This window comes from Rathayibacter sp. PhB151, from assembly GCF_004366415.1.
Taxonomy (GTDB): Bacteria; Actinomycetota; Actinomycetes; order Actinomycetales; family Microbacteriaceae; genus Rathayibacter; species Rathayibacter festucae.
This window is the reverse complement of sequence record NZ_SOEN01000006.1, coordinates 57,672-168,375: the sequence shown is the minus strand read 5'-3', so window position 1 is coordinate 168,375 and position 110,704 is coordinate 57,672. Positions and strand designations below refer to the sequence as shown.

Genomic DNA, 110,704 nt, shown 5'->3' with positions numbered 1-110,704 from the left:
GTCGCCCGCCGGGCCGTGCCGACGGCGCCGTCGCGCCAGGCCGACGTCACGGACTTCGTGCCGACGCCCGCCGGCTCGCCCCGCAAGCGCAGCCGCGGCCGCACGATCGGCAAGGTCGCCATCGTCGGATTCGCCGGAGCGCTCGTCGCGACCATGGCGCTCCCCGCCTACGCCTTCTCGCCCGGCACCGAGAGTGACGGGCTGTTCGCCGCCTCGAAGGCCGACCTTCTGCGCCAGGGCGACGCGCAGACCGTCGCCGTCGCCGGGGGAGTGGTCCAGGCGGCGATCGCCCGCGACGGCTTCACCGCCGAGGCCGCGCCGCCGCCCCCGCCGCCCGAGCCGGAGCCGGTCGTCGAGCCCGTCGTCGACACCACCGACGTCGCCGAGGCCCGCGCCGAGACCGCCGAGAGCTTCAATTCCTACGAGGGCGCCTCGGCCAGCGAGCTCGCGGCGAGCGCGCCGAGCACGAGCTACAGCCTCTCCGCCGTCTTCGACACGGCGCTGCAGTACCAGGGCGTGCCCTACGTCTTCGGCGGCGCGGACCCCAGCGGCTTCGACTGCTCCGGCCTCGTCATGTACGTCTTCGCCCAGTACGGCATCTCGATGCCGCACTCCGCGGCGGGCCAGGCGGCGATGGGCACGCAGATCCCGCTGTCCGAGGCGCAGCCCGGCGACCTGGTGATCATGCCGGGCCACGACGGCTTCTACGCGGGCAACGGCAACATCCTGCACGCGCCGTACGAGGGCGCGAGCGTCCGCGTGCAGCCGATCTGGACGAGCAACTACACGATCGTCCGCATCTCCGGCTGACGACGACCGCGAGCATCGGCCGAGAGCCCGTCCCCTCACCGGGGCGGGCTCTTGCGCGTTCCCGGCAGTGCCGGCCCGCCGCGCGCCGTGTGAACTGCGGATGACGAAAACCCCGGATCCTCTGGTGTTCCGGGCGCGAAGGGTTAATCTGAACCTCAGTCCGCTCGCGTGGCGAGCGGAGCGATTCGTCGAGGGACGGAGTGCCGGGATGGCCGAGCGGAACGGGCACCACTGCGTGGGGCTGCGTTCGCGCGTGCGGCGGACCGACGCGATCCGGGCGGGGATCCTCCTCGCCGCACTCCACTCCGCCGACACTCGGATACGGCACCACGTCACCGTGCGGCTCTGCGCCGCGGCCTCGAAGGGCGCCGTCATCACGACGGCGCCCTTTCGCGTGGTCGCGGCGCCTCCGTGCGGCGGCGTGCGACAGCACGGAGGTCACTGATGCGCACACTCGTCCTCAACGCCGGCTACGAGCCGCTCGCGGTGGTGTCGTTCAAGCGGGCGCTGGTGCTGCTGATGACCGAGAAGGCGATGATCATCGTCGCCGACGAGGAGCACCCGGTGCACGGAGCGACCGGCGACTACGTCCGGCCCTCGGTGATCGTGCTCACGCGCTACGTCCGCATCCCGAGTTCGCGGAGCGTGCCGGTCTCGCGCCGCGGGGTGCTGCGGCGCGACAACCACCGCTGCGGCTACTGCGGCCAGCACGCGAACACGATCGACCACATCCAGCCGAAGTCGCGCGGCGGGCGGGACACCTGGGAGAACCTCGTCGCCTGCTGCCACCGCTGCAACAACGTCAAGAGCGACCGGACGCCGCTCGAGATGGGATGGCAGCTGCGCTCCGTGCCGCGGATGCCGCGCGCCGGCTCCTGGCTCGTGCGCGGTGCCGAGCGCACCCAGCCCGAGTGGGACGACTACCTCACGGCGGCGGCGGCCTGACCCCCGCCGCGAGATGCCACTTGTGCGCGCTCGACACGGCGTGTCGCGTGCACAAGTGGCATCTCGCGGGGAGCGAGAGGGGGGGGGCTACTCGTTGTCGCCGCCGGTGGCCTCGGAGGCGTTGCCGGAGCGGGAGCCGGACCAGGTCCAGTTCGCGACCTCGGGGATGTCCTCGCCGTGCTCGCGGGTGTACGCGCGGGCGCGGATCCGGGCGTCCTGCATCTCCTGGCGGAGGCCCGCCGCCTTCGCGCCGAGACCGGGCGTGCGGTCGATGACGTCCATGACCAGCGAGTAGCGGTCGAGGTCGTTGAGCATCACCATGTCGAACGGCGTGGTGGTCGTGCCGTTCTCCTTGTAGCCGCGGACGTGCAGGTTGCCGTGGCCGGTGCGCTTGTAGGTCAGACGGTGGATCAGCCACGGGTAGCCGTGGTACGCGAAGATCACCGGTCGGTCGGGCGTGAAGACCGCGTCGAACTCGCGGTCCGAGAGGCCGTGCGGGTGCTCGGACTCGGACATCAGCCGCATCAGGTCGACGACGTTGACGGTGCGGATCGCGAGGTCGGGCAGCGCCTCGCGGAGGATGCTGACGGCCGCGAGGGTCTCGAGGGTCGGGACGTCGCCGGCGCAGGCCATCACCACGTCGGGCGACTCGCCGCGGCGCTCGCTGCTCGCCCACTCCAGGATGCCGAGGCCGCGGGTGCAGTGCGTGACCGCCTCCGCCATGGTGAGCCAGGCGGGAGCGGGCTGCTTGCCGGCGACGACGACGTTGACGTAGTCGACGCTGCGCAGGCAGTGGTCGTAGACGGAGAGCAGCGTGTTCGCGTCGAACGGCAGGTAGACGCGGACCACCTCCGGCTTCTTGTTGACGACGTGGTCGATGAAGCCCGGGTCCTGGTGGCTGAAGCCGTTGTGGTCCTGGCGCCAGACGTGGCTGGAGAGCAGGTAGTTGAGGCTCGCGATCGGGCGGCGCCACTCGATGTCGCGGGTGCCGTCCAGCCACTTCGCGTGCTGGTTGAACATCGAGTCGATGATGTGGATGAAGGCCTCGTAGCAGGTGAAGAGCCCGTGCCGGCCGGTGAGCAGGTAGCCCTCGAGCCAGCCCTGGCACTGGTGCTCGGAGAGCACCTCCATCACGCGGCCGGCGCGGGCGAGGTGGTCGTCGAGCGGGCTGAGCTCGGCGTTCCACTGCTTGTCGGTCGCGGCGTAGACGCTCTGCAGGCGGTTGCTGGCGACCTCGTCGGGGCCGAAGATCCGGAAGTTCGTCGGGTTCTCGCGGACGACGTCGGCGAGCCACTCGCCGAGCACCTTCGTCGCCTCCGCGACGGTGCCGCCCGGCTCGTGCACGACGACCTCGTAGCGGCGGAAGTCCGGCAGCCGGAGGGTCTGGCGGAGCAGGCCGCCGTTGGCGTGCGGCGTCGCGCTCATCCGCAGCTCGCCCTCGGGGGCGAGTGAGCGGACGCGGTCGGCGATCCCGCCCTCCTCGGTGAACAGCTCCTCGGGGCGATAGGACCGCATCCAGGTCTCGAGCAGGCGGGTGTGTGCCTCGGTATCGCGGGCGTTCGCGAGCGGGACCTGGTGGGCGCGGTAGGTGCCCTCGACCTGCACGCCGTCGATCTCCGCGGGGCAGGTCCAGCCCTTCGGGGTCTTCAGGATGATCATCGGCCAGGCGGGGCGGGAGAGGTCGCCCTCGGCGGCGCGCGCCTTGATCGCGGCGATGCGGTCGAGGACGGTGTCGAGGACCGCGGCGAAGCGCTCGTGCACGCGCATCGGGTCCTCGCCGTCGAAGCCGCCCTCGACGGTGAACGGCTCGTGACCGTAGCCGCGCATCAGGCTCTCGAGCTCCTCGTGGGGGATGCGGGCGAGGACCGTCGGGTTGGCGATCTTGAAGCCGTTGAGGTGCAGGATCGGCAGCACGACGCCGTCGGTCGCGGGATTCACGAACTTGTTCGAGTGCCAGCTGGTGGCGAGCGGGCCGGTCTCGGCCTCGCCGTCGCCGACCACGGCGGCGACCAGCAGGTCCGGGTTGTCGAAGGCGGCGCCGTAGGCGTGGCTGAGGGAGTAGCCGAGCTCGCCGCCCTCGTGGATGCTGCCGGGGGTCTCGGGGGCGGCGTGGCTCGGGATGCCGCCGGGGAAGCTGAACTGGCGGAAGAGGCGGCGCAGGCCGTCCTCCGTCTCGTCGATGTGCGAGTAGATCTCGCTGTAGGTGCCGTCGAGGTAGGCGTTGGCGACCATGCCCGGTCCGCCGTGGCCGGGGCCGGTGATGTAGAGCGTCGGCTGCGCGCGCTCAGTGATCGCGCGGTTGAGGTGCGCGTAGATCAGGTTGAGGCCGGGGGTCGTGCCCCAGTGTCCGAGCAGGCGCGGCTTGATGTGCTCCCTCGCGAGGGGCTCGCGCAGCAGCGGATTGGCGAGGAGGTAGATCTGGCCGACCGCGAGGTAGTTCGCGGCGCGCCACCAGGCGTCGATGGTGTCGAGGGTGGCGGGGTCGAGCGGACTGTCGTCCCTGGCGGCCCAGACGTGCTGAGCGGCGGGGGAGGTGAGGGATGCGGCCATGCTGCAACGCTCCCAGGCGAGCGCGCGGGACGGAAGGGCCTTGCGGGCGGCGGGGCGCCGTCCGGACGGGGCTGCTCGCCGCAGAACATCAGCTGAGAAAGAAGGGCATCGCTCCTCAGCGGATGCCCCCCTCTCTCAGCTGATGTTGCGCGGCCGGATCAGCCGCGCGGGGTGGCTCGGCGGAGGATCAGGGCGCCGAGGACCGCGGACAGGACCGTCGGGACGAGCAGCAGGGCGAAGGCGCCCGTGAAGCCGATCGCCTGGAAGGCGAGCCACACGGAGTCCCAGCTGTCGGTGAGGGTGAACAGGGCGACCAGGCCGACGATCAGCGCGCCGAGGGCGAGGAAGAAGACGGTCATCCCCGTGGCCCGCCAGCGGACGTAGACGGCGGCGACCGCCGAGCCGGCGAAGAAGAAGAAGAGGAAGAGGCTGAAGGTCGCGAAGGTCTGGGCGAGCCAGGAGACGTCGCTGTAGGCGGCGGCGCGGAACATGTAGCCGCCGAGCCCCCAGCCGTTCGTCGCCTGCTCGAGCGCGGACATCGTGGAGTAGAGGACGGTCCAGGCGGCGGACAGGCCGACGAAGGTCAGCGCCGTGCCGAGGGAGTAGTCGCGGCGGGTCGAGCCGTAGCCCAGCGCGAGGGCGAAGGTGACATTCGTGGCCTGGACGGCGACGACCAGCATGTAGATGAAGATGAAGGTCGTGCCACCGGTGATCTGCACGCCGGAGTCGCCGCCGGCCGCCGGGACGCCGACCATCCGCAGCACGAGCAGCCAGATGATCAGGCTGCCGATGAAGATCGCGCCGAGGATCGCGAGCGGGGTGACGAGCAGCGTCGCCGGGTTGGCGAGGTGCAGCCGGACGATGCTGAGCAGGCGGTGGCGCGCGACGGAGCGCTGCGGGGCGAGGGCGGTCATGAGGCGGCCTTTCCGGTGGTCAGCTGGACGACGAGCTGCTGGAGCGAGACGGGCTCGAGCTCCAGGCCGCGGTGGCGGGCCTCGTCGCGGTCGGCGGTGCCGAGGTGGGGGAGCGTCGCGGTGGCGAGGCCGCCGACTCCGCTGCGGGAGAGGACCTCGCGGTCCTCGGTGAAGGAGTCGACCGCGGCACGGCTGCCGGTGACGGTCGCGGCGGCACCGCGCAGCTCCTCCGTGTCGCTGTCGACGAGCAGGCGGCCGTCGTCGATGACGAGGACGTGCTCGAGGAGGCTGCTGACCTCGTCGATCAGGTGGGTGGAGAGGAGCACGGTGCGCGGGTGCTCGGCGAAGTCGGCGAGCAGGCGGTCGTAGAAGAGCTGCCGGGCGACAGCGTCGAGGCCGAGGTACGGCTCGTCGAAGAAGGTCAGCGGGGCGCGGGAGGCGAGGCCGACGATGACGCCGATCGCGGAGAGCTGGCCGCGGCTGAGCTTCTTGACGCGGCGCTCGAGCGGGAGGCGGAAGTCGACGACGAGCTGCTGGGCGAACTCCTCGTCCCAGCCCTCGAAGAACCAGCGGGCGCTGCGGAGGACGTGCTTGACCTTGAAGTCCTCCGGGTACTTCTGGCTCTCCTTGATGAAGCAGGTGCGGGAGAGGACGGCGGCGTTCTCGACGGGTGCCTCGCCGAAGACGCGAATGCTGCCGGTGCTCGCGAACTCCTGGCCGGTGAGCAGCGACATCAGGGTGGTCTTGCCGGCGCCGTTGCGGCCGAGGAGGCCGTGGATCCGGTTCTCCTCGAGGGTGAAGCTGACGTCGGAGACGGCGTGCATGCTGCCGTAGTGCTTGCTGAGGCCGGCGACCTCGATGACCGCGCTCATCGCGATCCCCCTTCGATGTCGGTGATCATGGCGGTGAGCTGCTCGCGGGTGAGGCCGAGCTTGGCGGCCTCCGCGAGGAGCGGTGCGACGAACTGGTCGCGGAACTGCGTGCGGCGCTTCTCGACCAGGCGGTCGCGCGCTCCCTCGGCGACGAACATGCCGATCCCCCTCTTCTTGTACAGGACGCCCTCGTCGACGAGCAGGTTCACGCCCTTGCCGGCCGTGGCCGGGTTGATGCGGTGGAACGCGGCGAACTCGTTCGTCGACGGGACCTGGTCCTCCTCGGGCAGCGCGCCCGCGATGATGTCGTTCTCGATCTGCTCGGCGATCTGCAGGAAGATCGGGCGGGAGTCGTCCATGGGGCTCCTTCCCTCGGTCTGGGTGCTTCGTGGTGTATTGGTTAGTTGGTGCAGTAACTAACCAACCATGCGCCTCGTGCCGTGTCAAGAGCGACGGGTCCGGGCGATCGGTACACTGGACGGCACCGGCCTCTGTAGCTCAATGGAAGAGCGACTCCGTCCTAAGGAGCAGGTTGGGGGTTCGAGTCCCTCCAGGGGCACCAGGGTTCCTTCTCTCCGTAAGCGGCATCCGGTCGTTCACTGTCCCCCGTTCGTCGGCCTGTCGGCCGCGTCCGCGGCGCACGAGTCACCACGCGGGAGCCGGCGCGGTGAGGCGGCGTTATGCGCCAGCCGGGCGGCGCTGAGAGAACCTCGCCTATCGTCGTCCGCAGAGACGTCGGGATCCTCGGTCAGTGGTGCGCCGTCCGTCGTCCGCGGAGGTATGGATGCGATGGACGGGGCGCGGCGAAAGCCTGCGGGTCGGCGGTGGGCGTCTCGCGTGGCTGCGGTCGCCGATCGTCCCTCTCGCGCTCCTCGCGTTCGCGGTGTACTCGACCTACTCGATCTCGCGGGCCGACCAGTTGCTCACAGCCGGCTACGACCTCGGCATCTTCGACCAGGCGGTGCGGGCGTACTCGCAGTTCCGGCCGCCGCTCTCGCCGTTGAAAGGCGACGACTTCAATCTGCTCGGCGACCATTTCCATCCGGTCCTCGTCGTTCTCGCTCCGCTGTACTGGATCTGGGATGACGGTCGCGTGCTTCTCGTGGCGCAGGCCGGACTCGTCGCAATCTCCTCCGTGTTCGTCTGGCGCTTCGCTCGTCGCCGGGCGGGCGCGGGGGTGAGCTGCCTGATGGTGGCCGGATATCTCCTCGGCTGGCCGCTGCAATGCCTGGCCGACTTCGATTTCCACGAGGTCGCGTTCGCGGTGCCGGTCCTCGCGTGGGCGGTCGATGCGATCGACAGCCAGAGGGATAAACAACTCGCAGCGGCAACGGTGATCCTTCTCCTGGTCCGGGAGGACATGGGGGCTGTGGCGCTGATTCTCGGTCTTCTGCGGGTCGTGAGGAGGCCTAGGGTACTTGGCGTGATCCTCGCCGCTCTCGGGGCAGCGGTATTTGTGGTCGTTGTGCTGGTTGTGATCCCGGCATTCAGCGGACGCGCATACGCGTACTGGGACTACGGAGACCTCGGGCCCGACTCGGCGAGCGTCGTGCGCACTCTCCTTGTTCGGCCCTGGGTCGCGATCACGCTCTTCTTCACCCCGGTCGTGAAGACGTTCACTCTGCTGAGTCTCTTCTCTCCGCTTCTCTTCCTTCCGCTTTTGTCCCCGATAAGCCTGCTCGGTCTTCCGCTTCTGGCCGAGCGTTTTCTTTCTGATCGGTCCTCACTCTGGACGAGCGAATTCCACTACAACGCGCCCGTCTGGGTGGTGCTGTTTCTGGCCGCTCTTGACGGCGGAGAGCGTCTTCTCGATCGAACCGCTTGCTCCTCGCCGCTTCGCGGAAGGGTAGCGCTGATCGTGGGAATAATCGTCTGCGCCGTGCCTGTCATAGGTACCGTTGTCATCGACGACCGGCAGACCTACCCGCTGGGTCGAATCGCCGCGGGGGAGGTTTGGGTGAGAAGTCAACACATGATCGACCAGGCTGCGGCGGTCGCGCATGTACCTCCGTCGACCTGCGTAGCGGCCGATGATCGTCTCGTCCCGCTTCTCACGCGAACGAATCGGGTATCGCTTCCGGGTGTGCTTCAGCGAGCTCCGGATTTCTATGTCCTGGATCTTGGTCAAGAGGAAGCCGGGTCGGTTCGCGGACTGAAGATGAAGACCTCAACCATTCTTGGCGACGCGGTTGCGGATGGCTACCGTCTTATAGCGAGCTTCGGCACTGTTGAAGTCCTTGAGTCGCCGGACTACACCGGTCCCTCGAAAGATTGCGCGCGTTGACGCCGACGCTTGAGTGGGCCCCACGGGTGAATCCGGGGGGCCCACTCGGTCGTTGCTGCGCTCAGGGACGAATGAGACCGGTGTTCCAGGTCTGAGTCGAGTTGCCATTCGGCTGATCCTTGTGAATCAGTCTGACCGAGCATTCACCTCTGTTGCCGACGGCGAACACATAAGAGTTCGTTCGTGCCGGCGTCGCATTGAATTCGCCGCCGTCTCCGAACCAGTTGCCGTCAGCGCACCAGAGCTGGAAGTCGTAGCGGCCGGCGTTTCCCGGCGTGAACGCCGCACGATAGCCTCCGTTCGACACTGTCGCACACAACGTGCCTCCAGCCGCTGTCACACAGGACGACGTTGCGGCCGCCGCAATGGGCGCCAGGAGAAGTGAGCCCGCGGTAGCGGCAGAAAGTGCGTAGACGAGAGGCGGTAGCGTCCTCAGAATTCGCATCATGATGACGTCCTAACCTACGTAGCCGGTTGTCCAGACCTGGCCGGTCGCGAGTTTCTTGATCTGGACCTCGCACGGCCCCTGTCCGCCGACGGCGAAGACGTAGGTGTAAGTGTTTGTCGCCGTTGCGGTGAACGCACCTTCGCTGCCGAACCACTTCCCGTTGCTGCAGGCGAGGTTGAAATCCATCACCTCCGATGGCCCGGAATTCTTGATGTATTTCGCTTGATACCCCCGTGGGTCGGTATTCACGAATACGAGATTGTCTTTTGCTGTCGTCGGATATCCCGGCGACCCCGCCTCTGCGGCAGGCGCGCACCCGATGGCGCATGCGCAGATGCAATCGATCGTCAGGATTGTCTTTGAGACTTTATTCATGATTGGCTCCGTGTCTTCTCTCGAGTGAGAGCTCGGTCGTCGGCGGACGTGGCTCTCTTCTTCCGCGGCTTTGTCTGTTGCACTGGGGCGTCAACCGATGGTCGCGCTCTCCTCGCAACGGGTCATCGCCTGTGCCGGCTTGTAGTGGTCAATGCCATGGCGGGGCTGTATGCCGGCGTTGTGCCAGTCAGGCGGTGACCTTGCTCGACGCCGATCACCTTCGACGAGGAGGGCGGCCGGGTTTCGGTTCACAAAGCACAAGAATCGTGGCGCCGTTTTGCTCAGGCTCGGAATGCCGTAAACAGCCTGTTCTGTCGAAGTCACACGCCTCTCCCGATTCAGTCATGAGATGACTCGGATTGTGGCGGTCTGATCAGGGTGGCAAAGGGCGCGATTCGGGTCAATGATGTAATTGCGCCATTCGGGCACAGAGCTGCCAAAGAGGAATGAGATGCGCCAATTAGCGCGAAAATCGACCCTTCGTTCTCGGGTTCGACGGTCCTGCGCCCTTTCTCGTGGCGGGAGACATCGCTGGCGCTGGCGTGTTCTCCTCGCGGCGACTCTTTTCAGCCGCTCCTCGAGGTACGCCACCAGGCCGTCCAACGGCGGCGTCGGGGGTGGTCAGAGGTCCGCGCCACTCCCGGAATCGCTGCTCGCGGAGGCGCTCCGATGACGAGAGCTTCCTTGATCTCGCGGCTCGAATGCGCCGTGATGCTGCCGTAGGTACGGGCTGTCTCGAGGCGCTGATCGAAAGCCTCATCGAGTGCGCTCAGTGCACGTGGCTCAGCGCAGTGCCTCGCCGTGGAACTCGGCGCGGTACTCCGAGGGGCTGGTGCCGTTGATGGCGCGGAACTGGCGGGAGAAGTAGAAGGCGTCGGAGTAGCCGACGGCGCGGGCGATGTCGGCGATCGAGGCGTCGGTGGTGATCAGGAGCTCGCGGGCGCGGGCGCTGCGCAGGCGCTTGACGTACTCGACGGCGCTCATGCCGGCCGCCTTCTTGAAGAGGGCGGAGAAGTGCGACGTGCTCATGCCGGCGAGGGTCGCGAGCTCGGTGATGCTGGTGGGGGAGTCGAGGTGCTCGCGGAGGTGGTCCTGGGCCATGCGGATTCGGTCGCCCGACTCGAGGGTGCCGCGGGTGCGGTCGGAGGCGAGCTGGGCGAGGAGGTTCCAGGCGGCGCCGCTCGCGGCGTAGAGGCTCGAGTCGGTCTCGTCGCGCTCGAGGGCGGCGACGGCGTGCTCGATGAGGGTCTTCGCCGAGAAGGCGTCGCGCGCGGTGACGACGGGGGACGTCCGCTCGTGGACGACGGCGGAGATCAGGGCAGCGGCATCGGCGCCGGCGACGTGCAGCCACCAGATCGTCCACGGGTCGGCGAAGTCGGCCCAGTACCGGTGCGGGGTGCCCGCGGCGATGACGGCGACCTCGCCGGGGTCGACCCGAGCGGTCGAGTCGGCGATCGAGACCCAGCCCCGGCCGGCGGTGCAGAGGATCACGACGGCCTCCCGCGTGCCCTCGGGGCGGCTGCGGCCGTGAGCGGCGGCATGCGGGAAGTGTCCAGCATCGGTCACGAGCAGGCGCTCGGTGATCGGGGCCGCGAGCGCCTCGGCCACCCGCGGTTTGGGGAGGACATGCAGGCGCTGGCCGAGGAAGCCGTCGGGGATCAGCATGCCGACGAGTGTAGGTCAGGGCAGAGGATCGTCCAGCTTTTGGCGTGCAACGTTTCATTGGTCGGCGCTCCGCGCGTGCCTAGGCTTTCGGCATGCTCACTGCGGAGTACCCCTCGTCCCCCTACCAGCCGGTACCGCTCGCGGATCACCTCCCCGAGCGCCTCACGATCACCCTCTGGGACTTCTCCTGGTACGTGCGCACCGGACCGGGCGAGCCCTTCGAGGACCTCGACGCGGCCTTCGCCGGCGCGGTCGAACGGGGGTACAACACGATCCGCATCTGCGCGATGCCGTTCCTCCTGTTCGAGTCCGGTCTCGACACCCGGGAGCTCCGGCTCGGGCCGCTCGGCGGCTCCTACGCGCAGCGGGTGCGCTGGTACGACGTCGCCGAGCCGACCATGATCGACGCCCGCGCCCACCTCCTCGCGCTGTTCGCGGCGGCGAAGCGGCACGGGGTGTTCGTCATCCTCTCGTCCTGGGAGTACCAGCAGTCCTCCTCCTTCGCGCTCGAGCGGGACTGGTTCGACGCGCTGATGGCGGTGCCGCCGGAGGACCGCGCCGAGCGGCTCGCCGAGGCGCAGGCGGCGCTCGTCGGCTTCCTCACCGAGCACGACCTCGACGACCGGATCGCTTTCGTCGAGCTGCACAACGAGGTGCAGGCGGGGCACCTCACCGAGGGTCTCGACTACGACCGCGCCGACCTCGACGCGGCGACGCTCGCCCTCACCCCGCGCCTCACCCGCGGCATCGACCGTTTCCACGAGCTGACCGACGGCGTCCCGTGCTCGGTCAACTACGCGCACGTGCCCGTCGGCGGGATGCGCGGGATCCCGTGGAACTCGGACGTGCTCGTCCTGCACCCCTACATCTACGGCGTGCTCAACGAGTTCATCGCCGCCTTCGCGCTGCGCAGCCCGATCGAGGAGTTCGAGCAGGAGCTCGCCGCCGAGGCCTTCCTGCTCGAGGGCGCCCCGCCCATCGCCGAGTGGACGCTCCCCGCCGAGGACCAGTGGAAGCTGACCGCGACGATCGTCGGCAAGGGCGAGATCTACGCGCACGACTGGGGCGACGCCGAGCGGATCGACCGCTGGCTGTACGAGCGCTACGGCGCGCACCACCTCGAGATGCGCTCGACGCTGAAGATCTGGATCGCCGTCGCCGCCGACCAGGCCGCCCTGCGCGGGGTGCCGCTCGTCTTCGGCGAGGGCTGGGTCGGCTACACGCCGCTCGAGGGCCGCTTCGAGGAGGGGCCGATCGGCGCCGAGTACTGCCGGCTCGCCATGCGCGAGTCGCGGCGGGTCGGCGCCCGGGGATCGATCGTCTGCTCGAACGGCGCTCCCCAGCACCCGATGTGGGACGACGTCGCCCTGCAGCGCGAGTGCAACGAGATCTTCGCCGCGCCCGCGTAGGCGGACCCGGCGACGGCACGACCAGCACGATCCACCACCGGCACGATCCGCCACCGGCACGACCCACGACCAGCACGACGGCACCACCAGCACCGCAGCACGACCGGCACCACAGCACAGCACGGCCCCCGGTTTCACGGAGTCAAGGAGGACACCATGACCAACGAACAGCGATTCCCGAACCTCACCCGACGAGGCTTCCTGTACGGCGCGACCGCGCTCGGCAGCACCGCGCTCCTCACCGGCTGCATGGGCGGCGGCGGGGGTGGCGGCGGCGCGGGCGGCGGCGGGATCGTCCTGCAGTCCTCCCTCTCCGACCCGGCCCCGAAGGCGGCCCTCGAGGCACTCGTGAAGAGCTACTCGAGCGGCTCCGTCACCCTCAACACGGTGGCGATCGAGCAGTTCCGTGCGCAGCTCTCCACCTATCTCACCTCGGGCAATCCGCCGGACGTGCTCACCTGGTACGCCGGCTCCGTCGCCCGCGACTACGCCGCGCAGGACCTGTTGCTCGACCTCTCCGACCTCTGGACCGGCGACGGCGCCGCGGCCGGCTACTCCGCCGCGCTCAAGGACCTCTCGACCGACGCGAGCGGCAAGCAGATCTTCCTGCCGACGAACTACTACTGGTGGGGCGTCTTCTACCGCAAGTCGGCCTTCGAGGAGTGGGGCGTGGAGGTGCCCACCACCTGGGACGAGTTCATGGCCCTCTGCGAGACGCTGCAGGGCCAGGGGATCGTGCCGCTCTCCAACGGCATCGGCTCCACGCCGTGGATGGCGTCCGGCTGGTTCGACATCCTCAACCTCCGCGTGAACGGCGCGGATTACCACAAGGAGCTCCTGGCCGGGAAGTCGTCGTTCGACTCGACCGAGGTCAAGAACGTCATGAAGTACTACGCCGACATCGTGCCGTTCATGGATCCGAACGCCCCCTCCTACGCCTGGCAGGACGCGGTCACGCCGCTGGTGCAGAAGAAGAACGCGATGTACCTCGTCGGCGCGTTCATCAGCCAGAACATGCCGGAGGGCGAGGGCGACGACCTCGACTTCTTCTCCGTCCCGGTGATCGACGCGAGCATCCCGACCGCGGAGGAGGCGCCGACCGACGGCTACTTCGCCAGCGCGAAGACCAAGGACGCGGACGCCACCAAGGCGTTCCTCTCCTACCTCGCCGGGGCCGAGAGCCAGTCCGCCTACATCGAGGCCTCGCAGTCGTCGAACCTGCCGACCTCGCCCGACGTCGACACCTCGGTGTTCTCGCCGCTGGTGCAGAAGGGCGTCGCGCTGCTGGCCGGCACCGAGCAGATCACCCAGTTCTTCAACCGCGACTCCTCCGACGACCTGCAGACCACGGCCGACGCGGCGCTCACCAAGTTCATCGCCCAGCCCGGTGAGGTCGACAGCATTCTGAAGGAGTGGCAGACGGCGGCCGACAAGGTCTTCAACCCGTGACCGGGACGACCAGGGCGGCCGCCGTGGAGCGGCCGCCCGCCCCTTCGCCGGAGACGCAGCCGGAGCCGCCGGCCCGCCCGCTGGTCCGGTCCGGGAAGGGGCGCCGGATCACCCGGGTGCCCGCGGTGGTCTGGCTCTTCCTGCTCATCCCGCTCGCGGTCGAGCTGGCCTGGGTGTTCTGGCCGGCGATCAACTCCTTCTACCTCTCGCTCACCCGGTGGAACGGGATCGGCGAGCCGGAGTTCATCGGCCTGGAGAACTTCACCGACCTCGGCTCCGACCCGATCTTCGCGACCGCGCTGGTCAACAACGTCATCTGGGTGGTCGGCTTCGGCGGGCTCTCCGTGGCGATCGGGCTGGCGCTCGCCGTCGCGCTGAACAAGCCGCGGCGCGGGGTCGGCATCTACCGCAGCGCGATCTACTTGCCGATGGTCTTCTCGCTCGCGGTGACCGGCCTCTTCTGGCGGGTGATCTACCAGCCGGACGGCGTGGTCAACAGCTTCCTCGGCGGGATCGGCCTGGGCGACCTCGAGCGGCAGTGGCTCGCGGACCCGACGCTCGCGCTCCACGCGGTGCTGGTCGCGGCGGTCTGGCGGCAGTGCGGCTACATCATGGTGCTCTACCTGGCCGGGCTGAAGGGCGTGGACCCGAGCCTCGAGGAGGCCGCCCAGGTCGACGGCGCCTCGCGGACGCAGCGCTTCTGGCGGATCGTGATGCCGCAGTTGAAGGGCGTGAACGGCGTGGTCTTCGCGGTCACCGTGATCGACTCGCTGCGCACCTTCGACATCGTCTGGGCGATGACCCGCGGCGGGCCGTACAACTCGACGCAGCTGCTCTCGACCTACATGTTCCAGGAGAGCTTCACCGTGCTGAACCTCGGCTACGGCTCGGCGATCGCGGTCGTCATCTTCCTGCTCGCGATCGTCTTCATCATCAGCTACCTCGTGCGCGCCACGAAGGAGGAGGACTGAGATGGCCGTCATCGCTCCGGTCGCGCCCGGTCTCGCCACACCGACCCTCCCGCGCCGCAGGGTGAAGGGCTCGTGGATCTTCCACGCGATCATGGCGCCTGTCGCGCTGCTCTGGGTGCTGCCGATGCTGTTCGTGCTCTTCGTGGCCGTCCGCAGCTTCGACGACATCACCGGCAACGGGCTCGGCGCCCTGCCGGCGAGCTTCAGCTTCGACGGCTTCGTCACGGTGTTCACGGCCGGGCTGGTCGGCGAGGCGCTGGTGAACAGCCTGATCGTCACGGTCTTCACCGTGTTCCTCTCGCTGCTGCTCGCCTCCTGGGCGGCGTTCGCGCTCAGCCGGTTCCACATCCCGTTCCGCCGGGGGATCCTGCTGCTGATGCTGGCGGGCAACCTGCTGCCCCCGCAGATCCTGCTGATCCCGGTCTCGCGGATCACCGAGAGCCTGGGCATCTACGACACGCTCTTCGCGCTGATCGTGGTGCAGGTCGGCTTCGGGCTCGGCTTCTATACCTTCGTGCTGCACGGCTTCATGCGGTCGATCCCGGCCGAGATCTTCGAGGCGGCGCAGGTCGACGGCGCGGGGGTCCTCCGCACCTACTGGCGGATCCTGCTGCCGCTGTGCCGGCCGTCGCTCGCGGCGCTCGGCGCTCTCGCGACGACCTGGATCTGGAACGACCTGATCTGGGCGGTCACTGTGCTGCGGACCGAGACGAACTTCCCGATCACGGCGGCGCTGCTCAACATCCAGGGCGGCTACGTCAGCCAGTGGAACGTGGTCGCCTCGGGGGCGGTGGTCGCGGCGATCCCGACCGCGATCGTGTTCTTCGCGTTCCAGAAGCAGTTCGTCTCGGGGCTGATGGTGGGCTCGAGCAAGTAGGGGAAGGCACGAGGAGAGGGCCGGCTGTTCGCAGCCGGCCCTCCTTCGTGCGTGTGGTGCGCGCGGCGCGTGACGCTCCGCTCAGTCGCGGTGGAAGAGCAGCAGCGCGGGCAGGCTCGTGGCGAAGTAGTCGGTGGAGCCGTCCTCGAGCGTCGCCTGCGGGGCGTCGAAGCGGGGACGCGCCTCGCCGAGCGTCGACGGCGGCGTCGCCGGCTCGAGGCCGAGCGCGGCGCGGGCCGCGTCCCAGGCCGCGAGGGTGCGGCCCTCGCCGCCCTCCCACGGCTGGAAGCGGCGCGACTCGAGGAGCGACAGCGCCTCCTGCGCGCGGCCCGCGGCGATCAGCAGACCGGCGTACTCGACGGTCAGGTCGTCGCGGGAGAGCGTGAGCTCGTGCTCGTCCTCGAGGCGCTCCAGGCGGTCGGCGGCGGAGTGGCCCAGGCGGTCGGCGAGCTGGTCGAGCTCGTAGAGCAGGCGGGCGTCGTGCGGGGCGAGCTCGCGGGCGCGGAGGTAGTGCGCCCAGGCGGCGGCGTCGTCGGCCTCGTCGTTGTAGGCGGCGAGGCCCGCGTTGCGGTGGGTCACGGCGTCGGCGCCGCCGTCCGCGATCGCGCGGCGCCAGTGCTCGGCGGCCTCGGCGCGGCGGCCGGCGTCGTAGAGGAGCATGCCGAGCAGTGACCGCGCGGTGCTGTCGGCGGGGTCCGCCGCGACCGCGGCGGTCAGCGCGTCGTGCGCGTCGAGGCCGGCGGGGAAGGCGCGGGTGAGATCGAGCGCGCTGGTGTCGATGGTCTCGCCGAGCCGGGCCAGGAGGTACGCGGCGATCGGCGCGGCGTTGCCCGCTCCCGAGGTGCCGGCGTTCCCGCCGGCGACGGCGCGGAGCAGTCGGCGGGCCTCGCCGGTCTCACCGAACGAGGCGAGGTCGAGCGCGACGTCGATGCTCTCGTGCGCGTCGGCGGGGTCGGTGCCGGTGAGGGTGCGGGCGAGCTGGTCGAGCGGATCCAGGCGCAGGGTCTCGTGGAGGGACCGCTCGGCCTCGTCGACGCGGCCGAGCGCGCGGAGGCAGACCGCGCGCAGGGCACGGGTGCGGAGGTCGTCGGTGTCCAGGCGCAGCGAGGTGGCGAGGTCCTCCAGCGCCGCGGCGTGGTCGCCGGCGGCAGCGGAGAGCCTCGCGCTCTCGAACAGGGCGGCGTGCGCCCACTTCCCGTCCCAGGCGGCCTTGCCGAACGCGGCGGCGGCCTCGGTCGTGCGGTCGAGGCGGCGCAGGATCAGCCCGCGCAGATAGAAGGCCTCGGTGTCGGCGGGGTTGCCGTTGCGGGCGGTGAAGCGGCGGATCGCGGCATCGGCGTGCGCGAGGGCGTCGGCGTACTCGCCGCGGCGGTAGGCGTGGTCGGCGAGGGCGAGGTGCACTCGCGCGTCGCCGGGATCGCGGCGCAGCGCCTCCTCCCAGTAGGGCAGCGGCGAGCGGGTCGGGTGCCGGTACTGCGCGAGGTGGACGCCGACGAGGTAGAGCTCGTCGACGGAGGCGGTCTCGGCGGGTGGCAGCGGCTCCGTCGCGACCTCGGGCTCGGTGTCGTCGAACTCCGTCGGCACCTCGTAGGCGAGGACGGTCGAGCCCTGGGCGACGACGGTGACGCCGAGTCCCTCCGGGCCGGTGCGGGTGGTCGGCAGGTCGGCGAGCAGCGGCTGCCCGGGCTCGAGGTCGACGGTCCACTCGTGCAGGACGGTGCCGTCGGCGCGCAGCGTCACGGTCGCTCCGGGGATGCGGCGGGTCGTCGCGACACCCACGTGGACGCTCCCGGCCTCGACGTCGAGGTGCACCGCCGCGTCGCGTGTCGCCTGGTGCGCCACTCCGATGCCGCTGATCGGGTACCAGTACTGCGAGAAGGTCTTGGTCTCGCCGGGCATGAGCCAGGAGAAGTCGGGCTGGTTGTCGGTGTAGACGCCGGCCATCAGCTCGACGTAGGGGCCGTCGGCGTCGGTGAGCTGCGCGTCCCAGGCGTGCCCGAACGGCGCGTCGCCCCAGGTCCACTGCTTCTTGCCGGGGGCGAAGCGGCGGTCGGCCCAGTGCACGAAGCCCGCTCCGGCGCGGTGGTCGTAGCCGCCGAAGAAGGAGTCGTCGGTGCGGACGACCATGTAGGAGGTGGGGACCGGGATGTTGCGGTACCAGTCGATCCGGTCGGCGGGCGGGCCGTCCTTCGTCGATCCGTCACCGCGCTCGGCCGCGAGGGCCGGGTAGTCGACGCCGTAGTAGGGGCGGTCGGCGGCCGGGAAGGCGGTGATGGCGCGGCGGGCGTGGTCGGCGACGTAGCGGACGTCGCGCGGGAAGAACGACTGGTAGTCGTCGTGCACCCGCGCCGCGACGTTCGCCCACCAGAGGAAGGTGTGCCGCTCGCTGGTGCGGTTGTGCAGGCGGACGTCGAGCTCGACGAGGCTGGACTGTGGGCGCAGGCGCACGCCGTGCAGGCCCTTCATCCGGCTGAACGGGTCGTGGTCGCTGCACCAGACGACGACCGAGCCGTCCTCGGCGCGCTCGAGGCTCCAGGCGGTGGGCAGGTAGGTGCCGGGCCGGTGGTGCTGCGGCCAGTTGAACTCGACGCCGCCGCTGATCCACGGACCCGCGAGGCCGACCAGCGCCGGCTTGATGACGGTGTTGCGGTAGAAGAAGTCGTAGCCGGTGGTCTTGTCGTAGCCGGAGTAGATCCGGCCGCCGAGCTCGGGCAGGACGACGACCTGGACGAACTCGTTCTCGAGGACGACGACGCGCCACTCCTGGTCGACGGCCTCGGAGGCGATCCGGTCGATGAAGGGCAGCGGATACACCCGCCCGCTCGAGCCCTGGTAGACGCGGCGGTCGAGGAACATCGGCAGCTGCACCGGCTCCTCGGGGGTGTAGGTCGGGAGGGTGATCGTCGTCTCCCAGACGGCTGCCGCGCCCTGCGCGAGGAGGTCGGCCGCCGCCGGCGGGGGCGCGATGAGCTGCGAGGCTTCTGCGATGACTGCCATGGGACGAGGGTAGAGAGCGCGGCGAGGGCGGAGGAATGGGCGATCGGCCGGGTCCCCTGGACGATTCGCGGGCGACGCCTCTTCTCGCTGACCGCTCCACCGCGTGTTGCGCGCGCAGGCCTGAACGAACCTGCTCAGTCCGAGTCGATGCCCCAGCGGAACTCGGCGCGCTCGCCCGGCTCCAGCCAGCGGAGGCCCTCGCCCGAGTTCAGGGCGTCGGGCGGGGCGGTCATCGGCTCGATCGCGATCGCGGGTGGACGCCGGTCGCGGTCGATGTAGAGCTGCAGGGCGGTGAAGGACGCGTCGGCCCAGAGCGCGGTGCGGCCGTGGCCCGGGGCGCTGAGGTCGGCGCGGACCGTGCCGTCGGGGTCGCGGTCGAGAGCGGTGAAGCTCGCATGCCAGGGTGCGTCGCGCTCCGGGACGCCGGCGCGGAGGTCGAAGGGCGTGCCCGCGACCGGGCGGCGCTCGCCGGTGGGCAGGTGGCGCTCGTCGAGGACGAGGCGCTCGCGGGCGGGGAGGCGGATCGTCGACTGCTGCGCGTCGCCGGCGCGGAGGTAGGGGTGGACGCCGAGCGCGACCGGGGCGCTCCTGCTCGACTCGTTGACGAGGACGTGGCGGGCGTCGATCCCAACGGGGCGCAGCCGGTAGCGGACGCTGGTGGCGAGGGTGAAGGGGTAGCCGGGCGGGGAGTCGAGGCGGGCGTGCAGGACGAGGCTGTCGGCGGTGCTCTCGCCGACGCGGTAGCGGGTCGTCGCGAGGAGGCCGTGGTTGGCCGAGCGAGTCGCCGGGTCGGTGATCGCGAGCTGCTGGACGGCGCCGTCGAGGAGCCAGCGGCCGTCGCGGACCCGGTTCGGCCAGGGGACGAGCACCGCGCCCGCGGCTCCGGGCGGCTGGTCGCCGTCGTAGGGCTCGACGAGGGCGCGGCCGCGCACCGCGAGGGTCCGGATGCTCGCGGCGACGGAGTTGATCGAGGCGCGGACGGAGCCGTCGGCGCTGACGAGCTCGATGTCGGGCATTCAGACGGCTCCGATCGGGTGCTCGAGAGAGCTCGCGGAGGGCATGCTCGCGAGTGTACGGGCGGCTCGCTCGGCGGGGTGGATTCCGGTGCGCCGAGCGCCTGCGTCTTTCGAAGGTCTGGGACGGGCCTTCCGGTCGGCTCGGTGCGGAGAACCTCCGTCACGCGCACGATCTCGCGCCAGAACAGTGGGATCGCTTGTCCGCATCACCCGCCTTCGACTTCAATACGTGTATGGCGTTCACGACGGAGATGGACCCTTCACAGACGGAGTCACCGACATGAAGAGATCGACGAAAGCACTGGCGACCGGCGGTCTCGTGGCCGCGCTGATTTTCGGAGCGACCGGTACCGCGTATGCCGGAACGAAGAACATCGCCTTCAACGAGACTCTTCCCCGCTTCCAGATCGCCGGGTGGACGAACAGCCAGACCAAAGAGGTGTCGAATCTTGCCGGCCATGTGAACGTCGGAACCGTCGGTGACGACTACTCCGTCGACGTCGAACTGTGTCAGAGCCTTCTTCTCGTCTGCACTGACAAGGTGCGGGGTCTCCGCGATCGAGACGACGCGAACCTGCCCAACGGTTTTCCCGCGGGCGCCGAGGTCAGGCTGCAACTGCATGTCGGAAGCTACAACTTCGTGCAGGTCCAGGTTCAGGGAGCCTGGCGCAGCAACTAGCACCCGGCATGCGAGAGCTGCCGACTCGTCTCAACAGGATTCGGCGCGGCGCGGAGCGGAAGGAATCATCAGTGACGTCTCGGGGAGGGCGATCCGCTCGCAGTCTGCTCGGGCAGGTACAGCGAGAGCTCGTCAGACGGCGATGGCACGTCACGCTGTGCGTCGCAGGAAGCGTGGTGCTGGCGGTGATCGTCCAGAGGATCTTCGCCGACGCGCGCTCCGTCTTCCGTGACGACGGTGATGTTCTGAGTTCACTTCTCGGCTCGCCGATGACGGTCGTCTTTCCGTTGCTCGTCACCCTTGTGGGTTCGCTGCCGTTGGCGAGAGACGTCGCGAGGAGAGGTGTCGTCAACGAACGGCAGCGACTGTCCTACGCCACCCTCATATCGAGCAAATTCGTCGCTGCGGGGCTTCTGTCCTCGGTCGTCTTCTTCCTCTACGGTCTCGCAGCGACCCTCATCGCCTCAGTCGCTTGGCCCCTCCTCGGACACCCAGGGGTCGATGCTTCGGTGTATTCGAACGTCACTCCGTTCGAGCAGCGCACGACTTTCGCCGATCTCAGCGGGGGGAGCGTTCTGGTCTTCGGGCTGCTGATGTCGCTCTGGTTCGCTTTCGCGGCGGCGGTCTACTCGGTGCTCACGTCGGCGAGTCTGGTCCTCGTCCCGAACAGGGCCGTCGCCCTGCTCCTGCCCTTCGCGCTGTATCTCGGGATGACCGTCGTCCTCTCCGTTCTCCATCGGCCGGCCCTGACGCCGATGTTCTCCGTCTTCCCCGCGGGTCTCCAGCAGTCCCCGTGGCCGATCGCAGCGTCGCCGACGATCCTCACCGCACTCGGGGCGGCCGCGCTCTGGGTGTTCATCCTGCGGCGGCCGAGCGAGAGCAGGCACCTCCTGTGACGGCGCAGAGACTCACCGCACTGGTCTTCCTCGGTCTCACAGGGTCGTACGCCCTCTACGCGCGCTTCTTCGAGGAGACGGCGACCGGCCGGTCGCCGGGTGTCTGGGACCTGCTCCTGACGGCGGCCGCCGATCCCTACTACCTCGGATTCGTCGTCGTTCCGCTGTGGCTGGTTCTGTCGGCGCTGCGGGCGACCCGGACCGCCTCGCCCGGAGCGCTGCTCCGCCACGGGTCGCTCCTCCGAGCCTGGGGCGGGACCCTCTCGGGACTGGCGACGCTGTACGCGAAGGCGGCGGCGGCTGCCCTCGCCGTCTGCCTCGTCTGCGGTGCGGGTCTGCAGCCGACGTCGTTCGCGCCTCCGGAGAGCGTCGCCGCCGTCTTCCGAGCGCACGGCTTCGCCCCGGTCGCTGCCATGATCGCGCAGGTCGGCCTCCTCGGAGCGTCGCTCTGCGCGATGGCCGCTGTCGTGGTGTCCGTCCGCCTGCTCTCCGGCAGGGCCGCCGCTGCCTGGGCGTCGGTCGGCGGGCTCTTCCTCTGGGTCGTCCTCTCGGTGCTCGCTGTCGTTCCGCCGAGTGCGCCCCTCAGCGCGGCCGCCTTCCTCGACGTGGCGGTCGGACTGGAGAGGACCTCCCTTGTCGGGACGGCATCGAGGCCGATGATCGTCCTCCTCGGCGTCGGACTGCTGGTGAGATTCGCCGCGCGGGCCTCGAGCCGTGCGGACCGGGTCGCCGTCTCCGCTCTCCTGTCGGTCTCGGCGCTGCTCGTCCTCTTCTCCTTCCTCCAGGCGTCCGCCGGCCGGGACCTGCTCGAGGTCGCCGGTCTCCTGGTGCCGAGTCCGCTCGGATCGATCGCGGAGTCGATGCAGTACCTACTCGTCTTCCTCCCGTTCCTCCTGGCCGGCATGATCGGCCGGGGGTCGCCGACACCTCAGCGCGAGCTTCACGAGCTCATCAGAGTCGGGAGCCGGGCGGCCCGGCTGCGGCGCGAGGTCGTCCGGAGCTCGGCCGGTTCGTTCGCGGCGTGGACGGTCGCGGCTCTGCTCGTGCTCGCCGGCGTCCTCTGCGCGGCCCGGGGACTCGTCCCGCCCTCGCAGGAGTGGATCGCGGTGGCGGGTGCCGTCGCCGCGGGTGGAGTGTGCGCGGCCCTGTACGGCAGCGTCGGGGTCGTCCTGCGCTGCTCGCTCTCGAGTGTTCAGCCGAGGTTCGTCGCCGTGTGCCTCTTCGCCGTCGCCGTCGTCCTGTCCCGCTCGATCTCCCCTCACAACCCGTTCCTCCTCGGCGGACTCGCCGACGACGGCCTGGGCGATGACCGGATCCCTCTGCGGATCGCCGTCCTCGTGGCGTCCCTGCTCGCCCTGTTGCCGCTGGGAAGCGTCGGCTTCCTCGCCCGCACTGCACGAAGAAAGGTCGTGGCCCGATGGATGTGATCACCCTCGCCGAGGTCGGCAAGAGCTTCGGCCGGAAGGAGATCCTGCGGGACGTGTCCCTCCGGATCGAGGACGGGCGGACCTACGGGCTCGTCGGACCGAACGGCGCCGGCAAGTCGGTGCTGCTGCTCCTGATGTGCGGTCTGCTGCGACCCTCGAGCGGCACCGTGGCGATCGATCCGGCGTACCTCTCCCGGGGTCGGGACTATCCCGATCGATTCGGCGTCTCGATCAACGGCCCGGGCTACCTGGCAGGCAGGAGCGCTCGCCAGAATCTCGCCGACCTCGCCGCCATCCGCAAGCAGGTGGGCGAGGACCGCATCGACGAGGTCCTCGAGCAGGTCGGTCTCTCGCCGACGTCGCCGCTGAAGGCGCGGAACTTCTCGCTGGGCATGCTGCAGAAGCTCTCGCTCGCGCAGGCGCTGCTCGAGCACCCCGCGGTCCTCCTGCTCGACGAGCCGTTCAACGCCCTCGACGCGGAATCGGTCGAGCGCCTGCGCGAGATCCTCGTCGCCGAGAAGGCGAAGGGCACCACCATCGTGTTCACCAGTCATCGCGACAGCGACATCGAGATGCTCAGCGACGAGGTGCTGAGGGTCGAGGGCGGCCGCGTGACGAACGGGTGACGACCGTCTGATCGTCGAGCAGCGCGGGTCGGCGAGGTCCTTCCGGCCCGGCGTCCGGATCCGGCCGGCTAGGACCGCGGGATCGCCTCGAGCTCGGCGACGACGAGGTCGGGCCGGGAGAGGAAGGGATGGTGGCCGGTCGGCAGGTCGATCGAGCGGGTGGCGCGCTCGGCGTGGACGCGCTGGAGGCCGACCGAGGTGCTGCGGTCCTCGGTGCAGACCAGGTACGTGGAGTCGACGCCCTGCCAGCCGGCCACGGAGGTCGGGGTGGTGAAGGCGGCGATCGACTGGGTGGTGACCCGCTCCCAGGCGGCGCGCTGCGTGCTCTCGTCGGCGTCCTGGAGGAAGCGGCGGCCGAACGAGGCGGCGTCGTAGCCGGCGACGCCGAGCGTGCCGTCGTCGCCGGGGGCGATCGAGACGGGGTCCGTCTCTCCGGCCATGATGTCGCCCTGCGCCGAGCCGATGTCGGGGAGGTAGGAGGAGACGTAGACGAGATGGGCGACGGCGGCGTGCGCGCCGGCCTCGGCGACGACGGTGCCGCCGTAGGAGTGGCCGACGACGATCGCCTCGTCGTCGGCGAGGTCGTCGAGCGCGGCGCGCAGGGCGGCGGCGTCCTCGACCAGGCCGGCGCCGGCGCGGTCCGCCGCAGACTCGCCGCAGGAGGGCAGGGCGACGGCGCGGCTCGCGACACCGGTGCGCTCGAGGAGGAGCTCGGCGGTGCGGTGCCACCACCAGTCGCCGTCGCGGACCAGGGCGCCGTGCACGAAGAGCAGTTCCATGGCAGGAGTCTGCCCGCGATCCTCCGGCGGCGCCTCCCCGGAGGACCCGAGTCCGCTGACAGCGGAGCGCGGGGGCGACCCCTGGTCGGAGCGGGCGCTCTCGGCTTCCGGAGGGTGTTCCACCGGGCTTCGCTCAGGAGGGCCCGCCACTATCGAACCTGTTACCCGACGGAAGGTCCCCTGTGAGCACTCTCAAGCGCATCCTCAGCATGGCGTCGAAGGCGCTCGACTCGAAGAGCTCGTCGAGCTCCTCCTCGCGCCCCGCGACCGGCGGCGGGACGGACTGGCGCGACATGGTCCGCTCGGCGGCGAACGCGGTGACGGGCGACTCCCGCGCCGCTTCCTCGAGCACGGCCGCCTCGAACCCCTCGGCGACCCGCACCCCCACTCCCGCGTACGGCTCGCCGCACCCCTCGGTCCGCCCGCAGGACGCCCGGCCCGCCGCCGTCGCGCCGCAGGACCGCGCGGCGATCGCGCGCTACGACTACCTCCTCCGCACCGCCGACCCCGAGCAGCTGGAGCAGGTGCACCGCGACGCGTTCGCCAAGCTGACCCCGGCGCAGCGCGCCCAGGTCGAGGGGCGCCTGCGCGACGAGCTGCCCGCGAACGAGCAGCCGCGCTCCTCCGCCCCGGACGATCTCGCCCGCGCGGCGACCAGAGGCGAGGCGCACAACCCCGGCTTCCTCAAGAAGATGTTCTCCAAGCCGGGCACGAAGGGCGCGCTGGCCGGTGCCGGCGTGGGCGCAGTCGCCGGCGTTGGCCTGGGCGCCGCGGGCGGACTGCTCGCGGCGGTCGCGGGCGGCGCGGTGCTCAGCAGCGTCGCCGGTCCACTGCTCGCGCAGGCGGCCGGCATGGGCGTGGACTTCGAGAACCTGGCCGGCGGGCTCGGCGAGTTCGGCGATCTGGGCGAGTTCGGCGACATCACCGGCGGCGCGGGCGAGTTCGTCTCCGGCGCCGGCGAGCACGTGTCGGGGCTCGGCGAGCAGGTCTCGGACTTCGGCTCGAACTTCGAGATGCCCGATCTCGGCGGGCTCGGGAGCCTCTTCGACCGCTGAGTCAGCGGGCGCGGCGCCGCACGAGGAGTGCGAGCGCCGTGCCCACCATTCCGAGGAGTGCGAGCGCGGCGCCGGTGATCGCGACGGCGGTGGTCGACCAGTCCGGCGCGGAGTCGACGACGGTGCCGTCGAGCAGCTCCCAGCGGCAGGTGCCGCCGAGCGGCCACCAGGACCAGGAGCCGGCGACGAGCGAGCCCTCCTCGGCGGGGACGCGGCCGACGCCGGCGAGGCAGACGTCGTCGAAGCCCTGAGCGGCGAGGGTCGAGTACTGCAGGGCGACCAGCCCGAGGAGTGCGAGGCCGACGACCAGCGCCGTGAGTGCGGTCAGCAGCGCAACGCGGCGCGGGGTGAGGAAGCGGCGTCTCGCGGGGGCGGGGGTCGGCGCGCTCATCCGTCGATGGTGTCATGCGGCGGCTGGGAGGTGCCGGCCGCGCGTTCTGCAGGTGATCCCGGGGCGGGAGCGCGTTCCGCCGCGTGGCGGGCTCCGGAACGCTCCGATCGCCTGCAGAACGGACCGGCGGTGACCGGGCGGAGGTGGTGGCGGCGGGTGGCGAGGGCGGAGGGGGCTCAGAACCGGTGGCCGGCGAGCCGGAGGGTGAGAGCGAGCAGCAGGGCGGTCGCCGCCAGGCCGACCGCGACGAGGAAGATCCGCGGGTCGTAGCCGGTGACCGCGAGGGGCAGCAGGGCGCCGAGGACGGTGCCGATCTGCACCACCGCCATGTAGGCGCTGGCACCCGCGCCCGGACCGCCGCCGCTGGTCCGCTCGAGCAGGAGCAGGCCGATGCTCTGGTAGCCGGCAGCGGCGACCGCGTAGACCGCCTGCGAGACGAGCAGCGCGGGGTAGGACTGGTCGCCCGCCAGGATCGAGAACGCCAGAACCCCGGCCAGTGCGACGACGGCGAGCGTGAGCACGCTGCCGCGGGCCGAGCTGAGCCGGGTCAGCGCGGGCAGCGCGGCGAGCTCGAGGACCGCGGAGGCGAGCAGCACCGGCGGGACGTGGGCGGCGGGGACGCCGGAGGAGACGGCGAAGAGCGGCAGATAGATCGCGCGGAGAGTGTCGACCGACTTCAGCAGTGCGACCAGCGCGAGGGCCGCGACGAAGACGAGGACGAGGCGCGGGCGGGCCGAGGCGGAGGCGACGCGGGCGTCCGGCTCCACCGCGGGGGTCGACGGGCAGCCGGTCGCGCAGAGGGCCGTCAGCACGGCCGCGGCGACCGCGGCGAGCAGGGGATCGAGACCCGCCTGCGCGAGCAGGGCGTAGAGGATCAGGCCGAGGATGTACCCGGAGATGAGCACCGCGCGCAGCCGGGCGATCGACGACTCCTGAGCTGCACCGCCGCCCCGAGCGGCGACGCGGCCGAAGAGCTGGGGCACGAGGGTGCTGACGAAGAGCATCAGCGCGCCGCCCAGGTAGAGCACGACGACGTGGCCTCCGCTGGCGCGCACGAGCAAGAGTCCGGCCGGGACCGCGAGCGAGGTCGCGAGCAGGGCGGACCTCGGGTAGCCGGCCCGGCGGATCCGGGGCACGAGGAGGGTGTTGTAGCTGATCGCGATCGCGGCGTTCACGACGAAGAAGACCGCGATCTGCACCTTGCTGAGTCCGGCGGCGTTCAGGGCGACGGGCACGCCCACGGCGGTGATGCCGCCGAAGACCGCGTTGCCGAGCAGTGCGCCGGCGAGGGGCCGGGGGAGCCGGGGCGCTGCGGCCGCCGTCGTCGGGAGGGCGTCGCTGGTCACTCGCACTCCTCCGGGCGCGCCCGGATCCACTCGACGCGGCGGAACCGGGGTCCGCAGCCGTGATCGGGGATCCTCCGGTCGGCGGATGCCGACCCTCGGCTCGGGAGGAGACGCTAGCCGCGACCGCACCCTGCTCGGAGTCCGCTGGCGCGGGGTACGCGGTCACCGCGTGTCTCGGGGCGCACCGCCGCGGCGCCGGGCACGTCGGAACGGCGACTGCGAGGATCCTCAGGGGTTCGGCGACGTACCCTCGGACGCATGGGGTTTCTGTTCTCGCTGCTGACCGTCGTGCTGATGGTGCTGGCGCTCGTGGATGTCGTGCGTCAGCCGGACAACGTGGTCCGCAATCTGCCCAAGATCGTGTGGATCCTGCTGATCGTCTTCATCCCGCTGATCGGCGTGACGATCTGGTTCCTGCTCGGGCACGACTGGAAGAAGGGCGAGGGCGCGTCCTTCGTGCCGGGTGGGCGCACCCGCCGGCCCCGTCGCTCGAAGACGCCGCCGCCGCCGACCATGGTGGTGCGGCCGCCGACGAAGAGCACCGAGGAGCAGCTCGCCGACCTCGAGCGCGAGGAGGCGCACTACGCGCGGCTCGCCGAGGAGCAGCGCCGGCTCCGCGAGGGCGAGCGGCCGCAGGACGCCTGAGGCGTCGAGCGGCCGCGTCCCGCGCTAGCCCGCGGCTCCGAAGTTCGACGCCGACCACTGCACCGAGGCGATCTTCGCCTGGCCCGCGATGCTGGGGTGGAAGTAGTCGGTGGTGCCGATCAGCGCCTTGGTGACGGGAGTCGCGGTGAGCGCGCCCCCGTCGTAGTCGCAGAGGGTCCCGGCGGCGGTGCACGCCTGCTGCAGGGCGGTGTTGTACTGCGTCGTCCGGGTCTTCGCAGCGGTGGCGGAGGCCGAGGCGGCGGTGGTGCTGAGGCGACCGCCGGTCGCGCTGACGCCGCGAGTGGTGCGGCAGAGGTTGCCGGAGGACCAGATCACCGAGCCGAAGCCGCCCTTGACGACGGCCCACTCGGCGGCCACGTTCGGCATCGAGGAGAGGACGATCTTCGCGGCGGGCCAGGTGCTGCGGATCTTCGTGATCGCGGCGCTCGCTCCGGTGCTGAAGGCGGCGGCCGTGGTCATCGTGTAGCCGTCGGCGGCGACCGGGTTCTTCGCGGAGCAGAGGTCGTTGCCGCCGATCAGCAGGGTGACGACGTCGGGGCGGACGCCGGCGGCGACGGCGGCGTCGATCCGCGCGGGGACGCCGGCGATCAGGTCGCCGGTCTGCGCGAAGTTCGCGGTGGTCACCGTGGTCCCCGGGTTCGCGGTGCGCAGGCGGCTGGCGAAGGAGTTGACGGTCGCGTTCGTGCCGGTGGACCAGTTGTTGCGCGGGCAGTCCGCGAACTGGCCGCAGGTGCCGTAGGCCTGGGTGATCGAGTCGCCGAGGCTGAGCACGGACAGGGTCGGGGTCGCGGCGGAGGCGGCGCCCGCGGGCACCACCGCCGCGGCCAGGGCGAGCACGGCGCCGACGGCGAGCGCACGCACGCGGCGGCTCCCGGTGCGGCGCGGGCGGAGGGAGGTGGGGAGGCGCATGAGGGGAACCGCTCTCGGTCGGGGGACGGCGGTGGGGGCCGCCGATCCTGACGTTAGGCCTGCGCGGTCACCGGCGGTCCTGCGCGCGTGGCCCCAGAACGGGGCCCGCCGAGCCCTGACCTGTCAGGCGGGCCGATCGCCGATCAGCCGCACCCGGCTGAGCGCCCAGACGAGCGCACCGGAGAGGACGAACGCGACCGCGACGATCAGCACCGCGATCGCGACCGCGCCGTAGCCGTTCGCGGGGTCGAGGAACGGGTACGGGACCCAGCCGTCGGTCGCGCCGCGGACGAGCACGACGATCAGCCAGATGATCGGATAGACGGTGACGACCCAGAGGCGGCGCCAGGGCAGGGCCGGCCGGTCGGCGACGAGCAGCCAGTCGAGCAGTCCGTAGATCGGGAAGACCACGTGCAGCACCGTGTTGGCCCAGGGCAGCGTCACTCCACCCGCCGTGCCGATGAGCAGGGTGTTGTAGACGATGCCGACCACGAGGATCCAGCTCGTCGCCGCTCCTCGGACGAGCGTCAGCAGCGGTCTCTGCGGTCGGCCGGCGAGCGCGACCGCCGCGGTGATCAGGAGCACGATCGCCAGGAGGATGTTGCCCTGGATCGTGAAGTAGCCGAAGAAGTTGACCGGCACGATCGGCGTCCGCGAGGCGGTGTCGAGGGCGGTGCCGACGACGGCCGCGAGGACCGTCAGGGCGACGGCGAGGCGCAGGAGGGCGACCGGGATCCGGATCGCGCGCGTCCCGAGGGCGGGGGAGGGCTGCGTCATCGCACGAGCGTAGCGAGCGCGGGGCCGGGGCGCGCCCGGCGGGTAACCTGATCCGATGCTCACGATCGGTGTCGACCTGGCCGCGGAGCCGGTGCGGACGGCGGTCGCCGCGCTGGAGTGGGGCGGCGGCCGGGCGGTCGTCCGCTCGCTGGTGCTCGGTGCCTCCGACGACGACATCGTCGCGGCCTCGCGGGAGGCGACGACGATCGGCATCGACTGCGCGTTCGGCTGGCCTCTGGAGTTCGCCGCGTTCGTCTCGGCGCACACCCGCCGGGAGGTCTCGCCGCGGACGCTCGCCGGGCGGGACTGGCGGCGGCGGCTCGCCTATCGGGAGACCGACCGGGCCGTTCAGAAGGTGACGAAGAGGTGGCCATTGAGCGTGTCCACCGACCGGCTCGGCATGACGGCGATGCGCTGCGCCGAGCTGCTGGACGCCTTCGCGGCGGCGGGCGAGGACGTCGACCGTTCCGGGGGCGGTCGGCTGGTCGAGGCGTACCCCGCGGCGGCGCTCCGACTCTGGGGAGTCGACACCACCGGCTACAAGACGCGACCCGAGGCGGTGGCGCTCGCCGTCGAGGCGCTGCGACGGGCGGCGCCGTGGCTCGTGCTGCCGGCCGACGCGGCGGCGCTGATGGCGCGCTCGGACGACGCCTTCGACGCGGTGATCGCGGCACTGAACGCCCGCGCCCACGCCCTCGGGCGGACGGTGCCGGTGCCGGACGAGCTCCAGGGGGCCGCGCAGGCCGAGGGCTGGATCGCCCTGCCGACGTGTCGGTTGGACGAGCTCGCCGGCTGAGGCGTCAGGCGGACAGCTTGCGGTCGGCGGCCGAGGCGAGCGCCTCGGCGGCGCGCTCGGCCTCCTCGACTGTGGCGAAGGGGCCGGTGAAGGCCCCGGTCAGGACGGCTCGTCCGGGTTCGATCTCGAGTCGGAAGCGGGGCAGCTCCGCCCCGGGAACGACGACGATCCGGACTCCGTTGCGACTCCATCGTGCGGGCTGAAGAATGGGGATCTGGGTCATTGGTGCTCTTTCGCGTGCATCGTGCTCGGAAGGCTTCCGCCTCGACCGTGCGTCCCCACGCTAGGTCCGCGGGTGTCCTTCCCGAACGGGGTTGACCTCCCAGGTGCGCGGAGGTAGTCACCGACGGGACACCGTGTCCTGCCTCTCGGCGGCGAGGGCGGACTCGAGCTCGTCGTCGAAGGAGGAGTCCTCGTCCGGCTCGCCGCGACGGGGAAGCGGGGCGGTGAGACCGCGCCGCACGCGGAACCGGTGGCCGAGCACGATCCCCAGGAGCGCCAGGAGGAAGACGGCGAGTCCGGTCCCGGCGATCGGGATCGCGACCGTGCCGAGCGCGCCCGGGACGGCGTCGCCCTCGTCGGTGACGGTGAGGGTGACGCGGATCGACTCCGGGACGCCCTGCGCGTCCTGCTCCCGCACGATCCGGTCGAGGAGCGCCGACGTCGCGGCGCGGGAGAGCTCGACGGCGCGGGCGGGATCGAACGAGGTGCCGATCACCGAGAGGAAGGGCAGGGTGAAGCGGCCGCCGTTCGACTCGTCGCCGCGCGGCTGGGTGGTGCGGCGGACGGCGCCGACGCCGTCGCCCTCCTCGAGCGGACCGGCCTGCTCGGCGACGGCGGCGCGGACCTCCTCGCCGCTGGCGAGGTAGGCGTAGATCACCGCGGTGTTGCTGAGGTCGCTGAACTGGTCGTCCTCGACGCCCGGGATGCGCTCGACCCCGGGGATCTGCGCCGCGTAGGGGTTCTTCGGGCCGCCGCCGAGCAGCACGGTCACGGCGGCGCTGTGCTCGCGGTCGCCGCGGAGGGTGAGCCCCTCGTCGGTGACGGTGAAGTGCACGGCGGTCGCGACGATCACCGCGAGGACGGCGCTCGCGACGACGAGGAGCTTGCAGCGCCAGAGGACGAGGAGGTAGGTCGGCATTTCCACTGCGTCAGCGTGACCGGCGGGACCTTTCGCCAGCCTGAACAGCCTCGGTGTCCTGCGGTCAGCCGGGAGCCGGCAGGCGGATCTCGAGCCGCGCGCCGCCGAGCGGGGAGTCGAGCAGGCGCGCCGTGCCGCCGCCCGCCCGCGCCGCCTCGGCGACGATCGCGAGGCCGAGCCCCGAGCCGCCGGTGTCGCGGGCGCGGGCGTCGTCGCGGCGCTCGAAGCGGAGGAAGACCCGCTCGCGGTCCTCGGCCGGCACTCCCGGGCCGTCGTCGTCGACGCGCAGGACCGCGACGCCGTCCTCCTCGCGCACGGTGAAGGCGACGACGCCCGCCGCGTGCCGCCGGGCGTTCTCGGCGGCGTTGCGCACGGCGCTGTGCAGCAGCGGCTCGTGCCCGTGCACCTGGGCCGGTCCGACGTCCTCGGTGCGCACGTCGACGCCCAGCGCGCGGAGCCGCGCGGCCTCGGCGAGCACGAGGTCGTCGAGGTCGACGTCCTGCTCGGCTCCCTCGTCGCGCTCGTCCACGCGGGCCAGCAGCAGGAGGCTCGCGACGAGGTGCTGCATCCGCTCGCCCTCGTCCTCGACGACGCGGGCGAGGTCGGCGAGCGGGACCGCCTCCGGATGCCGCAGGGCGACCTGGGCGTGCTGCCGGACGGCCGCGACCGGGGAGCGCAGCTCGTGCGAGGCGTTGGAGACGAAGCGGCGCTGGGCGGCCTGCGAGCGCTCGAGGCGGTCGAGCAGGCCGTTCATCGTGCGGGCCAGGCGGGCGAGCTCGTCGCGACCGGGCGGCTCCTGCACACGGCGCTGGAGATCGGCGGCCTCGATCGCCTCGACGTCGGCGCGGATCCGCTCGACCGGCCGGAGCGAGCGGCCGACGACGAACCAGACCAGCGCTCCGACCACCGCCGTGACGAGTGGGACGGCGACCGCGAGAAGCCGGACGGCCGAGCCCGCGGCGTCGTCGGCCCCGGCGAGGGTGCGCGCGACGACGACGGTCTCACCCGGGTCGCCGCCGAGCTGGAGACTCTCGGAGCCGACGACGAAGCGGGTGCCGTCGATCGAGGTGATCTGCGGCTCGTCGGAGACCGGCAGCGGCACGGCGTAGACGAAGTCGTCGTCCGCGACCGCGACGACCGATCCCTCCCGCTGCAGCTGGATGACGACCTCGTCGGTGTTGAACGGCGGCAGCCGCCCGGCGCTCTCGGTGTCGGTGGCGATCTGGCGGGCCTGCTGGTTCGCGGTGAACGCCTCGGCGTCGACGAGCGACTGCTCCAGCAGGGCGGCGAAGGCGACGGAGCCGGCGACCAGCACGGCGAGGATCGCGGCGGAGACCAGGGCGGTCAGCCGCACGCGGATGCTCCAGGGCGGGCGCCGGGACATCGGTCCTCAGCCCTCGACGAGCCGGTAGCCGGCACCGCGGAGCGTGGTGATCGACTCCGTGCCGAACGGGCGGTCGAGCTTGGCTCGCAGCCGCGCCACGTAGACCTCGACGATGTTGAGGTCGCCGTCGAACGCGTCGTCCCAGACGCCCTCGAGGATCTCGCGCTTGGCGACGACCCGGTCGCGGTGGCGGGCGAGGAAGTCGACCACGGCGAACTCGCGCGAGGTCAGCCGGATCGAAACGTCTCCCCGGTGCACCTCGCGGAGCGCCGGGTCGATCAGCAGGTCACCGAAGCGGTGGACCACCGGCCGCTCCGGCCGCCCCCGGCGCACCAGCGCCCGCAGCCGCGCCACCAGGACGGAGTACTCCAGCGGCTTCACCACGTAGTCGTCGGCGCCGGCGTCGAGGCCCTCGATCTGGTCGCGGTCGCCGTCCTTCGCGGTCAGCATCAGGACCGGGGTCCAGTCGCCCTCGTCGCGGAGGGTGCGGCAGAGGGCGGAGCCGCTGAGCCCGGGCATCATCAGGTCGAGGACGATGGCGTCGTAGATCGTCTCGCGGGCCCGCCACAGCCCGTCCACGCCGTCGTGCGCGACGTCGACCGAGAAGCCCTCGGCCTCGAGACCGCGGCGGACGCCGTCGGCGAAGACCGCCTCGTCGTCGACCACCAGAATCCGCATCCCGTCGAGTATCGCCGGTGCGGCGCGACCGGCGCACGGGGAGCGAGTCGTCAGTCCAGGCGGTCGAGCGTCGCGCTGATGGTGCGCAGGCACTCGATCAGGACGCCGATCTGCCGGGAGTCGAGGTCGGCGAGGACCTCGCCCTCGGCCGCGACGAGGTGCCGCATCGCGTCGTCGACGCGCTTCGTGCCGCGCGGGGTGAGCGAGACGATCTTGCTGCGCGAGTCGGCGGCGTTCTGCTCGCGGACGACCAGGCCGCGCGCGCCCAGCCGGTCGACGCGGCTGGCGAGGTTGCCGCTGGAGATGCCCAGGCGGGTGGAGAGGACGGACGGGGTCATCGTGCCGGCCGGGTTCTGGCGCAGCAGCGAGAGCAGCTCGAACTCCCACGGGGCGAGCTCGCCCGCCGCGAAGGAGAGGCGCCGCACCTCCTGCACCCGCGGGCTGAGCCGGCGCAGGCGGGAGAGGACGTCGAGTGGGGCGAAGTCGAGATCGGGCAGGGCGTCGGCCCACGCGTCGATCACCAGATCGACATCGTCGTCTTCACGCATCCCCCGATTATCGTCGGCCCCGGCGGTGCCGGGCGACGGCTGGCCGCGGCGGCGCGGGAGGCCTACCCTGCCCGTCGCGGCGCGTGCTCGTCACGGGCGCCGGCGTCAGGGCCGGTACTCGTCGCGGCGCGGGGGCGGCAGGTCCGGGCGGTGCGTCTCGCCTCCCGGGCTCAGCGTCGCGATCCCGGCGGTGACGCCGGCGAGGAGGATCCGGCCGGCGGCGGCGAGGAACCTCAGCACCCGCCCGTTCGTCCCACGTCCTCGAGCTGCCATCGTCGGCTCCCTCCGCCGTTCGACAGCCTGGCACCATGCCCGCCGCGGCGCACCTGCCGCTAGCCTGGTCGGGTCGGAAGGACTCCCGTGCGCGCGCACCTCGAGCAGCTCCTCGCTCTGCTGAGCGGGACGTTCCTGCTGCTCGCGCTCGTGTCGAGTCCCGACGCCGCCGTCGTGCTGGTCGTCACCACCACCGCGGTCGCCGCTCTCGTCCTCGGGGCGCGTTACCTGGCCGTCGGCGCTCGCCGGCCCGTGCTGTCGATCGGGCGCCGCGCCCGGGAGCACCGGCTCGGCCTCGCCGCGCAGCCCTCGCCGCAGCACCCGCGCACCGCGGGTCGCGTGCGCTCGCGGGCGCCGGGCCTGCCGGGACTGGTCGCGTAGCCCGGAGCTCTGCCTCGGGAGGCGCGACCGTTCGCGATCGCGCTCACCTCCCGACGACAGGACTCCCTTGAACTTCTACGACTTCCCGCCCATCGCGGCGGCGCTCGACGCCGCCTCCCACCTCGTCACCGGCCTCACCTCGGCCCTCGAGCCCCTCGCGGGCGGCGCCTCGGCCGCCGCCGCGATCGTGCTGGTGACCCTCCTCGTCCGCGTGCTGCTGATCCCGGTCGGGATCTCGCAGGGCCGGGCCGAGATCACCCGCCGCCGCCTCGCCCCGCTGCTGCGCGAGCTGCAGCGCAAGCACGCGAAGAATCCGGAGGCGCTGCAGCGGGCCACCATGAAGCTCTACGCCGACGAGAAGGCCTCGCCGCTCGCGGGCTGCCTCCCGGTGCTGCTGCAGGCGCCCGTCGTCTCGCTGCTCTACGGGCTGTTCGTGCACCCGGACATCGCCGGTCACGGCAACGCGCTGCTCGACGCTCGGCTGCTGGACGTGCCGCTCGGGCGGTCGTTCGTCACGGCGCTCGGCGGCGGCGAGGCCGCGCAGCTCGGTGTCTTCGCGGTGCTCCTCGGGGTGATCGCGCTCGTGTCCTGGCTGGCGCGCCGGGTCGCGCTGCGCCAGGCGGCGCTCACCCCGGTGCCGAAGGGGGCGCCCGCGGCCGTCGCGCAGCTGACCGGGGTGCTCAGCTGGATGCCGTTCCTGACGGTGGTGTTCGCGGCGTTCGTGCCGCTCGCGGCGACGCTCTACCTCACGGTCACGACGACGTGGACGCTCTGCGAGCGCGTGATCGTGCGGCGGGTGCTGGCGGGCGGGGCGCGGGCGTGAGGCGGCGCCCCGCCCGCCGGCGCGCTCACCAGCCCGTCGTCAGCACCTCGTCGAGCTGGTCGGCGAAGAAGTCGGCGCTCTCGACGGTGAAGCAGAGCGGCGGCTTGATCTTGAGCACGCACTGGCGGTCGGAGGTGGGCTGCACGATCACGCCGCGCTCGCGGAGGCGCTCGCAGATCGCGCGCGTCTCCGCGGTCGCCGGCTCGAGCGTCTCCCGATCGCGGACCAGCTCGAGGCCCAGGTACAGCCCGCTGCCGTGCACGGCGCCGATCAGCGGGTGGCGCTCGGCGAGCGCTTCGAGCCGGCGGCGGAGGTGCGCGCCGGTGGTCCGCGCGTTCTCCTGCAGCCGCTCGTCCGCGAGCACGTCCAGCACCGTCGTCCCGACGACGGAGCTGACCGGGCTGCCGCCCGCCGAGGAGAAGAACGACCCCTGCGAGCGGTAGCGGTCGGCGATCTCGCGGGTCGTCACGACCGCGCCCAGCGGGTGGCCGTTGCCCATCGCCTTCGCGACGGCGACGACGTCGGGCACCACGCCCTGCTGCTCGAAGCCCCAGAACCAGTCGCCGAGGCGGCCGTAGCCGACCTGCACCTCGTCGGCGATGCACAGCCCGCCGTGGGCGCGGACGGCCGGGTAGACGGCGGCGAGGTAGCCGTCGGGCAGCGGGATGCCGCCGGCGTTGCCGTAGAAGGTCTCGGCGATGAAGCCGCCCGGGAAAGTGCCGGCCGCGACCAGCTCCTCGATCCGGGCGACCGCCTCCGGCGCGTAGCGGTGCGCCTCGGCACCGCGGTGCGTGCCGCGGTAGCTGTTCGGGGCGTCGAGGGTGTGCACCCAGGGCGGCCGGGTCGCGAGCGCGTCGGGGTTGTCGGCGACGGAGGTGGAGACCGCATCGGACAGGCCCGACCAGCCGTGATACGCCTCCCGCACCGCCAGCACGTCGTCGCGGCCCGACCAGGCGCGGGCGATCCGCAGCGCCAGGTCGGCCGCCTCCGTGCCGCTGTTGACGAGCAGCACGGTGTCGAGCCCGTGCGGCAGCAGTGCCGCCAGCCGCTCGCAGAACTCGCCGATCGCGGGGTAGGAGAAGCGCGAGTTGGTGTTGAGCAGCCGCCACTGCCGCGCGACCCGCTCGACGAGCAGCGGGTGGGCGTGGCCGATCGAGGTGACGTTGTTGAGCACGTCGAGGTGCACGCGGCCGGAGTCGTCGACGAGGTGCTCGCGCCAGCCGCGCAGCATCGTGGGCGGGGACTCGAAGTAGTGCTCCTGCGCCTCGGCCAGGTGCGCGAGCCGCCGGTCGAGCACCTCGGGGTCCGGCTGCGGCGCCGGCAGGGTGCGTCCCAGGAGCAGCGGGGTCGGGTCGAGGAGGACGTCGAGCCAGGCGTCGGCCCAGTGCGCGTTCGCGAAGGGCGGGAGGTCGACGGTGTCGAGCGCGCGCGGTGCGGCCTGGGCGCGCAGGAGTCCGCGGGCCGTGCCGAGCCGGTCGCCGGACCGGACCCGCGTGCCGGGTGCGGGAGCGTCGTCGACCCCGTCGAGCCGCAGACGGACCCCGTCGGCGAGCAGGGTGACTCCGCCGGGGACGCCGCCGCCCACCTCCGCGTCGAACGGCGCGGCCAGGGGTGTCTCCGCGGCGAGGTGGACCTCGGTGACCAGAGCGGTCGTCTCGGGCTCCTGCGCGGTGTGCGGGCGGCCGCGGGTCAGACGGCGCTCGCCGTAGCGCAGCACCGCGGCCCCGGCGCCGCCGGCGAGCGCGGCGCGGGCGAGGGCGGGCTCGGCGTCGTCGTCCAGCCAGCGGCCGGCGTCGAGCGCCGGGCTCTCGGGCGAGAGGTCGACGACGACGGCGTCGACGGCGTCGAGAACGGGGACCGCGGGGGAGAGTGCGGCCGGTGCGCTCGGCCGGCGAAGGGCCCGCCGGACCAGCGCCTGCAGCACCGGCAGCGGCGCGGCGGTCGCCCGGTCGAGGATCAGCCGCTCGTGCTCGAGGTTCTCGCGGGCGTAGTCGTTGCCGGGGTCGCCGGCCAGGACGTCGTGGGCGCTGACGACGAGGACCGCCGCCCGGAGCACGACGAGCGGCCACAGCGCCTCGACCTCGGCGCCGGCGAGCGGGCGCACGGCGTCGTACGCGGTGGCGGCGCGGAGCACGGTGGCCGCGTCGGCGTCCGCGTGGTGCAGGAGCGAGGACAGCGTGATCGCGAGCTCGCCGACCGCCCAGCCCGCGCCGAGGTCGCCGAAGTCGATGACGCCGTCGGGGAGGACGCCCGCGTCGACCACGACGTTGTCGTCGGTGAGGTCGCCGTGCACGAGCTGCACCGGGAGCGCGGCGGCGAGCGGATCGACGACCGCCAGCGCCGCGTCGACGGCTGCCCGGATCGCCCGCGCGGAGCGCCGCGGCACCCGGCCGATCAGCGCGTCGACGACCTCGCCCGCCCGCCGCAGGTCCCACTGGTCGGTCTCCTCGAGGCCGTGGAGCGGCTGCTCGGCGAGCGCGACGTCGACCCGGGCGGCGAGGTCGCCCATCGCCCGGACGACGGCGGGGGAGAGGTAGCCGGAGCCGGAGAGGGTCCGGCCGGGGACGAAATCGAGGACCCGGGCCGCGGCGGTCGTGCCGCCGAGGTCGATCTCGTTGAGGGTGCGGCCCTCGCGGTCGGGGCGCACGCGCGGGAGCCGGACGCCCCCGAGCCGGTCCGCCAGCCGCGCGACGGCCGCCGTCTGCGCCTCGATCCGCCCTCTCGGCGTCGCGGGATTCGCGATCTTGAGCAGCAGCCGCTCGTCGCCGGTGTCGACGAGGACGTTGCGGTCCTGATTGCTGCCCAGCTCCCGCAGTGCGCCGTGCAGCCCGTAGCGCTCCCGCAGCAGGGCGGCCGCGACCTCGTGGTCGAGCGCGGGCGGGGGCGGCGGAGCGGCGTCGGACGGCATGGCGGGGGTCCTGTCGAGCGGGGATCGGGTGGCTCCATGATCGCGCGTCGGAGAGCGCGGCGGGCGCACCCTCGATGGTCCGTCACTGAGGGGGCGTTGCGCGTCCCGGAACGTCGATCGATCGTTTTCGGGATACCCTCGGGACAGAGCAGGAGGAGACGGCGATGACCAGCATCATCGGCTATGCGAGGACCGTGCGATCCGACGACGACGGTTCGAAGCAGGTCTCGGAATTGCAGGCGGCAGGCGCCGAGCAGGTCTTCATCGACCGCTCAGCCAGGAGCGGCCTCGCCGAGCGACTGCAGTGGCTGATCTGCGTCGAGAGCCTCCGCGCGGGCGACACCCTTCTCGTCCGCGGGCTCGACTGCCTCGGCGGCACGGAGCGACTCGTCCTCGAGATCGTCCAGGACCTGGAGGTGCGCGGTGCCGAGCTCAGAACGCTCTCCGAGCCGGTGATCGACACAGCGGCGCCGGGGGGCCGCGCGTCCTTCGCGATGGTCCGGGCGCTTGCTCGGGTCGGCACGAGCACGAGGAGCGAGGAGACGCGCCGCGGCCTCGATCGAGCCAGGGCAGCGGGCCGAGTCGGCGGGCGTCCCTCGGTCATGACGCCGCCGCGGCTCCGCGAAGCCAGGCGGATGAGGGCGTCGGGGAGCAGCGTGGTGCAGATCGCCGAAGCCCTCGGCGTCGGCAAGTCCTCGGTGGCCCGGGCGCTCGCGAAGGAGGCCCCCGCTCAGGAGCGGGTCTTCTACCGCGACGTGAAGCCGTACGAGCTGCCGCTGGCGCTCGATGATCTGGTCGGGCCATCAGCCGGAGTGATCGAGCTCCCTCACCACGTGCACTGGGGACCGGAGGTGACCGTCGATCTGCGCACGCCCGGAGGAGTTGCGAAGGCATACCAGGCTCTGCTCACCGAGGGCACCTCCGAGGATCAGGAGGCTCTTCTCGACCGGGGGCTTCTGGCGTCGCTGTGGAAGGAGCTGGACCTGCCCGACCGAGTGCGCCTGCTTTGGGAGACGCGATTCCCCGAACTGGCGGGTGCTTGAGGTGGAGAAGGCGAATCGGGAGCTTCAGCGTCTGGTCACCCGGCTGCTCCTCACGATGCTCGACGGCGCCTCCTTCGCGCTCGCCGGGTCGGGTGCTATCCGGGAGCACGGCATCACAGACCGCCCGACGGAGGACATCGACCTCTTCACGTCCAACACCGACACGCGCGCCTTCGGACAGGCCGTCGATCGAGTGCTCGACGGGCTTCGGGCAGCGAGCTTCATCGTCGCGGAGAGCCGCCGGTCCGCGCAGTTCGCCAGGCTGCACGTCGAGACCCCGAGCGGCGAGCGGATCGATGTCGACCTGGGGATGGATTGGCGTGAGGACGACCCCGTGCTGCTGCAGATCGGGCCGGTCCTCAGCGTCGACGACGCCGTCGGGAACAAGGTGAGTGCGCTCTACAGCCGCGCGGAGGCCCGCGACTTCCTGGACGTCGACGCGATCCGCTCCTCCGGCAGATCGACTGATGAACAGCTTCTGAGCGCCGCGCGCGAACGCGATCCCGGCTTCGAGCCACTGATGTTCGCCCAGCAGCTCGACCGCGCAGAGAGACTCACTCCCGACCGGGTCCGCGAGTACGGAGTGAGCCCGGACGCTCTGAGCGCGCTGCAGTCGCGTTTCGCGATCTGGGCATTGCGGATAAGAGAGAACACCTCGTGAGGCCGGACCGCGCTCTCATCAGGGCAGGTCTGCAGGCTCGGCTTCTGGTGCTGGTGGATCTACTTGGAAGAGACACCCGCAGACATGCTGGTCGAGTAGCCCCGTAGGGGCGTATCGAGACCCACCACCGCATGCACGTCGGTCTCGTCCCCGTCCTGCGATGGCGCCGGAGGCGCCCCCTCCGCTCGATACGCCCGCTGCGCGGGCTACCCGATCAGCATGATGTCCGCACCGCATCCACCGCGTGTCAGCGTGGTCAGTGCGCGTAGGCCGACGGGTCGAAGCGGCCGAGCTCCTCGCGGAAGGCGAAGGCGAAGTCGGGCCAGAGCAGGGTGAGGCGGCGGGAGGCGGAGTCGACGTACCAGCTCTCGCAGCCGCCGTTCGTCCAGACGGTGTCGGCGCTGAGCGCGTCGAGGCGGGCGAGCGCGGCGGCTTCGGCCTCGGCGGTGACCTCCAGGAGGTCGACACCCGCGACGGTGCGGTGCTCCAGTGCGGCGAGGACGTAGTCGATCTGCGACTCGATCATGTGCACCGCGGAGTTGTGGCCGAGGCTCGCGTTCGGGCCGTTGATCACGAAGAGGTTCGGGAAGCCGTGCACGGCGGTCGACTCGTACGCCGACATCCCGTCGCCCCAGCGGTCGGCCAGCAGCTCGCCGCCGCGGCCGCGGATCCGGCGGGCGAACGGCGGGCGAGTCGCGTGGAAGCCGGTCGCGAAGACCAGCGCATCGACCTCGTGGGCGGCACCGTCGTCGCCGATCGCCGCCGAGCCCTCGATCCGGCGCAGGGGCGAGGGCACCACGCGCACGTGCGGCTGCGCGAGCGCGGGGTAGTAGTCGTCCGAGAGCAGCACCCGCTTGCAGCCGATCTCGTAGTCCGGCGTGAGGACCGCGCGCAGCTCCGGGTCGGCGACCTGCGCGGCGAGATGGCCGAGCGCCTCCGCCCGCAGCCGGTCGATGGCGTCGGGCACGCCGACGCGGCCGGCGAAGCCGAGCTCCGCGCGCCAGAACAGCTCGGAGCGCAGGCGCTCGACGGCGCCCGGCACGCGCGCGAGCGTGCGGCGCTCCTCCGGCGGGTACGCGCGATTCCGACGCGGCACGACGTACGGCGCCGAGCGCTGGAACAGCACGACCTCGGCCGCGCGCTCCGCGAGGTGCGGCACGATCTGCACGGCGGAGGCGCCGGAGCCGACGATCCCGACGCGAGCCCCGTCCAGGATGACGTCGTCGCGCCAGCGGGCGGAGTGGAAGGCCGGCCCCGCGAAGCCGTCCAGCCCCGGGACGTCGGGCAGGCGCGGTTCCGACAGCCGCCCGGCGCAGACCACGAGCACGGCCGCGTCGAAGTCGCCCCGCGAGGTGCGCACCCGCCAGCGCTCGGCGTCCTCGTCGAAGGTCATCTCAAGGACGTCGGTGCCGAGGTGCAGCTGCGGCGCGAGCCGCTCGCGCTCGACGACCCGCTCGAGGTAGGCCTGGATCTCGGCACCCGGCGCGTAGAACGCCGACCAGTCCGCCTCGGGCGCGAACGAGTACGAGTACAGGTGCGAGGGGATGTCGCAGGAGACGTTCGGATAGCGGTTGTCACGCCAGGTGCCGCCGACGCGCTCGGCCCGCTCGAGCACCGCGAAGGAGACGCCGCCGCGGCGGGCGAGGCGCGCCGCCGCTCCGATGCCCGCGAAGCCCGCGCCGACCACGACGACGTCGACCGAGGTCGCCATCAGACGATCGTCCGGGGGAGTGTCGACCCGGCCGGGTCCCGGTGCGGGTCGGCGACGAAGCGCTCGACGAGCGCCAGCAGTTCGGCCGGCCGCTCGGCCAGCACGCAGTGGCCGGCGTCGATCACGGCGTAGCGGGCGTCGTCGATCGCCCCGAGCAGCGCCTCCGCCCCCTCGACGCCGACGACGGCGTCCGCGGCGCAGCCGACGACCAGCGCGGGGACGCGCAGGCGGGCCGCGGCCTCGGTCGCGTCGGCGCGGGCGGTCGCGGCGAGGAGCGCGGCGGTCGCGGCGTCGGCGGCCAGGGGAGTCGCGCGCCCGGGTCCGAGGTCGGCGAGCGTGCGGACGCCGATCACGCGCGCCAGGTCGGCGCGGGCGTCGGGGAGGCCGGCCAGCGACTCCCACAGCCGGGCGACCGCGAGGAGGCGCTCGGTGGGCCGCAGCCAGCCGGCGGCCAGCACCAGGGCGACCACGCGCGGGTCGGCTTCGGCGGCGGTGATCGCGGCCCAGGCGCCGAGGGAGACGCCGACGACCACCGCCCGCTCGGCGCCGAGCCGGTCGAGCGCGGCGGTGACGGCGCGAGGCGCGTCGCGCAGAGGATCCCGCAGGTCGGCGAGCTCGACCGCCGCCACCCGGTGCCGGCGAGCGAGCATGGGCAGCAGCAGCGCCCCGTCGGCCCGGGCACCGCGCCCCGGCCCGGTCACGAGCAGGACGACGTCCGTCGCCGGCTCACCACCGGAGTGGAGGCGGACCGTGTCGTCACCCACCGTGAGAGTCGACTCCCGGATCAGCGCCGCCTGCCGCTCGAGGTACGCCGACGACCGCGTCACGAGACGCGGCCGGCCTCGCGCACCGGGAGGCGCAGCCGGCGCGTCGCCGTGCTGCCGGGTGTCGGCACCACCATCGCGCGCTCGGGAGCGACGTGTCCGTAGTCGGTGGTGCGCTGGCGCCAGGGCCGGCCGATCTCGCCGGTGAGGCGCGCGACGGTCGCGATGTCGAGGGAGCGGTGCGCCTCGGCGCCCGCTTCCGGGCTCATCGCGCCGTCGAGCAGCAGGCCGCCGAGGTCGTCCGCGCCGCCGCGCAGCAGCTCCTGCGACAGCTGGAGCCCGAGCTTCGTCCAGGCCGTCTGCACGTGGTCGATCCGCCCGTGCAGCAGCAGCCGCGCCACGGCGTGCACCGCGCGGGTCTCGCGCCGGGTCGGTCCGCCGCGGGTCTGCACGACGACCGCCGCCGACGCCTCGGCGGGCACGAACGGCATCGCGATGAACTCGGTGAAGCCGCCCGTCTCGTCCTGGATCGCGGCCAGCGCACGGAGGTGGTCGATCTGCTGCTGCGGCGTCTCGACGTGCCCGTAGACCATCGTCGCGGTCGAGCGCAGCCCGCCGCGGTGCGCGGTCGTCACCGACTCGCGCCACTCGGCGACGCTCGGGTCCGCGCCCTCGCTCAGGATCGCGCGCACGTCGTCGTCGAGGATCCGCGCCGCGGTCCCCGGCACGGAGTCGACGCCCGCCTCGCGCAGCGCGGCCAGCATCTCGGCGGGGGTCCGCCCGGTGCTCGTCGCGGCGTCGAGGATCTCGCCCGGCCGGAACGCGTGCAGGTGCAGCGAGGGGTGCCGTGCGTGCAGGGTGCGCACGATCAGCAGGTGGTCCTCGCCCGGGGTCGCGAGCGGACCCTGGAGGCACAGCTCGGTGGCGCCGAGCGCGACGGCCTCGTCGGCGAGCTGCTCCAGGGTCTCGACGGTGAGCCCGCCGGCGCCCCAGAGCGCGGTGTCGATGTTGCGGTTGGCGACCACGGTGACGGTGTCGCCCACGGCCGAGCGCCGGACGTCGTCGGCCAGGGCGGCCAGCGCGTCGAGGTCGTCGCCGTCGGCGGCGAGCAGGGCCAGATAGTCGGCGTCGTCGAGACCGGCCGGGTCGGCGCTCGCGCGCTCGAGCACGGCGGCGAGGGTCGGCGCGGCCGGACGCGGTGCGGGCGGCAGCTCCTCCTCGTACGCGCGGGGGACGATCGGCACGGCCTCGTCGGCCAGCCACGACTCCCGGTCGGCGAGCGCGAGGACGTACGGCGCGACCCGCGGGTCGATCCAGGTCTCCGCGTCGCTGAGGTACCGCGGATGCGCGGTGAGGCGCTCGTGCAGCTGGTAGCCGGAGTCGGCGGTCAGCCGCGCGAGGTCGTCGATGTTCGGCCAGGGCCGCTCCGGATTGACGTGGTCCGCGGTCAGCGGACTGACCCCGCCCCAGTCGTCGATCCCGGCGCGGAGGAGGAGCCCGAGCTCCTGCTCGTCGGTGAGGTTCGGCGGCACCTGGATCGTCATGTCCGCGCCGAGGACGAGGCGCGCGACGGCGACGTTCGCGACGTACTCCTGCAGCTCGAGGTCGACCTCGTTCTGCATCGCGGTCCGCGGCTTGGCGCGGAAGTTCTGCACGATGCACTCCTGCACGTGGCCCCAGAGCGCATGCGAGTCGCGGATCGCGAACAGCGCGTCGGCCCGCTCCGCCGTGTTCTCGCCGATACCCAGCAAGACGCCCGTGGTGAACGGGATCCGGCTGCGCCCGGCGTCGTCGAGCACGCGCAGCCGGAGCGCCGGGTCCTTGTCGGGTGAGCCGTAGTGCACGCCGCCCTTCTCGGACCAGAGCCGCTCGGCGGTCGTCTCGAGCATCATCCCCATCGAGGGCGCGACCGGGCGCAGGCGCTGCAGCTCGGCCCAGGACATTACTCCGGGGTTGAGGTGCGTGACCATGCCGGTCTCGGTCATCACCAGCACCGCCATGGCGCGCACGTACTCGAGCGTCGAGGCGTAGCCGTGCTCGGCGAGCCACGCGCGGGCGACGGGCCAGCGGTCCTCCGGGCGGTCGCCGAGGGTGAACAGCGCCTCCTTGCAGCCGAGCGCGGCGCCGGCGCGGGCGACCTCGAGGATCTCCTCCGGCTCCATGAAGGTCGACTCGCGCTTCAGCGCCAGGCCGCCGGGCGTCTCGACGAACACGCAGTAGTGGCAGCGGTCGCGGCAGAGCTTGGTCAGCGGCACGAAGACCTTGCGGGAGTAGGTGATCACTCCCGGCCGGCCGCGGCGGGCGAGCCCCTCGTCGCGCAGCCGCCCGGCGGCCAGCAGCACCGCGTCGAGGTCGTCCCCGCGCGCCTCGAGGAGCACCTCGGCGCTCTCGCGCGTGATCGGCTCGCCCTCGGCGAGGCGGGCGAGGAGGGTGGGCACGGTCATGCGGAGGCGGCTCTTCCGGAGGGGTCGGTCGGCGGGCGCCGACGGGTCGGGGCGCGGGAGGGTCGGACGGCCGGCGGCACGGCGCCGGCCGGTCGCGACGGAATCAGAGGGCGCGCAGGCGCGGCGCGAGGTCGCGCTCGAACGCGTCGAAGAAGCGCTGCTGGTCGTCGCCCGGCGCGTGGAACACGAGGTGGTTGAAGCCCGCGTCGACGTAGGGCTTGATCTGGGCGACCGTCTCGTCCGGGTCCGAGCCGACGATCCAGCGCTTGGCGACCTGCTCGATCGGCAGCTCGTCGGCGGCGCGCTCCATGTCGACCGGGTCGGTCAGCGAGTGCTTCTGCTCGGGGGTGAGCGAGAGCGGCGCCCAGAAGCGCGTGTTCTCGAGCGCGAGCGCCGGGTCGGGGTCGTAGGAGAGCTTGATCTCGATCATCCGGTCGAGCGCGGCGGAGTCGCGCCCGCCCGCCGCGATGCCCTCCTCGACCGCGGGGAGAAGCTTCTCGGTGTAGAGCTCCATGCCCTTGCCGGAGGTGCAGATGAAGCCGTCGCCCGCGCGGCCGGCGTACTTGGCGACGACGGGTCCGCCCGCGGCGATGTAGACCGGGACGCCGTTCTCCGGCTTGTCGTAGATGGACGCCTCGTGGGTGGAGTAGTACTCGCCGTCGAAGGAGACGCGGTCCCCGGCCCAGAGGGCGCGCATGAGGCGCACGGCCTCGCGCAGCCGGGCGAAGCGCTCCTTGAAGTCGGGCCAGCTCTGCTCGCCCGCGCCCTGGTAGCCGGTGGCGACCTCGTTCAGCGCCTCGCCGGTGCCCACGCCGAGCATGATGCGGTCCGGGTAGAGCACGCCGAGCGTGCCGAACGCCTGCGCGATGACGGCGGGGTTGTAGCGGTAGTGCGGCGTCATCACCGAGGTGCCGAGCCGGATGGTCGAGGTGCGCTCGCCGGCCGCGGCGAGCCAGGCGAGCGAGAACGGCGCGTGGCCGCCGGTGTGGCGCCAGGGCTGGAAGTGGTCGGAGACCACCGCGCTCTCGAAGCCGTGCCGCTCGGCGCCGACGGCCAGCTCCACGAGCTCGCGCGCCCCGAACTGCTCCGCCGATGCCTTGTACCCGAGCGTGATCGTCATAGTGCCGCCTTCGTCAGAGGGAGGGGACCGCTCCGGACACCGGGCGGTCCCTCCATTCTGCGCCCGCGCGGGCGGCGATCGGGACGCTCAGGCGGACGCGGCAGAGATGTTGACCATCCAGTGCACGCCGAACCGGTCCGTCAGCATCCCGAAGCGGTCGCCCCAGGGCGACGTGGTCAGCGGCTCCTGGACCGAGCCGCCGGCGGCGAGACCCTCCCAGTAGCCGCCGAGCTCGGCGTCGTCGTCGCCGAAGAGCGCGACGGTGATGCGCGCGCCCTCCTCGAACGTCATCGAGCCCGGAGTGTCGGACGCCATCAGGATCAGCCCGTTCGGCGTGACCAGCTGCGAGTGCATGATCAGGTCCTGCTCGGCCGGATCCTCGCTCGCGTGGAAGTCCGCGAAGGTGCTGGACTGCAGCTCCCCGCCGAAGACCGAGTGGTAGAACTCCATCGCCTCGCGAGCGTTGTCGCGGAAGCCGATGTAGGGGCTGAGACTCGTGGACATGACGGCGCCTTCCTGTCGAGGAGGGCCCAGTATCGACCCGCCGGCGACCCCGCTGCAACGGCCGCCCTCCTGCTGATCGCCCAGTCCGCGCAGCGGGAAGAGCCTCGCGTCTCAGCTGTCCGCTCCCTCCTCGGCCGACGGCGCTGTCCCGCCATCGGGGCTGAGTCGCCGCTCGCGGGAGAACACGTCGAGAAGAGACGCTTCGTCGGGGAGCGCTGCCCGTGCGTCCTCCGCGAGCTCGTAGCGGCTGACGGCGACGGGCTGCGTCGTCGAGGCCAGGGAGTAGCGGACGACCGCATCGTTCTTGTCGGTGACGACGAGGATGCCGATGGTCGGCTCGTGCTTTCCGGAGATCCGCAGCTTGTCGTCCACCAGGGCGACGTAGAAGCCGAGCTGCCCGGCGTCCCTCGGCTCGAACTTGGTCGTCTTCAGCTCGACGACGATGTATCGCAGCTGTTCGACGTGGAAGAAGACCAGATCGATGAAGAAGTCGTCACCGTCGACCTCGAAGTGCATCTGGCGGGCGACGAAAGCGAACCCGGGACCGAGCTCGCGGAGGGTGTCCGTGATCCGGCCGACCAGGCGATCCTCGAGGTCGCGCTCCCGGCTGTCTCCGTCGATGGCGAGGAAGTCGAGAGCGTACGGATCTCGGGTGATCTGCTGTGCCAGTTCGGAATCGGTCGCTGCGAGGACGGCGGCGTAGTTGCTGGCGGCGGCGGCCTCGCGCTCATGCAGGCGAGTCCTGATCTGGTGGACCAGGATCGGCCGGCTCCAGCCGCGCGAGACGTCCTGGGCGGCGTACCAGTCCCGGAGCCCCTGATCGTCGAGCTTGTCGAGCAGCTCGATGACGTGGCCCCAGGGCAATTGTCCAACGGGTCGTTGGACAATCGACTCCTCGTCCGGCCAGGCCGCCGCGAAGCGGCGCATGGAGAACAGGTTCGCGCGGGAGAACCCTTTCATCGAGGGGAATTCGGCTCGCAGGTCGTCCGCGAGGCGCTCCAGAACGCCACTGCCCCAGGGCTCGCGCTGCTGACGGTCGAGGATCGTCGAGCCGATCCGCCACCACAGTCGAAGCAGCTCCGTGTTCGCCTTGCGCTGGGCGCGGAATCGGGCGTCGTGCACGTGCCGCTTGAGCTCGTCCAGGGTCGCGCCGTAGTCGGCCGGAACAATCGTGGTCACGGCGACGAGGGTTACAGGTCGCGCGGGTCGCCGTGTCACCTGGCGCCTGCCGTGACACCTCGCGTCGGGTGCTGATCGAGTAGCCCGCGGAGCGGGCCCCGCATGCCGATCGAGTAGCCCTCGCAGAGGGCCCCGCGTGCTGATCGAGTAGCCCGCGGAGCGGGCGTATCGAGATCCCAGCGCCCAGCAGGCGCGACCCGCGCGCCCCCTACAGCTCCGCGCGGGTCGGGGGGTTCGCGCCGGAGCGGGAGGTGGTGATACCGGCGACGCGGGCGGCCCAGTGTCCGATCGCGCGCAGGGAGGGCTCGTCGAGGAGCAGGCCGTTCGGGGCGCCGAGACCCTGGCGGAACGCCTCGTCGAGGATCGCGCCCATCGCCGAGTCGCCCGCGCCGATGGTGTCGGCGACGACGATGCGGGCGGCCGGGACGGTGGCCCGGGCGACGGCGGAGGCGAGCAGCAGGCCCTCGCCGCCGCGGGTCACGACGGCGACCTGCGCGCCCAGCTCGAGGAGGCGGGTCAGCACCTCGTCGAGCTGCATCGTCGGGTAGAGCCACTCCGCGTCCTCGTCGCTGAGCTTGACGATCTCGCAGGCCGCGGCGACGCGCTCGAAGCGGGTCAGTGCGTCGTTGTGCTCGCCGACGAGGGCGGGGCGGATGTTCGCGTCGACGCTCGCGGTGACGCCGGCCGGCAGTGCCTCGAGCAGCTCGACGATCGCGGAGCCTCCCGGCTCGAGGTAGACCGCGATCGAGCCGGTGTGCACGTGGGTCGCGCTCGAGGGATCGGCGGCCGGCGGGTTCCAGGAGAGATCGAAGTCGTACTCGGCGGAGCCGTCCTCCTGCAGGCGGGCCCGGGCGGTCGAGGTGCGCTCGGCGTCGCCGTGCAGCACGGTGACGCCGGAGGCACCCAGGTGCTCGGCGATGCGGCGGCCGCGCGCGTCGTCGGCGATGTCGGTGACGAGGGTCGCCTCGCGGCCGAGGCGGGCGAGGGTGAGCGCGACGTTCGCGGGCGAGCCGCCGACGTGCTCGGTGCTCTCGCCGTCGCGCTCGACGATGTCGATCAGGGCTTCGCCGATGACGAGGATGCGGGGCGCCGCGCTGTCGCGGACGTCGGTGGAGGACATCCCGCCATCATGCCGGTCCGCAGGCCGTCGTCGCGAGACCTTCCGCGCGCTCACACTCCGGCACGGACGTCGGCCAGCTCGTCGTCGACGGTCGTCAGGGTGATCAGCGGCCCGAACAGCGCCATCGCGTCGAGCGCGCGGGCGTGGTCGGCCTTGGACGCGCCCGCGCAGGCGTCGGTCACGACCCGCACCTGCACGCCGGCGTCGGCCGCGGCGAGCGCCGTCGCCAGCACGCAGCAGTCGGTCGAGACCCCGGTCAGCACCATCGAGCGGGAGTCGTCGAGCAGCGCCTCGAGCTCGGCGCCCCACTTGCCGAACGTCGGGGCGGTGATCGTGCGGTGCCCCTCGAAGCCGGGGACGAGCGCGTAGAGCGGATCCTCGTCCGGGACGAGCGCGAACGGCCAGTCCCGGTAGTAGGGCACCCAGGCGCCGCGGGGCTCGGCCGGGGCGACGAAGCGGGTGGTGACCACCCGCTCGCCGAAGCGCGGGAGCAGCCGGGCCGTCCCCTCCGCCGCCCGGTCGAACTCCTTCGACGCCCACGGCGAGGCCGCGTCGGCGAAGACGTGCTGCAGGTCGATCGCGACGAGCAGGCTCACGCGTCGGCCTCCTGCCGCCGCACCGCGGAGCGCGAGAGGACGAGCGTGCCGGCGAAGCCGATCACGAGGGCGACCAGCACGCCGAGGTTCGCGCCGGCCCATTCGCCGTCGCGCCCGCCGATCGGGCCGAGCAGGTAGCCCTCCCACTCGAAGCCGGGGGAGTAGTTGACGACGAGGCCCCAGCCGATCACGGCGCCGACGACCACGAGCAGCACCGGCGCGATCGAGACGCTGCCGTAGCGGCCTCGCGAGCTGTAGAGCGCCTCCTGGTCGTAGTCGCGGCGGCGGAGGATCAGGTCGGCCAGGAAGACGCCGAGCCAGCCCGCGATCGGCACGCCGAGCGTGATCAGGAAGCCCTGGAACGGGCCGAGGAAGTCGCCCGCGACGAAGACGACGTAGATCGCTCCGAGGACCATCAGCACGCCGTCGATGCCGGCGGCCACCGGCCGGGACACCTTGAGGCCGGTGCTGAGCAGCGCGAGACCCGAGGAGTAGATGTCCATCACCGCGCCGCCGATGAGCCCCAGCAGGGCCACCACGATGAAGGGGAGCAGGAACCAGGTCGGCAGGATGCTCGCGAGCGCGCCGATCGGGTCGGCCGCGATGGCGTCGGACAGCTCCGTCGAGGAGGCGGCGAGCAGCAGCCCGACCACCACGAGCACGACGGGCGCGACGGCGCCGCCGATCGTGGTCCAGCCGATGACCCCGGCGGTGCCGGCGGTGCGCGGGAGATAGCGGGAGTAGTCGGCCGCCGCGTTCACCCAGCCCAGCCCGAAGCCGGTCATCATGAAGACGAGTCCGCCGATCACGGCCCCCGCCGATCCCGAGGGCAGGCTGCCGACGGCGGCGAGGTCGATGCGGTCGAGCACGAGCACGACGTAGACCACGGTCAGCACGGCGGTCGCGATCGTGATCGCGAGCTGGAGCCGCATGATCAGCCGGAAGCCGGCGATCCCGGCGATGACGATCAGCGCCGCGACGACGATCAGCGCGACGACCTTGGTCAGCACGCCGCCGTCCCAGCCGAACTCCTCGAAGACGGTCGCCGTCGCCAGCACGGCGAGCGAGGCGAGCACCGTCTCCCAGCCCACCGTGAGCAGCCAGGAGATCACCGCGATCAGGCGGTTGCCGTCGACGCCGAAGGAGGCGCGGCTGAGCACCATCGTCGGGGCCGACCCGCGCTTGCCGGCGACCGCGACGAAGCCGCAGAAGAGGAAGGAGACGACGATCCCGATCACGGCGACCGCGGTCGCCTGCCAGAAGGACAGGCCGAAGCCGAGCAGGAACGAGCCGTAGCTCAGCCCCAGCACCGAGACGTTGGCCGCGAACCACGGCCAGAACAGGTCGCGGGGGCGACCGTGCCGCTCCGACTCCTGGATCGTGTCGAGACCGTTGAGCTCGATGCCGCCGGCGGGCCGGGTGGTGGGTTCGGGAGAGGTCATGACGTCCCTCGTTCTCGCGCGGAAGGCCCGGGCGAACGCCGGATCCTGTCGAATGTAGTGCAGGATCGGCGCCCGATCGCGGCGGGCCCGAAGACCGGTGGACGGCTCCGCGAGGTCCGCTCCTGGGGAGGAGACCCGCGGTCCCGCCCGCTCAGTCCTCCGCGCGCTCCAGCAGCCCCCGCAGCGTCTCGAGGTCCGCCGCGACCCGGTCGCAGTCCTCGTCCCACTGCTCGAGCGTCATCCCGTCGTACCGGCGGACGGTGAAGGCGACCTCCGCGCCGTCGCCGTTGGCGAGGATCCGGAGCGGGTTGTCGAAGACCCGGCCGCCCTCGGTGATCACCCGGTGATCGGCCACGCCGTAGGGGTTGCGCGGCGCGAAGACGATCTCGACCCGGCCCATCGGCGAGTCGGCGAACCAGTGGCCGTCCACCTCCTCGACGGACGCCTGCGCGAGCCCCGCCGCCCAGAGCGACAGGTTCGAGGGATCGACGACGAAGGAGTACACCTCGTCCGCCGGCGCGTCGATCACGACGCCCACCGGACGCGACTCGTACAGGACCATCTCAGTCTCCCTCCGCGGCGAAGCTCGCCACCAGCAGTGCCGCGAGCGCGGTCCGCTCGAGCATCCCCTCGATGCTCACCGATTCTCCGCGAGCGTGCGCGCCCTCGCCAGGGGCGCCGAGCCCGTCGAGGACGGGGATCCCGAGCGCGGCGATCAGATTGCCGTCGCTGGCGCCGCCCACCGCCGTCTCGGTCAGCGGCAGGTCCATCGTCTTCGCGACCCGCTCCGCCCGGCGGTAGAGCGCGCCGACGGCGGCCGTCCGCTCGAAGACGGGCCGCTGCCACGAGCCGCGGACCTCGATCCGGATCCGCGGGTCCGACGCCTCGAGCGCGTTCATCTCGGCCTCCACGCGCGCCGCCTCGGCCGCGCCGCGGATCCGCACCTCGAGCTCGAGCCGCACCTTCGCGGTCGTGACGTTCACCCGGCTGCCGCCCTTGACCACGCCGATGTTGACGGTCGTCCCCGCCTCGGGCCGGGCGATGCCGAGCACGCGCGGGATCAGCGCGCCGAGCTCGTGGATCGCGCTCGCCCCCTTCTCCGGCTCGACGCCCGCGTGCGCCTCGACTCCGACGATGTCCACCACGAAGTTGCCGATGCCCTTGCGCGCGGTCTTCACCGCGGTGCCGATCGCCCCCTCGAAGACGAGCGCCGCCTCCGCCCCGCGGCTCTGATGCTCGAGGAAGCTGCGCGAGGTGAGGCTGCCGACCTCCTCGTCGCCGTTCATCACCAGCCGCACGGCCGGGTGCGCGAGTCGGGCGTGCCGCAGCGCCAGCACCAGCCAGACCATCTGCACGAGGCCGACCTTCATGTCGTAGCTGCCCGGGCCGCTGAGGCGGTCGCCGTCGATCGCGAACGGCCAGCCGCGGGTGGTGCCCAGCGGCCAGACGGTGTCGTAGTGCCCCACCAGCGCCACGAACGGGCGGGACCCTCGCGGTCCGCGCCCCGGGGCGCTGCCCGGGAACGTCCAGCTCGACGCGCTCGGGCAGTCCTGCTCGCGGAGGTGCTCGAGCTCGCCCGCGTGGCCGAGCCGCTCGCCGACCCAGTGCACGAGGAAAGCGTGCAGCTCGTCGAGCGCCTCGAGCGAGTCGCTCGGGCTCTCCATCATCACGAGGTGGCGGACGTCGTCGAGGATGCGCGCGCGCTGGTCGCGGAGGAAGGTGCGGACACGGGCGGCGTCGGCGGCATCGGGGAAGGTCACCGCTCCGGAGTACCAGAGTGCGGGGCCCCACGCGAACCGAGGGCGGGAGTGAACCGGACGCCGCCCCTCTACGTTGAAGGAGGAGAGGTGGAGATGTCCGAGGATCAGGCCGAGATGCTGCGTGCCCTGCACGACGAGCACTCGGCGGCGCTGTGGCGCTTCGTCCTCCGGCTCACGGGCGACCGCCAGCTGGCGGAGGACGTGGTGCAGGAGGCGCTGCTGCGCGCCTGGAAGCACCCGGAGATCCTGGCCCAGGGCGAGGCCGCGGCCCGCTCCTGGCTCTACACCGTGGCCCGCAACATCGTCATCGACGACCGCCGCAGCGCCCGGCACAACCGCGAGTTCGGCACCGACGAGGTGCCCGAGCGCGCGCACGGCGACCGCACCGACCAGGTGCTGGACGCCTGGCTGCTCTCGGAGGCGCTGAGCACCCTGAGCCACGACCACCGCGCGGTGATCGTGCACGCCTACTACGGCGGGCGCACGGTCGGCGAGATCGCCGAGCTGCTGGGCATCGCGCCCGGAACGGTGAAGTCGCGGATGCACTACGGGATGCGGGCGCTGAAGCTCACCCTCCAGGAGAAAGGCGTGACCGAACCGTGAGCACCGAGCAGCAGAGCGACGACGCCTTCCGCGACGACGCCTTCCGCGACGACGCCTTCCGCGACTGGGACGCGGCGTACCTCCTCGGCGCGCTCTCGCCCGCCGACCGCCGCGCCTACGAGCAGCACCTTCGGGGCTGCCCCGGCTGCCGCGAGGCGCTGGGCGAGTTCGTCGCGATCCCCGGCCTGCTCGCGCACCTGCCGCAGGAGGAGGGGCTCGCGCTGCTCGAGACGGAGCAGCGCGTCGAGGAGTCCGCCCCGCCCGCCCTGCTCGCGCACCTCGCCCGGGCGACCGACGCGCTCCGCCGCCGCACCCGCTTCCGCATCGCCGGCCTCGTGCTCGCCGCCGCCGGGGTCTCCGCGGCCGCCGCGATCGCCCTCCCGCTCGTGGTCGGCGCCCCGCCCACGGTGGTCGAGAACACGGTGGCGCTCGCCGCGGCTCCGGGCGTCCCGGTCGAGGCGTCGGTCCGCTTCGTGCCGGAGGCGTGGGGCACCCGGATCGACATGGACTGCAGCTGGGAGAGCGCAGGTGCCGGGACCGCCTCCGACGGCTCCGCGTCCGTCGGCTACGTGATGTACGTCACCGACACGGCCGGCTCCACGGAGCCGATCGGCTCGTGGACGAGCAAACCCGGCTCGACGGTGGAGCCGAGCCTCTCGACCGGTCTGCCGCTGGCCGAGATCGCCTCGGTCGAGGTGCGCCTGCAGGGCTCCGAGCAGGTCGTCCTCACCGGCAGCCCCTGACGCGGGGTCCGGCGCCGACCCCGATCTCCCAGGTGCGGACCCCCGGGACTGAGTAGCTTCTCAGTCATGACGATCGCGACCCTCGCCCTCGCCCCTGCCTCCGTGACGGCGGCCTCCTCCACCGACAGCATCGACGAGCTCTCCGGTCTCGTCGGCGTCGCCGCCCGCGTGATCGCGGCACTCGGCGAGGTCGGCGTCGGTCTGCTGACGCTGATCGAGACGGTCTTCCCGCCGATCCCGAGCGAGCTGGTGCTGCCGCTGGCGGGCTTCCTCGCTCAGCAGGGGCGGATGAACCTGGTGCTGGTCGTGATCACCGCGACCCTCGGCGCCTACCTCGGCGGGCTGATCCTCTACTGGCTCGGCTACCGCATCGGCACCGAGCGCTCGATCCGCCTGCTCTCCAAGCTGCCGCTGGTCGACCGCGAGGACTTCGAGAAGGCCGTCGGCTGGTTCCGCCGGCACGGCACCTGGGCCGTCCTCTTCGGCCGGCTCATCCCCGGGGTAAGGAGTCTGATCTCGCTGCCCGCGGGCGCCGAGCGGATGAACCTGCTGCTGTTCTCCGGGCTGACGATCCTCGGCTCCGGCGTCTGGAACGGCCTGCTGATCGGCCTCGGCGCCGCGCTCGGCACGCAGTACGAGCTCGTCGACCAGTACGCGGGCGTGCTCGACGCGATCATCTACGGCGCGATCGGCGTGGTCGTGCTGCTGCTCGTCGTCCGCAGCATCCGCCGGCACCGCGCCGCCCGCGGCACCGGGGCCCGCCGCCGGCACTGACCCGGGCGGCCGGAGCCGGAGAGTACCGGGCGCGCCGACCCGGCGCGACCGCCCCCGTGTCCCGCTGTCCGCACCGCGGATGTGCCCTAGCGTTCGAGGGGTCAGCCCCCGACGAGAAGGAACGCCATGCCCGAGAACACTGCCGAGAACGCCGCCGCGACTCCGTCTCCCGCTCTCTCCCGCACCGCCGTCGAGCGCAGCTGGATCATCGGCGTCTCGCTGATCGCGATCGCCCTCGGCGTGATCGCGGTGCTGATCCCCGGACCGACCCTGCTCACCGTCGCGATCGTCTTCGGCATCCACCTGATCGCCGCCGGCGTCTTCCGGCTCCTGCTGGCCTTCACCGCCACGCGGCTGCAGAACCGGGTGCGCTGGCTGGCGGGCCTGCTCGGCGCGCTGATCCTGGTCGCCGGCATCCTCTGCCTGTCGAACCCGTTCGAGTCGCTGAGCATCCTCGGCCTCGTGATCGGCCTGGGCTGGATCCTCGACGGCGTCTCGAGCATCACCAGCGGCCGCACCGTCGCCGGGCCGGCCTGGCTGCCGATCGCCGCGGGCATCGCCTCGGTGATCGCCGGCCTGCTCACGGTCATCATGCCGGTGCTCGCGCTGTCCGCCTTCGTCACCGTCGCAGCGATCCTGCTGATCGTCGTCGGCGTCTCGGGCCTGCTGCTGCTGCCGGGCCGCACGAAGACCGCGCCCGAGACCGCCGAGGCGCGCTAGACGTTCCAGAGGCCGAGGAGCTGCACCGGGATCGCGTAGGCGAACCAGGAGAGCGGCGCGAGGATCCAGTTCGCGAGGATCCGCCGCCGGCCGTCCGCGTGCGCGAGCACCACGGCCACCTCGGAGCGGGCGATCCGCGGGGAGTAGAGCAGGGGTACGTTCGCGACGATCGACAGCAGCGCCCCGATGATGACCGGCCCGCCGGCGAGGACGAAGAGCCCCGGCTCGGTCTGCAGCGCGAACGCCGTGGCGACGATCAGCCAGATCGCGAGCAGGGTGGCGGCGGTGGCCCGGGTCGCCCGCTGGGAGAGGCTGCGGCCGGAGGCGATCACCGGGTCGAGCGGCTCCGACCGGTCCGCCCGCACGGCGCGCACGGCGCGGAGGCGGAGCACGACGGCGACGATCAGCGCGAGGACGGCGTAGGGCAGTCCCGCCCGCGTCAGTGCGATCGGCAGCCACGGAACGCTCAGGGCGAGGACGCTCCCGAAGAGGCCGCCGAGCACCAGCATCCCGACCGGGACGACGACCACCAGGCTGAGCGGGAAGCGCGGGGGCCCGTCGGACGTCGTGCGGGATCCTGCGCGCTCCGGCTCCCCTGACGGTCGCTCACCGGTCGCCTGCGCGGCGCGCTCGTGATCTCCGTCGTCCCCGACATCCGTGCTCCCGGCCCCCATGCCGTCGACCCTAGCCCGGCCCTCGATGCGCGGCGGGTCCGTGGCAGCATGGCGCCGTGACCGCCGCCGATCCCGCCGCCGAGCCAGACTCCGCCGTCGAGCCCGACCTCGTCCCCGAGCTCCTCGTCGAGGACCTCGAGCGCAGCCTCGCCTTCTGGTGCGGCCCCTGCGGCTTCGCGGTCCGCTACGCGCGGCCGGAGGAGGGCTTCGCGTACCTCGTCCGCGGCGGCGCCCACGTCATGCTCGACCGGATCGGCAGCACCCGCGACTGGATCACCGCGCCACTGGAGCGCCCGCTCGGCCGCGGCGCGAACCTCCAGATCCGCGTCGACGACGCCGACGCCGTCGCGGCGGCCCTCGACGCGGCAGGAGTGCCCCTGTTCACCCCTGCCGAGACCCGCTGGTACCGCGCGGGGGAGGAGGAGGCGGGCGTCCGCCAGGTCCTCGTCACCGATCCCGACGGCTACCTCCTGCGCTTCCAGTCCTCGCTCGGGCGACGCCGCGCGACGTGAACCGAACGGCGCGCGCCATCATGCCAGCGGAGGACGCCGGAGACGGCCGTCGCCTGGTTCCATCGGTTCCATGTCCACTCCGTCCACCGGCACCCTCGCGCTGCCGGCCACCGACCCGGCCGCCGCCGCGCCTCCCGCCGCGTTCACCGACGACGACGACGAGGTCCTCCGCCCGGCCGACCTCGTCACCGCGCTGACCGGGATCACCCTCGGCTTCTTCGCCCTCTTCGTCCACGGCCTCACCCAGTGGTCGTACGTCGGGCCCGCCGTCGAGCGGGCGGGCGTGCTCGGCTGGCTCGCGCCGGCGCTGGTCGGGCTGATCTGCGTCCTCACGGCCGTGACGTCGGTGGCGGTCCGCGCCGCCCGCCGCACGAGCCGCCGCGGGCCGTCCGCGCCGACCGGAGCCGCCTCGTGACCGCCGCGCCCGCCGTCCCGTCCACCGCGACCCCCGCCGTCGCCCTCGCGCAGGAGCTGCTCCTGCGCGCCGGCTGCGCCCGCCCGGGACTGCCGTGGGTCCGTGAGAGCGCAGCGGGATCGGCGGTCGACCTGGCGGTCCTCGAGCGCGGCGCGCACCTGCTCGACCTCTCCGAGGAGGCGGTCGCCCGGATCGCGCTGTCGCTCGCCACCGGCCGCCCGGTCGACCTGCGCGCGGCGTTCGGCCACCTGACCCGCGACCACGCCGAGGCCGTCATGATCGCCGTGGCCGTCGCCGGCGGGCACGACCGCGTCGAGAGCCGCGTCGTCGTCGTGGACGGCGAGCGCCGCGTCGAGAGCGTGCCCCCGCTCGGAGTCTGGCCCGATCGCGGAGCGCGACCCGGCGACGAGGGGCTCGCCCGCGCCGCGGCCTGACCGATCTGCACGACCCCCAGACGCGGGTGACGCCTCGGTCGTCCGGCCGGTCCGCGTCGCTACGGCCTTTCGCAGATCCCCGGCTTAGGGTGTCCGTGTGCAACGTGTCGACGATTTCCCAGGAGCCGGACCGGTGGCGACCTCCCCCGAGTCCGGTGACCCGCGCGAGGCGTCCGCCCTCCAGCTCCCCTCCAACGCCACCACGCCCGTCCAGGTGACGAGCGGCGAGGCCGGCTACCAGGGCGGCAACGCGGCCGACCCGGTCTGGCAGTCCTGGCGGGAGGAGCTCGCCAAGGTCGGCGGCCCCTCGCCGCTCCTGCACTTCGTCGACTCCCCGCGCACCCGCATCGAGCTGTCCACCACGCACCCGGGCGGGCTGCCCCCGTTCATCTCGGGCAAGACGACCCTGCTCTCCTCCCTCATCCGCGACGAGCTGGCGCTGCGCACCGCGAAGAACGCCGCCGCCGCCATCACCGACAAGGGGATCGAGCTGCGCTCGGTCCGCGGCATCGAGGGCGTGCACCTCGCGATCGGCCTCGCCCAGTGGCGCGCCGGCGAGACGGAGTTCACCGCCCCCGTCCTCCTGCGCCCGCTCGCGATCCGCCGCTACGGCCGCGACTTCGAGCTCAAGCTCAAGGGCCAGCCCTACTTCAACCCGCAGCTCGCCCGCGCGCTCAAGCAGCAGTTCGGCATCACGATCGACCCCGAGCAGTTCGTCGAGCTCGCGGTGCAGAGCGGCGTCTTCAAGCCGCAGCCGGTCATCGACCAGCTGCGCGGACTCACCTCGCACCTGCCCTGGTTCGCCGTGCACCCGCGCCTGGTGGTCTCGAGCTTCGCCGACGTCGCCGGCGACATGCTCCGCGACGCCCGGATGCTCGAGCACCCCGTCCTGGACGCGGTCGCCGGCAACCCGGCCGCCAAGCGCGCGCTGCAGCAGTCGCAGAAGGTGGCGTCGATCATCCCGCAGGACGAGCGTCCGCCGGCGACCGACAACCTCCTCCTCGACGCCGATGCCGAGCAGGAGCAGGTCATCGCGAACATCGCGGCCGGCAACTCGCTCGTCGTGAAGACCCTCCCCGGCACCGGCGGCACGCAGACGATCGTCAACGCGATCGGCGCGCTCGCCGCGCAGCACAAGCGCGTCCTTGTCGTCGGTGCCCGCCGCTCGAGCCTCGACAGCATCCACCAGCGGCTGCTGTCCGCCGGCCTCGGCGGCATCGCCGTCAGCCCGCGCACGCTCCGCCGCGACCTGATCCAGTCGATCGGCCGCAACGAGAAGGCCGCACGCCCCTCCGTCAGCGAGATCGACGACGCGCTGCTGCGCCTGCGCAAGGTGCTGCTCGACTACCGCGGCGCCCTCTCGCGCCGCGACCCCAGCTTCGGCGTCTCCGCGCTGCAGGCCCTCGAGGAGCTGGCGCGCCTCTCGCAGCTGCGCACGCCCCCGTCCACCGCCGCCCGCCTCGACCGCCGCGCCGTCACCGCCCTCGCGCACAGCCGTCCCGAGGCGACCCGGATGCTGATCGAGTCGGCCCGTCTCGGCGAGTTCCGCTACGGACCGGGCGACTCGCCCTGGTACGGCGCGCAGTTCGACTCGACCGCCGACGCGGAGGCCGCGCACGAGCTGGCCAAGCGACTGCACCTGCGCGACCTGCCGCGCCTGCTCGACCGCGCCCAGGACGTCATCGCGCAGACACGCATGCGCCCGTTCGAGTCGGTCGCCGAGCTCGGCATCTACCTGCGCCTGCTGCAGGACGTCCGCGAGACGCTCGACAAGTTCCAGCCGGCCGTCTTCGACCGCTCGATCCAGGACCTCATCGTCGCCACCTCGCCGCGCCGCGAGGCCGCCGAGATGTCCTCGACCAACCGCCGCCGCCTGAAGAAGCTCGCCCGCGAGTACATGCGGCCCGGCGCGCACGTCACCGACCTCAACGCGTCGCTGCGCCGCGTGCAGCAGCAGCGCACGCTCTGGCAGCGCTACGCCGTCGCGGGCACGGTCCCCGAGGTGCCGGTCGGCGTCGCCGACGTGCAGGTCGCCTTCCAGCAGGTGTCCGACCAGCTCGGCCGGCTCGACGAGCCGCTCGGCCGTCGCGGGAGCAGCACGCCGCTGGCGTCCCTCCCGCTCGCCGAGCTCGTCTCGATGGTCTCCGGCCTCGCCGAGGACAGCGAGGTGCTCGCCAACCTGCAGGAGCGCACGACGCTGCTCTCGACGCTGCGCGAGTGGGGCCTGGACCCGCTGCTGACCGATCTCTCGCGCCGTCACGTGCCGGCCGAGCTGGTCGCGATCGAGCTCGACCTCGCCTGGTGGCGCTCGGCGCTCGAGATCATGCTGACCGACGAGCGCGCCCTGCTCGGTGGCAACACCAGCGTGCTCGACCGGCTCGAGGCGGACTTCAAGCTCGTGGACGAGGCGCACGCCGCCTCCAGCGCCGAGCTGCTGGCCTGGAAGCTCTCGGAGACCTGGAAGATCGGGCTCGTCGACTGGCAGCTCGAGCGCGACGCTCTGCGCGCGCTGCTGCGCTCCGAGGCGTCGACCACGCCGCAGGAGCTGCAGAAGGCCGCGCCGCACCTCTCCCGCGTGCTCGCTCCGGCCTGGCTCGCCTCGCCCTACGAGGTCCACCGCATCGGCACGGAGACCACCTTCGACGCGGTCTTCCTCGTCGACGCCGGCGCCACGACCCTCGCCGAGAACGTCGGAGCGATCCGCCGCGCCAAGCAGGTCGTCGCGTTCGGCGACCCGGTGACGCAGACGCCGACGCCGTTCTCGCTGCGCGTCGACGAGACCGTCGAGTTCGGCAGCGCCGCCTCGCGCACCGACGTCGAGGCCCTGCACGCGCAGTCGGCGCTGGCCCGCCTCGGCGAGCTGCTGAACACCGTCACCCTCACCCGCAGCTACCGCGCGGGCGGCGAGGATCTCGCCGAGCTGGTGAACCGCCGCTTCTACGGCGGCCGGATCGACTCGCTCCCGTGGGCCGGCTCGTTCCTCGGGCACGACTCGCTCCGCTTCCACTACATCGCCAGCGGTCACGGCATGCCGGAGAACGACTCCGGAGCGGTCGAGTCCGTCGACGCCGAGGTCGCGAAGGTGGTCGAGCTGGTGCTCGAGCACGCGGTCATCCGTCCGCGCGAGTCACTGATGGTGATCACCGCGAGCCCGCGGCACGCCGTCCGGGTGCAGCAGGCCGTGCTCACCGCGTTCGCGAAGCGCGCCGACCTCAACGACTTCATCCTCGGCGACCGGCCCGAGCCGTTCGCGGTGGTGACGCTCGAGCAGTCGGTGGCGCAGAGCCGCGACCGGGTGATCTTCTCGATCGGCTACGGCCGCACCCCGCACGGGCGCCTGCTCTCCAACTTCGGCGCGCTGGCCGAGCCGGGCGGAGAGCGCCTGCTCGCCGTCGGCATGACCCGCGCCCGCCGGTCGATGGACATCGTCTCCTGCTTCCGCCCGGGCGACATCGACGAGTCGCGGATGCGCTACGGCATGGTCGCGCTCGCCCAGGTGCTCCAGGAGGCGGAGGACCGCGTCCAGCCGAGCGACCGCGACGACTACTCGGAGCCGATGCTGGTCGACCTGGCCGCGCGCCTCGAGCGCCGCGGACTGCGCGTCAACATCGGCCACAAGGGCAAGCTCGCACTGGTCGCGGCGCACGGCACCCGCGCCGTCGTCGTCGAGACCGACCGCGACGTCAGCACGCAGAGCCTCCGGGTCTCGCTGCGGCTGCGACCGGAGCTGCTGCGCCGCCTCGGCTGGCACTACCTCCGCGTGCACAACTTCGAGCTGTTCGCCGACCCCGAGGCCGTGGCCGCGCGGGTCGCCGGGCTGATCGGCGCCCCGCAGGACGAGACGTCGACCGGTCCGATCGAGGTGCCGGTGGGCGCCGGCGCGCCGATCGTCGAGGACACCGCCCCGGCGTCGAACGAGACGCAGCCGATCACGCCCCTGCCCGCCGACTGAGCGTGCCCGAGGACTCCCGGGCCGCCGCGCCCGCCGGCGCCGACCGACCGCTCCGGCGCTCGCGCGGCGGCCGGCGGGCGACCCTCCCCGCGAAGCCGGGCACCGACCCGTCCCCCCACGACGCCGTGATCCCCGACCCGGACGCCGCGCCCGCGCGCCCCGACACGGGCCCGAACGACGCCCGCCTCCGCCAGGACGTCCCCCCGCACTACTGACCCCTCCCGCGAGATGCCACTTGTGCACGCTTTTGACGGCGTGTCGCGCGCACAAGTGGCATCTCGCAGGCCGCGGACGACGGCGGCCCACCGTGCCGGAGCACGATGGGCCGTCGTCGTCGCGGTAGCGGGTCAGCCACAGGTGCGGGCCGCGTAGGGGGCCTTGACCGTCGAGGTGACGGTCTTGCCACCGACGGAGGCGGTCGCCGTGACCGTCGCCTCGCCGGCCGCGAGCTGGGCGGCCCGGACGGTGAAGGCGGCGGAGGCGTTCGAGCCCGCCTTGACGCCGGCGAAGGACTTCGTGCCCGCCGTCGAGGTGACGGTGACGTCCATCGGAACGGTGTCGCCGTTGGTCGCGACGACCGTCAGCACCACCTTGCCGGCGACGCAGCGGGTGGTCGCCGCGGCCGTCAGCTTCAGCGACGACTGCACGGTGACCGTGGCGGTCACCGGCATCCGCGAGTCGTCCTGCGCGACTCCCCGCACCGTGAAGGTGCCGGCGGCGGTGTAGGAGGCGGGAGCGACGGCGTCCCAGGTGACGGCGACGGTGCGCTTCGCGCCGTCGGCCGTCGTGAGCTCCGCGCTGGGCAGCACCGGGGCGACGCCGGCCGCGGTCGAGACCGCGATCGGAGCGACCGAGGCGACGGCGATCGCCGGGGCGTACGCCTCGAGCATCCGCTGGTACTCGGCGCGGGTCACCGGGATGACCGTGCCGTGGCGGGGCTTGCCGCCGTCGGAGTTCTGCGGCAGGTTCTCCCGCAGCTTCGCTCCGAGCGGCTGCCAGGCGTCGGCGCCCAGGTCGTCGGTGCCGAACGGGATGTAGTGGTTCGGTCCCGCGTGGTAGTCCGGCTGGTCGATGAAGAGGAACCAGTCGAGACCGTTCACGTCGCCCTCGTTCGCGGGGAAGACGTTCGGGCCCTCACCGCTGGTGAAGGTGCCGTTCGGCTCGCCGTTGGGCAGGCCGGAGGCGACGCGCTCCTTGACCAGCGTCCATTCGTCCGCCGGTCCGGTGGTGCCGGGCAGCGAGCCGCTGACCGTGGCGAGCAGATCGGTGCTCTTCTCCTCGCGCAGCGTCATCGACGCCTCGTCCTTGGTGAAGCGGTAGTAGGTGTCGCCGTCCTTCGCGATGGTCGAGTCGATCGTGCCGCGGCCGGTGCCGCGCTGGACGTCGATCCACGGCTTCGCCTCCGAGAAGGTGACGAAGTCGTCGGTGGTCGCGTACATCATCTGGTTGTAGGTGACGGCGGTGCGGTCGGCCGCGTTCGTCGTCGGGTACATGTTCGAGGCCCAGAAGACGACGTAGGTGTCGAGCTCGTCGTCCCAGTACGCCTCGGGGGCCCAGGTGTTGCCGGCGAAGTCGGTCGAGACCTTCACGTGGCGCTGAGCCGACCAGTTCACCAGGTCGGTCGACTCCCAGACCTCGATGTACTTCGAGCCCGACTTCTGCGCGGTGTCGAAGCCGCCGGCCAGGCCGTCGATCTTCAGGTCCGTCGCGAGCATGAAGAACTTGTCGCCCTCGTGCGAGCGGAGGATGAACGGGTCGCGCAGACCCTTGGTGCCCTGGTCCGAGGTGAAGACGGGCTGTCCGCCGTTCAGCGTGTTCCAGTCGAGGGCGTCGTTCCCCTTCGAGGCGGCGAGGCTGACGCGCTCGGCGCCCGCACCCTCCCCGGTGAAGAAGGCCCAGACGTAGGCCTCGGTGTCGTCCTTGCCGGTGGGCAGCGGCTGGAGGCGGAGGGTGAAGTCGCGGGTGCGCGTCACCGATCCGCTGGTGGCGGTCGCGCGGACCGTCACATCGACGGCCGGGCTGCCCGCGGCGGGGCGCTCGACGACGATGGTGCGGCTGTCGGCGGTGCTGCCGTCGCGGATCGTCGCGGCGGTCGAGCCGACGACGCTCCAGGCGATGGCCGAGCCGAGGGCGCCGCGGGACGGCACCGAGATGTTGGTGCGGACGTCGCCGGCCTGGGCGACGGTCACGGCGTCGAGATCGCGCTGGACCTTGTCGGCGTCGGCGAGCTGCGCGGTGACGAGCACCGGGTAGTCGACGGTGCGCGTGTCGCTGCCGGAGGTGAAGGTGGCGGTGAGCGTCACGGCGGCGTCGGGGGAGCCGGCGGCCGGTCGCGTGACGACGGCGCTGCCTCCGGAGACGGCGATGGCCGCGCTGCTCGAGCGCCAGGTCACGGCGACGCCGGCGCTGCTGGTGGGCAGCGCGAAGTCGGCCGTCGCGGTCGTCGGGATGCTGACGGAGGCGACGGCGCGGTCGATCGCCTGCGACGAGTACAGCGCGGTGACGGCGTCCGCGGTGAGCGCGCTGTCGTAGACCGCGAAGTCGTCGACGAGGCCGTTCCAGCCGGCGTCGTTGTAGGTCGAGCGGCCGAGGTAGCCGACCAGCGAGGTTCCGAAGGACGAGACGTTGCGCGCGATCGGGTTCTGTCCGATCCGGGTGCCGTTGACGTAGACGGAGAGCGTCCCGTTCGTGCCGTCGATGACCGTCGTGTACAGCGAGTAGCCGGCGGGGGTGCGCAGGCCGGTCGTGGCGGCGTTCGTCGAGCCGGGGCCGACCTCGGTGCCCCACGGGGCGCCGGCGTTCGTCGCGTTCGTGACGACCGACTTGACGAAGCCCGCCGGGTTCGTCGGGTTGAGCAGGTAGTAGCCGGAGGAGTAGGAGGCGCCGGCCGCGACCGGGGCGCCGAGGAACGCGGCCGCGGTGTTCGCGGGTCCGGTCCGGTTGGACAGCCAGGTGGAGACCGTGAGGTCCTTCTTGCCGACCAGGCCCGTCGTCGGGATGTCGACGTAGGGGGCTGCGGCGGCCGAGCCGCCCGGCAGGCTGAGCGCGCCCGCGGCGACCGTGGCGCCGCTGCCGCGCAGGGTGCCGTTGTAGCCGTTGCCGCTGGTGTCGGCGACGGTCGTGCCGGTGGGCGCGGTGTCGAAGCTGTAGTGGAGCAGCGGCTGGGCCGTCGCTCCGGAGGCGGAGACCGGGAGGGCGGCTCCGAGCAGCGCGGTGGCTGCGATCGTCGTGGTCGCCAGAGCGGTCCGCAACGTCGATCGTGATCGTCTCATGCAGGATTCCTCGTCGTCGAGAGGGCGACGAGGCCGCGGGCCCTCGAGGGTGAGGGTGCCGGTGCTCCGTCGCACGGGTGGTGAGGAACCACACACTAAAGGCTCGCGAGGGCGACACGCGAGCACTTTGTTACCGTTAACAAGAATTGACACGGCGGACGCCGCGGGAGTGCGCTCCGGGGACATCGCCGGACGCGGTGAGGGGGCGGCGACCTCGCGATCGCCGCCCCCTCCGCCGTCAACACTGGTCAGTCGACGTGCTTGCCGGAGTTCGCGGTGGTCGCGGTGCCGCCGTTGGCGAGCAGGTCGCGGATGTCGGCGAGGAGCTCGAGCTCGGTGGGCGCCTTGTCCTCGGCGGCCGGGGCGTCGTCCATCTTCTTCTTGAACGCGGCGTTCTTGAGGTGGTTGATCGGCAGGACGAACGCGAAGTAGAGCACGAACGCGACGATCACGAACTGGATCAGGGCGGAGAGGACGGCGCCCCAGGCCAGGACGGTGTCGGGCTCGCCGTTCTCTCCGGCGCGGAGGGTCCAGCCGATGCCCTCGAGCGAGGACGCGTCGAAAAGCACGCCGATGAGCGGGTTGAAGATGCCCGTCACTATCGCGTTGACGATCGTGGTGAACGCGGCACCGATGACCACGGCGACCGCCAGGTCGATGACGTTGCCGCGGAGGATGAACTCTTTGAAGCCGTTGATCATGATCTGTTCCGTTTCTTCGGGCGGGCGGAGTGAGGTGCGCGGAGGCGGGGTCGCTCCCGGGGGAGCGGCGGCCCTAGGAGGACGAGGAGGAGCCCGACCCGGAGGACGAGGGCTTGGAGGAGGAGGAGCCCGAGGAGCCGGAGCCGGAGCCGGATCCCGAGGACGAGGAGCCGGAGCCGGAGGATCCCGACCCCGAGGAGCCCGACGACGAGCCGGAGCCGCCCGAGGACGATCCGCCGGAGCCCGAGCCGGTCGAGGCGGGAGTGGACGACCCGCCGCCCGACTCGCCCTTCGACTCCTTCGAGCCGGAGCCGGACCCGGACCCCGAAGCGCGCGAGTCGGTCCGGTAGAAGCCCGACCCGTTGAAGGTCACGCCGACAGCACTGAAGACCTTGCGCAGCGCGCCCTGGCAGCTCGGGCACTCCGTGAGGGTGTCGTCGGTGAACTTCTGCTGGATGTCGAAGGCGTTGCCGCACTGGGTGCAGCGGTAGGAGTAGGTGGGCACTGGTGCTCCTGAGGCGGGTGGCGGCGGGGGAGTGGGGGAAGAGGGGAGCGGGTCAGCGCGGGATGTCGACGATGCCCGAGGGGGTGACGACGCCGTCGACCGCCTGGTCGTGCACCTCGCTGGGCACGTGCTCGACGAACTCGCTGTCGAAGACCACGGCGTAGACCGGCGGGCACTTCTCCATCGAGCCGAGCGTCTTGTCGAAGTAGCCGCGGCCCCAGCCCATCCGCATGCCCGAGCGGTCGACGGTGGCGGCGGGGACGATGATCAGGTCGACGTCGTTGATCGCGATCGGGCCGAGCAGCTGCCCGACCGGCTCCGGCATTCCGAAGAGGCCCTGGGTCTCGGTGTGGCCGTCGCCGACCGCCCAGTCGAGCAGGCCGTCCTGGCGGGAGATGGGGAAGAGGACGCGGATCCCGCGGCTCTCGGCCCAGCCGAGGAACGGGCGGGTGCTCGGCTCGTCCGGCGCCGAGAGGTAGCAGGCGATCGATCGCGCGCCGACCCGGGTCGCCAGCTCCTCGAGGTGCTCGGTGAGGTGCAGGGTGGCCTGCTCGCGGGCGGTCGCGGTCTGCGTGCGTCGGCGCTCACGGAGCTCGGCGCGCAGCGCCCGCTTCTCGTGGGTGATGTCGGCTGGCATGGGCCCCAGTCTAGATCCGGGGTGTCGGACGGCTTTCGCGGCCGGGACGGCGATCCTGACGAGGACGGATGACGGTCGCGAGAAGTGCAGCATCGCGATCGTGAGGAGTCCTGCGGTGGCTCTGTCCACGAGCGGGGTACACGGCGGTCAAGCCCCTCTCCGGGCCGAAACGTGCCCGACCACGGCCGCCGCTAGTATGGCGCCCCATGGGCACTCGAATCCGCAAAGCCGTCATCCCCGCCGCCGGTCTCGGCACCCGCTTCCTGCCGGCGACCAAGGCCATCCCCAAGGAGATGCTGCCCGTCGTCGACAAGCCGGCGATCCAGTACGTGGTCGAGGAGGCCGCGGACGCCGGACTCCAGGACGTCCTCGTCATCATCGGGCGCAACAAGAACGCGCTCGCCAACCACTTCGACTCGGTCCCCGAGCTCGAGCAGAACCTCGCCAAGAAGCTGGACGACGCCAAGCTGGCGCACGTGCAGTACGCGAGCGACCTCGCCGACGTGCACTTCGTCCGCCAGGGTGAGCCGAAGGGTCTCGGCCACGCCGTCTCGCGCGCGCAGCGCCACGTCGGCGACGAGCCGTTCGCCGTCCTCCTCGGTGACGACCTGATCGACGCGCGCGACCCGCTCCTCACCCGCATGATCGACGTGGCGGAGCAGCGCGACACCACGGTCGTCGCGCTCCTCGAGGTCGACCCCGACCAGATCCACCTCTACGGCTGCGCCGGGGTCGAGACGACCGACGAGGACGACGTGGTGCGCATCACCGGCCTCGTCGAGAAGCCCTCCAAGGAGGACGCGCCCTCGAACCTCGCGATCATCGGCCGCTACGTCCTCAAGCCCGACGTCTTCGGCGTGCTCGAGCACACCGCGCCCGGCAAGGGCGGCGAGATCCAGCTGACCGACGCCCTCGAGCGCATGGCGCAGGACCCGGCGGAGTTCGGCGGCGTCTACGGCGTCGTCTTCCGCGGTCGCCGCTACGACACCGGCGACAAGCTCGACTACATCAAGGCCATCGTGCAGCTCGCCTCCGACCGCGAGGACCTCGGCGTCGACCTCAAGCCCTGGCTGAAGGACTTCGTCGCGGGCCTCTGAGCGAGGAGCCCGCGGGGCGGGCGCTGCGCTTCGAGCGGCACGCTTCGCGGCCCTCCGCATGCTGATCGAGTAGCCCGCCTCGCGGGCGTCCTCGCCATGCTGATCGAGTAGCCCGCGCAGCGGGCGAATCGAGATCCACCGTCGCGGCAGTCGAGCCTGCAGACCGGCCCTTCTGGCGGACGCGGGTCTCGATACGCCCCTTCCGGGGCTACTCGACCAGCATGCGGGCGGCGGGCCCCCGCTGCTCCGGCCCCTGCCGCGTCCCGGCGCTCCGGTCCACCCCCTTCGACCGTCGCGACCGCGCAGTAGGGTCAGCACATGCCGCTGCCGATACCGACGCTCACCGAGGGTCGTGTCACCATCCGCCCGGTCCGGGTCCGGGACGCCCGCCCCCTCGAGCGCGAGCTGATCGCGAACCGCGCCTGGCTGCGGCAGTGGGAGGCGTCCGACCCCCGCGGCGGTGCCGCCTTCGACGTCCGGGCCAGCATCCGCTCGCTGCAGCAGAACGCGCGTGCCGGCGGCGGCGTGCCGTTCCTGATCGACTGGGACGGCGAGCTGGCCGGCCAGCTCAACATCTCCAACATCGGCTACGGCTCCCTCTCCTCCGGCTCGATCGGCTACTGGGTCTCCGAGCGCTACGCCGGCCGCGGCATCACCCCCGTCTCGGTGGCGCTGGCTACCGACCACGCCTTCTTCGACCTCGGCCTGCACCGGATCGAGATCTGCATCCGCCCCGAGAACCGGCCGAGCCTGCGCGTGGTCGAGAAGCTCGGCTTCCGCTACGAGGGCCTGCGCCGCCGCTTCATCCACATCAACGGCGACTGGCGCGACCACTTCTGCTTCGCGCTGGTGGCGGAGGAGGTGCCGCGCGGTGTCCTGCGCCGCTACCTCGAGGGCCAGGTGCCGAGCGACGTCGGCGTGCCGACCGACGCCGACCAGCGCGCCTCCCGCCGATCGGGCCTCTCCGGGCCGCCCGACGGCGCCGGTGTCCCCCCGACGGGGAGCCGATTGATCCGCGATCCGCACGGACACACCTACCCGTAATGACGGACGGGAGCGCCCCGTGCTCCTAGCGTTGGTCGCATGAGTAGCGACTGGCTGGGTGGGGGCGTCGTCTGGGCGCTCGCCGCCGTTCTGTGGGTCGCCTACCTCATCCCCGCGTGGATGCGCCGGCGGTCGTTCTACGCGACCGAGCGCAACGCGGTGAGGCTCCAGCAGACCCTGCGGATCCTCGCCGAGACCGCCGAGGTGCCCGAGCACGTGCGTGCGGAGGCGACGGCCCGCGAGGTCGCGCTGCAGCAGCGCACCCTCCGGGCGACCGAGACCAAACAACGAGCCGAAGAGAAGGCACAGGCGATGGAGCTGGCACAGGCGGAGAAGGCGGCGCGCGAAGCGCTGCGGCGGGCGGCCGCGAGCACGCGGCAGAGCACGCGGACGGCTCCCGGCGCGATGCGCTGGCGTCAGGGCGCGGCGCTGACGGTGCTGATCGGCCTCGTCGTCGCCCTCGTCGGGCTGGTCATGCTGCCCTTCGGCGGCGCGGGCGTCGTTCCGCTCGTCGGCGTCCTGCTGCTGGCCGCGGGTCTGGGCACCCTGATCCTGCTCGCTCCGGGCCGGCAGCGCAGCGCCACTCCCGCCCAGGTCTCGACCAGCACCGCCGAGGTGGCCCGCCGCCGCGCCGAGGTCTTCGAGGCCGAGCTCGCCGAGGAGGTCGCCGCCCCCGAGGAGGAGACCGCCGCCGCCGAGGAGACGCGCTGGACGCCGCAGCCGCTGCCCAAGCCCCTCTACCTCTCCCGGGGGACCGTCGCGGCCAGCGCGATGGCCTCGATCGACGCGGTGGAGCGCCTCCGCGCCGCCGCCGCGGACGCCGAGATCGCCCAGCGCGCCGCCGCCTCGGCCCCCGAGGTCGCGCCGATCCGCTCGCCCCGCGCGACCGGCCCGGTCCCCGTTCCCGAGGCGCCCCGCCCGTCGTCCCGCTTCGCCTCGATGGGCGTCGTCGAGGGCGTCGACGCGATCGACCTCGACCAGGCCCTGCAGCGCCGTCGCGGCGCCTGAGCGTTCCGACGCCCCCTCGGCCACGTGCTAGTGTGGACTAGTTGTTCGGGCCGGTGACGGCTCGGAAGGCACGGGTCCGTGGCGCAGTTGGTAGCGCGCTTCGTTCGCAATGAAGAGGTCAGGGGTTCGAATCCCCTCGGATCCACCACCACACGGAAGGCCCGCTCGGGAGAGCGGGCCTTCCGTCGTTTCGGGGACGGGATCGCTCGAGCGGGCGGCCCTCCCCGACTCTCGGGTGAGGCCGGCCGAGGATGCGGTGATCGACATGTCCGGGGAGTCGTGCGGGGGTGCGCGGCCGGGCTGCGTCTCGCGCCAGCGGCTCCACCAAGGGCAATACTCGTATTGACTCAGGGGAGTCGTTCGCGGGAGCGACGTGAACACTCCGGAGGTTGCGGGCATGGGTGGAGACGAGCCGACGGCGCAGGTGCGCTGGTGTGACGGTGACGGATCCGAAGCGACGACGCGTTCGCCTCGCTCGTCCCCGACTCCTTCCGTCGAGGTGCGTCATCGAGGCCCGGGCGGCCGAGCGGATCGGACGACCGGGCCGTGACCGTCGTCGCTCTCGTCGGAGGTCTCCTCGCGGGGCCGCTGATCGGAGGAGGGCGCGCACCGCGACGGCGGCCGGGCCTGCTCGCGGCAGGTGTCCTCGTCCTGGCCGTTCTCCTCGCGATGCTCGGCGCGAACTCCGTCGCCCTCGGGAACGCGCTGCTCGCGGGCACCGCCACCACCCTCGCCGCGACGGCGTACGCCGCCTCCGTCTGGAAGCGGCGGATCCCAGATCCGGAGGTCTCATGGGCCGGCTGGGCCTGGCGCGAGCTCGTCCACCCTCGGTGGGTCCGGGAGCGGTTCGAGCGGGTCGGTGGACGGTGACGCGTCGGACAGCGAGTCCCGCCCACCCCGTGCAGAGCCGGCCCGGCGGGCCGATCGGGAGGACGCTCGTCGCGCTGAGTGCCGCGCTTGTCCTCGGTCTGACCGCGTGCACGAGTGCCGCGGGTCCGGACGGGCAGTCCGAACCGGCTCTCGGCACGCCTGCTTTCAGTGGTCCTTGGGCATCGGAGTTCGCCGCCGCCTACGATCGGGCGACGGACGACTTCACCCGGTCCGTCATCGAGGACGGCGTGGTCTCGGAGCAGGAGCGCGCGGAGATGATCGACCGCTTCACCAGGTGCGTCGCAGATCTCGGCTATGGCATCGACGAGTACGCGCTCGACGGGTCGTTCCACCTGACGTTCGCTCCGGATACTGACGCGGACGCCGCCGACGAAGAGGTGAAGGGCTGTTCCCGCAGCTCGGGCGAGACCGAGATCGGCGCCCTCTCCAGCTGGACCCGTCGCAACCCGGATCGAGCTGACGAGACCACGCTGATGGTGGAGTGCCTGAGCCGCTCCGGAGTCGTGCCGTCGTCGTACTCGACGTCCGACTACGCGAATGACGTCGCGCGTGACGACTACCCCTTCGCCGAGGAGGACGCGGGTCGGGAGGCGCTGCAGAGGTGCCGCGTCGATCCCGTCGGTGTGGGCTCGTGACGCTGGTGCGGAGGGTCGCGGAGCCTTCTCTGGCGAATCGATCGGTCCTCGACCACTGCTGAGAGGAGTCTTGTAGCCCTCTCGGTGGTCGTGCTCACCACAGCCGCCGTCGCGATCGGACGCTCCGTCACTGGGATCGTGGTGTCGCTCAGCGGGCCGCCGCGTCCGGGTCGCGCCAGTTCTCGACGGTCTGCAGGATCCAGAAGGCGGTGAAGAGAGCGAGGGCGATGGCCTCGACGATCAGCAGCCACTGCTCGCCGAGGAGCGCCGAGGCCCGGCCGGTCAGCAGCAGGACGATCGCGGCGGCGTCGACCGCGGCCAGGAGGACGGCGAGCGCGGAGTAGGCGAGCGAGTAGGCGCGGAGCGAGCCCGGTCCGCGGACGCCCTGCGAGCGCACCGCGTGGGCGTGGATGCCGGCGACGGCCGCGATGAGCAGGAAGAACAGCGCGGCGGCGGCGTAGTGGCCGAGGTCGGCGAAGGCCGGGGTGGTCGAGAACACGGCGAGGGCGGTGAGCAGCACGGCGGCACCGCCGGCGCGCAGCCAGGCGCCGCGGTCGAGCGCGCGGTCGACGGCGAGGAAGGCGAGCGAGGCGATCAGGGCCGCCGCGGCGACGACGAGGTAGGCGAGCATTCCGACGGCGATCGCGTCCTCCGTGCCGGGGGCGACGCAGCGCGCGACGCCCGCGGGGCAGCCGGTGCCCGTCAGCAGCTCCAGCTCGTCGGAGGGGATCGGTGCGGGCACCAGGGCGATGACGGGAGCGGTGAAGCCGGCGATCACGAGCAGCGTGCGGCGGACGCTGCGACCGGCGAGGACCACGAGGCCGACGGCGACGGCGAAGAGGGAGCCGACGAAGACCGAGCGGACCGGCGTGTAGTACGCGGCGCTGATCGAGCGCAGCGGGCCGAGCGCGGCGAGGTGCCACGTCACTCCGACGCCGAGGAACAGCACTGCAGCCACCAGTGACACCCGGACGTAGCGGTAGGTCCGCAGCGACGAGACGGTGCCGTCGGCCCGCAGTGCGTCGGGGGAGTGCACGGGGCTAGTCCGCGCGCAGGCCCGAGGAGGCGAGGGCGAAGTCGACGTCGATGCGGATCGCGACGCGGAGCGGGTTCTCGCGGGGCGTCCGGTAGCGCTGCGAGTAGAGCTCGACGGCGTGCGCGACGGCCTCGGGGTCCTCCTCGATAGTGGCCGGGCCGCCGAGGCTGAGCCAGCGGATGCCGTCGACCTGGCTCACGGTCGCGGTGCCGCCGCGGCGGACGTTGAGCACCTTCTGGCTCTCGCGCGAGGTGATCACGCGGACGACGCCGTCCTCGTAGGTGAAGCCGACGGCGACGACGTGCAGGCGTCCCTGCTGCCACGGGGTCGACAGGGTGGCCAGGTGCCGCTGGGTCACGAACTCGAGGCCGTCCGCGCTGAGGATGCTCATCCCGCGAGCGTAGCCGGGCGGGCTGACCCTCCCCGCGAGATGCCACTTGTGCACGCGACACGCCGCGAAAGGCGTGCACAAGTGGCATCTCGCGGGAGCCCGCCTGGCGTCGGGATCGACCAGGAGCGCAGAATGGGTATTGCCAGGCCTTGTGATGCAAGGCATTATGGCGGGCATGGCGACCGACACCGAGAAGATCCTCGCGAACCTCCGGAAGGGGGTTCTCGAGTTCTGCGTCCTGGCGGCCATCGCCGGGGAGCCGAAGTACGGGCGCGAGCTCGCCCTCACCCTCAGCCGCGCAGGCCTGATCGCCGGCGAGGGCACGCTCTACCCGCTCCTCTCCCGCCTGCGCGACAGCGGACTGGTGTCGACCGAGCTCACCGACCCGAGTGAGGGACGCCAGCGGCGCTACTACTCGCTCGCCCCAGCGGGTCGGGCACGGCTCGACGATTTCCGCTCGGAATGGGCGCCGTTCCGCAGCACCGTTGACGACCTCCTGGAGACGAACCGATGACGACGACGCACACCACCGAGACCGGTCGGCGCGCTTACGACGCGCAGCTGCGACGCGAGCTCGCCGTCCTGCCGCGACGCTCGCAGCGGTGCCTCCTGCAGGACGCCGCCGAGCACGCGGCGGGGGCGGGAGACGAGGAGGGGTTCGTCGAGTCCTTCGGCGATCCCGCCGTCATCGCCCGCGCCGCGATCGACGAGCACGACCTCGATGCCCGCCGTCCGCTCCGTCCGAGCCTGCTTCTGCAGTCGAAACTCCTGCAGCTGGTCGCCGCCGTCGTGGCAAGCCCGTTCGTCGCGATCGCGCTGATCGCGGTCCTCGTCGACGGTTCCGTGTTCGGCCTGCCGAGTGTTGCGCTGTGGGCGCTCGTCACGCTCCCGCCGCTGCTGGCCCGCTGGACGGCGTGGTGGCGGACCTCCGTCGTCTGCACGATCCTGCACGCCTGCTTCCTCGCCGTGGGCCTCGTCATCCTCGTCGGGGGGATGCCGGTGCCGATGGCGGGAGTCGTCTTCCTGATGAGCGGCCCGCTTCTCGGCGCTCACTGCCTCTCGCTCGCGCTGTCGGTCCTGGCCCTCCTCCGGGCACCGAGGGTCCTCCGCACCCGCTGACGTCGCACCCGCGCACGGCGCCTTCCGCGAGATGCCACTTGTGCACGCGACACGCCGCGAAAGGCGTGCACAAGTGGCATCTCGCGGAGGGGCGTTAGGCGCGGAGGAGGAGGGCTTCGCCCTGGCCGCCGCCGCCGCAGAGGGCGGCGACGCCGAGGCCGCCTCCGCGGCGGCGGAGGGCGAGGGCGAGGTGCAGGGCGAGGCGGGCGCCGGAGGCGCCGACGGGGTGGCCGAGGGCGATGGCGCCGCCGTCGAGGTTGACGGACTCGGGCGGCACGCCGAGGTCGTCGGCGGACTGCAGGACGACCGAGGCGAAGGCCTCGTTGATCTCGATCAGGTCGAGGTCGGCGACGGTGCCGCCGCGACGGGCGAGGGCGCGGAGGATCGCGGCGGACGGCTGCGAGTGCAGCGAGTTGTCGGGGCCGGCGACCTGGCCGTGCTCGGCGATCTCGGCGAGCCAGGGCAGGCCGCGCGAGAGGGCCCAGCCCTTGCTCGCGACGACGAGGGCGGCCGCGCCGTCGGTGATCGGGGAGGAGCTGCCGGCGGTGATGGTCCCCTCGGGGCTGAAGGCTGGGCGGAGGCCCGCGAGGATCTCGGCGGTGGTCTCGGGGCGGATGCCGTCGTCGTCGGACACCAGGAGGTCCGGGCCGCGGCGCTGCGGGACCTCGACCGGCACGATCTCCTCGGCGAGGACTCCGGAGTCGCGGGCCGCGGCCGCGCGCTGGTGCGAGAGGGCGGCGTAGGCGTCCTGGCGCTCGCGGCGGATCCCGCGCTCGGCGTTGCCGTCGTCGGTCACGCGGCCCATCATCCGGTCGTCGAAGGGGTCGAGGAGGCCGTCGTGCAGGAGCGCGTCCTCGAGGGGCCGCGCGCCGACGCCCAGGCCGGAGCGGGCGCCGAGCAGCAGGTGCGGGGTGTTCGTCATCGACTCCTGGCCGCCGGCGACGACGACCGACGCCTCGCCGGTGCGGATCAGGCGGGCGGCGTCGATCACGGCGGTGAGGCCGGAGAGGCAGAGCTTGTTGATCGTGGTGGCGGGGACGTCCCAGCCGAGGCCGGCGCGGATCGCGGTCTGGCGGGCGGGGCCCTGGCCGGCACCGGCCTGGATGACCTGGCCGAGGATCACGGCGTCGATGTCGGAGGGGTGGGCTCCGGAGCGGGTGAGGGCCGCTCGGACGGCGGCGGCGCCGAGCTCCACCGCCGAGAGCGGGGCGAAGACGCCCTGGAAGCGGGCGAAGGGGGTGCGGGCGCCGCCGAGGATGACGGGGGTGGTGTCGTCGGTGGTCATGGGGGACTCCTTCGTCGGCGGGTGGATCTCGATACGCCCGCTGCGCGGGCTACTCGATCAGCATGCAGCAGCATCCTGGGGCGAGTCGCCCCTGACAGAGGCGACTGCACTCTTGCTGGTCGAGTAGCCCCGCAGGGGCGTATCGAGACCCGCCGTGACCAGCAGGGCGGGTCTGCAGACTCGGCTTCTGACTTGGGTGGATCTACTTGGAAGAGACGCCCGCAGACATGCTGGTCGAGTAGCCCCGCAGGGGCGTATCGAGACCCACCACCGCATGCACGACGGTCTCTTCCCCGCCCTGCGCTGGCGCCGAAGGCGCCCCCTCCGCTCGATACGCCCGCTGCGCGGGCTACTCGATCGGCATGAGGTGCGCGGGTATCTCGATCAGCATGAGGTGCGCTGGCTACTCGATCAGCATGAGGTGCGCGGGTCGCTCGATCAGCATGTGGTGCGCGGGGTACTCGAACAGCGGCGGTGGGTCAGGGGACGAGGAGGATCTTGCCGCGGGTGTGGCCGTCCTCGCTGAGGCGGTGGGCGTCGGCGACGTCGTCGAGGGCGAAGCGCGGGCCGAGCTCGATCGAGAAGCGGCCGTCGGCGGCGAGCTGCGCGGCGTGGGGGATTCCCTCGCGGCGCAGTGCCTTCTCCTCGTCGGTCAGCGGGACGGGGCTGCCGCCCATCCAGGCGCGGATGCCCAGCTCGGCCGCCCGCGCGCCGACGACGACGGTGCCGACGTGCTGCGGGTCGCTGACCAGGGCGAGGGAGGCGGCGAGCGCCTCGTCGGTGCCCGCCGCGTCGAGCACGCGGTCCACTCCGCCGGGAGCCGCCGCGCGCAGGCGCTCCTCGAGGCCGGGACCGTAGGCGACGGGCTCCGCGCCGAGCTCGCGCAGCCGCTCGTGGTTGGCCGGGCTCGCCGTCGCGATCACCCGTGCGCCGCGCTCCACCGCGAACTGCACGGCAGCCTGGCCGACGGCGCCCGCGCCCGCGTGCACGAGGAAGACCGAGCCCTCCGCCACACCGAGCGAGACGACCGCCTGGTAGGCCGTGCTGATCGGGACGCCGAGCGCTGCGGCCTCCTCGTAGCCGAGGCCCGCGGGCTTGCGGTCGAGGTTCTCGGGCGCGACGACGACGGACTCGCCGTAGGTCCCGACCGCGCTGCTCACGATCACCTCGTCGCCGACGCTCCAGCCGGAGACGCCCGCACCGACGGCGGAGACGACACCGGCGCCGTCCGAGCCGAGGCGGCGGGGGAAGGGCGGGCCGGGGCGGATGCCGGAGCGCATCTTCCACTCGATCGGGTTCACGCCGGCCGCGCGGATCGCGACGACGACGCCGCCCTCGGGGGCCTCGGGCTCGGGCGCCTCGACGACCTCGAGCACCTCGGGGCCGCCGTTCTCGGTGTACTGCACGAATCGCGTCATGTCGTTCTCCTTCATCGGGCGGGGTCGAGCTGTGGAGGGGCCCTCATCGGGCGGTGGGGCGAGCCGGCCGGCTCAGCCCAGCAGCGTCTCGCGCACCTCGCGGCGCAGCACCTTGCCGATCAGCGAGGTCGGCAGCGCGTCGACGGTCACCACCCGCTTCGGCACCTTGTAGGCCGTCAGGTGCAGGCGGCAGAAGTCGCGCAGCGCCTCGGCCTCGACGACCGTCCCGGCACGCAGCACGACGGCGGCGGCGACGCTCTCGCCGCCCTCCGCGCGGGGCAGGCCGACGACCGCGGCGCGCACGACGTCCGGGTGCGACTCGAGCACGCCCTCCACCTCGGAGGGCGAGACGTTGAAGCCGCCGGTGATGATCAGCTCCTTCGCCCGGTCGACGATCGTGACGAAGCCGTCCGCCGAGACGGTGGCGATGTCGCCGGTGCGCAGCCAGCCGTCGGGCAGCAGCGTCGCCGCGGTGTCCTCGGGGCGCTTCCAGTAGCCCTGGAACACCTGCGGGCCCTGCAGCAGCAGCTCGCCGGACTCGCCGGGGCCGCGGTCGACGGAGGGGTCCGCGGGGTCGACCAGGCGGATCCGGGTGCTCGGGAACGGCACGCCGACGGTGCCCGGCCGGCGGCTGGGGCCGACCGGGTTGCCGAGGGCGACGGGCGAGCTCTCGGTCATCCCGTAGCCCTCGACGAGGAGTCCGCGGCTCGCGCGCTCCCAGCGGTCGACGGTCGCGACGGGCAGGCTCATCGCTCCCGAGATCGCGAAGCGGATGCCGCGCAGGCCGAGCTCACCGCGCTCGGAGGCGCGGGCCAGCGCGTCGTAGACCGGCGGCACGGCGGGCAGGAAGGTGGGCGGCGACTTCTTCGCGGCGACCTTGACCAGTCCGACGTCGAAGGTGGGGAAGAGCACGACCTTGGCGCCGATGCTGATCGCGAAGGTCAGGCAGAGCGTGAGCCCGTAGGCGTGGAAGAGGGGGAGGACCGCGTAGAAGGTCTCGTCGCCCTCGCGGAGCCCGGGAACCCATGCCTGGCCCTGCAGCGCGTTCGCGCGGAGGTTGGCGTGCGAGAGGATCGCGCCCTTCGGCGTGCCGGTGGTGCCGCTCGTGTACTGGAGCAGCGCGGTGTCGGCGAGCGCCGGGCGCGGGTGCGAGCGGGCGATCCGGCGGCCGCTGAGGAGGCGATCGAAGGGGATCAGCGAGCGGGTGCGCGGGCTCGTGGTCAGCTTGGCGCGCGCCTCCCGCGCCTTCGCCAGAGGCAGCCTCAGCGCGAGCCGCTTGCCGAGCGGGAAGGACGCGGTGAGGTCGACCGAGACGACGCGCTCGACGCCGAGGTCGGCGGGCAGCGCGGCGATGACGTCGGCGGTCTTGTTCCAGACCACCGCGACGCGGGCGCCGTGGTCCTCGAACTGCCGGCGCAGCTCGCGCGGGGTGTAGAGCGGGTTGTGCTCGACGACGATCGCGCCGAGCCGCAGCACCGCGTAGAACGCGATCACGTGCTCGGGGCAGTTCGGCAGCACCAGGGCGACGCGGTCGCCGGCGCGCACGCCGAGGCGGCGCAGCCCCTCCGCGGCCCGGGCGACCTTCTCGCCGAGCTCGGCGTAGCTCGTCTCGGCGCCAAAGAACTCGAGCGCGATGCCGCGCTTGTAGCGGGCCACCGAGTCCTCGAGCAGATCGACGAGGGTCTGCGTGGGCGGGTCGATCTCGGCCGGGACGCCCTCCGCGTAGGAGGTCAGCCACGGCTTCATCGCCAGGTTCGAGGTTCCGGAGGTCACGCTGCGAGTATCCGGCACCCGCCTCCGGGGATCCTCCGAGCACTCCGCAGGGGGTGACGCGACATGGGCGGGGCGAGCAGACTGGCGGGATGACTGCAGCGATCGACCTCCTCCGCGACGCCTTCGACCGGGTGCACGGGACCGTGCACGCCGTTCTGGACGACAGCACCCCCGAGCGGCTCGGCTTCCGCGCCGACGCGCAGGCCAACTCCGCCGCCTGGCTCGTCTGGCACCTGACCCGGGTGCAGGACGACCACCTCGCCCCGCTCGCCGACCGCGAGCAGATCTGGATCTCCGGCGGCTTCCACGAGCGCTCCGGCCTGCCGTTCGCGGCGGAGACGAACGGCTACGGGATGGAGCCGGCCGAGGTCGCGGCACTCGCCGCGGTGCCGGCTGAGCTGCTCGCGGAGTACTACGACGCCGTGCACGAGCAGACGCTCGCCTACCTCGACACCCTCGAGGACGCCGACCTCGCCCGCGTGGTCGACGAGGACTGGGACCCGCCGGTGACCCTCGCGGTCCGGCTCGTCTCGGTGATCGACGACGACACCCAGCACGCGGGCCAGGCCGCGTTCTCGGCCGGCCTCGCGGAGCACGCCGGGCTCTGAGCGACGCCGACCGCCCCTACGGTGGGACGGTGCGGTGGGGGATCAGGGCCCGAGGGGTCGGGGCGGAGTCGATCCCGGCGGGCGCCGTGCTCGTCGTCGCGACCCTCCTGACCCTCCTCGGCTCCTGGATCCCCTCCTACTGGAACGACGAGGCCGCGACCCTGCGCCTCGCGCGGCTCTCGCTGCCCGAGCTGCTCGCCTTCGCGCAGCAGAAGGACGCCGTGCACGTCGTCTACGCGCTGCTGATGCACGGCTGGATCGCGGTCGCGGGGGAGTCGGAGCTCGCGGTGCGGGCGCCGTCCGCCCTCGCGGCGGGGGCCGGCGCGGCGGGCGTGTTCGTGCTGCTGCGCGCGCTCGGCCGACCGCGGGCCGCGCTGCTCGCCGCGATCGTGTTCGTGCTGCTGCCCCGGACGTCCTTCAACGGGACGGAGGCGCGCTCCTCCGCGCTCGCGACCGCGCTGGTCGTGTGGGCGGCGGTGCTGGTGGTCCGAGCGGCGCGGGACGGCGGAGTGCTGCGCTGGGTCGCGTTCGTCGCGGTGGCGGGGCTCGCGAACGCCGTCTTCCTCTACTGCGTGCTCGTGCTGCCGGCCTTCGCGCTGCTCGCGGCGGCCGTCGGGCCTCGGCGTGGCAGGGCGCTCGGGGCCGGCGTGCTCGGCGCGGTGCTGTCGGTCGGCGTCGCGAGCCCGGTCATCCTCACGGCGGCGGGGCAGAGCGGGCAGATCGGCTGGCTCCGCTCGCAGCCGGTCAACGCCTACACGGTGGTCGTCGAGTCGTTCTTCGGCTCGGCGTGGTGGCTGGCGGCGCTCGCCGTGGGGCTGCTGGCCGTCGCGGCGGTCCGGTCGCGGGCGGTGCGGTCGCGCGCGACCGTGGCGGGGACGGTCCACCCGCCGCTCGTCCTCGTGCTGGCCGTCTGGCTGCTCCTGCCCGCGGCCGTCCTGCTCCTGGGCACCGCGCTGATCGAGCCGATGTTCACCCCGCGCTACCTCAGCCTCAGCTCGCCCGCGCTGGCGATGGCGCTGGGGCTGGCCCTCGCCTCCTGGCGGCCGGTGACGGCGGGCGTCCTCGTCGGTGCCCTCGCCGTCGCGGCGCTGCCGGCGCTCGTCCTGATGCGGACGGAGACCGGCAAGCCGGCCGGACAGGACCTCCGCGCCCTCGCGCAGACGATCCAGGCCGGCGCGCGCCCGGGCGACGCGTTCCTCCTCGGCGACAGCGGGACCGTGTCGCTGCGGCCGCGGATCGCCCTCGCCGCCTACCCCTCGGCCTTCGCCGGGCTCGACGACGTCGCCCTCCAGCGCTCGTACGCCACGACGGGCACCTACTCCGACGTCCTGCTCGAGGACGCGGCGCTGCATGCCGCCCTCGCGGGCGAGCAGCGCGTCTGGACCGCGGCTCCCGCCTCCGACCCGGCGGCCTTCGACTGGCTTGCGGCGGAGGGCTTCGAGGCCGGCCCCGCCTCGACCGTGCCGACCGCGACGATCACCCTCTGGGAGCGGCGCTGACGCGTCCCCTCCGCGCCGAGCCGTTACCCTGGACCCCGGCACCGTCGCTGCGCGGCGGGGCTCGCGGTGCGAAGACCGCGCCACCGGAAGGACCTGCTCACGTGACGCTGCCCACCACCTCCACCCCCTCCGCCGAGGCCGGCCCGAAGCGCAAGGGGCGCGACGTCGCCCCCGAGATCGCCCGCTCCTGGCTGCTCGTCAACGCGACCCGCACCGACACCTTCGACGCCGCGCACGCCTCGCGTGCCGACCAGGTCGTCCTCGACATCGAGGACGCGGTCGACCCGAAGGCCAAGCCCGAGGCCCGCGCCGACGTCGCCGCCTGGCTCAGTGGCGAGAAGCGCGCCTGGGTGCGCATCAACGACCACTCCACCCCGTTCTGGTCGGACGACGTCGACGCGCTGAAGGGCCTGCCCGGCCTGGCCGGCGTCATGCTCGCCAAGACCGAGGCCGGCGAGCACGTCACGGAGACCTTCGACCGCCTCGGCGGCGCGACCCCGGTGCTCGCGCTGGTCGAGTCGGCCCTCGGCATCGAGGAGGCGGTCTCGATCGCCCGCGCCCGCGGCACCTTCCGCCTCGCCTTCGGCAGCGGCGACTACCGCCGCGACACCGGCACCAGCGCCGACGACCTGGCGATGGCGTACCCGCGCTCGCGCCTCGTCGTCGCCTCGCGCATCGGCGACCTGCCCGGCCCGATCGACGGCCCGACCGTCTCCAACAGCCACCCGGTGCTGCGCGAGCAGTCCGCGCTCACCGTCTCGCTCGGCCTCACCGGCAAGCTCTGCCTCGACACCGAGCAGCTCGCGGTCATCAACGAGGTCATCAGCCCGACCCCGTCCGACGTGGCCTGGGCGCGCGACTTCCTCGACGACTTCGAGGCCCGCGGCCGCGTCATCCGCGACGGCAGCGACCTGCCGCGCCTGGGCCGGGCGAAGAAGATCGACAAGCTCGCGACCGCCTTCGGCGTGAATCCGCTCTGACCCTGCCGGCCCGCGACGGGGCACACTGGGGATCGACGAGGAGGCCGGCATGGGTGCAGTCAGCACGTTCCTGTGGTTCGACGACCAGGCGAGGGAGGCGGCCGAGTTCTACACCGAGCTCGTGCCGAACTCGCGGATCCTGAGCACGGAGGTGCTGCCCGAGGGCTCGCCCTCGCCGGGCACCGTCACCGTCGTGACCTTCGAGCTCGACGGGCAGCTCTTCCGGGCGATGAACGCCGGCCCGCGCTTCCCGTTCACGGAGGCGGTCTCGATCGAGGTCTCGGTCGAGGACCAGGCCGAGGTCGACCGGCTCTGGGACGCGCTGATCGCCGACGGCGGCGAGGAGAGCCGCTGCGGCTGGCTCCGCGACCGGTGGGGGCTCTCCTGGCAGATCGTGCCGACCGCGCTCGCGACCGTGCTCGGCGGCTCCGACGCGGAGGGCGCGGCAAGGGCGCTGCAGGCGATGCTCGGGATGACGAAGCTCGACGTCGCCGCCCTCGAAGCGGCCTATGCCGGCGCCTGAGCGGGGGCGCCCGCGGCGCTCGTCCGCGTCGCTGCGCGCGGCCTATCTGCGCGACTACCGCTACGCCTACGGATCGCGGTTCACGCACCTGCGCGAGGGCTGGGACGTCTCGCGCTACGCCTCGGGCGACGGCGCGCCCGTCCTGCTTATCCCCGGGATCTACGAGACCTGGCAGTTCCTGCGGCCGATCGCCGACCGGCTGCACGCGGCCGGGCATCCCATCCACGTGCTGCCCGCGCTCGGCTACAACACCCGGCCGATCGTCGCGTCGGCCGCGCTCGGGCAGGAGTACCTGCGCGAGCACGACCTGCGCGGGGTCGTCGTCGTCGCGCACAGCAAGGGCGGCCTGATCGGCAAGCACATGATGGTCGTCGACGACCGCGACGAGGGCCGGATCGACCGGATGATCGCCGTCTCGACGCCGTTCAACGGCTCACCGCTCGCCCGCATCGCGCCGGCCCGGGCGCTGCGCGAGTTCGGCCCGCACCGCCCCGTGATCCGGACGCTGCTGGCCGAGCGCGACGCCGACCGGCGCATCGTCTCGATCTACGGGATGCGCGACCAGTACATCCCGGGCGGGAGTCGCCTCGCCGGGGCCCGCGAGAACATCGCGGTGTCGGTGGTGGGGCACTTCGTGCTGCTGTCGCACCCGCGGGTGCTGGCGCTCATCGCGGCACGGGTGGAGCCGGAGGACGAGCCTCCGGAGACGGACGACGTCACTCCGGAGACGACCGTCGTCGCTCCGGAGTGACGGCCGGCCGGGTCAGGACCAGGGCGTGAGCAGCACCAGCGGGATCTGCCGGTCGGTCTTGGTCTGGTACTCGGCGTAGTCGGGCCAGGCCGCGACCGCCCGCTCCCACCAGGCGGCGCGCTCGTCGCCCTCGAGGACGCTCGCGGTGTAGTCCTTCTTCACCGGGCCGTCCTGCAGCTCGACGTGCGGCTCCTTGACCATGTTCAGGTACCAGACCGGGTGCTCGGGGGCGCCGCCCTTCGAGGCGACGACGACGTAGGAGCCGTCGTGCTCGACGCGCATCAGCGCGGTCTTGCGCAGCTTGCCGCTGCGGGCTCCGACCGTGGTCAGGACGATGATCGGCTTGCCGCGGAGGAGGTTGCCCTCCGCGCCGCCGGTGGCCTCGTAGAGCTCCGCCTGCTCGCGGGCCCAGGCGGACGTGCTCGGTTCGTATTCTCCGGTGAGGGGCATGAGTCGATCGTATTGCGCGCAGAACATCAGCTGAGAGTGACCGGCCTCGGCTGACGGGCGAGGCACCCCGCTCTCAGCTGATGTTGTGCGGGGCGGCCGCGCCGTCCGGGGCCGAAGTGTGCACGAGGATGGAGCGGTGCAGCCAGCAGACCAGCTCGACCGAGCCCGCATCGCGCTCCTCGGCGACGACCTCTCCCGTGCCCGCTACCGCGTCGACGCCGTCCGCGAGCTGTGGGGCGAGGCCGCGGGCGAGGCGCTGCACCGCGGCGACCGGGTCCCGGCGCGGCGGGCGCTCGAGCGCAGCGGCGATCACGGTCCGCTGGCCACGCTGGCCCGGCTGTTCCTCCTCGCCGACCCCGTCCCGACCGAGCAGGCGGAGGCGGCGTTCCCGTCGCTCGGCCTCGACGGCGCCCTGGAGCTGGAGCTCGTGCGCTCCGAGGCCGGAGCGGTGGTCACCGCCGCGCTCGACCTGCGGCCCTACGACCTCGTCGACCTGCACGGCGCCGCCTCCTGGTGGATCGCCTCCGATCTCGGCGAGCTCGCGCTCGGCCGGCCGCTCGACGAGGACCACGTGCTCGGCGTCGGCGGCGCGAGCCTCACCCTCGCCGGGCTGATGATCCAGCGGCCGGTCGGCAGCCTGCTCGACCTCGGCACCGGCTGCGGGATCCAGGCGCTGCACGCCTCCCGGCACGCCGACCGCGTGGTCGCGACCGACGTCTCGCACCGCGCGCTCGCCATCGCCGCCTTCAACGCGGCGCTGAACGGCATCGACTCGATCGAGTTCCGGCACGGCAGCCTCTACGAGCCGGTCGCGGGGGAGCGGTTCGATCAGATCGTCACCAACCCGCCGTTCGTGATCACGCCGCGGACCGCGGGCGTCCCCGCCTACGAGTACCGCGACGGCGGCCTCGAGGGCGACGAGATCGTCCGCCGCGTGATCGTCGGCGCCGCCGAGCACCTGGTGCCGGGCGGTGTCGCGCAGCTGCTCGGCAACTGGGAGTACCGGGCCGACGCGGACGCGTTCGACCGGGTCCGCGCCTGGCTCGCCGACGGCCGCAGCCCGCTCGAGCAGGCCCTCGAACCCGGGCACGCCGGGCTCGCCGCCTGGATGGACGGCACCGCCTCGCCTCTCGACGTCTGGATCGTGGAGCGCGAGCAGCAGGACCCGGCGATCTACGCCGAGACCTGGATCCGCGACGGCGGGACCACCCGCGGTGCGGAGTCCGACGCGCTCGTCGACGCCTGGCTCGAGGACTTCGAGCGGCGCGGCGTGACCGGCGTCGGCTTCGGCTACGTGACCCTGCGGCTCCCCGCCTCGCCCCGGCCGCCGATCCGGCGTCTCGAGCGGCTCGATGCGGCGTTCGCGACCGCGGGGCTGGGCGGGCACCTCGCGCACTGCCTCGACGCGCTCGACGCGCTGTCGGTGCTCGACGACGCCGACCTCGCGCGGCAGGCGCTCGTCGTCGCCGGCGACGTGACCGAGGAGCGGCACTACTGGCCGGGCAACGACGACCCGACCGTGCTCCGGCTGCGGCAGGGCGGCGGCTTCGCCCGGGTGGAGGAGGCCGACACGGCTCTCGCCGCGGTCGTCGGGGCCTGCGACGGCGAGCTGTCGGTGGCCGCGATCACGGCCGCGGTGGCCTCGCTCCTGCACGTGGAGGAGGCCGCCGTGCTCGACTCCGTCCTGCCACGGGTCCGCGAGCTCGTCGCGACCGGGATGCTGCGGCTGCCCTGAGCGCGGCGCGTCGGGTCAGAACAGCGTGGCGGGGGCGTCCTCGGTGTCGACGGCGGCGGTCACGGCGGGAGCCGCTCCCGGCCAGCCCGGGCCGGCGTCGACGGCCGTGCGGCGCTGGTAGGCGGTGGCGGCGGCGCGGGCGCGCACGTCCGCGGCCTCGTTCATCCGGTGATTGGCGTGTCCCTTCACCCACTCGAAGGTGACGGCGCGGCCCTGCAGCTCCTCGTCGAGCGCCTTGATGATCTCGACGTTCATCACCGGCTTGCCGTCGGCCTTCCGCCAGCCCTTCCGCTTCCAGCCCGGCAGCCACTCGGTGCAGGCCTTGATGGCGTACTGGCTGTCGCAGAGGATGTGCACGGGCTCGCTCTCCTGCGCGGTGGCGCGGAGCAGCTCGAGGACCGCGGTGAGCTCGCCGATGTTGTTGGTGCCGTGCGACCAGCCGCCGGCCGCCCAGCGCTCGTCGTCGACGTACCAGGCCCAGCCCGCGGGGCCGGGGTTGCCCAGCGCTGATCCGTCTGCGGCGGCGATGATGCTCACGTGCGGTCCTCCTCGGAATCGGTGCGCCCTCGCGAGCGCCCTTCGAGGGTAGTCGCCCGCGCCGACGCCGGTCGCCGGGCGCAACCCGGTGTCCGGTGTCGGGGGCCGCTGGCAGGGTAGAGGGATGACCAGCATCCCCACCCTCACCCTCAACGACGGCACGAGCATCCCGCAGCTCGGGTTCGGCGTCTTCCAGGTCGACCCCGCCGAGACGGAGCGCATCGTCTCCGAGGCGCTCGAGGCCGGCTACCGGCACATCGACACCGCCGCGATCTACGGCAACGAGGAAGGCGTCGGGCGGGCGCTCGCCTCCTCCGGGATCGCGCGCGACGAGCTCTACGTGACCACGAAGCTGTGGAACGACGACCAGGGCCGCGACACGGCGGCCGGGGCGCTCGACGCCAGCCTCGAGAAGCTCGGCCTCGACGCCGTCGATCTCTACCTCATCCACTGGCCCAAGCCCAAGCAGGACCGCTACGTCGAGAGCTGGGAGGCGATGCAGGAGCTGCAGGCCGCCGGCCGCACCCGCTCGATCGGCGTCTCGAACTTCCTGGTGCCGCACCTGGAGCGGCTGCTCGCCGCGGCCGAGGTCGTCCCCGCGGTCAACCAGATCGAGCTGCACCCGTACCACCAGCAGCCGACGGTGACCGCGTTCGGCGCGCAGCACGGCATCGCGACGGAGGCGTGGGGGCCGCTCGGGCAGAACAAGTACCCGCTGCTCGAGCTGCCGGTGATCACCGGCGCGGCCGAGGCGCACGGGGTCACGCCTGCGCAGGTCGTGCTGCGCTGGCACCTCGACCGCGGGCACATCGTCTTCCCGAAGTCCTCGACGAAGGCGCGAATCGTGGAGAACATCGACGTCTTCGGCTTCGAGCTGACGTCCGACGAGCGCGACGCGATCACCGCGCTCGAGCGCGCCGGCCGCGTCGGCGGCGACCCGAACGAGGTCTGACGCGGGGGTCTCGACGCGCCGCGTTCCCTGCTGATCGAGTAGCCCTCTCCGAGGGCGTATCGAGATCCACCGTTCTGCAGACGTGGGTCTCGATACGCCGCTGGCGCGGCTACTCGACCAGCATGATTCGCCCCGCGAGGCGGCCGTTCCATGCTGATCGAGTAGCCCCGGAGGGGCGTATCGAGATCCACCGTTCTGCAGACGTGGGTCTCGATACGCCGCTGGCGCGGCTACTCGACCAGCATGGATCGAACTGTTACGAGGCGCGGCGGGCGATGGTGACGCGGGTCGCGTAGGGCATGGCGACGCGGTCGCCGGGCAGCGCGTCGACGACCTCACCGACGGCGGCGAGGACCGCGGCGCGCTCCTCCTCGGGCATCGCGATGACGTAGCTGCGCGAGGCGAACATGTCGAGCAGCGCCGGCCGGTCGAGCTCGTAGGCCCAGTCGAACTCGGCGTAGGCGACGCGCTGCAGCGCGGAGCCGAGCGGCGGCCCCACCGTCTCGAAGCGCTCGGCGGCCGAGGAGCCTGCGACCTCGCCGAGGCGCCGCACCCACGGCACCGACTCGTCGCGGATGTTCCAGACCAGCGCGAGCACGCCGCCGGGGACCAGCACGCGCGCGACCTCGGCGCTCGCGCGCTCGGGGTCGACCCAGTGCCAGGACTGCGCCGCGGTGACCAGCTCGACGGACGCGTCCGGCAGAGGGATCGCCTCGGCGGTCCCCGCCAGCGCCCGGACCGACGGCAGCTGCGCCGTCAGCCGCTCGAGCATCGCCGTGTCCGGCTCCACGGCGGTCACGTCGAGTCCGCGCGCCACCAGCGAGGCGGTCAACTTCCCGGTGCCGGCCCCGAGGTCCACAGCGCGCACCTGGTCGGAGGCGTCCGCGCCGGCCGCCCGCGCGCGCTCGGGCACGAAGGCCCCGGCCACTCGGGCGGGCGCGTGCCCGACGAGCCAGTCCACCGCGTCGTCCGGGTAGCCCGGGCGCCCGCGGTCGTAGGCGTCGACGGCCGAGCCGAACGAGCGGCCGAGCTCGGCGGGAGAGGCGGAAGGTGTCGCGTCGGAGGGCGTCATGCCCCCGACGCTACGCCCCGGCGAGTCGCCCCGGAGCTACGCGTCCGGCGCCGTCGCCCCCAGGGTCCGCGCGAGGACGTCGACCGCGTAACCGTAGCCCGCGATCCCCGCGCCGACGATCACGGCGATAGCGATGTCCGACAGGTAGGAGTGCCGCCGGAACTCCTCGCGCCGGTGCACATTGCTCACGTGCACCTCGACCAGCGGCAGCTCGGTGGCGAGGACGGCGTCGCGGATCGCGATCGAGGTGTGGGTGTAGGCGCCGACGTTGAGCAGCAGGCCGGCGGCCGTGCCGCGCGCCTCGTGCAGGCGGTCGATGATCGCGCCCTCCGAGTTGCTCTGGACGAACTCGATCTCGAGGCCGAGCCGCTCCGCCGCGCGGGCGGCGAGCGCCTCCGCATCCGCGAGCGTGTCGGAGCCGTAGACCGCGGGCTCGCGGGTGCCGAGGAGGTTCAGGTTCGGGCCGTTGACGACGAGGATCTTCACGCTCCGACCCTAGCGACCCGGGGGCGCGGACCGGTCAGGCGTGCGTCGCCGCGATGCCGACCGGCAGCGCCGGCAGCTCGGCGCGCAGCCGGATCAGCTCGCGCGCGTGCTCGTCCAGCCGGCGGTCCTCGTCGCTCCGCGGCTCGAGCGCCGGCACCGCCTCGGCCGCTCCGTCGTCGCCACGCACCACGAAGACGCTCATGCACTGCGTCGTCAGCTCGAGCTCGCCGGTCCGCGGGTCGCCGGAGCGGACGTGGATCGCGAGGTGCATCGAGCGCGGCCCGGTGTGGATCAGCCGCGCCTCCACCTCGACGAGGTGCCCGATCCGCACCGGCCGGTAGAAGTGGATGCCGCCGGAGTAGACGGCGACCGCGTCGCGGCCGCTCCAGCCCTGCGCGACGGCGTTCGCGGCCTCGTCGATCCAGCGCATCACGATGCCGCCGTGCGCGTTGCCGCCCCAGTTGACGTCGCCGGGCGCGGCGAGGAAGCGGAAGACGATCCGCGGGCCGGTCCCCGCCTCCGTGTACTCCTGCGCGCGCATCACCTCGTGCAGCGCGCGCCGGCCGTCGATGCGGGCGGCGGCGCCCTCGGCCAGGGCGAGGTCCTCGATCGTGCGCGGGGTCCACTCCGGGACCGGGCGCGGGCGCTTCTCCTCGTCGACCGCGACGAAGATCAGGAGGCAGTGCGTCGCCGCCTCGTAGCGCCCGGTGCGCGGATCGGCCTGGGCGACGCGCACCAGCACGTGCATGCTCGTCCGGCCGGTGTGGATGACCTGCGCGGTCGCCTCGATCAGATTGCCGACGGCGATCGGCCGGGTGAAGTGCACGTTGCCGACGTACGCGGTCACGCAGTAGCCGCCGCTCCAGCCGACCGCGCAGGCGTAGCCGGCCTTGTCGATCCACTCGAGCACGCGGCCGGCCTGGGCGCTCCGGCCGTCGGCGGTCGCGTCCTGCGGCGCGGCGAGGAAGCGGAGGGTGATGCGGTCGTCCATGGTGCCCGTCTGGTCGTGCGGTGGGTGGGGGATCTCCACATGCTGGTCGAGTAGCCGCGTCAGCGGCGTATCGAGACCGACGTGTTCGGCGGTGGTGGATCTCGATACGCCCCTGCGGGGCTACTCGATCAGCATGGCCTTCCCTCCGGGCGGGGCTGCTCGATCAGCAGAGGGGGAGTGGACCCGCGGAGGGGGATGCGAAGAAGGGGATGGTTCCCCTCCGCGGGCCACAGGGGGCGCCGGCGCGGGGCCGGCGGGATCGGGGTCAGGCCGCGTGGGCGGCCGGCAGCTCCTCGGCGAGCAGCCGGAGCCGCAGCGCCCGGAGCTCGGCGGTCAGCTCGGGCGGCAGGCGGTCGCCGAAGCGGGCGAAGAACGCCTCCGTCAGGGCGCACTCGTCGAGCCACGCCTCCACCGGCACCGAGAACAGCTCCTCCTTCGCGGCGGCCGTGAGGTTGAGCCCGTGCGTATTGATCGACAGTGGGAGGTCGCCGATCGCGCTGGGCCGCGACTCCGCGAGCCCCTCGATCCGCCGGATGAGCCACTGCAGGACCCGGGCGTTGTCGCCGAAGCCGGGCCAGAGGAAGGAGCCGTCGGCGCCCTTGCGGAACCAGTTGACCTGGAAGATCGCGGGCGCCTTCTCGCCGAGGTCCGCGCCGATCGCGAGCCAGTGCGCGAAGTAGTCGGCCATGTTGTAGCCGCAGAAGGGCAGCATCGCGAACGGGTCGCGCCGCAGCTCGCCGACCGTCCCCTCCGCGGCGGCCGTCTTCTCGGAGGCGATGGTCGCACCGAGGAAGACGCCGTGCTGCCACGAAGTGGCCTGGGTGACGAGCGGCACGTTGCTCGCCCTGCGCCCGCCGAAGACGATCGCGTCCAGCGGCACACCCTCGAAGGCGTCCCACTCCCGCGAGAGGGTCGGGCACTGCTGGGCCGGCGCGGTGAAGCGCGCGTTCGGATGCGCGGCCGGAGTCCCGGAGGCGGGCGTCCACGGCTCGCCGCGCCAGTCGGTGAGGCGCTCGGGCACCTCGTCGGTGAGGCCCTCCCACCAGACGTCGCCGTCCTCGCGGAGCGCGACGTTGGTGAAGATCGTGTTGCCCCAGAGGGTGTGCACGGCGTTCGGGTTGCTGCTCTGCCCGGTGCCGGGCGCGACGCCGAAGAAGCCGGTCTCGGGGTTCATCGCCCAGAGGCGCCCGTCCTCGCCCTTCTTCATCCAGGTGATGTCGTCGCCGAGCGTCTCGACGCGCCAGCCGGGGATCGTCGGCTGCAGCATCGCGAGGTTGGTCTTGCCGCAGGCGCTCGGGAAGGCGGCGGCCACGTGGTAGCTGCGGCCCTCGGGCGAGACGATCCGGATCAGGAGCATGTGCTCCGCGAGCCAGCCCTCCTCGCGGCCCATCGCCGAGGCGATCCGCAGCGCGAAGCACTTCTTGGCCAGCAGGGCGTTGCCGCCGTAGCCGGAGCCGAACGACCAGATCTCGCGCGTCTCGGGGAACTGCGTGATGTACTTCGTCGCATTGCAGGGCCAGGCGACGTCGTCGCGGGTCGCGCCGTCGACGTCGCGGAGCGGGAAGCCGACCGAGTGCACACCGCGGACGAAGGCGGTCTCCTCGGTGAAGGCGGCGAGCGGCTCGGCGCCGACACGGGCCATGATCCGCATGTTGAGCACGGCGTAGGCGGAGTCGGTCAGCTGCACGCCGAGCTGCGAGAGCGGGCCGCCGACCGGGCCCATCGAGAACGGGACGACGTACAGCGTCCGGCCGCGCATCGAGCCCGCGAAGAAGGGCGCGAGCTCGGCCTTCATCGCGGAGGGCTCGCGCCAGTTGTTCGTGGGGCCGGCGTCGGACTCGTTCGTCGTGCAGAGGAAGGTGCGGTCCTCGACGCGGGCGACATCGTCGGGGTCCGTGCGGGCGAGGAACGAGCCGGGCCGCCACTCCGGGTTCAGAGCGATCAGCTTCCCCTCCTCGACCATCCGGGCGGTGAGGCGGTACCACTCGGCGGGGGAGCCGTCGCACCACTCGATGGCGTCGGGCTGGAGGATCGCGGCCGTCTCGCGCACCCAGCGGCGCAGGGCCAGCGGGGCGGGCGGCACGACCGGCGCGGCGACCGGGATCGGCGCGGTCATGGTGGTCGTCTCGAGGAGGAGGGTGTTGCTGTAGATGCTCATGCTGGCTCCGCTTTCAGTGCAGTCGTCGTCGACGGGGTGGGGAGTCGGTCCTCGTGGCGGTCGTGATCCGACGGTGCGAGGGGCGCTCTCTGGCGCCTGAAGCCAGGATGGAGGAGGATCGAGGGGTATTTGCGAGGCCTTAACCGTCAAGAACCGCGGTTTTTGCGCCGCCGTCATAACCGATCGCTGGAGCTCGCCGTGACCGACACCACCGCCCCCGCCGCCGGCCCCTCCGCCGGGACCGATGCCGCCCTGCTCGGGCAGCGCATCCGGCACTTCCGGACCCGCCGCGGGCTGACCCTCGGGCAGCTCGCCGAGCGCGTGGGCGTCTCGGGCAGCCAGCTCTCCCTGATCGAGACCGGACGCAGGGAGCCGCGGCTCTCGCTGATGCAGGCGCTCGCCACGGCGCTGGGCGTCGAGCTCGCCGCGCTGCTCTCCGACGAGCCGCCGAGCGAGCGCGCCGCCCTCGAGATCGAGCTGGCGCGGGTGCAGAAGGGGTCGCTCTACCGCTCGCTCGGGCTGCCGGAGTTCAAGGTCAACAAGAGCCTGACCACGCCCGTCCTCGAGGCGTTCCTCGGCGTCTACCGCGAGCTGGCGCGCCGCAAGAGCGAGGCCAGCGCGACACCGGAGGAGGCGCGGCGCGCCAATACCGCCCAGCGGCTGCAGCTGCGCGAGCGCAACGCGTACCTGCCCGAGATCGAGGCGGTCGCCGGCGAGATGCTCCGCACGGTCGGGCACCGCGGAGGCGCGCTGACCCACAGCTCGGTCTCGAAGATGGCGCGGCACCTCGGCTTCGAGATCATCCACGTCGGCGATCTGCCGCACTCGGCCCGCTCGGTGATCGACCTCGCGAACGGGCGGATCTACCTGCCGCCCGCCTCGATCCCCGGCGGGCACGGGCTGCGGGCGCTCGCCCTGCAGGCGATGGCGCACCGGCTGCTCGGCCACGAGCGCCCGGTCACCTACGCCGACTTCCTCCGGCAGCGGCTCGAGATCAACTACTTCGCTGCGGCCTGCCTGATGCCGCTGGAGCCGGCCGTGGCGTTCCTGGAGGAGGCGAAGCGCGAGCGGGACATCTCGGTCGAGGACTTCCGCGACGGCTTCGGCGTCACCCACGAGGCGGCGGCGCTGCGCTTCACCAACCTGCTGACCTCGCATCTCGACATCCGGATGCACTTCCTCCGCGTGCTCGGCGACGGCTCGATCCAGAAGGCCTACGAGAACGACGGCCTGCCGCTGCCGACCGACGTGACCGGTGCGGTGGAGGGGCAGGTCGTCTGCCGCTACTGGTCGGCGCGCTCGGCGTTCAGCCGCACGAACCGCACGACGGAGTACTACCAATACGTGGACACGCCGGCCGGCACCTTCTGGTCGGCCTCGCAGACCGGCACCACCGCCACGGAGGAGTTCTCGATCACCGTCGGCGTCCCCTTCGCCGAGGCGCGCTTCTTCCGAGGCCGCGACACCGACCGCCGCGAGCAGTCCCGCTGCCCCGACGAGTCCTGCTGCCGCCGCGCCCCCGCCGAGCTCGCCCAGCGCTGGGACGGCAACGCCTGGCCCAGCGCCCGCCTGCACGCGCACGTCCTCGCCCCGCTGCCCTCCGGCACCTTCCCCGGCATCGACGACGCCGAGGTCTACGCCTTCCTCGACACCCACGCCCGCGAGTCCTGACCCTCCTCCCCAGCCCTGCCGCCCTCCGCGAGATGCCACTTATGAGGTGATTCCTCGGCGTGTCGTGCTCATAAGTGGCATCTCGCGGGAGGGGGCTGTGGACAACGCGCGCGGGGGAGCGCGACGTACGGCAGGGTCCTCGCATGCAGGACGACACAGAGACCCGGATCGTGAACGCGTCGACGAGCGAGCTCGCGCGCCATCGGCTGGTGGCGGAGTACCCGGTCGGCGTCTTCCGGGGTGCTCGTGCCGCGATCGAGCCGGTGACATACGGCGAGAGGATCGCGGCGTTCGCCGCGGTGATGCGGCCGGGCGAGTTCTTCTCGCATGTCACCGCCGCTCATCTCCTCCAGCTGCCCGATCGGCGGGCGACGGAGACCACTCCGCTGCACGTGTCGGTCACGCCGCCGATGCGCGCCGCCCGTCGGGTCGGCGTGAAGTCGCACCATCTCTGGGACGAGGCGGTGACCGTCGTCGACGCGGGCCATCCGGTGACGGATCCCGCCTCGACCTTCTGCCATCTCGCCGACTCGCGATCGCTCGACGAGCTGGTCGTCCTCGGCGATGCTCTCGTGCGGCCCGACGAGGAGCTCGGTCGCCGCGGCCTCCGCGTCGATCTCGAGATCCTCGCGGCGAGAGCGGCACGCTATCGCGGGCGGGGCGGCCGGCGCGCTCGGGAGGCGGTCGGATTCGTCCGGGTCGGCTCCGAGTCGCCGAAGGAGACGCTCCTCCGGCTGCTGCTGATCCGCGCGGGGCTGCCCGAGCCGGAGCTCAACGTCGAGCTGTACGACGCGGACGGTGTCTTCGTCGCGCGGGTGGATCTGCTCTATCCGAATCAGTGGGTCGTCGTCGAGTACGACGGCGATCAGCACCGGACGGACACGCGGCAGTACGAGCGGGACATCGCGCGCAGCGAGGCGATCCAGGCGCTCGGTTACCGCCACATCCGCGTGCGCCTCTCCGGCCTCGTCGACCACCCCGAGGCGACGGCCGCCCGCGTCCGCCGCGCCCTCGGCCTCTGACCCTCGCCGCGGCATGCCACTTATGACGCGATTCTGCGGCGTGTCGTGCTCATAAGTGGCATCTCGCGGAGAGGGGGAGGGGGGTCAGCCGGAGATCAGGGCTCGGGCCGTGCCCTCGTCGAGGATGAGGTCGGTGAGGAGGCCGGCGGCGAGGGCGCCGCGCAGGCCCGGGAGCTTCGAGGCGCCCGAGACGACGCAGATGCGGCGGGAGGCGCGGCGCACGGTGGAGAGGTCCGGGCCGCTTGCACGTTCGTTCATGGGGATGTCGTCCCAGGTGCCGTCGGCCCGGTAGAACACGGTGGCGACGTCGCCGACCACGCCGGACGCGCTGAGCGAGGTGAAGTCGCTCGGCTCCAGGTAGCCGCCGATGTAGACCTTCGAGGGCACCGCCGCGAACGGCGAGCCGAGGCCGAAGAGCGCGACGTCCATCCGCTGCTGCAGCTCCAGCACCCGCTTGGTCGACCGCTCGCGCCAGACCGCCTTCTTGGTCATCGGGTCGTCGAAGAACGCCGGCACCGGGAACTGCTGCACCTTCGCGGCGTACGCGTCGCCGAAGCGGCGAAGGATCTCGCTGGAGTAGTTGATGCCGGTGGTCTCGGTGTTGCCCGCGCCGTTGAGCTGCACGATCTGGGTGTTGTGCGTCTCCTTGGCGATCAGGTGCCGGCTCATCGCGCTCATCGTCGAGCCCCAGGCGATGCCGACGATCATGTTCGAGTCGATGAACGGCCCGAGGATCCGCGCGGCCGACAGCGCGACGCGCTCGAGCCGGTCGATCTCGCTGGTGTGATCGGGCACCGGGACGATGTGCGCCGTGATGTCGAAGTGCGCGCGCACCTCCGCCGACAGGGCGCTCGCCCGGTCGAGGGGGGAGCGGATCTGGATGTCCACCAGTCCCGTCGCGCGGGCGTGCGAGAGCAGCCGCGACACCGAGGAGCGCGAGGTGTGCAGCTCGTGCGCGATGGCGTCCATCGTCAGGTCCTGCATGTAGTACAGCTGCGCGGCCCGGAGCGCGTCGCGCGTCTTGTCCGGGTGGGTCGCGTGCGTCGTCTCATCCAGCTCGACGACCGGTCGGACAGGGGTCATTGCCACTCCTTGCACGTATTTCCACCCGTCTTGACCGGATGTGTTGTCGGGTCAAGGATGGCTGTATTCCCTCGCGATATCAACCGTCCATCTGGGGCGGCCACACTCGCACGAGGCATTCGACGCAACACCTACGACACGAAGGCGAGTACGAAGTGGCACAGTCTGTCGGAACTCCCGGAAGCTCCTCTCTCCGCGAGAGCGTCTCCGCACTGCGGGACACCCCCCGCGCGACCGTCCTCGTGATCGGCGGTGGCATCAACGGCATCGGGACGTTCCGCGAGCTCGCGCTCAACGGCGTCGACGTCGCTCTCGTCGAGCGCGGCGACTACGTCTCGGGCGCGTCCAGCGCCTCGAGCCACATGATCCACGGCGGCATCCGCTACCTCGAGAACGGCGAGTTCCGCCTCGTCAACGAGGGCGTGCACGAGCGCAACGGCCTGCTCAAGATCGCCCCGCATTACGTGAAGCCGCTGCAGACCACCATCCCGATCTACTCGACGTTCTCGGGCATCCTGGCCGCGCCGCTGCGCTTCCTCACCCACAAGTCGGGCAAGCCCCAGGAGCGCGGCGCGCTGCTGATCAAGGTCGGCCTGACCCTGTACGACTTCTTCTCCCGCGACGGCGGCGTCGTCCCGCGCCACCAGTTCCACGGCCGCAAGCGCTCGCTGAACGAGCTGCCCAAGCTCGACCCGAAGATCAAGTACACCGCCACCTACTTCGACGCCTCCGTGCACGAGCCCGAGCGCCTGGCGCTCGACGTGCTGCGCGATGCGCTCGTCGGCGGCACGAAGGCCCGCGCGGCCAACTACGTCGAGGCCGTCGGCACCTCCGAGGGCGGCGTGCTGCTGCGCGACCGCGAGAGCGGCGAGGAGTTCGCCTTCCAGGCGGACGTCGTCGTCAACGTCTCCGGACCGTGGACCGACTTCACCAACACCGCGCTCGGCACGACCACGACGTTCATGGGCGGCACCAAGGGCTCGCACATCGTCCTCGACAACCCCGAGCTGGTCGAGGCCTGCGAGGGCCGCGAGATGTTCTTCGAGCACAGCGACGGCCGCATCGTGCTGATCTACCCGCTCAAGGGCCGGGTCATGGTCGGCACCACCGACATCGAGGCCGACCCCAACGAGCCGGCCGTCTGCACCGAGGAGGAGATCGACTACTTCTTCGACCTGGTGAACCACGTGTTCCCCTCCATCCCGGTCACCCGCGAGCAGATCGTCTTCAAGTTCTCCGGCATCCGCCCGCTGCCCCGTCACGACGACGAGACCCCCGGCTTCGTCTCCCGCGACTACCGCATCGAGCCCTCGACCCTCCCCGGCGGGAAGACCCCCGTGCTGAGCCTGGTCGGCGGCAAGTGGACGACGTTCCGCGCCCTGTCCGAGCACCTCTCCAACGAGGTCTTCAAGCGGATCGGCGTCACCCGTCGCGTCTCCACCGTGAAGACCGCGATCGGCGGCGGCAAGGGCTTCCCGCGCACGGACGCCTCGCGCGCCCAGTGGATCAGCCAGCACCGCTCCGGCCTGTCCTCGGCCCGCACCGGCCAGCTGCTCGAGCGCTACGGCACCCGCGCCCAGGAGGTCATCGAGGCACTGGCCGACGGTCACGACGAGGCGCTCGACTTCGACAAGGACTTCACCACCGGTGAGATCCGCTACCTCGCCCAGCGCGAGAGCGTCGTGCACCTGATCGACCTGGTCATGCGCCGCACCAACCACGCCTTCACCGGCGGCCTGAGCCGCGAGCTCCTCGAGGAGCTCGCCCAGCACACCGGCGAGGTCCTCGGCTGGGACGAGGCCAAGCGCGCGCAGGAGGTCGACGCCACGATCGAGCACCTGAAGAAGTACAACGGCGTCGATGTCGGCGGCACCTCGGTGCAGGCGCCGACGGCGGTCGCGGCCTCCTAGCAGGGCGACTGGCGCGGATCGACGGGAGTCCCGGTTCGAGGAGTGATCTCGAGCCGGGACTTCCGTCGTCACAACGCACAAACGTGCACGCGGCGTTCCTTGTCCCTGGTACGGGGCGCCGATAACTTCACACCGTCGGGCATCGATGCCCGTCGCGGGCGCGTTCGCGCGTTCCGATCGACGAAAAGGAAAAGGTCAACGTGGACAATCTCGGAGTGGTGTTCCTCGCGGAAGTCGTGGGAACGGCGATGCTCGTGCTCCTCGGCTGCGGCGTGGTCGCCAACGTCGCGCTCGTGAAGAGCAAGGGTCTCAACGGCGGGACCCTGATGGTCAACTTCGGCTGGGGCTTCGCCGTCTTCGCCGGTGTGATCGTCTCCTACAACTCGGGTGCGCACCTCAACCCGGCCGTCACGCTCGGCCTCGCGGCCAGCGGAGCGACGGAGTTCGGCTCGGGCGTCCCGGTCAACATCGTCTCGATCCTGATGTACATCCTCGCCCAGATGATCGGTGCGATCCTCGGCGCCGTCTTCTGCTGGCTCGCCTACAAGCAGCACTTCGACCAGGAGCCCGACCCGGCCAACAAGCTCGGCGTCTTCTCCACGGGTCCTGCGATCCGCAGCTACGGCTGGAACTTCGTCACCGAGGTCATCGGCACCTTCGTCCTCGTCTTCGTCGTCATCGGCTTCGGCGGCGGACGCCAGGGCGACGGCGGACTCGCGGCGCTCGGCGCCCTGCCCGTCGCCATCCTGGTGATCGCGATCGGCGCCTCGCTCGGCGGCCCGACCGGCTACGCCATCAACCCGGCCCGTGACCTCGGCCCCCGCATCGCCCACGCGCTGCTGCCGATCAAGGGCAAGGGCTCCAGCGACTGGAGCTACGCCTGGGTGCCCGTCGCCGGCCCGATCGTCGGCGGTGTCCTCGCCGGCCTCGCGTCGACCGCGCTGCTGCCGATCCTCTAGCCGATCCCCCGACCGGACTCGCGGGCCGCTGCGGCTCGCGATCCGCACTCCACTTCACCCGTTACGAAGGAGTAATCATTCATGGCTGACTACGTCATCGCTATCGACCAGGGGACCACGTCGTCCCGCGCGATCATCTTCGACAAGAAGGGCTCGATCGTCTCGACCGGGCAGAAGGAGCACGAGCAGATCTTCCCCCGCGCGGGCTGGGTCGAGCACGACCCGATCGAGATCTGGAACAACGTCCGCGAGGTCATCGGCCAGGCGCTCTCCCGCGCCGACCTGACCCGCCACGACATCGCCTCCGTGGGCATCACCAACCAGCGCGAGACCGCGGTGGTCTGGGACAAGACCACCGGCAAGCCCGTCTACAACGCCATCGTCTGGCAGGACACCCGCACGCAGTCGATCGTCGACCGGCTCGCCGGCGACGAGGGCGCGGACCGCTTCAAGTCGATCGTCGGGCTCCCGCTCGCGACCTACTTCTCCGGCACCAAGATCGTCTGGATCCTCGAGAACGTCGAGGGCGCCCGTGAGAAGGCGGAGGCCGGTGACCTGATCTTCGGCACCACCGACACCTGGGTCCTCTGGAACCTCACCGGCGGAGTCGACGGCGGCGTGCACAAGACGGACGTCACCAACGCCTCGCGCACCCTCTTCCTCGACCTCGAGACGCTCGAGTGGCGCGACGACATCCTCGAGGCCTTCGGGGTGCCGAAGTCGATGCTCCCCGAGGTGTGCTCCTCCTCCGAGGTCTACGGGCAGGTCGAGTCCTCCTCGCTGCTGCGCGAGGTCCCGATCGCGGGCATCCTGGGCGACCAGCAGGCCGCGACCTTCGGCCAGGCGGCGTTCGATCCGGGCGAGGCGAAGAACACCTACGGCACCGGCAACTTCCTGATCTTCAACACCGGCACCGAGATCGTGCACTCCAAGAACGGGCTGCTCACGACGATCGGCTACAAGCTCGGCGACGGCGAGGTGCACTACGCGCTCGAGGGCTCGATCGCGGTCTCCGGCTCGCTGATCCAGTGGCTGCGCGACAACCTGGGCCTCATCGGCTCGGCCCCCGAGGTCGAGGCGCTGGCCGCGACGGTCGAGGACAACGGCGGCGCGTACTTCGTCCCGGCGTTCTCCGGTCTCTTCGCGCCGTACTGGCGAGCGGACGCGCGCGGTGCGCTCGTCGGCCTCACCCGCTACGTCAACAAGGGCCACATCGCCCGCGCCGCCCTCGAGGCGACGGCGTTCCAGACCCGCGAGGTCCTGGACGCGGTCAACGCCGACTCCGGCGTTCCGCTGCAGGAGCTCAAGGTCGACGGCGGCATGATCGCCAACAACCTGCTCATGCAGTTCCAGGCCGACATCCTCGGCGTCCCGGTCGTCCGGCCGGTCGTCGCGGAGACCACCGCCCTCGGCGCCGCGTACGCCGCGGGCCTCGCCGTCGGCTTCTGGGAGAACCTGGACGACCTGCGCCAGAACTGGCAGGAGGACTCGCGCTGGACCCCGCAGATGGACCAGGACGAGGCCGCGCGCCAGTACCGCCTCTGGAAGAAGGCCGTCACGAAGACCTTCGACTGGGTCGACGAGGACGTGCAGTAGGCACTGCACCACTGAACGACGAGGGCCCGCGCACGCGACGTGCGCGGGCCCTCGTGCGTGGGTCCACTGGGAAGAGACGCCCGCAGACATGCTGGTCGAGTAGCGCGCAGCGCGTCTCGAGACCCGCCCCCGGCGGAGCTCCGTCAGAGCAGTGGGCGCCGACGCCCCGTCGCGACCGCGACGAGAGCGAGTGCCAGCAGCCAGGCCGGGCCCGCCAGCACGGCCGCGACCGTGGGCGGCGCGGACGCCGACAGGGCAGCGAGGGGCACGACGTCCTCGAAGGCGGTGCCGCTCGTGAAGGTCCCGGCGCTGAGCGGCACCAGGGCCGCGAAGAGCACGAAGAGCGGTGCCCGGACGATCGTGCCGACCAGCGCACCCCAGATCGCGCCACCGACACCGGCCACGGGGACGAGGGCCACGACGCCGACATTCGGAGTGACCCTTCCCGCCGAGACGATCGCGACGCCGGCGACTCCGATCGCGACCGCCGCCGTCGCGAGCACCGCACCGGCACCGGCCGCCACCAGGAACCGGGCCGCGAGCGCCGGCCGAAGCCCCGACGAGAGCACGTCGCGTGCGAGGATCCCCTTCTCGAAGGCGCTCGCCGTCCGCAGTGCTCCGAAGGCCGCCGCGCCGACGACGCCGCCCTGCAGCAGCGCCGCCGTGATCGCGTGCTCGAGTGAGGCCGCTTCTCCGGGCGGGAGCGCGCCGAGATCGACCTGCGACACGGCGACGAGGAGGGGGAGCACGGGCAGCAGTCCGAAGACCAGGCCCCAGAGCGGTGTCCGGCTCGCGACCACGCGCCGGAACTCGGCGGTGACGGCGCGGGTGAACGGTGCTTTCGCGGCCGCGTCCGTCACCGCGCCCGCCGCTGCTCGAGGAGCCGTGCGCCGCCGATCGCCAGGAGCGCCCAGGCGGCCAGGACGGCCAGCGCGAGCGGCGCCGGAAGCATCCCGTCGACCGGCGCCCCGGTCGCTCCGGCGACGGCTCCGATCGGGAGCAGCCGCCCGGCGTCGCGGGCGACGCCGAGGAGCGGCACGGCCAGGGCGGCGGGCAGGACCAGCACGATCGGGATGCAGGCGTAGTAGTTCCGCACCGTGTAGCCGACGCCCACGCCCAGCACGCCGCTGAGGGCGCACGCGAGGACGACGCCGAGCGAGGCGGACAGGAGCGATGCGTCGACCGTGACCCGGCGGCCGGCCGTCGCCAGGACCACCGTGGTGATCGGCCACCAGCCCACGACCGCCACGACCCCGAAGACCGCGCCCGAGACCGCGCCGGCCAGCGCCTTCGCCGCCAGGATCGCGTCCCGGCTGCCGAGCAGCAGTGTCCGGTCGAGCGAGTGGTAGTACGTCTCCCGGGTGTAGGCGTAGGACCCGTAGAAGCACGCGCCCAGGGCGGCGCAGGCCGCGAAGCCGAAGACGAAGCGGCTCGCCGGAGCGTGGTCGAGGCTGCTGAGCCGATCCGTCGTGCCGGGCATGCTCAGGGCGAAGACGGGGATCAGGATCGCGTAGACGAGGAGGACCGGGAACGACGAGCCGCTGCGGGAGCGCAGGATCTCGGCCCGTGCGAGCGCGCCGGCCCCGGTCATCGGCCGGCCTCGCCGTCGACGAGGTCGAAGTAGCCGTCCTCGAGACTCCGCCCGCCCGAGCGGGTGAGGTCCTCGAGCGGGCCGTGGAAGAGCATCCGGCGCCGCAGGACGACGACCTCGTCGACGGTGTGCTCGAGCTCGGCGAGCTGGTGGCTGGAGACGAGGACCGTCCGTCCGCGCTCGGCCTCGGCGCGGATCAGGCGCCGCAGCCAGCGGATCCCCTCGGGGTCGAGCCCGTTCGCCGGTTCGTCGAGGACGAGGATCTCGGGATCTCCGGCGAGGGCGGTGGCCAGACCGAGGCGCTGGCGCATCCCGGTCGAGTAGCCGCGGACCGGCCGCCGCGCCGCCTCGGCGAGGCCGACCGTCTCCAGCAGCTCGTCGACGCGGGAGAGCGGTGCGCCGACCGCGCGGCCGACGATCGCGAGGTGCCGACGGCCGGTGATGCCGTTCTCGAAGCCGAGGCCGTCGAGGTGCACGCCGACGACCCGCGCGGGAGCGCGCAGCTCCGCGAACCGGTGGCCGCCGATCCGCGCCTCACCGGAATCGGGGCGCAGCAGTCCGACCAGCCCGCGGAGCGCCGTGCTCTTGCCGGCGCCGTTCGGGCCGAGGAGCCCGACGACGGTCCCCTGCCGCACGGAGAAGCTGAGGTCGTCCACGACGCGGCGGCCGCGGAAGGTCTTGGTGAAGTGCTGGAAGTCGAGCGCAGAGCCCATGGGCGGACCTTTCGAGGGAGGGGGGTCATCGTCGTCCAGCGGTCGTCCCGCCGGCGCCGAGCGATCGCGCGGTCAGGTCGTCGAGGAGCCGGTGCACGGGAGTGACCAGCGTCGGGTAGTCGCCGGAGACCGATCGCGCGAGCACCTTCGCGGCGGCGAAGGCGAGCGCGGGCCGGGCGTCGTCCGAGTGCAGCCGCTCGCCGAGCACCTCGACGAGCGAGCGCCGGGCGTCGGGAGCGGCGAGGGTGTGCACGTAGAGGGTCGCGACGTCGAGGTGCTCGGGGCCGCGCCCCCAGGCCTCCCAGTCGGCGAGACCGAGCGGTGCGACGAGCAGGTTGCCGGGGTGCAGGTCGCCGTGCGCCGTCGTCCAGCACGGGGTGCCGCGCGGGAACCGGTCGCCGAAGAAGCTGTGCAGCAGCCGGTCCACCGTGGCGGGGACGGTCGATTCCCGCAGCGTCGGGACGGCGGCGAGCGCGTCGAGGATCCCGCCGAGCTCGACCCAGACCGCCGGATCGATGTCGGTCCCCGGCGCGAGCTCCGCCGTCGGGGACAGGGCACGACCGGGCAGGCGGGTCATCAGCTCGGCGCGGAGCCGGAACCCCTCCACGGAGGGCGGGTCCCACTCCTCGACGGCGAGCACGACCGGCTTGGGCAGGGCCGGGAGCACGGCGCTGTCCGCCGTGCCGGTCCACCACGTCCCGTGGGCGAGCGCCGAGGGGGAGCTGACGAGGCGGAGCCAGAGCGGCTCACCGCGGCGCCGGACGGGACCGGAGAGGCTCCTGCCTCGCCAGCCGAGGACCGTGTCGCCGTCCCTCACGACGGTGAGCGCGCGCAGGGCGTGCTCGAAAGCGCTCTCGAGCGCACTCCCGGCGGTCACCGGCCGACCCCCAGGCGGCGGAGCGCGTCCCCGGCGACGAGGTCGAGCACCGCGCCACCGATCGTGCCGCCGCCGAGGGAGACCGAGGCGCCGCCCACCGGGGGAGTGCTCGCGGAGTCGGGCAGGGCGAGGGGATAGCCGACGGCGGGCACGTCGTCGAGCCCGGTGAGGGGCGCGAGCGCGGCGATCGGGGCGAGCAGCGGCTCCGCGGGACCGCTGATGACGGCCGTCGACCGCGGGGACCGCACCGCGATCCCGTTGCTGGTCAGCCGCACCGGGATGCCCGGCACGATCCTCGGGTCGGCCGAGGTCCGCACGAGGAAGGCCTCGCCGTTGCGGACGACGTAGCCGGCCTCGATGCGCTCCTCGAGGGGGAGGGCTGCGACGCCGACGAGAGCGGCGGCGAGGACAGTGGACGCGACGGCGACCCGGAGTGCTCCGACTCGCGCCTCCTTCGCGGCTCCCGCGAACCGGACGACGGAGACGACGAGCGCGCCGAGGAGCGCCGCGGCGAACACCAGCGCGATTGCCGCCCCCGGCTCGGTGAGGGTCAGGACGGGGACGCTGCGGACGTAGGCCCAGCCGACCAGGAGCAGGGCGAAGCCGCGGCAGCCGACCCCGAACAGGACGAGCCAGGGCGAGGCGCGTGGCGCGGTTCCGCCCAGCAGGCGCAGGACGGCGTCGCCGACGGCTCCGATCGCGGCTCTGCGCAGGAACGGCCGGTCGAGGACCGCGACCAGGGCGAGATAGCCGTCGAGGTGCACCAGGGGGATGAGGTTGGTGACCGCGCTGAGCGCGGCCGCGACGACGAAACAGGCGAGAGCAGGCCGGCCCGTCGGCGCCCAGAGCAGTGCGGTAGCGGCGCTCGCCGCGAGGACGAGGTGCACCGCCGGGCCGGCCAGCGCGACCGCCGCGCGGGAGCGCCGGTCGCCCAGGCGCCAGCCGTCGGTGACGTCGCAGAAGAACGCGGGCGCGAGGTAGAAGATCATCACCCCGGCACGCCGCGGCCGTCCACCGAAGGCCGCGAGGGACACGGCATGACCGGCCTCGTGCACCGCTCCCGCGAGCAGGAACGCGACCGAGACCGCGAGGAGCGAGGGCAGGGGCAGCGGCTCGCTGAGGACGGCGGCGATCTCCGCCGAGTGCGCGATCGCGCTCGCGGTGCCCAGGAGCAGCACGGCGCCGACCGCGGCGACGGCGAGCAGTCGGACCGGCCGCCTCCGCAGGAGCCGCGCGAGCGCGAGCGCCGGCCGCGTCGCATCGAGCAGGGTCAGCTGCAGACTCGCCGGCGGCCGGAGCTGCAGCCGGCGCGACCGGGGCTCGCGGCGCTCCGAGCCGACCAGGAGCCCGGCCGCCGCGAACTCGCGGAGCAGAGCGGCCGTCTCCTCGTCCGTCAGCGGCGTGCTCCTGGTGCCGTCCGTCTCGTCCGTCTCGTGCGCGCTCGGGCGGAGCCCGGCGGCGAAGGTCGCCACCGCGGGGCCGACCCGTGCGCGCGGGACGCCCCGCACCGAGAGGATCCACGGAGCGCCGGGCGCGATCGGCTCGTCGATCGTCACGGTGTCCGCCAGCCGGGGCGCGGGATCGCTCATGCCCGGACCAGCTGCAACAGCGTCGAGTCCTCGGTCTCCACCAGCGCCGTCCTCGCGACGAGCCGGAGTCCCGCGCGCTCGGCCTCCACCGCGACCTGGTCGGCGTCGACGACGTTCACCCGCGAGCGGAAGAAGCGTGCCGCCGCACGCCCCTCGGAATCGAGACCGAGCTGCACGACCTCGACGTCCCGGTGGAGACCGTCGGGGGTGACGGCGGACGTCACGACGGCCGCTCCCGGTCCGCCGGACGGCCCGGGCACGGCGCGGATGCGCGAGCTGCGGCTTCCGGCGATGTAGGCGTGGTCGGGGCTCGACGCGGTGATCAGGAGGACGCCGTCCGCTCCGAGGTGCTCGCGGGCGGCTCGGAAGAACGCGTGCCGGCCGGCGCGGTCCAGGAGAGCGACGGACGTCGCCCCGAGGACGACGGCGCCGAACCGGTCCGGAAGGTGGAAGCAGGTCATGTCGCCGACCAGCGCCCGGGAGCCGTCGGCGATCCTGGCGGCGGGCAGCGCCGCGATCCGCGACCGGAGGATGTCGATCATCGTCGGCGAGAGATCGAGGCCGACGACGGGACGGCCGAGGCCCAGGAGGGGCACGGTGAGGCGTCCGCCGCCGCAGGCGAGCTCGAGGATCGGCCCCTCGGTCCGGCGGACCGCCGCGAGCAGGGGGCTGATCTCGCTGCGGTCGTCGGCGGTGAAGTGCTCGTAGACGACGGACCCGGCGGGTCCGTAGAGGTCCTCAGGAGTCGCGGGGACGGTGGTGAGGGCGCCGAGGAGGGCGGCGCTCGCCGCGGTGAGCGGCTGTGTGTCCGAGGGGTGCTGCATGGTCGCTCCAGGGGTGAGGGCGGTTCCGGGCGCTCGCGCGCCCGGAACCGCCGGTTTAAATCGCTCAGGTCGCGACCAGGACGATGCCGCCGAGGGCGACGAGGATCTTGAGTCCCGTGTCGGCGACCCGCCAGCCGTCGGCCGGGGCGACCGCGGGTTCGATCTCCTCGAACAGATCTGCTCTCGTCATTGCTCACCTCCTTCGAGGTGTGCTCGGGATGGGGACATCGGGCGCTAGGTCAGGACGATGGCGCCGAGCCCGAGCCCGACGGCGATTCCGAGCTTGGCGGCGATGTACCAGTCCGAGTCGGGCGCCGCCATCGATTCGATCTCCTCGAATCGCAGGTCTGCCGATGGGTGCATGTCTTCTCCTCTTCCTGAGGGGCTGATGGGGTGCGTCGTCTCGTGCTCGTTCCTGGTCAGGTGAGCATTCCGATGAAGACGGCCGCCACGGCGAGGCCGGTGGTGAAGCCCGCCGCCGCCGACTCCCAGTCGGGAGCGACCGCCGCCTCCAGCTCGTGGAACGCGAGTTCGTTCTGTGTGTTCATGTGTTCACCTCCTTCGTGACGTCGAGGGGCCTGCGCCGGCAGGAACGCCGCGCGCAGGAGTCGGAGGGCGTCGTCGAGCGCCAGGCCGGGCAGCGCCGAGCGGCCCCAGCGGGCGACGATCGCGAGTGCCGCGTCGCGGAGGGCGCGGTCGTCGACGGCGGGGACGGGAATGCCCCACCGCTCGGACCACTGGGCGCTGCCGACGACGGGATCGGCGTCGAGCCCGAGGGGAGCGGCGAACCACTGCCAGACGGCCCGTCGCCGCGCGCGACGCTCCGGGGAGTCGCGACTCCACAGGACGGGCAGCAGCGGCATCGTCGCCGGTACCTTCCGCAGGCCCGCGCGACTGCTCACCTCGTTCGCGAGGTACCAGTGCGTCGCCGCGAAAGGATCCGCGGTCGCCGAGCGCAGCACGCCGTGACTGCCGGCGCTCGCCGCAGCGAGCGTCGCGCGGTCGGCGCGGCGGACGAGCCCGGCGCTCTCGGCGACGCGGCCGCCGGCCTCGCCCAGCGACCCCAGCAGTCGCCTCGACCGATCGTCGGCGGAGCGGTCGGCGGGCGACCCGGACCGCGAGCCGATCAGCCGCAGGGCCGCCTCCGCCGCTCCCTCGAGCACGGACGAGCGGGTCAGCGTCGCCGTGAGCTCGGCGTCGAGCACGGCGGCATCGGCCCGGAGCGCTTCGCCGACCACGACGGAGCGGAGGCCGCCGATCTCGCGGCAGGCCGCGGCGCTCGTCTCGCTGCCGGGCCCGATCGTCGTGGGCACCAGGACGAGACGGGGCACCTCCGTCGACGCGGGGAGGTCCGGTGCGAGAAGGCCTCCGTGCCTGCCCAGCAGTCCGTCGAGGCGCGATCGGAGGGCGCGGTCGACGGCGAACAGGCGCGCCAGCGCCGCCACGTCGTGCAGCCTGCCGCCGCCGATGCCGACGAGGCGGTCGGGACGGACAGTGCGGAGGTCGCGGTCGACGGCGTCGAGCAGACGACCCTGCTCGGACGCGACGTCGAGGACGACCACCGGTCCGCGCAGTCGCTCGGGCTCGACGGCTCCGCACCGGACGAGCGTGCTGTCGAGCACGAAGAGGGTCCGCCGGGAGCCGGTGATCGCCGCATCCGACGCCAGACCGGACCCCAGATCGGTGCTGCGGACGCTCATGCGTCGAGCGCCGCACTGATGAGGCGCGGGATGTCTGCGAGGTCGTGGTCGCTGGACACCGCCGCAGGGAGGAACTGGATCCCGCCCGGCGCGGGATGCACGACCGCTCCGCGCCGCCGGATGTCCTCCACCAGGCCGAGGACCTCCTCGGCGTGGGCGACCCCCTCGATCCGCAGGGCCCGGAAGGACCCGGCACCGGAGGATCCGAGCACCCGCGGATGCGCGGACAGCGCGGCGACGGCCCGGTCGAGGCCGGTGCTCACGCGCGGGAAGCCGTCGGCTCCGAGCAGCTCGGGGAGCAGCGCGAGGCTCTGCAGGACGGCGGCGCAGACCGCGGGGGTCCCCGCCTGCGTCTCCGCATGGACGAACGGGGCGTCCGCGGCATCGATCTCGGCGAGGAGCCGCTCGCCGACGACCACGGCGGCCGCCGCGAGCGTGCCGTTCGTCAGCGCCTTCGAGAGGACCACCGCGTCGGGCGCGAACGGCCAGCGCGAGGAGGCGAGGAACGGGCCGGTGCGGCCGAAGCCGGTCGCCACCTCGTCCGCGACGACGGGGACGCCGTCCTGGGACGCGCGCTCGAGCACCGCGAGGAGTGCGTCCGAGAGCGGGAGAGCGCCGGAGCCGAGGACGGGCTCCACGACAATGCCGCAGATGCGCCGTCCCTCGCGGCGGAGGAGCGACTCCAGGGCGTCCGGGTCGTCGTGCGCCACGTGCCGGACCCCCGAGCGGTCGACGCCGTAGAGGTCCTGGCCCAGCTCGTCGCCGCTCAGAGCGTGGGCGCCGTAGGTGAGCCCGTGGTAGCTGCCGGACAGGCCGACGACCAGCCGGCGCTCCGGTCGCCTGAGGAGCGCGGCGCGCTGGCGGAGCAGCTTCATGACCGCGTCGTTCGCGCTGCCGCCCGAGGTGGTGAGGAGGACGCGCCGGAAGGAGGCGTCCGGGAGCGAGTCGCCGACGGCCGAGAGCAGTGCCGAGGCCGCCCGCTCCGCCCAGGGGTGACTCCGCCGGAAGAGGGAAAGGTAGGAGGCCTCGGTCAGAGCCGCGGCGATGGCGGCGGTGAACTCCGGCCGGCCGTAGCCGAACGGCACGTTCCACAGCCCGCTGGTGAGGTCGATCGCCTCGACGCCGTCGGCGAAGCGGACGCGTGTCCCCGACGCGCTCACCGCCGCAGCGGTCGTGGCCGCCGTCGTCGGAGAGACCAGGGGCACGACGACCGGCGAGGCCGTCACGCTCCTCTCCGGAGGTGGACGCCCGCGTGCTCGAACCGCTCGACGAGCCGTGCGACGAAGGCCTCGTCGGCCGGCGTGCGCGTCTCGTCGTCCGGGCCGTCGCTCAGCAGCCGCTCGACGACGACCGCGGTGGCGGGTGCGAGGGCGAACCGCCGCAGAGTCCGGGGCTCCACCAGCACGCGCTTGTCGCCCAGGTGCAGGAGGATCAGATCGGAGCGCGTGAGCGTCGCCACCTCCCCGTCCGGTCGGAGGGACGTTCCGAGCCCGGCCACCGACCACGCCGGGCCGGTGTCGTCGGCGGCGGCGAAGGCGAGGCCGGCGCGGTACAGCGCCAGCCAGGGGCGGCGCGCGATGTCGTCGGCGACATCGCCGCCCAGCACGGCGAGCCGGTCGAGCGGACGGTGTGTCCGGCCGAGGGCGGCCGCCAGACCGTCGGGGTCTCGGGCGTCGCCGAGGACCAGCCCGTCCGGACCGAGCCTCGCGACCCCGTCCTGGTCGACATCGACGGCGGAGACGGGTCCGGCAGCGGGGTCGTCCGTCAGCGGCAGACCGCTCACGGCGACCGCGGCTCCCAGGAGCTGCGGGACCAGCCTGCCGGAGGCGCGGGCGGCGTCGGCGTCCTCCAGATACGCCTGCCAGCCGTGCGCATCGCGGAGCCGTGCGGTCGTCGCACCGGTGACCGGGAGGAACGCGATCGAGGCGTAGTCCTCCGTCTGGACCCGCAGCTCGCCGAACCAGGCGACGTCTCCCGGCTCGTCGAGTCCACCGCGGTAGGTGAGGACGGCCACGCCGTCGCAGGTCGGGGCCTCGCAGGTCGCATGGTCGTCGGTCGCGCTCTCGGCCGGGAGGAGCAGGACGTCCTCCGGCCCGAGCAGTGGCTCCACCGCTCCTCGCCACCGCCGGTCGGCGAGGCGCACGACCCGTCGAGCGTCGACCCGATCACCCGTCACCCACTGGAGGACGGCCCGGGCGACTCCGCGTCGATCCACCGCGGTCGCTCGCGTGTCGGCGTCGGCGGAACGGGACGGAGTCGAGAGCGCCGTTCGCGAGCCGCGGTCGCCGGAATCGGGGGAGCGCGTCGCGTCTCCGTCGGAGCGGATCGGTCGTGGGTCGTAAGCCATACGCGGATGGTAACCGACCGAAGCTCACGTCTGTCAAGCGCGACTCGCCGACCGGCTCGACGATCGCTGCTGTGCGCCACTGGCGGGGCTCGGCACGCGCCTCCGGCCCCTCCTGTCTGCGTCGGTGCTAGACATACCGGTATGAAAATCGCAACAGCAAGCAGGCGACTCCTGGGACGGCAGTGGCTGTCGTGAGATCCCGTTCCGACCTCGTCGTCCTCGTCGTGCTCGGTCTCTACGGCCTCGTCCGGGTCGCCCTCGACGCCCCTGCGGTCATCGCATCGCCGAGCGCGCTCGGGATCGTGTCGCTGTGCACCTCCGCCGTGCTCCTCGTCGTGGCGATCGCGGCGCTCACCCTCGAGCTGCGGCACAGACGGAGGAAGCGTGCCGCTGCGACCTCGCCCGCCGCCGCCCAGACGGGCCGAGAGGCCGGCGGCGGGCAGTAGAGCCGGAGGCGTCGGCCCGCCGACACGCGTCAGCGCCCACCGTGCGCCGACTCCCTCCCTGCTGGTCGAGCAGCCCCGCAGGGGCGTATCGAGACCCACCGTCGTCAGCACGGCGGGTCTGCAGACCGACGTCCTGACGCGGGTGGATCTCGATACGCTCGCTGCGCGGGCTACTCGATCAGCATGAAGTCCGTGCGTCGACTCCCCTCTTGCTGGTCGAGTAGCCCCGGAGGGGCGTATCGAGACCCACCACCGCATCAACGTCGGCCTCTTCCCCGCCCTGCGATGGCGCCGGAGGCGCCCCCTCCGCTCGATGCGCCCGCTTCGCGGGCCACTCGATCAGCAGGGACACTGCTGGGCGGGCGGCGGACCGCTCCGCATGTGCCGAGACACCGGACCGCGGCCGCTCAGCCGGTCAGCCCCGCGATCGCGTCCAGCTCGTCCAGCGACCCGATCCTCACCACGCCGAGCTCGACAGCCTCCGCCGGCAGCTCGCGCCCGTGCTCGGGCCCGCCGACCCGGTCGAGCCACACCCCGCGCAGCCCGGCGCGCGCCGCGCCGATCGCATCGGTGCCCAGCCGGTCGCCGACGTACAGCGCGTCGGCCGGAGCGAGGCCGAAGCGCTCGCACGCGACGTGGAAGATCCGCGCGTCCGGCTTCGTCACGCCGACCTCGCCCGACGCCACGAGGTGCTCGACCCGCTCCGTCAGACCGATCGCGTCCGTCTTCATCGTCTGGAAGTCCACATCGCCGTTGGTGATCACACCGATCCGGACGCCCGCCGCCTCGAGTCGATCGAGCACGGGCAGGGCGTCGTCGTGCAGCGTCCACGCGGCGACGTAGTGCCCCAAGTAGCTGGCGAACCACTCGCTCGCCTGCTCCGGCGTCAGCTCGACGCCGGCGTCCGCGGCGAAGACGATGGCGCGCGCACGCCGCTGGCCCTCGTAGTCGAGCTCGCCGGCGAGGTAGCGGTGGTAGTGCTCCTCCTCCAGCGCGTACCAGCGCCGCTGCAGCGCGCCCGCCTCGCCCGCGTACGCGTCGCCGAGCGTGGCCGCGTACGCGACGATCCCCTCGCGCACCGCGCGGGCGTGCGCCAAGAGCGTGTCGTCGAGGTCGAAGAGGGCGAGCCGGATCATCGAGGGCTCAGCGGCTGCGGCGCAGGAAGCCGACCCGCTCGTACACGGTCGCGAGCGTGCGCTCGGCCGTCTCCGAGGCGCGGTCCGCCGCGCGGGAGAGCACCCGGTCCAGCTCGGCCGGGTCCTCGAGCAGCTCGGCGGTGCGCGCGCGGATCGGATCGAAGGTCGCCGCGACGACCTCGACCAGGCCCTTCTTGAGATCGCCGTAGCCGCGGCCCGCGTACTCCTGCTCGAGCGACTCGATCGTGCGGCCGGCGAGGACGGAGTAGACGGTGAGCAGGTTCGAGACGCCCGGCTTCGCTGCGCGGTCGAAGCGCACCTCGGACTCGGTGTCGGTGACGGCGCGCATGATCTTCTTCGCGGTGACCTTCGGCTCGTCGAGCACGCTCAGGAGGCCCGCGTCCGACTCCGCGGACTTCGACATCTTCGCGCCGGGGTTCTGCAGGTCGT

Annotated in this window: 109 protein-coding genes and 2 tRNA genes (2 of these 111 only partly in view); 49 read left to right on the top strand and 62 right to left on the bottom strand. The window is 72.5% G+C overall.

Annotation, left to right across the window (positions count from 1 at the left end; all coding sequences use genetic code 11):
• Together EDF35_RS01365 and EDF35_RS01360 are read left to right on the top strand one after the other, a co-directional pair.
• On the top strand, window positions 1–810 hold the 3' portion of the coding sequence (locus EDF35_RS01365) for a C40 family peptidase (RefSeq protein ID WP_243839808.1). Its footprint begins 135 nt before the window's first position; 810 of the gene's 945 nt are visible here — the last part of the coding sequence; the start codon falls outside the window, past its left edge; its stop codon occupies window positions 808–810.
• Between the two features lie 444 nt (window positions 811–1,254).
• Window positions 1,255–1,755 carry an HNH endonuclease gene (locus tag EDF35_RS01360; RefSeq protein WP_123445178.1) on the top strand — a complete coding sequence of 167 codons (501 nt, stop codon included), beginning with the start codon at window positions 1,255–1,257 and terminating at the stop codon, window positions 1,753–1,755.
• An 87-nt stretch (window positions 1,756–1,842) separates the two neighbouring features.
• Here the strand turns inward: EDF35_RS01360 and EDF35_RS01355 are convergent, their stop codons facing one another.
• From EDF35_RS01355 to EDF35_RS01340, 4 genes are all read right to left on the bottom strand, one after another.
• Window positions 1,843–4,305 (bottom strand): phosphoketolase family protein, encoded by a 2,463-nt coding sequence (locus EDF35_RS01355; protein ID WP_133960537.1) that lies wholly within the window; start codon window positions 4,303–4,305, stop codon window positions 1,843–1,845.
• A gap of 158 nt (window positions 4,306–4,463) precedes the next feature.
• Window positions 4,464–5,219, bottom strand: a complete 756-nt coding sequence (locus EDF35_RS01350; RefSeq protein ID WP_133960536.1) for an ABC transporter permease — start codon at window positions 5,217–5,219, stop codon at window positions 4,464–4,466.
• Window positions 5,216–6,091, bottom strand: a complete 876-nt coding sequence (locus EDF35_RS01345; RefSeq protein WP_133960535.1) for an ABC transporter ATP-binding protein — start codon at window positions 6,089–6,091, stop codon at window positions 5,216–5,218. The genes EDF35_RS01350 and EDF35_RS01345 overlap by 4 nt, the downstream gene beginning before the upstream one ends.
• Window positions 6,088–6,450, bottom strand: a complete 363-nt coding sequence (locus tag EDF35_RS01340; RefSeq protein WP_123445182.1) for a GntR family transcriptional regulator — start codon at window positions 6,448–6,450, stop codon at window positions 6,088–6,090. The genes EDF35_RS01345 and EDF35_RS01340 overlap by 4 nt, the downstream gene beginning before the upstream one ends.
• 128 nt (window positions 6,451–6,578) lie before the next feature.
• Here EDF35_RS01340 and EDF35_RS01335 point away from each other — a divergent pair.
• Window positions 6,579–6,653: transfer RNA gene (locus tag EDF35_RS01335), tRNA-Arg, on the top strand.
• A gap of 222 nt (window positions 6,654–6,875) precedes the next feature.
• The gene (locus EDF35_RS01330; RefSeq protein ID WP_133960534.1) at window positions 6,876–8,375 is read left to right on the top strand and encodes a DUF2079 domain-containing protein; all 1,500 of its coding nucleotides are present in this window, start codon (window positions 6,876–6,878) and stop codon (window positions 8,373–8,375) included.
• Window positions 8,376–8,436: 61 nt separating this feature from the next.
• Here EDF35_RS01330 and EDF35_RS01325 read toward each other — a convergent pair whose 3' ends face one another.
• The 3 genes from EDF35_RS01325 to EDF35_RS01315 all read right to left on the bottom strand — a co-directional run bounded on the left by EDF35_RS01325 (window position 8,437) and on the right by EDF35_RS01315 (window position 10,863).
• Window positions 8,437–8,682, bottom strand: coding sequence for a hypothetical protein (locus EDF35_RS01325; protein WP_133960533.1), 246 nt, complete (start codon window positions 8,680–8,682; stop codon window positions 8,437–8,439).
• A gap of 150 nt (window positions 8,683–8,832) precedes the next feature.
• The gene (locus tag EDF35_RS01320) at window positions 8,833–9,198 is read right to left on the bottom strand and encodes a hypothetical protein (protein ID WP_133960532.1); all 366 of its coding nucleotides are present in this window, start codon (window positions 9,196–9,198) and stop codon (window positions 8,833–8,835) included.
• Between the two features lie 783 nt (window positions 9,199–9,981).
• Complete coding sequence (locus tag EDF35_RS01315; protein WP_243839807.1) at window positions 9,982–10,863, bottom strand: AraC family transcriptional regulator; 882 nt, start codon at window positions 10,861–10,863, stop codon at window positions 9,982–9,984.
• Between the two features lie 92 nt (window positions 10,864–10,955).
• Here EDF35_RS01315 and EDF35_RS01310 point away from each other — a divergent pair, with 92 nt between their 5' ends.
• The 4 genes from EDF35_RS01310 to EDF35_RS01295 all read left to right on the top strand — a co-directional run bounded on the left by EDF35_RS01310 (window position 10,956) and on the right by EDF35_RS01295 (window position 15,569).
• Complete coding sequence (locus EDF35_RS01310; RefSeq protein ID WP_133960531.1) at window positions 10,956–12,272, top strand: cellulase-like family protein; 1,317 nt, start codon at window positions 10,956–10,958, stop codon at window positions 12,270–12,272.
• A gap of 156 nt (window positions 12,273–12,428) precedes the next feature.
• Window positions 12,429–13,721 carry an ABC transporter substrate-binding protein gene (locus EDF35_RS01305; RefSeq protein WP_123733821.1) on the top strand — a complete coding sequence of 431 codons (1,293 nt, stop codon included), beginning with the start codon at window positions 12,429–12,431 and terminating at the stop codon, window positions 13,719–13,721.
• Window positions 13,718–14,692 (top strand): sugar ABC transporter permease, encoded by a 975-nt coding sequence (locus EDF35_RS01300; protein ID WP_243839806.1) that lies wholly within the window; start codon window positions 13,718–13,720, stop codon window positions 14,690–14,692. Before EDF35_RS01305 ends, EDF35_RS01300 begins: the two co-directional genes overlap by 4 nt.
• A 1-nt stretch (window position 14,693) precedes the next feature.
• Window positions 14,694–15,569: a carbohydrate ABC transporter permease gene (locus EDF35_RS01295; protein ID WP_208322996.1), complete on the top strand. Its 876-nt coding sequence runs from the start codon at window positions 14,694–14,696 to the stop codon at window positions 15,567–15,569.
• An 81-nt stretch (window positions 15,570–15,650) separates the two neighbouring features.
• On the opposite strand, the gene EDF35_RS01290 is transcribed toward EDF35_RS01295, so the two are convergent.
• Both EDF35_RS01290 and EDF35_RS01285 read right to left on the bottom strand, forming a co-directional pair.
• Window positions 15,651–18,566 (bottom strand): DUF5107 domain-containing protein, encoded by a 2,916-nt coding sequence (locus EDF35_RS01290; protein ID WP_133960530.1) that lies wholly within the window; start codon window positions 18,564–18,566, stop codon window positions 15,651–15,653.
• Window positions 18,567–18,700: 134 nt separating this feature from the next.
• On the bottom strand, window positions 18,701–19,582 hold the full coding sequence (locus tag EDF35_RS01285; protein WP_133960529.1) for a galactose mutarotase: 882 nt from the start codon (window positions 19,580–19,582) through the stop codon (window positions 18,701–18,703).
• 280 nt (window positions 19,583–19,862) lie between these two features.
• Between EDF35_RS01285 and EDF35_RS01280 the strand changes: the two genes are divergently transcribed.
• The 4 genes from EDF35_RS01280 (at window position 19,863) to EDF35_RS01265 (ending at window position 23,210) form a co-directional block, all read left to right on the top strand.
• The gene (locus EDF35_RS01280) at window positions 19,863–20,261 is read left to right on the top strand and encodes a hypothetical protein (protein WP_123733824.1); all 399 of its coding nucleotides are present in this window, start codon (window positions 19,863–19,865) and stop codon (window positions 20,259–20,261) included.
• A 176-nt stretch (window positions 20,262–20,437) separates the two neighbouring features.
• Window positions 20,438–21,157: a hypothetical protein gene (locus EDF35_RS01275; RefSeq protein ID WP_123702406.1), complete on the top strand. Its 720-nt coding sequence runs from the start codon at window positions 20,438–20,440 to the stop codon at window positions 21,155–21,157.
• A complete protein-coding gene (locus tag EDF35_RS01270; RefSeq protein WP_133960527.1) occupies window positions 21,154–22,584 on the top strand; it encodes a hypothetical protein in 1,431 nt (476 codons plus the stop codon). The genes EDF35_RS01275 and EDF35_RS01270 overlap by 4 nt, the downstream gene beginning before the upstream one ends.
• Window positions 22,575–23,210, top strand: a complete 636-nt coding sequence (locus EDF35_RS01265; protein WP_133960526.1) for an ATP-binding cassette domain-containing protein — start codon at window positions 22,575–22,577, stop codon at window positions 23,208–23,210. Before EDF35_RS01270 ends, EDF35_RS01265 begins: the two co-directional genes overlap by 10 nt.
• A 68-nt stretch (window positions 23,211–23,278) precedes the next feature.
• Here EDF35_RS01265 and EDF35_RS01260 read toward each other — a convergent pair whose 3' ends face one another.
• Window positions 23,279–23,989 carry an alpha/beta hydrolase gene (locus EDF35_RS01260; RefSeq protein ID WP_133960525.1) on the bottom strand — a complete coding sequence of 237 codons (711 nt, stop codon included), beginning with the start codon at window positions 23,987–23,989 and terminating at the stop codon, window positions 23,279–23,281.
• Between the two features lie 182 nt (window positions 23,990–24,171).
• Between EDF35_RS01260 and EDF35_RS01255 the strand changes: the two genes are divergently transcribed.
• Window positions 24,172–25,044 (top strand): cation-transporting ATPase, encoded by an 873-nt coding sequence (locus EDF35_RS01255; RefSeq protein WP_133960524.1) that lies wholly within the window; start codon window positions 24,172–24,174, stop codon window positions 25,042–25,044.
• A gap of 1 nt (window position 25,045) precedes the next feature.
• Here EDF35_RS01255 and EDF35_RS01250 read toward each other — a convergent pair whose 3' ends face one another.
• Window positions 25,046–25,435, bottom strand: coding sequence for a hypothetical protein (locus tag EDF35_RS01250; RefSeq protein WP_133960523.1), 390 nt, complete (start codon window positions 25,433–25,435; stop codon window positions 25,046–25,048).
• A gap of 176 nt (window positions 25,436–25,611) precedes the next feature.
• Window positions 25,612–26,781: a hypothetical protein gene (locus EDF35_RS01245; RefSeq protein WP_133960522.1), complete on the bottom strand. Its 1,170-nt coding sequence runs from the start codon at window positions 26,779–26,781 to the stop codon at window positions 25,612–25,614.
• Between the two features lie 258 nt (window positions 26,782–27,039).
• Between EDF35_RS01245 and EDF35_RS01240 the strand changes: the two genes are divergently transcribed.
• Window positions 27,040–27,426 (top strand): PLD nuclease N-terminal domain-containing protein, encoded by a 387-nt coding sequence (locus EDF35_RS01240; RefSeq protein WP_123445203.1) that lies wholly within the window; start codon window positions 27,040–27,042, stop codon window positions 27,424–27,426.
• 24 nt (window positions 27,427–27,450) lie between these two features.
• On the opposite strand, the gene EDF35_RS01235 is transcribed toward EDF35_RS01240, so the two are convergent.
• Window positions 27,451–28,356, bottom strand: a complete 906-nt coding sequence (locus EDF35_RS01235) for a GDSL-type esterase/lipase family protein (RefSeq protein WP_123733831.1) — start codon at window positions 28,354–28,356, stop codon at window positions 27,451–27,453.
• 123 nt (window positions 28,357–28,479) lie between these two features.
• Window positions 28,480–29,133 (bottom strand): Pr6Pr family membrane protein, encoded by a 654-nt coding sequence (locus EDF35_RS01230; protein WP_133960521.1) that lies wholly within the window; start codon window positions 29,131–29,133, stop codon window positions 28,480–28,482.
• Between the two features lie 55 nt (window positions 29,134–29,188).
• Here EDF35_RS01230 and EDF35_RS01225 point away from each other — a divergent pair, with 55 nt between their 5' ends.
• The gene (locus EDF35_RS01225) at window positions 29,189–29,929 is read left to right on the top strand and encodes a DUF429 domain-containing protein (protein WP_133960520.1); all 741 of its coding nucleotides are present in this window, start codon (window positions 29,189–29,191) and stop codon (window positions 29,927–29,929) included.
• 4 nt (window positions 29,930–29,933) lie between these two features.
• Here the strand turns inward: EDF35_RS01225 and EDF35_RS01220 are convergent, their stop codons facing one another.
• The 6 genes from EDF35_RS01220 to EDF35_RS20595 form a co-directional block, all read right to left on the bottom strand.
• Window positions 29,934–30,152, bottom strand: a complete 219-nt coding sequence (locus EDF35_RS01220) for a hypothetical protein (protein WP_123702425.1) — start codon at window positions 30,150–30,152, stop codon at window positions 29,934–29,936.
• A gap of 117 nt (window positions 30,153–30,269) precedes the next feature.
• Entirely contained in the window at window positions 30,270–31,076 is an 807-nt protein-coding gene (locus tag EDF35_RS01215; RefSeq protein WP_133960519.1) for a hypothetical protein, read from the bottom strand.
• Between the two features lie 58 nt (window positions 31,077–31,134).
• A complete protein-coding gene (locus EDF35_RS01210) occupies window positions 31,135–32,454 on the bottom strand; it encodes a HAMP domain-containing sensor histidine kinase (RefSeq protein ID WP_133960518.1) in 1,320 nt (439 codons plus the stop codon).
• Between the two features lie 6 nt (window positions 32,455–32,460).
• On the bottom strand, window positions 32,461–33,132 hold the full coding sequence (locus tag EDF35_RS01205) for a response regulator transcription factor (protein WP_133960517.1): 672 nt from the start codon (window positions 33,130–33,132) through the stop codon (window positions 32,461–32,463).
• Between the two features lie 50 nt (window positions 33,133–33,182).
• Entirely contained in the window at window positions 33,183–33,680 is a 498-nt protein-coding gene (locus tag EDF35_RS01200) for a MarR family transcriptional regulator (protein WP_123445211.1), read from the bottom strand.
• A gap of 105 nt (window positions 33,681–33,785) precedes the next feature.
• On the bottom strand, window positions 33,786–33,953 hold the full coding sequence (locus EDF35_RS20595; RefSeq protein WP_164874417.1) for a hypothetical protein: 168 nt from the start codon (window positions 33,951–33,953) through the stop codon (window positions 33,786–33,788).
• Between the two features lie 87 nt (window positions 33,954–34,040).
• Between EDF35_RS20595 and EDF35_RS01195 the strand changes: the two genes are divergently transcribed.
• Together EDF35_RS01195 and yidC are read left to right on the top strand one after the other, a co-directional pair.
• On the top strand, window positions 34,041–34,334 hold the full coding sequence (locus EDF35_RS01195; protein WP_123733838.1) for a hypothetical protein: 294 nt from the start codon (window positions 34,041–34,043) through the stop codon (window positions 34,332–34,334).
• 67 nt (window positions 34,335–34,401) lie between these two features.
• Entirely contained in the window at window positions 34,402–35,157 is a 756-nt protein-coding gene (yidC, locus tag EDF35_RS01190) for a membrane protein insertase YidC (protein ID WP_133960516.1), read from the top strand.
• Window positions 35,158–35,182: 25 nt separating this feature from the next.
• Here yidC and EDF35_RS01185 read toward each other — a convergent pair whose 3' ends face one another.
• Complete coding sequence (locus tag EDF35_RS01185) at window positions 35,183–38,065, bottom strand: aminotransferase (protein WP_133960515.1); 2,883 nt, start codon at window positions 38,063–38,065, stop codon at window positions 35,183–35,185.
• 164 nt (window positions 38,066–38,229) lie between these two features.
• Here EDF35_RS01185 and EDF35_RS21105 point away from each other — a divergent pair, with 164 nt between their 5' ends.
• Together EDF35_RS21105 and EDF35_RS01175 are read left to right on the top strand one after the other, a co-directional pair.
• Window positions 38,230–39,108, top strand: coding sequence for a recombinase family protein (locus EDF35_RS21105; RefSeq protein ID WP_123733841.1), 879 nt, complete (start codon window positions 38,230–38,232; stop codon window positions 39,106–39,108).
• A complete protein-coding gene (locus tag EDF35_RS01175) occupies window positions 39,101–39,769 on the top strand; it encodes a nucleotidyl transferase AbiEii/AbiGii toxin family protein (RefSeq protein WP_347876887.1) in 669 nt (222 codons plus the stop codon). The genes EDF35_RS21105 and EDF35_RS01175 overlap by 8 nt, the downstream gene beginning before the upstream one ends.
• 256 nt (window positions 39,770–40,025) lie before the next feature.
• Here the strand turns inward: EDF35_RS01175 and EDF35_RS01170 are convergent, their stop codons facing one another.
• From EDF35_RS01170 to EDF35_RS01120, 11 genes are all read right to left on the bottom strand, one after another.
• A complete protein-coding gene (locus tag EDF35_RS01170; protein ID WP_133960514.1) occupies window positions 40,026–41,480 on the bottom strand; it encodes an NAD(P)/FAD-dependent oxidoreductase in 1,455 nt (484 codons plus the stop codon).
• A complete protein-coding gene (locus EDF35_RS01165; protein ID WP_133960513.1) occupies window positions 41,480–42,244 on the bottom strand; it encodes an alpha/beta hydrolase in 765 nt (254 codons plus the stop codon). The genes EDF35_RS01170 and EDF35_RS01165 overlap by 1 nt, the downstream gene beginning before the upstream one ends.
• A 59-nt stretch (window positions 42,245–42,303) precedes the next feature.
• Entirely contained in the window at window positions 42,304–44,688 is a 2,385-nt protein-coding gene (gene cofG, locus EDF35_RS01160; protein ID WP_208322995.1) for a 7,8-didemethyl-8-hydroxy-5-deazariboflavin synthase CofG, read from the bottom strand.
• 103 nt (window positions 44,689–44,791) lie between these two features.
• Window positions 44,792–45,808, bottom strand: coding sequence for a glucose-6-phosphate dehydrogenase (coenzyme-F420) (gene fgd, locus EDF35_RS01155; protein WP_123445218.1), 1,017 nt, complete (start codon window positions 45,806–45,808; stop codon window positions 44,792–44,794).
• Window positions 45,809–45,895: 87 nt separating this feature from the next.
• Window positions 45,896–46,312 carry a VOC family protein gene (locus tag EDF35_RS01150; protein WP_123733845.1) on the bottom strand — a complete coding sequence of 139 codons (417 nt, stop codon included), beginning with the start codon at window positions 46,310–46,312 and terminating at the stop codon, window positions 45,896–45,898.
• Window positions 46,313–46,423: 111 nt separating this feature from the next.
• Entirely contained in the window at window positions 46,424–47,491 is a 1,068-nt protein-coding gene (locus tag EDF35_RS01145; RefSeq protein ID WP_123702448.1) for a PDDEXK nuclease domain-containing protein, read from the bottom strand.
• Between the two features lie 208 nt (window positions 47,492–47,699).
• Window positions 47,700–48,611, bottom strand: coding sequence for a carbohydrate kinase (locus EDF35_RS01140; protein WP_133960512.1), 912 nt, complete (start codon window positions 48,609–48,611; stop codon window positions 47,700–47,702).
• A 50-nt stretch (window positions 48,612–48,661) separates the two neighbouring features.
• Window positions 48,662–49,207 (bottom strand): isochorismatase family protein, encoded by a 546-nt coding sequence (locus tag EDF35_RS01135; RefSeq protein WP_243839805.1) that lies wholly within the window; start codon window positions 49,205–49,207, stop codon window positions 48,662–48,664.
• On the bottom strand, window positions 49,204–50,649 hold the full coding sequence (locus EDF35_RS01130; RefSeq protein ID WP_133960510.1) for a cytosine permease: 1,446 nt from the start codon (window positions 50,647–50,649) through the stop codon (window positions 49,204–49,206). The genes EDF35_RS01135 and EDF35_RS01130 overlap by 4 nt, the downstream gene beginning before the upstream one ends.
• Window positions 50,650–50,800: 151 nt before the next feature.
• Window positions 50,801–51,211 (bottom strand): SRPBCC family protein, encoded by a 411-nt coding sequence (locus EDF35_RS01125; protein ID WP_123445222.1) that lies wholly within the window; start codon window positions 51,209–51,211, stop codon window positions 50,801–50,803.
• Window position 51,212: 1 nt separating this feature from the next.
• Window positions 51,213–52,409: a M20/M25/M40 family metallo-hydrolase gene (locus EDF35_RS01120; RefSeq protein ID WP_208322994.1), complete on the bottom strand. Its 1,197-nt coding sequence runs from the start codon at window positions 52,407–52,409 to the stop codon at window positions 51,213–51,215.
• A gap of 93 nt (window positions 52,410–52,502) precedes the next feature.
• On the opposite strand from EDF35_RS01120, the gene EDF35_RS01115 reads away from it, so the two are divergent.
• The 4 genes from EDF35_RS01115 (at window position 52,503) to EDF35_RS01100 (ending at window position 55,249) form a co-directional block, all read left to right on the top strand.
• A complete protein-coding gene (locus EDF35_RS01115; RefSeq protein WP_133960509.1) occupies window positions 52,503–53,012 on the top strand; it encodes a sigma-70 family RNA polymerase sigma factor in 510 nt (169 codons plus the stop codon).
• Window positions 53,009–53,755, top strand: a complete 747-nt coding sequence (locus EDF35_RS01110; RefSeq protein ID WP_133960508.1) for a zf-HC2 domain-containing protein — start codon at window positions 53,009–53,011, stop codon at window positions 53,753–53,755. The genes EDF35_RS01115 and EDF35_RS01110 overlap by 4 nt, the downstream gene beginning before the upstream one ends.
• Window positions 53,756–53,821: 66 nt before the next feature.
• Window positions 53,822–54,529 carry a DedA family protein gene (locus EDF35_RS01105; RefSeq protein WP_133960507.1) on the top strand — a complete coding sequence of 236 codons (708 nt, stop codon included), beginning with the start codon at window positions 53,822–53,824 and terminating at the stop codon, window positions 54,527–54,529.
• Window positions 54,530–54,655: 126 nt separating this feature from the next.
• Window positions 54,656–55,249, top strand: coding sequence for a DUF308 domain-containing protein (locus tag EDF35_RS01100; RefSeq protein ID WP_133960506.1), 594 nt, complete (start codon window positions 54,656–54,658; stop codon window positions 55,247–55,249).
• Here the strand turns inward: EDF35_RS01100 and EDF35_RS01095 are convergent.
• The gene (locus EDF35_RS01095) at window positions 55,246–55,923 is read right to left on the bottom strand and encodes a hypothetical protein (RefSeq protein ID WP_133960505.1); all 678 of its coding nucleotides are present in this window, start codon (window positions 55,921–55,923) and stop codon (window positions 55,246–55,248) included. The genes EDF35_RS01100 and EDF35_RS01095 overlap by 4 nt on opposite strands.
• 56 nt (window positions 55,924–55,979) lie before the next feature.
• Between EDF35_RS01095 and EDF35_RS01090 the strand changes: the two genes are divergently transcribed.
• The 5 genes from EDF35_RS01090 to EDF35_RS01070 all read left to right on the top strand — a co-directional run bounded on the left by EDF35_RS01090 (window position 55,980) and on the right by EDF35_RS01070 (window position 61,451).
• The gene (locus tag EDF35_RS01090; protein ID WP_123733853.1) at window positions 55,980–56,435 is read left to right on the top strand and encodes a VOC family protein; all 456 of its coding nucleotides are present in this window, start codon (window positions 55,980–55,982) and stop codon (window positions 56,433–56,435) included.
• Between the two features lie 70 nt (window positions 56,436–56,505).
• Entirely contained in the window at window positions 56,506–56,850 is a 345-nt protein-coding gene (locus EDF35_RS01085; RefSeq protein WP_133960504.1) for a hypothetical protein, read from the top strand.
• The gene (locus EDF35_RS01080; protein ID WP_133960503.1) at window positions 56,847–57,284 is read left to right on the top strand and encodes a hypothetical protein; all 438 of its coding nucleotides are present in this window, start codon (window positions 56,847–56,849) and stop codon (window positions 57,282–57,284) included. Before EDF35_RS01085 ends, EDF35_RS01080 begins: the two co-directional genes overlap by 4 nt.
• Before the next feature lie 214 nt (window positions 57,285–57,498).
• Window positions 57,499–61,236, top strand: coding sequence for an AAA family ATPase (locus tag EDF35_RS01075; RefSeq protein WP_243599271.1), 3,738 nt, complete (start codon window positions 57,499–57,501; stop codon window positions 61,234–61,236).
• Between the two features lie 2 nt (window positions 61,237–61,238).
• Window positions 61,239–61,451 carry a hypothetical protein gene (locus EDF35_RS01070; RefSeq protein WP_133960502.1) on the top strand — a complete coding sequence of 71 codons (213 nt, stop codon included), beginning with the start codon at window positions 61,239–61,241 and terminating at the stop codon, window positions 61,449–61,451.
• A 132-nt stretch (window positions 61,452–61,583) separates the two neighbouring features.
• Here the strand turns inward: EDF35_RS01070 and EDF35_RS01065 are convergent, their stop codons facing one another.
• The 4 genes from EDF35_RS01065 to EDF35_RS01050 all read right to left on the bottom strand — a co-directional run bounded on the left by EDF35_RS01065 (window position 61,584) and on the right by EDF35_RS01050 (window position 66,351).
• Window positions 61,584–64,508, bottom strand: a complete 2,925-nt coding sequence (locus EDF35_RS01065) for an immunoglobulin-like domain-containing protein (protein ID WP_166673977.1) — start codon at window positions 64,506–64,508, stop codon at window positions 61,584–61,586.
• A 248-nt stretch (window positions 64,509–64,756) separates the two neighbouring features.
• Complete coding sequence (mscL, locus tag EDF35_RS01060) at window positions 64,757–65,209, bottom strand: large conductance mechanosensitive channel protein MscL (protein WP_208322993.1); 453 nt, start codon at window positions 65,207–65,209, stop codon at window positions 64,757–64,759.
• Window positions 65,210–65,282: 73 nt separating this feature from the next.
• Window positions 65,283–65,714, bottom strand: a complete 432-nt coding sequence (locus EDF35_RS01055) for an FmdB family zinc ribbon protein (protein ID WP_133960500.1) — start codon at window positions 65,712–65,714, stop codon at window positions 65,283–65,285.
• Between the two features lie 52 nt (window positions 65,715–65,766).
• Window positions 65,767–66,351 carry a 5-formyltetrahydrofolate cyclo-ligase gene (locus EDF35_RS01050; protein WP_123445234.1) on the bottom strand — a complete coding sequence of 195 codons (585 nt, stop codon included), beginning with the start codon at window positions 66,349–66,351 and terminating at the stop codon, window positions 65,767–65,769.
• Between the two features lie 206 nt (window positions 66,352–66,557).
• Between EDF35_RS01050 and galU the strand changes: the two genes are divergently transcribed.
• The 6 genes from galU (at window position 66,558) to EDF35_RS01020 (ending at window position 71,026) form a co-directional block, all read left to right on the top strand.
• Window positions 66,558–67,448: a UTP--glucose-1-phosphate uridylyltransferase GalU gene (gene galU / locus EDF35_RS01045; RefSeq protein WP_133960499.1), complete on the top strand. Its 891-nt coding sequence runs from the start codon at window positions 66,558–66,560 to the stop codon at window positions 67,446–67,448.
• Between the two features lie 318 nt (window positions 67,449–67,766).
• Window positions 67,767–68,492 (top strand): GNAT family protein, encoded by a 726-nt coding sequence (locus tag EDF35_RS01040; RefSeq protein ID WP_133960498.1) that lies wholly within the window; start codon window positions 67,767–67,769, stop codon window positions 68,490–68,492.
• A gap of 39 nt (window positions 68,493–68,531) precedes the next feature.
• Window positions 68,532–69,500 carry a hypothetical protein gene (locus tag EDF35_RS01035; protein ID WP_133960497.1) on the top strand — a complete coding sequence of 323 codons (969 nt, stop codon included), beginning with the start codon at window positions 68,532–68,534 and terminating at the stop codon, window positions 69,498–69,500.
• 72 nt (window positions 69,501–69,572) lie between these two features.
• Window positions 69,573–69,648: transfer RNA gene (locus EDF35_RS01030), tRNA-Ala, on the top strand.
• A 398-nt stretch (window positions 69,649–70,046) separates the two neighbouring features.
• Window positions 70,047–70,370: a hypothetical protein gene (locus tag EDF35_RS01025; protein ID WP_133960496.1), complete on the top strand. Its 324-nt coding sequence runs from the start codon at window positions 70,047–70,049 to the stop codon at window positions 70,368–70,370.
• Between the two features lie 275 nt (window positions 70,371–70,645).
• Window positions 70,646–71,026 carry a hypothetical protein gene (locus EDF35_RS01020; RefSeq protein ID WP_133960495.1) on the top strand — a complete coding sequence of 127 codons (381 nt, stop codon included), beginning with the start codon at window positions 70,646–70,648 and terminating at the stop codon, window positions 71,024–71,026.
• Window positions 71,027–71,174: 148 nt separating this feature from the next.
• Here the strand turns inward: EDF35_RS01020 and EDF35_RS01015 are convergent, their stop codons facing one another.
• Window positions 71,175–72,062 (bottom strand): hypothetical protein, encoded by an 888-nt coding sequence (locus tag EDF35_RS01015; protein WP_133960494.1) that lies wholly within the window; start codon window positions 72,060–72,062, stop codon window positions 71,175–71,177.
• 4 nt (window positions 72,063–72,066) lie between these two features.
• Window positions 72,067–72,453 carry a pyridoxamine 5'-phosphate oxidase family protein gene (locus EDF35_RS01010; protein ID WP_133960493.1) on the bottom strand — a complete coding sequence of 129 codons (387 nt, stop codon included), beginning with the start codon at window positions 72,451–72,453 and terminating at the stop codon, window positions 72,067–72,069.
• 175 nt (window positions 72,454–72,628) lie between these two features.
• Between EDF35_RS01010 and EDF35_RS01005 the strand changes: the two genes are divergently transcribed.
• Both EDF35_RS01005 and EDF35_RS01000 read left to right on the top strand, forming a co-directional pair.
• Window positions 72,629–72,967, top strand: coding sequence for a PadR family transcriptional regulator (locus EDF35_RS01005; protein WP_123702495.1), 339 nt, complete (start codon window positions 72,629–72,631; stop codon window positions 72,965–72,967).
• A complete protein-coding gene (locus tag EDF35_RS01000; RefSeq protein ID WP_133960492.1) occupies window positions 72,964–73,572 on the top strand; it encodes a hypothetical protein in 609 nt (202 codons plus the stop codon). The genes EDF35_RS01005 and EDF35_RS01000 overlap by 4 nt, the downstream gene beginning before the upstream one ends.
• Window positions 73,573–73,666: 94 nt before the next feature.
• Here EDF35_RS01000 and EDF35_RS00995 read toward each other — a convergent pair whose 3' ends face one another.
• From EDF35_RS00995 to EDF35_RS00985, 3 genes are all read right to left on the bottom strand, one after another.
• Complete coding sequence (locus EDF35_RS00995; RefSeq protein WP_133960491.1) at window positions 73,667–74,857, bottom strand: acetyl-CoA C-acyltransferase; 1,191 nt, start codon at window positions 74,855–74,857, stop codon at window positions 73,667–73,669.
• 479 nt (window positions 74,858–75,336) lie between these two features.
• Complete coding sequence (locus tag EDF35_RS00990) at window positions 75,337–76,275, bottom strand: NADP-dependent oxidoreductase (RefSeq protein ID WP_133960490.1); 939 nt, start codon at window positions 76,273–76,275, stop codon at window positions 75,337–75,339.
• A gap of 72 nt (window positions 76,276–76,347) precedes the next feature.
• A complete protein-coding gene (locus EDF35_RS00985; RefSeq protein ID WP_279587511.1) occupies window positions 76,348–78,048 on the bottom strand; it encodes a long-chain-fatty-acid--CoA ligase in 1,701 nt (566 codons plus the stop codon).
• An 89-nt stretch (window positions 78,049–78,137) separates the two neighbouring features.
• Between EDF35_RS00985 and EDF35_RS00980 the strand changes: the two genes are divergently transcribed.
• From EDF35_RS00980 to EDF35_RS00960, 5 genes are all read left to right on the top strand, one after another.
• Window positions 78,138–78,656: a DUF664 domain-containing protein gene (locus EDF35_RS00980; protein ID WP_133960489.1), complete on the top strand. Its 519-nt coding sequence runs from the start codon at window positions 78,138–78,140 to the stop codon at window positions 78,654–78,656.
• Window positions 78,657–78,685: 29 nt separating this feature from the next.
• The gene (locus EDF35_RS00975; protein WP_133960488.1) at window positions 78,686–80,155 is read left to right on the top strand and encodes a glycosyltransferase family 39 protein; all 1,470 of its coding nucleotides are present in this window, start codon (window positions 78,686–78,688) and stop codon (window positions 80,153–80,155) included.
• A gap of 101 nt (window positions 80,156–80,256) precedes the next feature.
• The gene (locus EDF35_RS00970) at window positions 80,257–81,135 is read left to right on the top strand and encodes a CoA ester lyase (protein WP_243839804.1); all 879 of its coding nucleotides are present in this window, start codon (window positions 80,257–80,259) and stop codon (window positions 81,133–81,135) included.
• 49 nt (window positions 81,136–81,184) lie between these two features.
• A complete protein-coding gene (locus tag EDF35_RS00965; protein ID WP_123445250.1) occupies window positions 81,185–81,658 on the top strand; it encodes a VOC family protein in 474 nt (157 codons plus the stop codon).
• Window positions 81,645–82,409, top strand: a complete 765-nt coding sequence (locus EDF35_RS00960) for an alpha/beta hydrolase (RefSeq protein ID WP_133960487.1) — start codon at window positions 81,645–81,647, stop codon at window positions 82,407–82,409. Before EDF35_RS00965 ends, EDF35_RS00960 begins: the two co-directional genes overlap by 14 nt.
• Window positions 82,410–82,421: 12 nt before the next feature.
• On the opposite strand, the gene EDF35_RS00955 is transcribed toward EDF35_RS00960, so the two are convergent.
• Complete coding sequence (locus EDF35_RS00955) at window positions 82,422–82,859, bottom strand: nitroreductase family deazaflavin-dependent oxidoreductase (protein ID WP_123445252.1); 438 nt, start codon at window positions 82,857–82,859, stop codon at window positions 82,422–82,424.
• 136 nt (window positions 82,860–82,995) lie between these two features.
• On the opposite strand from EDF35_RS00955, the gene EDF35_RS00950 reads away from it, so the two are divergent.
• A complete protein-coding gene (locus EDF35_RS00950) occupies window positions 82,996–84,594 on the top strand; it encodes a methyltransferase (RefSeq protein ID WP_133960486.1) in 1,599 nt (532 codons plus the stop codon).
• A 15-nt stretch (window positions 84,595–84,609) separates the two neighbouring features.
• On the opposite strand, the gene EDF35_RS00945 is transcribed toward EDF35_RS00950, so the two are convergent.
• On the bottom strand, window positions 84,610–85,131 hold the full coding sequence (locus tag EDF35_RS00945) for a ribonuclease H (RefSeq protein WP_133960485.1): 522 nt from the start codon (window positions 85,129–85,131) through the stop codon (window positions 84,610–84,612).
• A 124-nt stretch (window positions 85,132–85,255) separates the two neighbouring features.
• Here EDF35_RS00945 and EDF35_RS00940 point away from each other — a divergent pair, with 124 nt between their 5' ends.
• The gene (locus tag EDF35_RS00940; protein ID WP_133960484.1) at window positions 85,256–86,083 is read left to right on the top strand and encodes an aldo/keto reductase; all 828 of its coding nucleotides are present in this window, start codon (window positions 85,256–85,258) and stop codon (window positions 86,081–86,083) included.
• 256 nt (window positions 86,084–86,339) lie between these two features.
• Here the strand turns inward: EDF35_RS00940 and EDF35_RS00935 are convergent, their stop codons facing one another.
• The 4 genes from EDF35_RS00935 to EDF35_RS00920 all read right to left on the bottom strand — a co-directional run bounded on the left by EDF35_RS00935 (window position 86,340) and on the right by EDF35_RS00920 (window position 90,748).
• Window positions 86,340–87,155, bottom strand: coding sequence for a class I SAM-dependent methyltransferase (locus tag EDF35_RS00935; protein ID WP_133960483.1), 816 nt, complete (start codon window positions 87,153–87,155; stop codon window positions 86,340–86,342).
• 36 nt (window positions 87,156–87,191) lie between these two features.
• Window positions 87,192–87,641: a type II 3-dehydroquinate dehydratase gene (gene aroQ / locus EDF35_RS00930; RefSeq protein ID WP_133960482.1), complete on the bottom strand. Its 450-nt coding sequence runs from the start codon at window positions 87,639–87,641 to the stop codon at window positions 87,192–87,194.
• 34 nt (window positions 87,642–87,675) lie between these two features.
• Window positions 87,676–88,632, bottom strand: a complete 957-nt coding sequence (locus EDF35_RS00925) for a hotdog domain-containing protein (protein WP_133960481.1) — start codon at window positions 88,630–88,632, stop codon at window positions 87,676–87,678.
• Between the two features lie 265 nt (window positions 88,633–88,897).
• Window positions 88,898–90,748, bottom strand: a complete 1,851-nt coding sequence (locus tag EDF35_RS00920) for a phosphoenolpyruvate carboxykinase (GTP) (RefSeq protein ID WP_133961439.1) — start codon at window positions 90,746–90,748, stop codon at window positions 88,898–88,900.
• Window positions 90,749–90,988: 240 nt separating this feature from the next.
• Between EDF35_RS00920 and EDF35_RS00915 the strand changes: the two genes are divergently transcribed.
• Together EDF35_RS00915 and EDF35_RS00910 are read left to right on the top strand one after the other, a co-directional pair.
• On the top strand, window positions 90,989–92,461 hold the full coding sequence (locus tag EDF35_RS00915; protein ID WP_133960480.1) for an XRE family transcriptional regulator: 1,473 nt from the start codon (window positions 90,989–90,991) through the stop codon (window positions 92,459–92,461).
• Between the two features lie 143 nt (window positions 92,462–92,604).
• Window positions 92,605–93,483, top strand: coding sequence for a DUF559 domain-containing protein (locus EDF35_RS00910; protein WP_133960479.1), 879 nt, complete (start codon window positions 92,605–92,607; stop codon window positions 93,481–93,483).
• 84 nt (window positions 93,484–93,567) lie between these two features.
• On the opposite strand, the gene EDF35_RS00905 is transcribed toward EDF35_RS00910, so the two are convergent.
• Window positions 93,568–94,566: a sugar-binding domain-containing protein gene (locus tag EDF35_RS00905; protein WP_123445261.1), complete on the bottom strand. Its 999-nt coding sequence runs from the start codon at window positions 94,564–94,566 to the stop codon at window positions 93,568–93,570.
• A gap of 155 nt (window positions 94,567–94,721) precedes the next feature.
• On the opposite strand from EDF35_RS00905, the gene EDF35_RS00900 reads away from it, so the two are divergent.
• The 3 genes from EDF35_RS00900 to glpK all read left to right on the top strand — a co-directional run bounded on the left by EDF35_RS00900 (window position 94,722) and on the right by glpK (window position 99,031).
• Window positions 94,722–96,476: a glycerol-3-phosphate dehydrogenase/oxidase gene (locus EDF35_RS00900; RefSeq protein ID WP_243839803.1), complete on the top strand. Its 1,755-nt coding sequence runs from the start codon at window positions 94,722–94,724 to the stop codon at window positions 96,474–96,476.
• 200 nt (window positions 96,477–96,676) lie between these two features.
• Window positions 96,677–97,435, top strand: a complete 759-nt coding sequence (locus EDF35_RS00895; RefSeq protein ID WP_123445263.1) for an MIP/aquaporin family protein — start codon at window positions 96,677–96,679, stop codon at window positions 97,433–97,435.
• An 81-nt stretch (window positions 97,436–97,516) separates the two neighbouring features.
• The gene (gene glpK / locus EDF35_RS00890) at window positions 97,517–99,031 is read left to right on the top strand and encodes a glycerol kinase GlpK (RefSeq protein WP_123445264.1); all 1,515 of its coding nucleotides are present in this window, start codon (window positions 97,517–97,519) and stop codon (window positions 99,029–99,031) included.
• Window positions 99,032–99,174: 143 nt separating this feature from the next.
• Here glpK and EDF35_RS00885 read toward each other — a convergent pair whose 3' ends face one another.
• The 11 genes from EDF35_RS00885 to EDF35_RS20580 form a co-directional block, all read right to left on the bottom strand.
• Entirely contained in the window at window positions 99,175–99,891 is a 717-nt protein-coding gene (locus EDF35_RS00885) for a hypothetical protein (protein WP_133960477.1), read from the bottom strand.
• Window positions 99,888–100,622, bottom strand: a complete 735-nt coding sequence (locus tag EDF35_RS20585; RefSeq protein ID WP_166673976.1) for a hypothetical protein — start codon at window positions 100,620–100,622, stop codon at window positions 99,888–99,890. The genes EDF35_RS00885 and EDF35_RS20585 overlap by 4 nt, the downstream gene beginning before the upstream one ends.
• Window positions 100,619–101,335 carry an ATP-binding cassette domain-containing protein gene (locus EDF35_RS00875; RefSeq protein ID WP_133960475.1) on the bottom strand — a complete coding sequence of 239 codons (717 nt, stop codon included), beginning with the start codon at window positions 101,333–101,335 and terminating at the stop codon, window positions 100,619–100,621. Before EDF35_RS00875 ends, EDF35_RS20585 begins: the two co-directional genes overlap by 4 nt.
• A 25-nt stretch (window positions 101,336–101,360) precedes the next feature.
• Window positions 101,361–102,212, bottom strand: coding sequence for a phosphotransferase (locus tag EDF35_RS00870; protein WP_133960474.1), 852 nt, complete (start codon window positions 102,210–102,212; stop codon window positions 101,361–101,363).
• The gene (gene mpaP, locus EDF35_RS00865; RefSeq protein ID WP_133960473.1) at window positions 102,209–103,801 is read right to left on the bottom strand and encodes a daptide biosynthesis intramembrane metalloprotease; all 1,593 of its coding nucleotides are present in this window, start codon (window positions 103,799–103,801) and stop codon (window positions 102,209–102,211) included. Before mpaP ends, EDF35_RS00870 begins: the two co-directional genes overlap by 4 nt.
• The gene (mpaM, locus tag EDF35_RS00860) at window positions 103,798–104,625 is read right to left on the bottom strand and encodes a daptide-type RiPP biosynthesis methyltransferase (protein WP_123702538.1); all 828 of its coding nucleotides are present in this window, start codon (window positions 104,623–104,625) and stop codon (window positions 103,798–103,800) included. The genes mpaP and mpaM overlap by 4 nt, the downstream gene beginning before the upstream one ends.
• Before the next feature lie 64 nt (window positions 104,626–104,689).
• On the bottom strand, window positions 104,690–104,815 hold the full coding sequence (locus EDF35_RS21355; protein WP_260300761.1) for a hypothetical protein: 126 nt from the start codon (window positions 104,813–104,815) through the stop codon (window positions 104,690–104,692).
• A 44-nt stretch (window positions 104,816–104,859) separates the two neighbouring features.
• Entirely contained in the window at window positions 104,860–104,988 is a 129-nt protein-coding gene (locus EDF35_RS21350) for a daptide-type RiPP (protein ID WP_260300762.1), read from the bottom strand.
• Window positions 104,989–105,044: 56 nt separating this feature from the next.
• Entirely contained in the window at window positions 105,045–106,325 is a 1,281-nt protein-coding gene (locus EDF35_RS00855; RefSeq protein ID WP_133960472.1) for an iron-containing alcohol dehydrogenase, read from the bottom strand.
• Complete coding sequence (mpaD, locus tag EDF35_RS00850) at window positions 106,322–107,551, bottom strand: daptide-type RiPP biosynthesis aminotransferase (RefSeq protein ID WP_208322992.1); 1,230 nt, start codon at window positions 107,549–107,551, stop codon at window positions 106,322–106,324. Before mpaD ends, EDF35_RS00855 begins: the two co-directional genes overlap by 4 nt.
• Entirely contained in the window at window positions 107,548–108,435 is an 888-nt protein-coding gene (locus tag EDF35_RS20580) for a hypothetical protein (RefSeq protein ID WP_166673975.1), read from the bottom strand. The genes mpaD and EDF35_RS20580 overlap by 4 nt, the downstream gene beginning before the upstream one ends.
• 428 nt (window positions 108,436–108,863) lie before the next feature.
• Here EDF35_RS20580 and EDF35_RS00840 point away from each other — a divergent pair, with 428 nt between their 5' ends.
• The gene (locus tag EDF35_RS00840; protein ID WP_133960471.1) at window positions 108,864–109,118 is read left to right on the top strand and encodes a hypothetical protein; all 255 of its coding nucleotides are present in this window, start codon (window positions 108,864–108,866) and stop codon (window positions 109,116–109,118) included.
• A 407-nt stretch (window positions 109,119–109,525) separates the two neighbouring features.
• Here EDF35_RS00840 and EDF35_RS00835 read toward each other — a convergent pair whose 3' ends face one another.
• Both EDF35_RS00835 and trpS read right to left on the bottom strand, forming a co-directional pair.
• Window positions 109,526–110,254 (bottom strand): HAD family hydrolase, encoded by a 729-nt coding sequence (locus EDF35_RS00835; RefSeq protein ID WP_133960470.1) that lies wholly within the window; start codon window positions 110,252–110,254, stop codon window positions 109,526–109,528.
• A gap of 7 nt (window positions 110,255–110,261) precedes the next feature.
• Window positions 110,262–110,704, bottom strand: partial view of a tryptophan--tRNA ligase gene (gene trpS, locus EDF35_RS00830; protein ID WP_123445276.1) — the 3' portion only. Its footprint extends 583 nt past the window's final position; the window shows 443 of its 1,026 coding nt (coding positions 584–1,026); its start codon lies beyond the right edge, outside the window; it ends in the stop codon at window positions 110,262–110,264.

What these genes read in the sequence shown, in the direction of transcription:
- EDF35_RS01360 (WP_123445178.1), top strand. Translation starts at nt 1,255, where the DNA reads ATGCGCACACTCGTCCTCAACGCCGGCTACGAGCCGCTCGCGGTGGTG.
- EDF35_RS01355 (WP_133960537.1), bottom strand. Translation starts at nt 4,305, where the DNA reads ATGGCCGCATCCCTCACCTCCCCCGCCGCTCAGCACGTCTGGGCCGCC.
- EDF35_RS01350 (WP_133960536.1), bottom strand. Translation starts at nt 5,219, where the DNA reads ATGACCGCCCTCGCCCCGCAGCGCTCCGTCGCGCGCCACCGCCTGCTC.
- EDF35_RS01345 (WP_133960535.1), bottom strand. Translation starts at nt 6,091, where the DNA reads ATGAGCGCGGTCATCGAGGTCGCCGGCCTCAGCAAGCACTACGGCAGC.
- EDF35_RS01340 (WP_123445182.1), bottom strand. Translation starts at nt 6,450, where the DNA reads ATGGACGACTCCCGCCCGATCTTCCTGCAGATCGCCGAGCAGATCGAG.
- EDF35_RS01330 (WP_133960534.1), top strand. Translation starts at nt 6,876, where the DNA reads ATGCGATGGACGGGGCGCGGCGAAAGCCTGCGGGTCGGCGGTGGGCGT.
- EDF35_RS01320 (WP_133960532.1), bottom strand. Translation starts at nt 9,198, where the DNA reads ATGAATAAAGTCTCAAAGACAATCCTGACGATCGATTGCATCTGCGCA.
- EDF35_RS01315 (WP_243839807.1), bottom strand. Translation starts at nt 10,863, where the DNA reads ATGCTGATCCCCGACGGCTTCCTCGGCCAGCGCCTGCATGTCCTCCCC.
- EDF35_RS01310 (WP_133960531.1), top strand. Translation starts at nt 10,956, where the DNA reads ATGCTCACTGCGGAGTACCCCTCGTCCCCCTACCAGCCGGTACCGCTC.
- EDF35_RS01305 (WP_123733821.1), top strand. Translation starts at nt 12,429, where the DNA reads ATGACCAACGAACAGCGATTCCCGAACCTCACCCGACGAGGCTTCCTG.
- EDF35_RS01295 (WP_208322996.1), top strand. Translation starts at nt 14,694, where the DNA reads ATGGCCGTCATCGCTCCGGTCGCGCCCGGTCTCGCCACACCGACCCTC.
- EDF35_RS01290 (WP_133960530.1), bottom strand. Translation starts at nt 18,566, where the DNA reads ATGGCAGTCATCGCAGAAGCCTCGCAGCTCATCGCGCCCCCGCCGGCG.
- EDF35_RS01285 (WP_133960529.1), bottom strand. Translation starts at nt 19,582, where the DNA reads ATGCCCGACATCGAGCTCGTCAGCGCCGACGGCTCCGTCCGCGCCTCG.
- EDF35_RS01280 (WP_123733824.1), top strand. Translation starts at nt 19,863, where the DNA reads ATGAAGAGATCGACGAAAGCACTGGCGACCGGCGGTCTCGTGGCCGCG.
- EDF35_RS01265 (WP_133960526.1), top strand. Translation starts at nt 22,575, where the DNA reads ATGGATGTGATCACCCTCGCCGAGGTCGGCAAGAGCTTCGGCCGGAAG.
- EDF35_RS01260 (WP_133960525.1), bottom strand. Translation starts at nt 23,989, where the DNA reads ATGGAACTGCTCTTCGTGCACGGCGCCCTGGTCCGCGACGGCGACTGG.
- EDF35_RS01250 (WP_133960523.1), bottom strand. Translation starts at nt 25,435, where the DNA reads ATGAGCGCGCCGACCCCCGCCCCCGCGAGACGCCGCTTCCTCACCCCG.
- EDF35_RS01240 (WP_123445203.1), top strand. Translation starts at nt 27,040, where the DNA reads ATGGGGTTTCTGTTCTCGCTGCTGACCGTCGTGCTGATGGTGCTGGCG.
- EDF35_RS01235 (WP_123733831.1), bottom strand. Translation starts at nt 28,356, where the DNA reads ATGCGCCTCCCCACCTCCCTCCGCCCGCGCCGCACCGGGAGCCGCCGC.
- EDF35_RS01230 (WP_133960521.1), bottom strand. Translation starts at nt 29,133, where the DNA reads ATGACGCAGCCCTCCCCCGCCCTCGGGACGCGCGCGATCCGGATCCCG.
- EDF35_RS01225 (WP_133960520.1), top strand. Translation starts at nt 29,189, where the DNA reads ATGCTCACGATCGGTGTCGACCTGGCCGCGGAGCCGGTGCGGACGGCG.
- EDF35_RS01220 (WP_123702425.1), bottom strand. Translation starts at nt 30,152, where the DNA reads ATGACCCAGATCCCCATTCTTCAGCCCGCACGATGGAGTCGCAACGGA.
- EDF35_RS01210 (WP_133960518.1), bottom strand. Translation starts at nt 32,454, where the DNA reads ATGTCCCGGCGCCCGCCCTGGAGCATCCGCGTGCGGCTGACCGCCCTG.
- EDF35_RS01205 (WP_133960517.1), bottom strand. Translation starts at nt 33,132, where the DNA reads ATGCGGATTCTGGTGGTCGACGACGAGGCGGTCTTCGCCGACGGCGTC.
- EDF35_RS01200 (WP_123445211.1), bottom strand. Translation starts at nt 33,680, where the DNA reads ATGCGTGAAGACGACGATGTCGATCTGGTGATCGACGCGTGGGCCGAC.
- EDF35_RS20595 (WP_164874417.1), bottom strand. Translation starts at nt 33,953, where the DNA reads ATGGCAGCTCGAGGACGTGGGACGAACGGGCGGGTGCTGAGGTTCCTC.
- EDF35_RS01185 (WP_133960515.1), bottom strand. Translation starts at nt 38,065, where the DNA reads ATGCCGTCCGACGCCGCTCCGCCGCCCCCGCCCGCGCTCGACCACGAG.
- EDF35_RS21105 (WP_123733841.1), top strand. Translation starts at nt 38,230, where the DNA reads ATGACCAGCATCATCGGCTATGCGAGGACCGTGCGATCCGACGACGAC.
- EDF35_RS01170 (WP_133960514.1), bottom strand. Translation starts at nt 41,480, where the DNA reads ATGGCGACCTCGGTCGACGTCGTCGTGGTCGGCGCGGGCTTCGCGGGC.
- cofG (WP_208322995.1), bottom strand. Translation starts at nt 44,688, where the DNA reads ATGACCGTGCCCACCCTCCTCGCCCGCCTCGCCGAGGGCGAGCCGATC.
- fgd (WP_123445218.1), bottom strand. Translation starts at nt 45,808, where the DNA reads ATGACGATCACGCTCGGGTACAAGGCATCGGCGGAGCAGTTCGGGGCG.
- EDF35_RS01150 (WP_123733845.1), bottom strand. Translation starts at nt 46,312, where the DNA reads ATGTCCACGAGTCTCAGCCCCTACATCGGCTTCCGCGACAACGCTCGC.
- EDF35_RS01140 (WP_133960512.1), bottom strand. Translation starts at nt 48,611, where the DNA reads ATGTCCTCCACCGACGTCCGCGACAGCGCGGCGCCCCGCATCCTCGTC.
- EDF35_RS01130 (WP_133960510.1), bottom strand. Translation starts at nt 50,649, where the DNA reads ATGACCTCTCCCGAACCCACCACCCGGCCCGCCGGCGGCATCGAGCTC.
- EDF35_RS01125 (WP_123445222.1), bottom strand. Translation starts at nt 51,211, where the DNA reads ATGGTCCTGTACGAGTCGCGTCCGGTGGGCGTCGTGATCGACGCGCCG.
- EDF35_RS01115 (WP_133960509.1), top strand. Translation starts at nt 52,503, where the DNA reads ATGTCCGAGGATCAGGCCGAGATGCTGCGTGCCCTGCACGACGAGCAC.
- EDF35_RS01105 (WP_133960507.1), top strand. Translation starts at nt 53,822, where the DNA reads ATGACGATCGCGACCCTCGCCCTCGCCCCTGCCTCCGTGACGGCGGCC.
- EDF35_RS01100 (WP_133960506.1), top strand. Translation starts at nt 54,656, where the DNA reads ATGCCCGAGAACACTGCCGAGAACGCCGCCGCGACTCCGTCTCCCGCT.
- EDF35_RS01095 (WP_133960505.1), bottom strand. Translation starts at nt 55,923, where the DNA reads ATGGGGGCCGGGAGCACGGATGTCGGGGACGACGGAGATCACGAGCGC.
- EDF35_RS01085 (WP_133960504.1), top strand. Translation starts at nt 56,506, where the DNA reads ATGTCCACTCCGTCCACCGGCACCCTCGCGCTGCCGGCCACCGACCCG.
- EDF35_RS01065 (WP_166673977.1), bottom strand. Translation starts at nt 64,508, where the DNA reads ATGAGACGATCACGATCGACGTTGCGGACCGCTCTGGCGACCACGACG.
- mscL (WP_208322993.1), bottom strand. Translation starts at nt 65,209, where the DNA reads ATGATCAACGGCTTCAAAGAGTTCATCCTCCGCGGCAACGTCATCGAC.
- EDF35_RS01050 (WP_123445234.1), bottom strand. Translation starts at nt 66,351, where the DNA reads ATGCCAGCCGACATCACCCACGAGAAGCGGGCGCTGCGCGCCGAGCTC.
- galU (WP_133960499.1), top strand. Translation starts at nt 66,558, where the DNA reads ATGGGCACTCGAATCCGCAAAGCCGTCATCCCCGCCGCCGGTCTCGGC.
- EDF35_RS01040 (WP_133960498.1), top strand. Translation starts at nt 67,767, where the DNA reads ATGCCGCTGCCGATACCGACGCTCACCGAGGGTCGTGTCACCATCCGC.
- EDF35_RS01035 (WP_133960497.1), top strand. Translation starts at nt 68,532, where the DNA reads ATGAGTAGCGACTGGCTGGGTGGGGGCGTCGTCTGGGCGCTCGCCGCC.
- EDF35_RS01020 (WP_133960495.1), top strand. Translation starts at nt 70,646, where the DNA reads ATGATCGACCGCTTCACCAGGTGCGTCGCAGATCTCGGCTATGGCATC.
- EDF35_RS01010 (WP_133960493.1), bottom strand. Translation starts at nt 72,453, where the DNA reads ATGAGCATCCTCAGCGCGGACGGCCTCGAGTTCGTGACCCAGCGGCAC.
- EDF35_RS01005 (WP_123702495.1), top strand. Translation starts at nt 72,629, where the DNA reads ATGGCGACCGACACCGAGAAGATCCTCGCGAACCTCCGGAAGGGGGTT.
- EDF35_RS01000 (WP_133960492.1), top strand. Translation starts at nt 72,964, where the DNA reads ATGACGACGACGCACACCACCGAGACCGGTCGGCGCGCTTACGACGCG.
- EDF35_RS00995 (WP_133960491.1), bottom strand. Translation starts at nt 74,857, where the DNA reads ATGACCACCGACGACACCACCCCCGTCATCCTCGGCGGCGCCCGCACC.
- EDF35_RS00990 (WP_133960490.1), bottom strand. Translation starts at nt 76,275, where the DNA reads ATGACGCGATTCGTGCAGTACACCGAGAACGGCGGCCCCGAGGTGCTC.
- EDF35_RS00980 (WP_133960489.1), top strand. Translation starts at nt 78,138, where the DNA reads ATGACTGCAGCGATCGACCTCCTCCGCGACGCCTTCGACCGGGTGCAC.
- EDF35_RS00965 (WP_123445250.1), top strand. Translation starts at nt 81,185, where the DNA reads ATGGGTGCAGTCAGCACGTTCCTGTGGTTCGACGACCAGGCGAGGGAG.
- EDF35_RS00960 (WP_133960487.1), top strand. Translation starts at nt 81,645, where the DNA reads ATGCCGGCGCCTGAGCGGGGGCGCCCGCGGCGCTCGTCCGCGTCGCTG.
- EDF35_RS00955 (WP_123445252.1), bottom strand. Translation starts at nt 82,859, where the DNA reads ATGCCCCTCACCGGAGAATACGAACCGAGCACGTCCGCCTGGGCCCGC.
- EDF35_RS00940 (WP_133960484.1), top strand. Translation starts at nt 85,256, where the DNA reads ATGACCAGCATCCCCACCCTCACCCTCAACGACGGCACGAGCATCCCG.
- EDF35_RS00935 (WP_133960483.1), bottom strand. Translation starts at nt 87,155, where the DNA reads ATGACGCCCTCCGACGCGACACCTTCCGCCTCTCCCGCCGAGCTCGGC.
- EDF35_RS00925 (WP_133960481.1), bottom strand. Translation starts at nt 88,632, where the DNA reads ATGGACGACCGCATCACCCTCCGCTTCCTCGCCGCGCCGCAGGACGCG.
- EDF35_RS00920 (WP_133961439.1), bottom strand. Translation starts at nt 90,748, where the DNA reads ATGACCGCGCCGATCCCGGTCGCCGCGCCGGTCGTGCCGCCCGCCCCG.
- EDF35_RS00910 (WP_133960479.1), top strand. Translation starts at nt 92,605, where the DNA reads ATGCAGGACGACACAGAGACCCGGATCGTGAACGCGTCGACGAGCGAG.
- EDF35_RS00905 (WP_123445261.1), bottom strand. Translation starts at nt 94,566, where the DNA reads ATGACCCCTGTCCGACCGGTCGTCGAGCTGGATGAGACGACGCACGCG.
- glpK (WP_123445264.1), top strand. Translation starts at nt 97,517, where the DNA reads ATGGCTGACTACGTCATCGCTATCGACCAGGGGACCACGTCGTCCCGC.
- EDF35_RS20585 (WP_166673976.1), bottom strand. Translation starts at nt 100,622, where the DNA reads ATGACCGGGGCCGGCGCGCTCGCACGGGCCGAGATCCTGCGCTCCCGC.
- EDF35_RS00875 (WP_133960475.1), bottom strand. Translation starts at nt 101,335, where the DNA reads ATGGGCTCTGCGCTCGACTTCCAGCACTTCACCAAGACCTTCCGCGGC.
- mpaP (WP_133960473.1), bottom strand. Translation starts at nt 103,801, where the DNA reads ATGAGCGATCCCGCGCCCCGGCTGGCGGACACCGTGACGATCGACGAG.
- mpaM (WP_123702538.1), bottom strand. Translation starts at nt 104,625, where the DNA reads ATGCAGCACCCCTCGGACACACAGCCGCTCACCGCGGCGAGCGCCGCC.
- EDF35_RS21355 (WP_260300761.1), bottom strand. Translation starts at nt 104,815, where the DNA reads ATGACGAGAGCAGATCTGTTCGAGGAGATCGAACCCGCGGTCGCCCCG.
- EDF35_RS21350 (WP_260300762.1), bottom strand. Translation starts at nt 104,988, where the DNA reads ATGCACCCATCGGCAGACCTGCGATTCGAGGAGATCGAATCGATGGCG.
- EDF35_RS00855 (WP_133960472.1), bottom strand. Translation starts at nt 106,325, where the DNA reads ATGAGCGTCCGCAGCACCGATCTGGGGTCCGGTCTGGCGTCGGATGCG.
- EDF35_RS00835 (WP_133960470.1), bottom strand. Translation starts at nt 110,254, where the DNA reads ATGATCCGGCTCGCCCTCTTCGACCTCGACGACACGCTCTTGGCGCAC.